Origin of the sequence: Xylophilus ampelinus, assembly GCF_003217575.1 — a bacterium.
In the GTDB taxonomy this organism is placed as follows: domain Bacteria; phylum Pseudomonadota; class Gammaproteobacteria; order Burkholderiales; family Burkholderiaceae_C; genus Xylophilus; species Xylophilus ampelinus.
In genome coordinates this window covers 1-103,691 of sequence record NZ_QJTC01000014.1, presented here as the reverse complement: position 1 = coordinate 103,691, position 103,691 = coordinate 1, and the positions used below count along the sequence as shown (strand labels likewise).

At 69.3% G+C, this 103,691-nt stretch carries 91 protein-coding genes and 7 pseudogenes; 35 read left to right on the top strand and 63 right to left on the bottom strand.

The genetic code is table 11. From position 1 onward, the window contains the following. The 9 genes from DFQ15_RS10695 to DFQ15_RS10655 form a co-directional block, all read right to left on the bottom strand. Nucleotides 1-92, bottom strand: a 92-nt coding sequence (locus DFQ15_RS10695; RefSeq protein ID WP_146228719.1) for a GTP-binding protein, incomplete at its 3' end; no start/stop codon positions are given. A 228-nt stretch (nt 93-320) separates the two neighbouring features. Continuing rightward, complete coding sequence (fusA, locus tag DFQ15_RS10690; RefSeq protein ID WP_110465964.1) at nt 321-2,420, bottom strand: elongation factor G; 2,100 nt, start codon at nt 2,418-2,420, stop codon at nt 321-323. Between the two features lie 94 nt (nt 2,421-2,514). Next, nucleotides 2,515-2,988, bottom strand: coding sequence for a 30S ribosomal protein S7 (rpsG, locus tag DFQ15_RS10685; protein WP_055837645.1), 474 nt, complete (start codon nt 2,986-2,988; stop codon nt 2,515-2,517). A 152-nt stretch (nt 2,989-3,140) separates the two neighbouring features. Further along, a complete protein-coding gene (gene rpsL, locus DFQ15_RS10680) occupies nt 3,141-3,518 on the bottom strand; it encodes a 30S ribosomal protein S12 (protein WP_055837642.1) in 378 nt (125 codons plus the stop codon). 145 nt (nt 3,519-3,663) lie between these two features. Continuing rightward, nucleotides 3,664-4,842 carry a D-alanyl-D-alanine carboxypeptidase family protein gene (locus DFQ15_RS10675; RefSeq protein ID WP_110465963.1) on the bottom strand — a complete coding sequence of 393 codons (1,179 nt, stop codon included), beginning with the start codon at nt 4,840-4,842 and terminating at the stop codon, nt 3,664-3,666. A gap of 53 nt (nt 4,843-4,895) precedes the next feature. After that, nucleotides 4,896-5,528: an alpha/beta hydrolase gene (locus DFQ15_RS10670; RefSeq protein WP_110465962.1), complete on the bottom strand. Its 633-nt coding sequence runs from the start codon at nt 5,526-5,528 to the stop codon at nt 4,896-4,898. An 86-nt stretch (nt 5,529-5,614) separates the two neighbouring features. Then, nucleotides 5,615-5,983, bottom strand: a complete 369-nt coding sequence (locus DFQ15_RS10665) for a (2Fe-2S) ferredoxin domain-containing protein (protein WP_110465961.1) — start codon at nt 5,981-5,983, stop codon at nt 5,615-5,617. Between the two features lie 9 nt (nt 5,984-5,992). After that, entirely contained in the window at nt 5,993-7,114 is a 1,122-nt protein-coding gene (locus DFQ15_RS10660; RefSeq protein ID WP_374941023.1) for a VanZ family protein, read from the bottom strand. Between the two features lie 96 nt (nt 7,115-7,210). Next, nucleotides 7,211-7,648, bottom strand: a complete 438-nt coding sequence (locus DFQ15_RS10655; RefSeq protein ID WP_110465960.1) for a CopD family protein — start codon at nt 7,646-7,648, stop codon at nt 7,211-7,213. A 298-nt stretch (nt 7,649-7,946) separates the two neighbouring features. Between DFQ15_RS10655 and hemB the strand changes: the two genes are divergently transcribed. Beyond that, nucleotides 7,947-8,957, top strand: coding sequence for a porphobilinogen synthase (hemB, locus tag DFQ15_RS10650; protein WP_110465959.1), 1,011 nt, complete (start codon nt 7,947-7,949; stop codon nt 8,955-8,957). Nucleotides 8,958-9,032: 75 nt separating this feature from the next. Continuing rightward, a complete protein-coding gene (locus DFQ15_RS10645; RefSeq protein WP_110465958.1) occupies nt 9,033-10,172 on the top strand; it encodes a magnesium transporter CorA family protein in 1,140 nt (379 codons plus the stop codon). Between the two features lie 119 nt (nt 10,173-10,291). Here DFQ15_RS10645 and DFQ15_RS10640 read toward each other — a convergent pair whose 3' ends face one another. Further along, nucleotides 10,292-10,615, bottom strand: a complete 324-nt coding sequence (locus DFQ15_RS10640) for a DUF4148 domain-containing protein (protein WP_146228718.1) — start codon at nt 10,613-10,615, stop codon at nt 10,292-10,294. A 289-nt stretch (nt 10,616-10,904) separates the two neighbouring features. Between DFQ15_RS10640 and DFQ15_RS10635 the strand changes: the two genes are divergently transcribed. Both DFQ15_RS10635 and DFQ15_RS10630 read left to right on the top strand, forming a co-directional pair. After that, entirely contained in the window at nt 10,905-11,798 is an 894-nt protein-coding gene (locus DFQ15_RS10635; RefSeq protein ID WP_110465956.1) for a LysR family transcriptional regulator, read from the top strand. Nucleotides 11,799-11,881: 83 nt separating this feature from the next. Further along, nucleotides 11,882-12,832 (top strand): methyl-accepting chemotaxis protein, encoded by a 951-nt coding sequence (locus DFQ15_RS10630; RefSeq protein WP_158529051.1) that lies wholly within the window; start codon nt 11,882-11,884, stop codon nt 12,830-12,832. A gap of 108 nt (nt 12,833-12,940) precedes the next feature. On the opposite strand, the gene DFQ15_RS10625 is transcribed toward DFQ15_RS10630, so the two are convergent. From DFQ15_RS10625 to DFQ15_RS10595, 6 genes and pseudogenes are all read right to left on the bottom strand, one after another. Next, nucleotides 12,941-13,627, bottom strand: coding sequence for a dienelactone hydrolase family protein (locus DFQ15_RS10625; protein WP_110465954.1), 687 nt, complete (start codon nt 13,625-13,627; stop codon nt 12,941-12,943). Between the two features lie 5 nt (nt 13,628-13,632). Continuing rightward, nucleotides 13,633-14,253, bottom strand: coding sequence for a 2-hydroxychromene-2-carboxylate isomerase (locus tag DFQ15_RS10620; protein WP_233504412.1), 621 nt, complete (start codon nt 14,251-14,253; stop codon nt 13,633-13,635). 473 nt (nt 14,254-14,726) lie between these two features. After that, nucleotides 14,727-16,667: a penicillin-binding protein 2 gene (mrdA, locus tag DFQ15_RS10615; RefSeq protein ID WP_110465952.1), complete on the bottom strand. Its 1,941-nt coding sequence runs from the start codon at nt 16,665-16,667 to the stop codon at nt 14,727-14,729. Between the two features lie 142 nt (nt 16,668-16,809). Then, the gene (gene mreD, locus DFQ15_RS10610) at nt 16,810-17,331 is read right to left on the bottom strand and encodes a rod shape-determining protein MreD (protein ID WP_110465951.1); all 522 of its coding nucleotides are present in this window, start codon (nt 17,329-17,331) and stop codon (nt 16,810-16,812) included. 406 nt (nt 17,332-17,737) lie between these two features. Next, nucleotides 17,738-18,637: pseudogene (gene mreC / locus DFQ15_RS10600) on the bottom strand (rod shape-determining protein MreC); the annotation flags it as partial. A gap of 391 nt (nt 18,638-19,028) precedes the next feature. Then, nucleotides 19,029-20,072: a rod shape-determining protein gene (locus tag DFQ15_RS10595; RefSeq protein WP_055837593.1), complete on the bottom strand. Its 1,044-nt coding sequence runs from the start codon at nt 20,070-20,072 to the stop codon at nt 19,029-19,031. A gap of 244 nt (nt 20,073-20,316) precedes the next feature. Between DFQ15_RS10595 and gatC the strand changes: the two genes are divergently transcribed. From gatC to gatB, 3 genes are all read left to right on the top strand, one after another. Next, nucleotides 20,317-20,616: an Asp-tRNA(Asn)/Glu-tRNA(Gln) amidotransferase subunit GatC gene (gene gatC, locus DFQ15_RS10590; RefSeq protein WP_110465950.1), complete on the top strand. Its 300-nt coding sequence runs from the start codon at nt 20,317-20,319 to the stop codon at nt 20,614-20,616. A gap of 7 nt (nt 20,617-20,623) precedes the next feature. After that, nucleotides 20,624-22,132, top strand: a complete 1,509-nt coding sequence (gene gatA, locus DFQ15_RS10585; RefSeq protein ID WP_110465949.1) for an Asp-tRNA(Asn)/Glu-tRNA(Gln) amidotransferase subunit GatA — start codon at nt 20,624-20,626, stop codon at nt 22,130-22,132. Between the two features lie 130 nt (nt 22,133-22,262). Then, nucleotides 22,263-23,849, top strand: a complete 1,587-nt coding sequence (gene gatB, locus DFQ15_RS10580; RefSeq protein ID WP_110465948.1) for an Asp-tRNA(Asn)/Glu-tRNA(Gln) amidotransferase subunit GatB — start codon at nt 22,263-22,265, stop codon at nt 23,847-23,849. 138 nt (nt 23,850-23,987) lie between these two features. On the opposite strand, the gene DFQ15_RS10575 is transcribed toward gatB, so the two are convergent. Together DFQ15_RS10575 and pyrE are read right to left on the bottom strand one after the other, a co-directional pair. After that, complete coding sequence (locus tag DFQ15_RS10575) at nt 23,988-24,638, bottom strand: DUF4124 domain-containing protein (protein WP_233504411.1); 651 nt, start codon at nt 24,636-24,638, stop codon at nt 23,988-23,990. Nucleotides 24,639-24,704: 66 nt separating this feature from the next. Then, on the bottom strand, nt 24,705-25,412 hold the full coding sequence (gene pyrE / locus DFQ15_RS10570) for an orotate phosphoribosyltransferase (RefSeq protein ID WP_110465946.1): 708 nt from the start codon (nt 25,410-25,412) through the stop codon (nt 24,705-24,707). Between the two features lie 10 nt (nt 25,413-25,422). On the opposite strand from pyrE, the gene DFQ15_RS10565 reads away from it, so the two are divergent. Continuing rightward, a complete protein-coding gene (locus tag DFQ15_RS10565) occupies nt 25,423-26,226 on the top strand; it encodes an exodeoxyribonuclease III (protein ID WP_110465972.1) in 804 nt (267 codons plus the stop codon). A 22-nt stretch (nt 26,227-26,248) separates the two neighbouring features. On the opposite strand, the gene DFQ15_RS10560 is transcribed toward DFQ15_RS10565, so the two are convergent. The 10 genes from DFQ15_RS10560 to atzF form a co-directional block, all read right to left on the bottom strand. Next, nucleotides 26,249-26,968 (bottom strand): GntR family transcriptional regulator, encoded by a 720-nt coding sequence (locus DFQ15_RS10560; protein ID WP_199399854.1) that lies wholly within the window; start codon nt 26,966-26,968, stop codon nt 26,249-26,251. Between the two features lie 27 nt (nt 26,969-26,995). Continuing rightward, nucleotides 26,996-27,679 carry a cysteine hydrolase family protein gene (locus DFQ15_RS10555; protein WP_110465944.1) on the bottom strand — a complete coding sequence of 228 codons (684 nt, stop codon included), beginning with the start codon at nt 27,677-27,679 and terminating at the stop codon, nt 26,996-26,998. Next, nucleotides 27,676-29,307 (bottom strand): ABC transporter ATP-binding protein, encoded by a 1,632-nt coding sequence (locus tag DFQ15_RS10550; protein WP_110465943.1) that lies wholly within the window; start codon nt 29,305-29,307, stop codon nt 27,676-27,678. The genes DFQ15_RS10555 and DFQ15_RS10550 overlap by 4 nt, the downstream gene beginning before the upstream one ends. Further along, nucleotides 29,304-30,074, bottom strand: a complete 771-nt coding sequence (gene biuH / locus DFQ15_RS10545; protein ID WP_110465942.1) for a biuret amidohydrolase — start codon at nt 30,072-30,074, stop codon at nt 29,304-29,306. The genes DFQ15_RS10550 and biuH overlap by 4 nt, the downstream gene beginning before the upstream one ends. After that, the gene (locus DFQ15_RS10540) at nt 30,071-31,108 is read right to left on the bottom strand and encodes a formamidase (protein WP_110465941.1); all 1,038 of its coding nucleotides are present in this window, start codon (nt 31,106-31,108) and stop codon (nt 30,071-30,073) included. The genes biuH and DFQ15_RS10540 overlap by 4 nt, the downstream gene beginning before the upstream one ends. Before the next feature lie 19 nt (nt 31,109-31,127). Continuing rightward, nucleotides 31,128-32,069: an ABC transporter permease gene (locus DFQ15_RS10535; protein ID WP_110465940.1), complete on the bottom strand. Its 942-nt coding sequence runs from the start codon at nt 32,067-32,069 to the stop codon at nt 31,128-31,130. A 61-nt stretch (nt 32,070-32,130) separates the two neighbouring features. Then, on the bottom strand, nt 32,131-33,204 hold the full coding sequence (locus tag DFQ15_RS10530) for an ABC transporter permease (protein ID WP_374941022.1): 1,074 nt from the start codon (nt 33,202-33,204) through the stop codon (nt 32,131-32,133). Between the two features lie 20 nt (nt 33,205-33,224). Next, entirely contained in the window at nt 33,225-34,349 is a 1,125-nt protein-coding gene (locus DFQ15_RS10525; protein WP_110465939.1) for a BMP family ABC transporter substrate-binding protein, read from the bottom strand. A 70-nt stretch (nt 34,350-34,419) separates the two neighbouring features. Beyond that, complete coding sequence (gene hpxZ / locus DFQ15_RS10520; protein ID WP_110465938.1) at nt 34,420-34,791, bottom strand: oxalurate catabolism protein HpxZ; 372 nt, start codon at nt 34,789-34,791, stop codon at nt 34,420-34,422. Nucleotides 34,792-34,799: 8 nt separating this feature from the next. Then, the gene (gene atzF, locus DFQ15_RS10515) at nt 34,800-36,581 is read right to left on the bottom strand and encodes an allophanate hydrolase (protein ID WP_110465937.1); all 1,782 of its coding nucleotides are present in this window, start codon (nt 36,579-36,581) and stop codon (nt 34,800-34,802) included. Nucleotides 36,582-36,844: 263 nt separating this feature from the next. On the opposite strand from atzF, the gene DFQ15_RS10510 reads away from it, so the two are divergent. Continuing rightward, the gene (locus DFQ15_RS10510; RefSeq protein WP_110465936.1) at nt 36,845-37,483 is read left to right on the top strand and encodes an MBL fold metallo-hydrolase; all 639 of its coding nucleotides are present in this window, start codon (nt 36,845-36,847) and stop codon (nt 37,481-37,483) included. 27 nt (nt 37,484-37,510) lie between these two features. Here the strand turns inward: DFQ15_RS10510 and DFQ15_RS10505 are convergent, their stop codons facing one another. Then, nucleotides 37,511-38,386, bottom strand: coding sequence for a M48 family metallopeptidase (locus DFQ15_RS10505; RefSeq protein ID WP_110465935.1), 876 nt, complete (start codon nt 38,384-38,386; stop codon nt 37,511-37,513). Between the two features lie 31 nt (nt 38,387-38,417). Here DFQ15_RS10505 and DFQ15_RS10500 point away from each other — a divergent pair, with 31 nt between their 5' ends. The 3 genes from DFQ15_RS10500 (at nt 38,418) to DFQ15_RS10490 (ending at nt 42,127) form a co-directional block, all read left to right on the top strand. After that, a complete protein-coding gene (locus DFQ15_RS10500; protein ID WP_110465970.1) occupies nt 38,418-39,779 on the top strand; it encodes an AmpG family muropeptide MFS transporter in 1,362 nt (453 codons plus the stop codon). Nucleotides 39,780-39,921: 142 nt separating this feature from the next. Then, nucleotides 39,922-40,644, top strand: a complete 723-nt coding sequence (locus tag DFQ15_RS10495) for a response regulator transcription factor (protein WP_110465934.1) — start codon at nt 39,922-39,924, stop codon at nt 40,642-40,644. 151 nt (nt 40,645-40,795) lie between these two features. Then, complete coding sequence (locus DFQ15_RS10490) at nt 40,796-42,127, top strand: sensor histidine kinase (protein ID WP_110465969.1); 1,332 nt, start codon at nt 40,796-40,798, stop codon at nt 42,125-42,127. A 100-nt stretch (nt 42,128-42,227) separates the two neighbouring features. Here DFQ15_RS10490 and DFQ15_RS10485 read toward each other — a convergent pair whose 3' ends face one another. Continuing rightward, nucleotides 42,228-43,490, bottom strand: coding sequence for a YbfB/YjiJ family MFS transporter (locus DFQ15_RS10485; RefSeq protein ID WP_233504408.1), 1,263 nt, complete (start codon nt 43,488-43,490; stop codon nt 42,228-42,230). A 102-nt stretch (nt 43,491-43,592) separates the two neighbouring features. Between DFQ15_RS10485 and DFQ15_RS10480 the strand changes: the two genes are divergently transcribed. Next, on the top strand, nt 43,593-44,519 hold the full coding sequence (locus DFQ15_RS10480) for a LysR substrate-binding domain-containing protein (RefSeq protein ID WP_110465933.1): 927 nt from the start codon (nt 43,593-43,595) through the stop codon (nt 44,517-44,519). Between the two features lie 129 nt (nt 44,520-44,648). Here DFQ15_RS10480 and DFQ15_RS10475 read toward each other — a convergent pair whose 3' ends face one another. The 9 genes from DFQ15_RS10475 to lplT form a co-directional block, all read right to left on the bottom strand. After that, nucleotides 44,649-45,638, bottom strand: a complete 990-nt coding sequence (locus tag DFQ15_RS10475; protein WP_110465932.1) for a glycosyltransferase — start codon at nt 45,636-45,638, stop codon at nt 44,649-44,651. Continuing rightward, nucleotides 45,616-46,917 carry an O-antigen ligase family protein gene (locus tag DFQ15_RS10470; protein ID WP_110465931.1) on the bottom strand — a complete coding sequence of 434 codons (1,302 nt, stop codon included), beginning with the start codon at nt 46,915-46,917 and terminating at the stop codon, nt 45,616-45,618. The genes DFQ15_RS10475 and DFQ15_RS10470 overlap by 23 nt, the downstream gene beginning before the upstream one ends. Then, nucleotides 46,914-47,705, bottom strand: a complete 792-nt coding sequence (locus DFQ15_RS10465) for a glycosyltransferase family 2 protein (protein ID WP_110465930.1) — start codon at nt 47,703-47,705, stop codon at nt 46,914-46,916. The genes DFQ15_RS10470 and DFQ15_RS10465 overlap by 4 nt, the downstream gene beginning before the upstream one ends. A gap of 88 nt (nt 47,706-47,793) precedes the next feature. Beyond that, nucleotides 47,794-47,994, bottom strand: a complete 201-nt coding sequence (locus tag DFQ15_RS10460; RefSeq protein ID WP_055843061.1) for a zinc-finger domain-containing protein — start codon at nt 47,992-47,994, stop codon at nt 47,794-47,796. 64 nt (nt 47,995-48,058) lie between these two features. Further along, nucleotides 48,059-49,003, bottom strand: a complete 945-nt coding sequence (locus DFQ15_RS10455; protein WP_110465928.1) for a branched-chain amino acid transaminase — start codon at nt 49,001-49,003, stop codon at nt 48,059-48,061. Nucleotides 49,004-49,058: 55 nt separating this feature from the next. Next, a complete protein-coding gene (locus DFQ15_RS10450) occupies nt 49,059-49,511 on the bottom strand; it encodes a glycerate kinase (protein ID WP_110465927.1) in 453 nt (150 codons plus the stop codon). 33 nt (nt 49,512-49,544) lie between these two features. Then, nucleotides 49,545-51,233 carry an alpha,alpha-trehalase TreF gene (gene treF, locus DFQ15_RS10445; RefSeq protein ID WP_110465967.1) on the bottom strand — a complete coding sequence of 563 codons (1,689 nt, stop codon included), beginning with the start codon at nt 51,231-51,233 and terminating at the stop codon, nt 49,545-49,547. A gap of 71 nt (nt 51,234-51,304) precedes the next feature. After that, on the bottom strand, nt 51,305-52,195 hold the full coding sequence (locus tag DFQ15_RS10440) for a DMT family transporter (protein WP_233504406.1): 891 nt from the start codon (nt 52,193-52,195) through the stop codon (nt 51,305-51,307). A 184-nt stretch (nt 52,196-52,379) separates the two neighbouring features. After that, a complete protein-coding gene (gene lplT / locus DFQ15_RS10435) occupies nt 52,380-53,684 on the bottom strand; it encodes a lysophospholipid transporter LplT (protein ID WP_110465926.1) in 1,305 nt (434 codons plus the stop codon). Between the two features lie 204 nt (nt 53,685-53,888). Between lplT and alr the strand changes: the two genes are divergently transcribed. Beyond that, nucleotides 53,889-55,040, top strand: a complete 1,152-nt coding sequence (gene alr, locus DFQ15_RS10430; protein ID WP_110465925.1) for an alanine racemase — start codon at nt 53,889-53,891, stop codon at nt 55,038-55,040. Further along, a complete protein-coding gene (locus DFQ15_RS10425; protein ID WP_110465924.1) occupies nt 55,037-55,816 on the top strand; it encodes a hypothetical protein in 780 nt (259 codons plus the stop codon). Before alr ends, DFQ15_RS10425 begins: the two co-directional genes overlap by 4 nt. 96 nt (nt 55,817-55,912) lie before the next feature. On the opposite strand, the gene DFQ15_RS10420 is transcribed toward DFQ15_RS10425, so the two are convergent. Beyond that, nucleotides 55,913-56,374: a PA2169 family four-helix-bundle protein gene (locus DFQ15_RS10420; protein ID WP_110465923.1), complete on the bottom strand. Its 462-nt coding sequence runs from the start codon at nt 56,372-56,374 to the stop codon at nt 55,913-55,915. A 518-nt stretch (nt 56,375-56,892) separates the two neighbouring features. After that, nucleotides 56,893-57,918, bottom strand: coding sequence for a Bug family tripartite tricarboxylate transporter substrate binding protein (locus tag DFQ15_RS10415; protein ID WP_110465922.1), 1,026 nt, complete (start codon nt 57,916-57,918; stop codon nt 56,893-56,895). Between the two features lie 279 nt (nt 57,919-58,197). Here DFQ15_RS10415 and DFQ15_RS10410 point away from each other — a divergent pair, with 279 nt between their 5' ends. Together DFQ15_RS10410 and DFQ15_RS10405 are read left to right on the top strand one after the other, a co-directional pair. Next, a complete protein-coding gene (locus tag DFQ15_RS10410; protein WP_110465921.1) occupies nt 58,198-58,959 on the top strand; it encodes an alpha/beta fold hydrolase in 762 nt (253 codons plus the stop codon). Between the two features lie 1,384 nt (nt 58,960-60,343). Then, the gene (locus DFQ15_RS10405) at nt 60,344-61,705 is read left to right on the top strand and encodes an aspartate aminotransferase family protein (RefSeq protein ID WP_110465920.1); all 1,362 of its coding nucleotides are present in this window, start codon (nt 60,344-60,346) and stop codon (nt 61,703-61,705) included. Nucleotides 61,706-61,715: 10 nt separating this feature from the next. Here DFQ15_RS10405 and DFQ15_RS10400 read toward each other — a convergent pair whose 3' ends face one another. Further along, a complete protein-coding gene (locus tag DFQ15_RS10400) occupies nt 61,716-63,005 on the bottom strand; it encodes an AsmA-like C-terminal region-containing protein (protein WP_110465919.1) in 1,290 nt (429 codons plus the stop codon). Nucleotides 63,006-63,373: 368 nt separating this feature from the next. On the opposite strand from DFQ15_RS10400, the gene DFQ15_RS10395 reads away from it, so the two are divergent. Next, nucleotides 63,374-65,164 carry a methyl-accepting chemotaxis protein gene (locus DFQ15_RS10395; protein WP_110465918.1) on the top strand — a complete coding sequence of 597 codons (1,791 nt, stop codon included), beginning with the start codon at nt 63,374-63,376 and terminating at the stop codon, nt 65,162-65,164. A gap of 21 nt (nt 65,165-65,185) precedes the next feature. On the opposite strand, the gene DFQ15_RS10390 is transcribed toward DFQ15_RS10395, so the two are convergent. After that, on the bottom strand, nt 65,186-66,130 hold the full coding sequence (locus tag DFQ15_RS10390; protein WP_110465917.1) for a CysB family HTH-type transcriptional regulator: 945 nt from the start codon (nt 66,128-66,130) through the stop codon (nt 65,186-65,188). Nucleotides 66,131-66,610: 480 nt separating this feature from the next. Here DFQ15_RS10390 and DFQ15_RS17425 point away from each other — a divergent pair, with 480 nt between their 5' ends. Beyond that, nucleotides 66,611-66,781, top strand: coding sequence for a hypothetical protein (locus DFQ15_RS17425; protein ID WP_158529050.1), 171 nt, complete (start codon nt 66,611-66,613; stop codon nt 66,779-66,781). Nucleotides 66,782-66,847: 66 nt separating this feature from the next. Here DFQ15_RS17425 and DFQ15_RS10385 read toward each other — a convergent pair whose 3' ends face one another. After that, nucleotides 66,848-67,270 (bottom strand): hotdog fold thioesterase, encoded by a 423-nt coding sequence (locus DFQ15_RS10385; protein ID WP_110465916.1) that lies wholly within the window; start codon nt 67,268-67,270, stop codon nt 66,848-66,850. Nucleotides 67,271-67,569: 299 nt separating this feature from the next. On the opposite strand from DFQ15_RS10385, the gene DFQ15_RS10380 reads away from it, so the two are divergent. Next, nucleotides 67,570-69,183, top strand: a complete 1,614-nt coding sequence (locus DFQ15_RS10380; protein WP_110465915.1) for a methyl-accepting chemotaxis protein — start codon at nt 67,570-67,572, stop codon at nt 69,181-69,183. Between the two features lie 227 nt (nt 69,184-69,410). Here DFQ15_RS10380 and DFQ15_RS10375 read toward each other — a convergent pair whose 3' ends face one another. Next, nucleotides 69,411-70,490 (bottom strand): porin, encoded by a 1,080-nt coding sequence (locus DFQ15_RS10375; RefSeq protein WP_110465914.1) that lies wholly within the window; start codon nt 70,488-70,490, stop codon nt 69,411-69,413. Nucleotides 70,491-70,924: 434 nt separating this feature from the next. Further along, nucleotides 70,925-71,626, bottom strand: coding sequence for a pirin family protein (locus DFQ15_RS10370; RefSeq protein ID WP_110465913.1), 702 nt, complete (start codon nt 71,624-71,626; stop codon nt 70,925-70,927). Nucleotides 71,627-71,755: 129 nt separating this feature from the next. Between DFQ15_RS10370 and DFQ15_RS10365 the strand changes: the two genes are divergently transcribed. The 4 genes and pseudogenes from DFQ15_RS10365 to DFQ15_RS10350 form a co-directional block, all read left to right on the top strand. Further along, nucleotides 71,756-72,682 carry a LysR family transcriptional regulator gene (locus DFQ15_RS10365; protein ID WP_110465912.1) on the top strand — a complete coding sequence of 309 codons (927 nt, stop codon included), beginning with the start codon at nt 71,756-71,758 and terminating at the stop codon, nt 72,680-72,682. Between the two features lie 88 nt (nt 72,683-72,770). After that, nucleotides 72,771-73,520, top strand: a pseudogene (locus tag DFQ15_RS10360) (malonate decarboxylase subunit alpha); the annotation flags it as partial. Between the two features lie 438 nt (nt 73,521-73,958). Then, a pseudogene (locus DFQ15_RS10355) lies at nt 73,959-74,273 on the top strand (biotin-independent malonate decarboxylase subunit gamma); the annotation flags it as partial. A gap of 35 nt (nt 74,274-74,308) precedes the next feature. Continuing rightward, nucleotides 74,309-74,467 (top strand): annotated as a pseudogene (locus DFQ15_RS10350) (triphosphoribosyl-dephospho-CoA synthase); the annotation flags it as partial. 11 nt (nt 74,468-74,478) lie between these two features. Here DFQ15_RS10350 and DFQ15_RS10345 read toward each other — a convergent pair. Continuing rightward, nucleotides 74,479-75,195, bottom strand: a complete 717-nt coding sequence (locus DFQ15_RS10345; RefSeq protein ID WP_259292649.1) for an aspartate/glutamate racemase family protein — start codon at nt 75,193-75,195, stop codon at nt 74,479-74,481. A 92-nt stretch (nt 75,196-75,287) separates the two neighbouring features. Next, nucleotides 75,288-76,178 (bottom strand): amino acid ABC transporter substrate-binding protein, encoded by an 891-nt coding sequence (locus tag DFQ15_RS10340; RefSeq protein WP_110465910.1) that lies wholly within the window; start codon nt 76,176-76,178, stop codon nt 75,288-75,290. A gap of 324 nt (nt 76,179-76,502) precedes the next feature. On the opposite strand from DFQ15_RS10340, the gene DFQ15_RS10335 reads away from it, so the two are divergent. Continuing rightward, entirely contained in the window at nt 76,503-77,726 is a 1,224-nt protein-coding gene (locus DFQ15_RS10335; protein ID WP_110465909.1) for a D-amino acid dehydrogenase, read from the top strand. 109 nt (nt 77,727-77,835) lie between these two features. Here DFQ15_RS10335 and DFQ15_RS10330 read toward each other — a convergent pair whose 3' ends face one another. Next, nucleotides 77,836-78,735, bottom strand: a complete 900-nt coding sequence (locus tag DFQ15_RS10330) for a LysR family transcriptional regulator (protein ID WP_110465908.1) — start codon at nt 78,733-78,735, stop codon at nt 77,836-77,838. Between the two features lie 128 nt (nt 78,736-78,863). Next, nucleotides 78,864-79,433 carry a cob(I)yrinic acid a,c-diamide adenosyltransferase gene (locus DFQ15_RS10325; protein WP_110465907.1) on the bottom strand — a complete coding sequence of 190 codons (570 nt, stop codon included), beginning with the start codon at nt 79,431-79,433 and terminating at the stop codon, nt 78,864-78,866. Between the two features lie 133 nt (nt 79,434-79,566). On the opposite strand from DFQ15_RS10325, the gene DFQ15_RS10320 reads away from it, so the two are divergent. The 5 genes and pseudogenes from DFQ15_RS10320 to DFQ15_RS10300 all read left to right on the top strand — a co-directional run bounded on the left by DFQ15_RS10320 (nt 79,567) and on the right by DFQ15_RS10300 (nt 86,261). Next, nucleotides 79,567-81,402 carry an acyltransferase family protein gene (locus tag DFQ15_RS10320; RefSeq protein WP_158529049.1) on the top strand — a complete coding sequence of 612 codons (1,836 nt, stop codon included), beginning with the start codon at nt 79,567-79,569 and terminating at the stop codon, nt 81,400-81,402. A 145-nt stretch (nt 81,403-81,547) separates the two neighbouring features. After that, nucleotides 81,548-82,963, top strand: a complete 1,416-nt coding sequence (gene radA / locus DFQ15_RS10315; protein ID WP_110465905.1) for a DNA repair protein RadA — start codon at nt 81,548-81,550, stop codon at nt 82,961-82,963. Between the two features lie 626 nt (nt 82,964-83,589). Further along, nucleotides 83,590-84,275: pseudogene (locus tag DFQ15_RS10310) on the top strand (BCCT family transporter); the annotation flags it as partial. 183 nt (nt 84,276-84,458) lie between these two features. Further along, a complete protein-coding gene (locus DFQ15_RS10305) occupies nt 84,459-85,643 on the top strand; it encodes an ATP-binding protein (protein ID WP_110465904.1) in 1,185 nt (394 codons plus the stop codon). A 126-nt stretch (nt 85,644-85,769) separates the two neighbouring features. Continuing rightward, on the top strand, nt 85,770-86,261 hold the full coding sequence (locus DFQ15_RS10300; protein ID WP_110465965.1) for a glutathione peroxidase: 492 nt from the start codon (nt 85,770-85,772) through the stop codon (nt 86,259-86,261). Nucleotides 86,262-86,286: 25 nt separating this feature from the next. On the opposite strand, the gene DFQ15_RS10295 is transcribed toward DFQ15_RS10300, so the two are convergent. Beyond that, nucleotides 86,287-86,700, bottom strand: coding sequence for a carboxypeptidase regulatory-like domain-containing protein (locus tag DFQ15_RS10295; protein WP_110465903.1), 414 nt, complete (start codon nt 86,698-86,700; stop codon nt 86,287-86,289). Between the two features lie 101 nt (nt 86,701-86,801). Between DFQ15_RS10295 and DFQ15_RS10290 the strand changes: the two genes are divergently transcribed. Then, nucleotides 86,802-87,422 (top strand): 3'-5' exonuclease, encoded by a 621-nt coding sequence (locus DFQ15_RS10290; RefSeq protein WP_110465902.1) that lies wholly within the window; start codon nt 86,802-86,804, stop codon nt 87,420-87,422. Nucleotides 87,423-87,434: 12 nt separating this feature from the next. On the opposite strand, the pseudogene DFQ15_RS10285 reads toward DFQ15_RS10290, so the two are convergent. The 5 genes and pseudogenes from DFQ15_RS10285 to DFQ15_RS10265 form a co-directional block, all read right to left on the bottom strand. Further along, a pseudogene (locus DFQ15_RS10285) lies at nt 87,435-87,728 on the bottom strand (aldehyde dehydrogenase family protein); the annotation flags it as partial. Next, the gene (locus DFQ15_RS10280; protein ID WP_110465901.1) at nt 87,716-87,907 is read right to left on the bottom strand and encodes a hypothetical protein; all 192 of its coding nucleotides are present in this window, start codon (nt 87,905-87,907) and stop codon (nt 87,716-87,718) included. The gene DFQ15_RS10280 and the pseudogene DFQ15_RS10285, both read right to left, overlap by 13 nt. A gap of 70 nt (nt 87,908-87,977) precedes the next feature. Continuing rightward, a complete protein-coding gene (locus DFQ15_RS10275) occupies nt 87,978-88,253 on the bottom strand; it encodes a DUF3297 family protein (RefSeq protein WP_110465900.1) in 276 nt (91 codons plus the stop codon). 62 nt (nt 88,254-88,315) lie between these two features. Next, nucleotides 88,316-90,541 carry an ATP-dependent DNA helicase DinG gene (dinG, locus tag DFQ15_RS10270; RefSeq protein ID WP_110465899.1) on the bottom strand — a complete coding sequence of 742 codons (2,226 nt, stop codon included), beginning with the start codon at nt 90,539-90,541 and terminating at the stop codon, nt 88,316-88,318. A gap of 256 nt (nt 90,542-90,797) precedes the next feature. Beyond that, nucleotides 90,798-91,244, bottom strand: a complete 447-nt coding sequence (locus DFQ15_RS10265; RefSeq protein ID WP_110465898.1) for a PACE efflux transporter — start codon at nt 91,242-91,244, stop codon at nt 90,798-90,800. Nucleotides 91,245-91,357: 113 nt separating this feature from the next. On the opposite strand from DFQ15_RS10265, the pseudogene DFQ15_RS10260 reads away from it, so the two are divergent. Continuing rightward, nucleotides 91,358-92,264: pseudogene (locus DFQ15_RS10260) on the top strand (LysR family transcriptional regulator). On the opposite strand, the gene DFQ15_RS10255 reads toward DFQ15_RS10260, so the two are convergent. Genes DFQ15_RS10255 through DFQ15_RS10235 form a run of 5 tightly spaced genes read right to left on the bottom strand, consistent with a single transcriptional unit; the run spans nt 92,261 to nt 97,769 of the window. Further along, a complete protein-coding gene (locus DFQ15_RS10255; protein ID WP_110465897.1) occupies nt 92,261-93,274 on the bottom strand; it encodes a Csu type fimbrial protein in 1,014 nt (337 codons plus the stop codon). The pseudogene DFQ15_RS10260 and the gene DFQ15_RS10255 sit on opposite strands and share 4 nt — an antisense overlap. Continuing rightward, on the bottom strand, nt 93,274-95,685 hold the full coding sequence (locus DFQ15_RS10250) for a fimbria/pilus outer membrane usher protein (protein WP_158529047.1): 2,412 nt from the start codon (nt 95,683-95,685) through the stop codon (nt 93,274-93,276). The genes DFQ15_RS10255 and DFQ15_RS10250 overlap by 1 nt, the downstream gene beginning before the upstream one ends. A gap of 10 nt (nt 95,686-95,695) precedes the next feature. Further along, nucleotides 95,696-96,574: a fimbrial biogenesis chaperone gene (locus tag DFQ15_RS10245; RefSeq protein ID WP_110465895.1), complete on the bottom strand. Its 879-nt coding sequence runs from the start codon at nt 96,572-96,574 to the stop codon at nt 95,696-95,698. A 7-nt stretch (nt 96,575-96,581) separates the two neighbouring features. Next, nucleotides 96,582-97,220 (bottom strand): Csu type fimbrial protein, encoded by a 639-nt coding sequence (locus tag DFQ15_RS10240; RefSeq protein WP_110465894.1) that lies wholly within the window; start codon nt 97,218-97,220, stop codon nt 96,582-96,584. A 3-nt stretch (nt 97,221-97,223) separates the two neighbouring features. After that, nucleotides 97,224-97,769 carry a Csu type fimbrial protein gene (locus DFQ15_RS10235; protein WP_110465893.1) on the bottom strand — a complete coding sequence of 182 codons (546 nt, stop codon included), beginning with the start codon at nt 97,767-97,769 and terminating at the stop codon, nt 97,224-97,226. Between the two features lie 378 nt (nt 97,770-98,147). Here DFQ15_RS10235 and DFQ15_RS10230 point away from each other — a divergent pair, with 378 nt between their 5' ends. Then, nucleotides 98,148-99,452 (top strand): MFS transporter, encoded by a 1,305-nt coding sequence (locus DFQ15_RS10230; protein WP_110465892.1) that lies wholly within the window; start codon nt 98,148-98,150, stop codon nt 99,450-99,452. A 217-nt stretch (nt 99,453-99,669) separates the two neighbouring features. On the opposite strand, the gene DFQ15_RS10225 is transcribed toward DFQ15_RS10230, so the two are convergent. Further along, nucleotides 99,670-100,098, bottom strand: coding sequence for a very short patch repair endonuclease (locus DFQ15_RS10225; protein ID WP_110465891.1), 429 nt, complete (start codon nt 100,096-100,098; stop codon nt 99,670-99,672). Nucleotides 100,099-100,291: 193 nt separating this feature from the next. Between DFQ15_RS10225 and DFQ15_RS10220 the strand changes: the two genes are divergently transcribed. Together DFQ15_RS10220 and DFQ15_RS10215 are read left to right on the top strand one after the other, a co-directional pair. Continuing rightward, entirely contained in the window at nt 100,292-101,488 is a 1,197-nt protein-coding gene (locus tag DFQ15_RS10220) for a DUF262 domain-containing protein (protein ID WP_110465890.1), read from the top strand. Beyond that, nucleotides 101,485-102,243 carry an MAE_28990/MAE_18760 family HEPN-like nuclease gene (locus DFQ15_RS10215; RefSeq protein ID WP_110465889.1) on the top strand — a complete coding sequence of 253 codons (759 nt, stop codon included), beginning with the start codon at nt 101,485-101,487 and terminating at the stop codon, nt 102,241-102,243. Before DFQ15_RS10220 ends, DFQ15_RS10215 begins: the two co-directional genes overlap by 4 nt. Here DFQ15_RS10215 and DFQ15_RS10210 read toward each other — a convergent pair. Continuing rightward, complete coding sequence (locus tag DFQ15_RS10210; protein WP_110465888.1) at nt 102,198-103,292, bottom strand: DNA cytosine methyltransferase; 1,095 nt, start codon at nt 103,290-103,292, stop codon at nt 102,198-102,200. The genes DFQ15_RS10215 and DFQ15_RS10210 overlap by 46 nt on opposite strands. Nucleotides 103,293-103,691: the final 399 nt, after the last annotated feature.

The following is a 103,691-nucleotide window of genomic DNA, read 5'->3' as shown; positions in this document are numbered from 1 at the left end:
GCCGCCGTCAGCGTGGTCTTGCCGTGGTCGACGTGACCGATCGTGCCGACGTTGACGTGCGGCTTAGTACGTGTGAATTTCTCTTTTCCCATTTTCAACTCCAGATAAAGAACAGCCCGTGGTTTTGTTTTAGGTCTGCACCGTGTTGCGGACTCCCCCGCCACGGGCAACGGGAGGCACACAGTCGCAGACCATTCAATCCAGTCTCGACAGACCATGTCTTCGCGCGGGACACCGCGGATCCGGCTCTGCCGGTCCGCCGGTGTCGCCCCCTGAAAGGGGGTCGGCGAAGACACGAAGTGCGAAGCCTGGGGTCAGCCTTATTTGGCGCGAGCCGCCATGATGGCTTCCGACACGTTGCGAGGCGCTTCGGCGTAGTGCTTGAACTCCATCGTGTACGTGGCGCGGCCTTGCGACATCGAACGCAGCGTGGTCGAGTAACCGAACATTTCCGACAACGGGACTTCGGCCTTGATCGCCTTGCCGCCGCCGATCATGTCGTCCATGCCCTGCACCATGCCGCGACGCGAGGACAGGTCGCCCATCACGTTTCCGGCATAGTCTTCGGGCGTTTCCACTTCCACCGCCATCATCGGCTCCAGGATCACCGGGCCGGCCTTGCGGCAGCCTTCCTTGAAACCGAAGATCGCGGCCATCTTGAACGCGAGTTCGTTCGAGTCCACGTCGTGGTACGAGCCGAAATGCAGCGTGACCTTGACGTCGACGACCGGATAACCGGCCAGCACGCCCTGGGTCACCGCCTCGTTGATGCCTTTTTCCACCGCGGGGATGAACTCGCGCGGCACAACGCCGCCCTTGATCGCGTCGACGAACTCGATGCCCTTGCCGGCTTCGTTCGGCTCGATCTTGAGCACCACGTGGCCGTACTGGCCCTTGCCGCCCGACTGGCGCACGAACTTGCCTTCGGCTTCTTCGACCGTCTTGCGGATGGTTTCGCGGTAGGCCACCTGGGGCTTGCCGACGTTGGCTTCCACGCCGAACTCGCGCTTCATCCGGTCCACGATGATTTCGAGGTGAAGCTCGCCCATGCCCGAAATGATGGTCTGGCCGGATTCTTCGTCGGTCTTCACGCGGAACGAAGGATCTTCCTGGGCCAGGCGCTGCAGCGCGATGCCCATCTTTTCCTGGTCGACCTTGGTCTTCGGCTCGACGGCCTGGGAGATCACCGATTCCGGGAACACCATGCGCTCGAGGGTCACGATGGAGGTCGGATCGCACAGGGTCTCGCCGGTGGTCACTTCCTTCAGGCCCACGCAGGCGGCGATGTCGCCAGCGCGGATTTCGCTGACTTCCTCGCGGTTGTTGGCGTGCATCTGCACGATCCGGCCGATGCGCTCCTTCTTGCCGCGCACCGGGTTGTAGACGCTGTCGCCCTTGCTCAACACGCCGGAGTAAACGCGCACGAAGGTCAGCTGGCCCACGAACGGGTCGGTCATCAGCTTGAACGCCAGCGCCGAGAACTTCTCCTCGTCGTCGGCCTTGCGGACCACCGGCGCTTCGTCTTCGTCGGTGCCGGACACCGGCGGAATGTCGGTCGGCGCGGGCATGTATTCGACGACCGCGTCGAGCATGGCTTGCACGCCCTTGTTCTTGAACGCGGAGCCACACAGCATCGGCTGGATCTCGCCGGCGATGGTGCGCTGGCGGATCGCGGCCTTGATCTCTTCCTCGGTCAGCGTTTCGCCTTCGAGGTATTTGTTCATCAGCTCTTCGCTGGCTTCGGCAGCGGCTTCGACCAGCTTCTCGCGGTATTCGTTGCAGACATCGGCGATGTCGGCGGGAATCTCGCCGTACTGGAAAGTCACGCCCTTGTCTTCGTCCCAGATGATGGCCTTCATCTTGACCAGGTCGACGATGCCCTGGAACTTGTCCTCGGCGCCGATCGGAATCTGGATCACGACCGGGTTGGCCTTCAGGCGGTCGATCATCATCTGGCGCACGCGCAGGAAGTTGGCGCCGGTGCGGTCCATCTTGTTGACGAACGCGAGACGCGGGACGCGGTACTTGTTGGCCTGGCGCCAGACGGTTTCCGATTGAGGCTGCACGCCGCCGACGGCGTCGTAGACCATGACCGCGCCGTCGAGCACGCGCATCGAGCGCTCGACTTCGATGGTGAAGTCGACGTGGCCCGGGGTGTCGATGATGTTGATGCGGTGTTCGTCGAACTTGCCGGCCATGCCCTTCCAGAAGCAGGTGGTCGCGGCGGAGGTGATCGTGATGCCACGCTCCTGCTCTTGTTCCATCCAGTCCATGGTGGCCGCGCCATCGTGCACTTCACCGATCTTGTGGTTCACGCCGGTATAGAACAGGATGCGCTCGGTCGTCGTGGTCTTGCCGGCGTCGATGTGCGCGGAGATACCGATGTTGCGGTAGCGCTCGATGGGGGTCTTGCGGGACATGAAATTTACTCCGTTAACGGACGGAAGCCCGCCCACCGTTTTCGGTGGATCGGGCTTCCGACCTGTCTGTTGTGAGAGACAGCTGTGACAGTTTTTAGAAGCGGAAGTGGCTGAAGGCCTTGTTGGCTTCTGCCATGCGGTGCACTTCGTCGCGCTTCTTCATGGCGCCGCCACGGCCTTCGGTCGCTTCGAGCAACTCGTTGGCCAGGCGCTGGGCCATGGACTTCTCGCCACGCTTGCGGGCGGCTTCCTTGATCCAGCGCATGGACAGGGCCAGGCGACGGACCGGACGCACTTCGACGGGCACTTGGTAGTTGGCACCGCCGACGCGGCGGGACTTCACTTCTACCATCGGCTTGACGTTGTTGATCGCAACGACGAAGGCTTCCAGCGGGTCCTTGTCAGGATTTTTCTTCTCGATCAGGTCGAGCGCGCCGTAGATGATGCGCTCGGCGACGGCCTTCTTGCCGCCTTCCATGATCACGTTCATGAACTTCGAGAGTTCGACATTGCCGTACTTAGGGTCGGGCAGGATTTCACGTTTGGGAACTTCGCGACGACGTGGCATTTTTCACCTCTTGTTTGCTTCAGTTGGCATCCTGGCGGACACCGCGAGAGCCAGCAGGACTCTCACTTACTCGACCCGGACATCGGGTCACTACGCTGCCTCTCCGCGCCACGCGGAAAACAGCACCTTGAATTCTGACGAAAGCGCAGGGCTTACTTGGCCTTGGGCTTCTTGGCACCGTACTTGGAGCGCGACTGCTTGCGATCCTTGACGCCTTGCAGGTCGAGCGAACCACGGACGATGTGGTAACGCACACCCGGCAGATCTTTCACGCGGCCGCCACGGACCAGCACGACGCTGTGCTCCTGAAGGTTGTGGCCTTCGCCGCCGATGTAGGAAATGACTTCGAAGCCGTTGGTCAGGCGAACCTTCGCGACCTTGCGCAGTGCGGAATTGGGCTTCTTGGGGGTGGTGGTGTACACGCGGGTGCACACGCCGCGGCGCTGCGGCGAGTTTTGCATCGCGGGGCTTTTCGACTTGGTCTTTTCGACCTCGCGGCCCTGACGCACGAGCTGATTGATGGTTGGCATTAAAACGTCCCTAAACGTTTGACTTGAACGAAAACGTGAAACCCTTCGGAAATTCCGAAAAGCCTTCTAATGTATCAGCGCGGACTTGGCGCGACAAGGCCCCGGCCCTGCGGCCCGTGGGTGCTTCGCGACGGCTACCGGGCGATCACTTGATCCAGAGGCGGATCGAATCCCAGCTGCGGCCGAGGAAGCCGGCCAGCGGCACCGCCTCGAGCGCCACCAGCGGTACGTCGAGCAACGGCTGGTCGGCCAGCGACACCTTCAGCGTGCCGACGGCCTGGCCCTTGTCGAAGGGTGCCACCAGCGGATCGGGCCGCGAGACGTCGGTCTTCACCTTGCCGGCGCTGCCGGCGGGCACCGCGACGACGATCGCCTCGGGGCGGCCGAGCTTGATGGCGTTGCTGGTGCCCTTCCAGACGCTCGGCGTGACGACGGCCTGGTTGGCGTCGAACAGCTTTACGCCCTCGTAGGCGGTGTAGCCCCAGTTGAGCAGCTTCTGCGATTCGTTGGCGCGGGCGCTCTCGCCCGAGGCACCCAGCACGATCGAGAGCAGCCGGCGCTGGCCGACGCCCGGAAAATCGCGCTTGGCCGTCGCCACCAGACAGTAGCCGGCGGCGTTGGTATGACCGGTCTTCAAGCCGTCGACCGTCGGGTCGCGGAACAGCAGGGTGTTGCGGTTGTGGCTGTTGCTGGCGGGGGTGCCGGGGTAGCGGTATTCCTTCAGCGCGTAGTAGCCGATGTACTCGGGGAAATCCTTCATCAGCCGGGTGGCCAGGATGCCCAGGTCGCGCGCGGTGGTAGTGTGGCCGGGCTCGGTAAGGCCCTCGGGATTCTTGTAGGTGGTGTTCTTCAGGCCCAGGACCTTGGCCTGGTCGTTCATCATCTGCACGAAGCGCTCGGCGGTGCCGCCCACGCCCTCGGCCAGCGCCATGGTGGCGTCGTTGCCCGACTGGACGATCAGGCCCCTGAGCAGGTCTTCGACCGGCACCTGCATCTTCGGGTCGATGAACATGCGGGAACCCGGCATCTTCCAGGCGCGCTGGCTGACCGGCAGGGTCTGCTGCAGCGTGATCTTCTTGGATTTCAGCGCGTCGAAGATGATGTAGGCCGACATCAGCTTGGTGAGCGAGGCCGGCTCGACCGGCATCTCTGCATCTTTCTGGGCCAGCGTCTGGCCGGCGGTGACGTCGAGCAGCAGGTAGGCGCGCGCGGCGATCTCGGGGGCCTGCGGCGCCTGGGCGAAGGCCGGGGACGCGGCGAGGAACGGTGCGGCGAGCGCGGCGAAGACGACGAGCGCGCGGAGCGACGGCAGGAAGCGGATCATGGGAGGCAGGAGATTTCGGGCAAGGCGTCGGAAAAGGAACGCGGATATGGCGCTCAGGGTACGAGCAGGTGGCGCATCACCAGCCCCTTGAGCAGCGGCAATTGTCCGTGAAAAAAATGGCCGCCACCGGGAACGACGGTCACAGGAAGTGTCTGCGGCCGCGCCCAGTCCATCACGTCGGCGAGCGGCACCGTGTCGTCGTGCTCGCCGTGGACGACCAGGGTGCGCGCGTGCGCGGCGGGCGGCACCGGTGCCACCGCGAAGCGCGAGGTAGCGGTGCCGACGAAGACGATCTTCTCGACCGGCCGGGTCTCCCAGAGCGCGGCGATCGCCTGGCTGGCGACGAAGGAGCCGAAGGAAAAGCCCGCGAGCGCCAGCGGGCCGGCGGCCGCGGCCTGGTCGATCACCGCACGCAGGTCGTCGGCCTCGGCGCGTCCCTCGTCGTACACACCGGCGCTGCCGCCCACTCCGCGGAAATTGAAGCGCACCGCCGTCCAGCCGCACTGCACGAAGGCGCGCGCCATCGTCTGCACCACCTTGTTGTCCATCGTGCCGCCGAAGAGCGGATGCGGATGGCAGATGACCACCGTGCCGCGCGACGGCGTGCCGGCTTCGGGCGTGTCGCGGGCGGCCTCGATCGCACCGGCGGCGCCGGTGAGTTGCAGGGCCTGGGTCTGGGCGTTCATCGGCATACTATTAATTTGATAGCTGAAGGCCGGCGTGGGACGCTGGCTGCAGGCACTTTCGGCTTGAAAATCGGGAGAGGCGCGCGTCAGCGGCCGACGTCCGGCGGCAGCAGCAGCCGCTCGACGACCCGGCCGTTCCGGAGGTGCGAATCGACGATCTCGTCGACGTCGGCCGCATCCACGAAGGTATACCAGGTGGCCTCCGGATAGACCACCGCCACCGGCCCGCCGGCGCAGCGATCGAGGCAGCCGGCCTTGTTGACCCGCACCTTGCCGACGCCCGCCAGGCCCGCCGCCTTGACCCGCGACTTGCAGCGGTCGAAGCCGGCCTGCGCGTCGTGCACCGCGCAGCTGTCCTCGCCGCCCTTGCGCTCGTTGAGGCAGAAGAAGATGTGGCGTTCGTAGTAAGGGGGCTGCGCCGCGGGCGCTTCCGTGGTGGTCGTCGTGGAGCTCATCGCGCCATTCTAGGCAGCGGGCCGGCGCGGCGGGCGCCGCGAGACCCGCATCAGCAGCCAGCCGAGCGCCGCGTAGGGCCAGACCCAGCCGAGCCACTGCACCACGCCGTGGAAGCGGATGAAGCGACCCTGCTCCCACGTCTGCAGCGTCTGGGCGAAATAGGCGCTGGTGGGCGCGTCGTTCAGCACATTCAGGTGCACCACCAGCAGCAGCAGCGCCACCGCCGCGCAGCCGCGCTGCGGCACCGCCGGCGTGCCGATGCCCAGCACCACCGCCGTCGCCAGCCCTACCTGCACCGGAAAGCTCAGCCACACCCCGACGTGCGACGGCCCGTAGGTCAGCGCGGACGACAGCGCCGTCGCCGCCACGCCCGCCGTCAGCACCAGGGCCGAGGCCACCGCCCGCGCACGCCGGCCCTGCACGATGCAGTTGGCCAGCAGCACCGGCACCAGCGCGCCCAGCGTCACGCAGAGCAGCTCTGCGCCGGGAATCAGCGGCTGCAGCTCGACCTCGCGCATCGGCATCCATTCGAGGAAGGGAGTGTCCTCCAGCAGCAGGGCCAGCGTTTCCTCCAGCCGTTCGAGCACCTGACCCAGGCCGAAGGGCACCGCCACCGGGAACAACAGCGCGACCGGCCAGAGCGCCAGCAGCACCAGCGCGCCGCGCGATTCAGGCTCGAGCCAGCGGGCCCGCACCCGGTCCCAGCGGGCGATGGCGCCGAGCCACTCCAGGCCCCAGGCCACCGCCGCGCCGGCCGTGGCGCCGGCGGCGTTCAGCGCCAGGTCGACGTTGGAGGGCACCCGCACCGGCATGTAGCTCTGCAACGATTCGAGCAGCAGCGACAGCAGCGCGCAGGCCGCCACCGCCGTCAGGACGCCGCGCGGGCCGCGGCCGGTGCGCAGCGCGGCCAGCGCGGCCAGGAAGCCCAGCGGCGCGTAGCCCAGCACGTTGGAGGTGACGTCGAAGCCGGTCCACCAGCGCGGCAGCGGCGCGGTGAGGAAGGCCCAGGGCGCGATGCCCTGGTCGCGCCAGCTGTCGAACGGGTAGAGGCTGGCGTAGACCACCAGCACCGCATAGGCCAGCGCCAGCGGCCAAGCGGAGGTCAGGAGCCCGCCGCCCGGCCGGCCCACCGGACCGGGCCGCCCGTTTCCTTCGACGGTGCGGCCCACGGCGTCCGCCGGAGCCGGCACGTCCGGGGCTGCGGGAGGGGTTGGGAACGGCACGCTCTAGAAAGGCTTGACGACCACCAGCACGACCGTCGCCAGCAAGAGCACCACCGGCACTTCGTTGAACCAGCGGTACCAGACATGGCTGTGCCGGTTGCGCCCGGCCACGAACTTGCGCAGCAGCGATCCGCAGGCATGGTGGTAACCGAGGGCCAGCAGCACGACGAAGAGCTTGGCGTGCATCCAGCCGTTGCCCTCCGACGCCGGACCGCGGCCGATGCCGTAGCCCAGGAAGAGCCACAGACCGAAGACCAGGGCCGGCACCGCCAGAACGGTGGTGAAGCGCATCAGCTTGCGGGCCATCAGCAGCAGCCGGTCGCGCTCGGCGTCGGAGCCGGCCGGCACCTGGGCCAGGTTCACGAAGATGCGGGGCAGGTAGAACAAGCCGGCGAACCAGCTGGCGACGAAGACGATGTGCAGCGATTTGACCCAGAGCATGGCCCGAGTGTAGGACCGCACCGGCCGGGTCCGCCGCGGGTGGAGGCGGAAACGGACCCCAAAAAAAACCCGGCACAAGGCCGGGTTGGATAAACCTCGGGCCCGCAGGCGCGAGATACCCGCTCAGGGAGGAAAAGCGGGGGACGACCTTGTCGCCCGGAAAGAAATGTAAAGATTAGTCCCACTTGTCGCAAGCCTCCCTCCGACGAACGGTATGTATGCGTACCATCCGCACCGACAACGGCCGCCCCGTCCGTGCGGGTGCTGCCGTCCCGCATTTCGGGGCAAGATCGCATCCATGCACCACTCCAGCCCCACGCCCTACCCCCTCGCCCGCCCCCGCCGCCTGCGTCGCAATGTTTTCAGCCGCAACCTGGTGCGGGAAAACCGGCTCAGCGCGCACGACCTGATCTACCCGGTCTTCGTGCTCGACGGGCAAGGTCAGCGCCAAGCCGTCGGCTCGATGCCTGGTGTGGAGCGGCTCAGCCTCGACCTGCTGCTGCCGCTGGCCGAGGAATGCGTGGCCCTCGGCATCCCGGCGATCGCGCTGTTCCCGGTGATCGACGCGGCCCTGAAGACGCCCGACGGCCGCGAGGCCGCCAACCCCGACGGCCTGGTGCCGCGGGTGGTGCGCGCCCTCAAATCGCGCTTGCCCGACCTGGGCGTGCTGACCGACGTGGCGCTGGACCCGTACACCAGCCACGGCCAGGACGGCCTGATCGACGCATCGGGCTACGTGCTCAACGACGTCACCATCGAGTTGCTGGTGAGCCAGGCCCTGACCCAGGCCGAGGCGGGCGTCGATATCGTCGCGCCCAGCGACATGATGGACGGCCGCATCGGCGCGATCCGCACCGCGCTGGAGGAAACCGGCCACATCCACACCCAGATCATGGCCTACAGCGCCAAGTACGCCAGCGCCTTCTACGGCCCGTTCCGCGACGCGGTGGGTTCGTCGGCCCACCTGGGCAAGAGCGACAAAAAGACCTACCAGATGGACCCGGGCAACAGCGACGAGGCGCTGCGCGAGGTGGCGCTCGACCTGGCCGAGGGCGCCGACATGGTGATGGTCAAGCCCGGCATGCCCTACCTCGACATCGTGCGCCGGGTGAAGGACGAGTTCCGGGTGCCGACCTTCGCCTACCAGGTGAGCGGCGAGTACGCGATGCTCGAGGCCGCCGCCGCCAACGGCTGGCTCGACCACGACGTCGCGATGCTCGAAAGCCTGCTCGCCTTCAAGCGCGCCGGGGCCGACGGCATCCTGACCTACCACGCGTTGCATGCCGCCCGTTTGCTACAAAATAAATAGCATGTGGTCGGCGTCCCGTGCCGGCCGTGGCTATGATTGGCTCATAAGCACCCGGGCCGGCCAGCCGGTCTTTCCATGCGCATCTTCGAACTGCACGGCGGCCGCGTCGCCGAAACCGACCGCCTGCCCGCCGCGCCCTCGCCGCAGGGCTTCTACTGGATCGCCTGCAGCCGGTCGGAGTTCTCCGCCGGGCAGGCACAGGTCCAGGCGGCGCTCCTGGCTGTCGCCGGGGTGCAGCTGGTCGAGCTGCACGTGTCCGACCTGCTGAACGCCCAGCTGCCCTCGCACTACGACTACACCTCGCAGTACGACCTGCTGGTGTTCCGACGGCTGGCCACCCAGCACGGGGCGGCGGCGCAGGCGGACGGCCCGGGCGCCACGCCGGCGTCCGCGGCCGCCGCTCCCGGCACTGATGCGGGCGCCGCCGCCGCGCCGCCGGCCGCCCTGCGCCGGGTCGATACCCGGCCTATCGGCTTCGCCATCTTCGACCAGGTGCTGCTGACAGTGCATCCCGAGGACTGCGCGGTACGCGACGCCTACGCCCTGCGCCTCCTGGCCGGCCACGGGAGCGAGACGCGGACCACCGGCGCGCGCCAGCCGGCCAGCCCGGCCGACCTGATGCTGCGCATCGTCAACCTGGTCGTCGACGGCTACCTGGAGCTGCGGCGCGACCTGACACGGGGCCTCGACCTCTGGCAGAACCAGCTGCTGCAGCCGCACAGCCGCTTCATCGACTGGAGCGCATTGCTCGACGCCCGGCTGGCGCTGCACCAGCTCGACGAGATCTGCGAGGACCAGCGCGCCGCGGTGCAGGACTGGATCGACGCGCTGGAGGCCTGGCCCGAGCCCGCTACCGTCGCCGCCCAACGCGAGCGCGACCTGCTGCAGGTGCGCAGCCGCGACGTGCTGGAGCACATCGAGCGGGTGGTGCACCACGTGCGGCGGATGGAGCAGACCGCCGAGACCACGGTGCAGATGCATTTCAGCCTGCAGGGCAACCGCACCAACGACATCATGCGGGTGCTGACCACGCTCACCGCCATCTTCCTGCCCCTGAACCTGATCGCCGGCATCTTCGGGATGAATTTCGAGGTGATCCCGCTGACCCACAAGCAGGACGGCTTCTGGTGGGCGATGGGCACGATGGCGGTGATCGCCGTCGTGCTGATCGGCTGGTTCTGGCGCAAGAAATACCTAGCGCGGCCGAGCCGCTGACCGCTGTCTTTCGGGGCCGCATGCACCGGCCGCGAAAGGCAAAAAGCCGACACCCGAAGGTGTCGGCTTTTTGCGTGCAGTCCGTGCGCAGGCGGCGGGGTCGCCGGCCTGCCGCGGTCTTACATGTAGCCGGCTTCGCCATGAGCGACCTGGCCCAGGCGGACGGCTTCGCGAGCCTGCGCGTTCACCGAAGCACGGTCGGTGGTCGATTCGATGCGCACGGCGTACGGCGAGCGCTGGTCGCCTTCACCGGCGGTGGCCACGGGGCGCACGGCACCGGTAGCGATTTTGTTGATGGTATAGCCGGCCGGGGCGACCAGCGCCATCGGTGCCTGGGCGGCGTAAGGCGACCGGGTGTCGCCTTCGCCCATCGGAGCTGCGTGGGCGCCGAGGGAAGCGGTGGCGGCGAAAGCTGCGATAGCGAGGAGTCGGGATGCGTTCATGCTGATTTCCTTATTGTGAGTTTCAAACCAACCCGGGGCACTGGGGCGCCCTCGGTCCGCTGGGGACTTCGGGTTCGCATCTGTTGCACCGGGCAGAAACATGAGCTTAGGCCGAAGCTTCATCCTTCAATGCCCACGGATAGAATCACACTGTTTCGTAATTCGAATCAATGACGATGTCGTGCATTTGGTTCCAGATTAAATTTCGTGTCTAAACTATTATCGTAAGCCGAGTCCTACAAGGCCACAAACTCATACGCCCGCCTGCAGGGTTTCACATATTGAAACAATGGACTCTCTCGACCTGATCCGAGCGTTTCGCGAGGTGGCGCTGCGCGGCAGCTTCTCGAAGGCCGCGGTGCCGCTGGCGCTTTCCAAGGCCAGCGTCAGCAAGTACGTGGCCGAGCTGGAATCCCGGCTGAAGGTGCGGCTGCTCAACCGCTCGACCCGCACCGTCAGCCTGACCGATGCCGGCGCCCTGCTGCTGGAGCGCAGCGCACCGCTCATCGAGATGATGACCATCACCCAGAACGAGCTGAGCGAGCGGGCCGAGCAGCCCGGTGGCCGGCTGCGGCTGTCGGCACCGCACGGGCTGGGGGCCACCTCGCTGCCGCACGTGTTGAGCAGCTTCATGCAGCGTTACCCGGCGGTCACCCTCAGCCTGCACCTGAGCAACCGGATGGTCGACCTGGTCGAGCTGGGCATCGACGTGGCGCTGCGGGTCGGCACGATCGACGACAGCAACCTGATCGTGCGCCGACTGCGGCAGGTGGAGTTCTGCGTCTGCGCCACGCCCGCCTACTGGGACCGGCACGGCCGGCCGGAACATCCAGACGACCTCGCCCGCCACGACGCGCTCAACTACTCGCTGCAGAGTGCCCAGCCCTACTGGCGCTTCCAGGTGAATGGCCAGCCGCACACCGTCGCGTTGCGCAGCCGGCTGGAGGCGACCGATGCGGCGCCGCTGATCTCGGTCGCGCTGCGGGGCTTGGGCGTGGTCTGTTTGCCACGGCTCATCCTGCAGCCGCAGCTGGAGGCGGGCACGTTGGAACAGGTGCTGGAGCAGCATTCGCAGCAGGACGTCTGGCTCTACGCCGCCTATTCGCAGCGCCGGCACAACAGCGCGGCCATGCGGGCGCTGCTGACCCACCTGGAAGAGACCTGGGGAAGTGCCTCGGCATAAAAAATCCGCAGAATTGCATCCGGGCTTTGCGAATGTGCGTAGACATGGCAGCGGCGACCTGCCCGCTTTCCCGAAAGCCTGCCGTGATACCAGCCCGACTTCTTTCGACCCTCTCGCGCCTGTCGGCCCTGCGCCGGCTGCCGGGCGCCTACCGGCAACTGGAGACCCTCTACCAGCACCAGGCGATCCTGGCCTTCGACGCCGACGGCCGGGTGGTGGAGACCGACGCGACACTGCAGCAGCGCCTGCGCCTGGGCCCGGCGCAGCTCAACGGCCGGCTCTACCGGACCCTGCTCGACCCGCAGGACACCGCCGGCGCCGATCCCGACACCCTGTGGTGGGCGATCCTGCGCGGCGAGGCCAGCGTCGACTGCCTGTACTTCACCACCGCCGACGGCAGCCGCGCCTGGTTCCAGGCGCAGTACAGTCCGGTGGTCGATGCCGGGGGCCGGGTGCGCCGGGTGGTGGCCTACGCGGCCGACATCACCGACCGGGTGCATGCGGCCCGCGCGCGACAGCAGGAGTTCCGGGCACTGCAGCGTCTGATGCCGGCCACCGCTCCTGCCGCGGTGCCGTCCCTGTCGGTGCCCGCCGACATGCCACCGGGCTCCGTGGCGGCCGGCACGCCCGGGGCCACCGTGGCACAGGCCGCCCATGCGCTGTCGGAACCCCTCTCGGCCCGGCGGGTGCTCGATGCCGCGGGGCTGATGGACGGCATCGTCCTGCAGACCGAGCAACTGGCGCGGCATGCTGCCATGCAGGTGGTGCGGCAGAACGACGTGTGCGGCGGCAGCCTCTCCCGCCTGGCCGGCGAGGCCCACAGCCTGGCGCTGCGCAGCGCCGAGGCGGGCCGCGAGATCAAACAGCTGATCGGCGCGCCCGTCGGCCATACGGGCGGCGGCGAGGCCCACCAGCGCGAGGCCGACCGGCTGGTCCAGCGGACCCAGGCGTCGGCGCGCCGGGCGTCGACGATGATCGATGCGATCGCGCAGCCGGAGCCGTGCAAGCCGCTGGAACGCACGCCTCGGCCCTGAGAGCGGGCGCGCCGTGGCGCCGGGCGCGCTGCGGCTGCGCTGCGCTGCGAGGCCCGTGGAGAAGGCGGGGCAGGCCCCGCCCGCATTCGTGCGGACCGGCCCCGTGGGTCAGCCGACGTGCCGCGCGAAGAACGCCAGCGTGCGCTCCAGCGCCTGCCTCGCCGCGGGCGCGTCGTAGGAGCCGCGCTGGTCGCAGTTGAAGCCGTGGTCGGCCGGGTACACGTGCACCTCGACGTCCGCATGGGCCGCCTTGAAGGCCTCGACGCTCGGCAGCGAGATGTAGTGGTCCTTCTCGCCGAAATGCGCCAGCACCGGGGTGCGCGGCGTGCGGGCGATCTCCTCGGGGCTGGTCGCGCCGCCGCCGTAGTACACCACCGCGGCCGACAGGCCCTGCACCAGCTCGGCCGCGCGCCACACCAGCAGGCCACCCCAGCAGTAGCCGACGATGCCGACCGTGCCCGCCTTGGCCGCATACAGCACGGCGGCCTGGACGTCCTGCAGCGCGCCGGGCGCGGGCAACGCCTCGACCGCCGCCTTCAGTTCCATGCCGGCCTTCATGTCGGCCTCGGTGTAGCCCAGCTCCACGCCCTGGCGCACCCGGTGGAAGATGGCCGGTGCCACGGCCAGGTAGCCCCGCGCGGCGTAGCCGTCGGCCACCGCGCGGATGTGCGAGTTGACGCCGAAGATCTCCTGCAGCACCACGATCGCGCCCCTGGGCGTGCCGGTGGGCTCGGCCACGTAGGCGGGGAACTGGAAGCCGTCGGCGGCGGTGAGTTGAACGGTGGAAGAACCCATGGGTGTCATGCTCCTTGAAGGGATGTGGATTGCAGCTTGCGCTGCAGGAAATCGAGCCGGTCCTGGCCCCAGAAAATCTCGCCGCCGACCACGTAGCTCGGCGCGCCGAAGATGCCGGCGGCGATCGCCTCCTCGGTGTTGGCCTCGTAGCGCTCGTGCACGGCCTGGCTGTGCGACTGCTCGTAGCGCGCGGCCGGCAGTCCGGTCTCGTCCAGCAAGGCCTCCAGCACCTTCGGGTCGGCGATGTTGCGCTGCCGGGCCCAGACCGCGGCGAAGACCGCGCCGGCCAGGCGCAGCGCGGCGGCGGTGCCGTCGTGGTGGTCGACCGCGATCAGCAGCCGGGCCGCGTCGTCGCCCGACACCGGAAAGAAGGTGGGCTGCGGCACCAGCGGCAGGCCCAGGTACCGGGCGAAGCGCTGCAGCTCCACCAGCCGGTAGGCTTGGCGTTGCGGCGCCCGCTTGCCGAGCGGCACGCCGCCCGAGACCGGGAACACGTGGCCCAGGTCGACCGGCAGCAGCCGCACCGTGGCGCCGGCCTGCGCGGCCAGGGCGACGAGGCGATCGTGGCCCAGGTAGGCCCACGGACTTTGGGGCGAGAAAAAGTAATCGACGGTGGTGGCGGTCAAGCGGTCTGCTCCTCGGAGTGCGTGTGGCCGGCGACAGGTCGGCACGGGCGCTGCGGGCCGATTCTGCCGAGCCACCGCGCCCGTCGCCCGGCCGCAGACTGTTCCTGCGCACGCCGTGCGGTCTTGCGGCGGGCCGGCCATGCACCAAGCGCGGGTAAGCCCTATGCGCCAGGGTGGTGCAAGGCACTACATTGAGGCCACTCGCCAACAGGCCCCCGGGGACCTGTTGGGGCGGGGGCCGAGGAGACAGACACCAGACCGAACAGAACCAGAACAAGGCCCGAAGCATCCTCCATGAGATGCGTGGCATTTCTCACAGCGCCGTGACCATGTGGTCCGGCGCTTTTTTTTGGCCTGGCGACGGCAGAATTCAGAGCGTTTTGGGCCTCAAGCCGTTGCACGACGCCGACCACCAGCTATATATTTCATAGCATCCATCCGATGACCGAAGCCGTGCCGAGGCCTGCGGCACGTCACGGCGCGGCCAGCTCGACGTCCTCCACGCGGCGCGGCTTGCCGATCGGGGCGCCGGCCTTGCCGATGCGGGTGGCGGCCATGTCTTCCTCGCTCGGGTACTGGCCGGCCAGGACGTAGTCGAAGACCCGGCGCGCGATCGGGGCGGCGGCGCCGGCGCCCCAGCCCGCGTTCTCGACGATCACCGCCAGCGCCACCTTCGGGTTGTCGGCCGGCGCGAAGGCCATGAACAGGGCGTGGTCGCGCTGGTGTTCCTCCAGCGCGCGAGCGTTGTACTTGGTGTTCTGCGCGATGGTCACCGCCTGGGCCGTGCCGGTCTTGCCGGCCGCCTGGTACGGTGCCCCGGCGAACACCGCGCGCGCCGTGCCGCTGGTGACCACGCTGACCAGTCCGTTGCGGATCACCGCGATGTTCGACGGCTTCATCTGCAGATCGACCGCCGGCGGCTGCGCCAACGGCGTCAGGATGCTGCTGACCGCGTCCCTGGTGGCGCGCACCAGGTGCGGCCGGTGCTTGATGCCGCCGTCGGCCACGATCGCGGTGGCCTGCGCCAGCTGCAGCATCGTGAACGCGTTGTAGCCCTGGCCGATGCCGAGCGAGATCGTCTCGCCGGCATACCACTTGCGCTGCTCGGGCCGCTTGTAGGTGTTGCGCTTCCACTCGGTGCTGGGCAGCACGCCGCGCACCTCGCCGTTGATGTCGATGCCGGTGATCTGGCCGAAACCGAGCGGCTTCATGAAGTCGTGGATCATGTCCACGCCCATCTCGTTGGCCAGCGAATAGAAGTACACGTTCGACGACAGCTGGATCGCCCGCTGCATGTCGACGCCGCCCAGGTTGCCCTCCGGGCTGCCGAAGCGGTGGCCGGCGAACATGTAGAAGCCCGGGTCGTTGACCACCACGCCCGGCCCGCGCTTGCCGGTCTGCAGCGCGCCCAGCGCCATGAACGGCTTGTAGGTGGAGCCCGGCGGGTAGGTACCGCGCAGCGCCCGGTTGAGCAGCGGCTTGTCGAGAGATTCGTTGAGCGCCGCCCAGCTCTCCTGGTCGATGCCGTCGACGAAGAGGTTCGGGTCGAACGTCGGCTTGCTGACGAAGGCGAGCACCTCGCCGGTCTTCGGGTCGATCGCCACCAACGCGCCGCGGCGGTCGCCGAACAGGTCCTCGACCATCTTCTGCAGCTTGATGTCGATCGTCAGCACCACCGAATGGCCGGGGCTGGCCGGCCGGCTGGAGAGCCGCCGCACCGCGCGGCCGCCGGCCGATGTCTCCATCTGCTCGACGCCGGTGGTGCCGTGCAGCTCGCGTTCGTAGCTCTGCTCGACGCCCAGCTTGCCGATCACTTCGGTGCCGCGGTAGTTGGAGGCGTCTTCCGAATCGTCGAGCCGCTCTTTCTCGCGCGGGTTGATCCGGCCGATGTAGCCCACCACATGGCCGCCCAGGTCGCCGAACGGATAGTTGCGGAACAGCCGCGCCTTGATCTCCACGCCCGGCAATCGGTAGCGCTGCACCGCGAAGCGCGCCACCTCTTCGTCGCTGAGCCGGGTGCGCACCGGCAGCGACTCGAAATTGCGCGACTCCTCCACCAGCTTCTTGAAGCGGCGCCGGTCGCGCGGCGTGATCTCGACGATCTCGGCCAGCGCGTCGATCGTGTCGTCGAGCGCGCCCACCTTCGACGGCGTGATTTCCAGCGTGTAGGCCGAATAGTTGGTCGCCAGCACCAGACCGTTGCGGTCGAGGATCAGCCCCCGGTTCGGCACGATCGGCACCACCGCCGTCCGGTTGCTCTCGGCCTGCGCCGCAAGGTCCTCGTGCCGGGTCACCTGCAGGTACACCAGCCGCGACAGCACCAGCCCGAACGCCCCCAGCACCACCAGCGCGATCACGATCACCCGTCGGCGGAAGCGGTGGAGGTCGGCCTCGGTATTACGAAGTTCGGTCATGAATCAAGCCCTGCAAAACAAAGCGCAACACCCATCACGCACATTACAGGGCTCCTGCGGAACCGGCTCCGCCGGGCCGCTGGTATCACCCTCGGCGAGGGGGTGGGCGCAGACGCGAAGCACGGAACCTGGGGGAGCGCCATCAGAGCGGTCGATTTTCGTCGGGGTCCGGCGCCCGGCGCTGAGGCGCGAGCAAGACCACACTCGCGAGCGGCCAGAGCAGCGCCTCGAACACCGGCGCCAGCACGAAGCCGAAGCCCGGGAACACGCCGCCGGTGGCGGTGCGCACCAGGGTCTCGATCACCTGCGCCGCGAAGAACACCGGCAGCAGCTGCACCGTCTGCTCCGCCACGCTCAGCCACAGCAGCCTCCGCTGCAGGTAGCCGCCCAAAAACACCAGCACGGTGTAGCCCAGCGCATGCTGCCCCAGCAGGGCCGCCTGGTGCACGTCGATGCACAGACCCAGCACGAAGGCCGCGCCCATGCCCACCCGTGCCGGCTGGTGCACCGCCCAGAAGACCAGCAGCAGCAGCAACGGATCGGGCGCCCACACCGCGCGCCCGATCGGCAGCAGGTCGAGCAGCAGCGCGGCCGCCAGGCTGCCCCACAGGAAAGCCGGATTGACCGGCAGCAGCAACTGCTGCTGGCCCTTGGCCATGATCATGCGAAAGCTCCGGCCGACGGTGCGGCATGGGCGCGCGGCCGCCGGGCGGCCGCGCAGGGATGGACGGGGCGCACGGCGAGACTCATAGCTGCGCGGCGGCCCGGGTGGCCGGAGCGGCACGCGGCGTGGCCGACGGGGCCCGGGCGGCGGCGGGCGCGGGCGCCGACGCCGCAGGGGCGACGAGTGCCGGTTTGCGCGCGGCAGCGGCCGATGCCGGGGCGGTGTCGGGGGGAGTGGCCAGCCTGGAGCCGGCCGTGGACGCGGCGGCGGCCGACCGGGCCGCACCGGTGCCCGCAACCGCCGCAGCGGGCGTGCCGGCAGCCGGTGCCGGTGCCGCACCGGCCGCCACCGGTCTGGCGGCGCCCGCCGCGGGCTTGCCGCGCGGCGCGCCCGCCACCGCCGCGCCCTGCGGCGTGGCCGGCGTCGCGGCCGGACGGGGCGGCAGCTGTTCGCTCAACGGCTGCAGCACCATCACATGGCGGGCGCCCTCCATCCGCGCCATCGGGATGCAGTGGATCCGGGCAAAGGCCGAGTCGGCACGCCGCTCGACCCTGTCGACCTTGGCCACCGGCAGGCCGGCGGGATAGACACCGTCGACACCGCTGGTAGTGAGCACGTCGCCCCCCTGCACGTCGGCGGCACTGGGCATGAAGCGCAGTTCCAGCCCGCCGTCCAGGTCGGACGCCGGGTTGCCGTAGGCCACGCTGCGCGCGCCGGTGCGGGTGTTGAGCACCGGGATCGCGTAGTCGCGCTCGACCAGCAGCGTCACCTCGGCCAGGAACGGGTGCACCCGGGTCACTTGGCCCAGCACGCCGGCCTCGTCGATCACCGGCGAGCCGACGGCCACGTCCTGCAGCATCCCCCGATCGATGATCACCCGGCGGGTATAGGGATCGGGCGCGTCGTACAGCACCTCGGCCGCCTGCTCGGGCACCGTGAGCCGCGGACGCAGCGCCAGCAGAGCGCGCAGCCGGCCGTTCTCGAGCAGCAGCTCCTCGACCTGGTTGGCGCGCTGCGACTGCTGCAGCATCTGCTGGCGCGCCGTGTCTTCCATCTGCTGGGCCGACTGCACCGTCTGCAGATAGCCGAGCCCGCCGCGCACCCACGCCACCGGCTGCAGCGCGATCCGCTCCAGCGGATACAGCACGGTGGAGATCGCCATCCGCAGCGGCGGCGTGATGCCCAGCCGCGCATCGGCCACCATCAAGAACAGCGCCAGCGCGGCGAAGAACACCAGCGTCGACAAAGCCGACGGACCCTGCTTGAAGAAAGGCGGCGCAGTGCGGTCCAGGGTTCCCAGGGGCATGGTAGGAAAAAACGCGGCAGGACGGCGAACCAATGAGTGGGAAAACGAAGGCGGCCAGGACGACAAAGCCCGACGCGCAGCGCGCCATCATAAAGAGCCCCAGCGCCGCCGCCGCCGCAGAGCCCCTCGATCGCCACACAATGCTACAAAAGATATAGCTAGAAGTCGTCAAGCAGCGCCAGCTGCGGCCACTTTTCGTTCAAGACGGCCCGAAAGGTCGGCGCAACCACGCACCCACCTCATCCGCGAAGCACCGCCCGATACGGCCACCACCGCACCTCGCGGTGTCCGCCCCAGCCGCGCCAGGGGTCTGCCTGGCGCCGGCGGAGCCCTCCCCCTCGGGGACATGGCGAATTACATGGAGCGCAGCGGAATGAAAAGCCGAGAGGGCCTACTCAGACGTGAAGATGCTGCCCAGGCGGTCCATGCGCTCCAGCGCCATGCCGCAGCCGCGCACCACGCAGGTCAGCGGCTCCTCGGCCACCAGCACCGGCAGGCCGGTCTCCTCGGCCAGAAGGCGGTCCAGGTCGCGCAGCAGGGCGCCGCCGCCGGTCAGCATCATGCCGCGGTCTGCGATGTCGGCGCCCAGTTCGGGCGGCGTCTGCTCCAGCGCGTTCTTCACGGCCGAGACGATGTTGTTGAGCGGATCGGTCAGGGCTTCGAGCACCTCGTTGCTGCTGATGGTGAAGCTGCGCGGCACGCCTTCGCTGAGGTTGCGGCCCTTGACTTCCATCTCGCGCACTTCGGAGCCGGGGAAGGCGGAGCCGATCTTCTTCTTGATCGCCTCGGCCGTCGGCTCGCCGATCAGCATGCCGTAGTTACGGCGGATGTAGTTGATGATGGCCTCGTCGAACTTGTCGCCGCCGACGCGGACCGAGCCCTTGTAGACCATCCCGCCGAGCGAGATCACGCCGACCTCGGTCGTGCCGCCGCCGATGTCGACCACCATCGAGCCGGAGGCTTCCGACACCGGCAGGCCGGCGCCGATGCCGGCGGCCATCGGCTCCTCGATCAGGTAGACGGCGGTGGCGCCGGCGGCCTCGGCAGCGTCCTTGATCGCGCGACGCTCGACCTGGGTCGAGCCGCAGGGCACGCAGATGATGATGCGCGGGCTGGGAGTGAACAGCGTGCGCGGGTGCACCATCTTGATGAACTGCTTGATCATCTGCTCGGTGATCACGAAGTCGGCGATCACGCCGTCCTTCATCGGGCGGATCGCCTCGATGTTGCCGGGCACCTTGCCGAGCATCGCCTTGGCCTCGCGGCCCACGGCCTGGATCACCTTCTTGCCGTGCGGTCCGCCCTCGTGGCGGATGGCGACGACCGAGGGCTCGTCGAGCACGATGCCCTTGTCGCGGGCGAATATCAGCGTATTCGCGGTGCCGAGATCAATGGCGAGGTCGGTGGAAAAATACCGACGGAAGGAACCAAACATCAAAGTCCTCTCTGGCACGGCGTGCGCGTCGGCCAACCGTCGCCAATTTCTGGGGTCGAATCAGGATGAAAAACGGGGGGATACGCGCAGCCGACGGCGATTTCGCCGGCGCAACAGGCCTGGCGGGCTGTTTCGGCGAAGGCGGGATAATACCCGATCCCCCATGCGCCACCGCGGCTGCGGCGGCGCCGGCCCCCACGCTTACCCTCCGGTTTTCAGGCGTCCGCGACGCCCTCCTTTCCCTATGGCACTCACACCCCAGGACATCGGTCGCATTGCCAACCTGGCACGGCTCGAACTGCGCCCCGAAGAAGGCGACCGCCTGCTGGCGCAACTCAACGGCTTTTTCGACGTGGTCGAGCAGATGCGCGCGGTCGACACCGCCGGCATCGAACCGATGGCCCACCCCGTCGCCGCCGTCCAGGACGTGACCTTGCGGCTGCGCGACGACGCCGTCGACCGCTACCCGTCGCGCGACGACAGCCAGAAGAGCGCGCCCGCCGTCGAGAGCGGCCTCTACCTCGTCCCCCGCGTGATCGAATGAGCCCGGCATGAGCAGCACACCCACCGCATCCACCGCCCTGCACGACCTGACAGTCGCCCAGCTGGCCGCCCGCCTCGCGGCCAAGGACGTCTCGGCCGTCGAGGCCGCGCAGCACTTCCTAGACCGGGCCACCGCCCGCGCCGACCTGGGCGCCTACGTGGCGCTCGACCCCGAAGCCACGCTGGCCCAGGCCCGCGCGGCCGATGCCCGCATCGCCGCCGGCACCGCCGGGCGCCTCGAAGGCGTGCCGCTGGCGCACAAGGACATCTTCGTCACCCGCGATTTCCCGACCACCGCCGGCTCCCGCATGCTGGCCGGCTACCGCTCTCCTTTCGATAGCACGGTCGTGGCCAAACTGGCCGGCCAGGGCATCGTCACCCTCGGCAAACTGAGCTGCGACGAGTTCGCGATGGGCTCGGCCAACGAGAACGTCGCCGTGCCCGCGGCCGGCGGCGACGCCGTGGTGCCGGTGCGCAACCCGTGGGACACCGCGCGGGTGCCCGGCGGCTCCTCGGGCGGCAGCGCCGCCGCCGTGGCCGCGCGCCTGGCGCCGGCCGCCACCGGCACCGACACCGGCGGATCGATCCGACAGCCGGCCGCCTTCTGCGGCATCACCGGCATCAAGCCGACCTACGGCCGGGCCTCCCGCTACGGCATGGTGGCCTTCGCCTCCAGCCTCGACCAGGCCGGCCCGATGGCCCGCACCGCCGAAGACTGCGCGCTGCTGCTGTCGGCGATTTGCGGCCCCGACCCCGACCGCGATTCCACCTCGCTCGACCTGCCGCCCGAGGACTTCACCCGCTCGCTGAACGACAGCCTGCAAGGCCTGCGCATCGGCATCCCGAAGGAATTCTTCGGCGAGGGGCTGTCGGCCGACGTGCGCGCCGCGGTCGATGCCGCGCTGGGCGAATACGAGACGCTGGGCGCGACGCTGGTGCCGATCAGCCTGCCGCGCACCGAGCTGTCGATTCCCGTCTACTACATCATCGCGCCGGCCGAGGCGTCGTCCAACCTCGGCCGCTTCGACGGCGTGAAGTTCGGCCACCGCGCGGCGCACTACACCGACCTGCTCGACATGTACAAGAAGACCCGCGCCGAAGGCTTCGGCGACGAGGTCAAGCGCCGGATCATGATCGGCACCTACGTGCTGTCCCACGGCTACTACGACGCCTACTACCTGCAGGCCCAGAAGATCCGCCGCATGATCGCCGACGATTTCCAGAACGCGTTCAAGAGTTGCGACCTGATCGCCGGCCCGGTCGCCCCCACCGTCGCCTGGAAGATCGGCGAGCACGGCAGCGACCCGCTCGCCGACTACCTGGCCGACATCTTCACCCTGCCCGCCTCGCTGGCCGGCCTGCCGGGCATGAGCGTGCCGGCGGGCTTCGGTGCCGCGGGCATGCCGGTGGGCCTGCAGCTGATCGGCAACTACTTCGCCGAAGCGCTGCTGCTGAACGCGGCCCACCGGTTTCAGCAAGCCACCGACTGGCATACGCGCAAGCCGGAGGGCATCTGATGCATTCCGCTCTCCCCGAGGCTTCGCGCACTGCGTGCGCTACCGCCAACCCCAACGCCGGGGGCGGCACCCGCGGCCCGGCAAAGCCGGTTCCGCGGTGCCCCCATGATCTCGCCACAGGACTTCCGCGATGAGCACTGAATCCACCTTTGCGGCTGCACAGGAAGGCCGCCCCACCGGGCCGCTGGTGCAGGGCTACGAAGTCGTCATCGGCTTCGAGACGCATGCCCAGCTCTCGACCGTCTCCAAGATCTTCAGCCGCGCGCCGACCGCCTTCGGCGCCGAGGCCAACACCCAGGCCGCGCCGGTCGATCTGGCGCTGCCGGGCACGCTGCCGGTGATGAACAAGGGCGCGGTCGAACGCGCGATCGAACTCGGCCTGGCGCTGGGCTCGCACATCGCGCCGCGCAGCGTCTTCGCCCGCAAGAACTACTTCTATCCCGACCTGCCCAAGGGCTACCAGATCAGCCAGTTCGAGATACCGGTGGTGCAGGGCGGCAGCGTCGAGTTCTTCCTGGAGACAGGCAAGGGCGCCGACGCGGCGCGCGAGAAGAAGACGGTGCGCCTGGTGCGCGCCCACCTGGAGGAAGACGCCGGCAAGTCGCTGCACGAGAACTTCGTCGGCCAGAGCGGCATCGACCTGAACCGCGCCGGCACGCCGCTGCTGGAGATCGTGACCGAGCCCGATATCCGCTCGTCCGCCGAGGCGGTCGCCTATGCACGCGAGCTGCACAAGATCGTGACCTGGATCGGCATCTGCGACGGCAACATGCAGGAAGGCTCCTTTCGGTGCGACGCCAACGTCTCGGTGCGCAAGCCCGGGCAGCCGCTCGGCACCCGCCGCGAGATCAAGAATTTGAACAGCTTCAAGTTCATGCAGCAGGCGATCGACTACGAGATCCGCTGGCAGATCGAGGAGATAGAGGACGGCCGCGCGATCCAGCAGGCCACGGTGCTGTTCAACCCCGACACCGGCGAGACCCGCGCGATGCGCACCAAGGAAGACGCGGCCGACTACCGCTACTTCCCCGACCCCGACCTGCCGCCGCTGGTGATCAGTGATGCTTGGATCGAAGAAGTGAGAGCGCAAATGCTGAAGCCTCCTCGTGAAGTGGCGGCTGACTATCAACGCAACTATGGTCTCTCGGCCTATCTTTCAGATCAGCTGACAAGCACTAACGCTAAATCAAGCTATTTTGAAAAAGCGTCAATCTGGAATTCAGACACCGGAATCCCGGCAAACGTGATCCGGGAGCCTTCATTTGTACGCCGTGTTGCTACCTGGGTCGCTGGCGAGCTTTCCAGAAAGATCAACGACGAAAACGCCGGTGACTGGAACGCTGAAAAATGGCATGTCATGCCTGATGTGCTTGGCCGAATCGCGTTCAGAGAACACGACAACACAATATCTTCCAAGGTTGCCAAGGAATTGTTCAACAGTTTTTGGACTGCAACCAAGCAAAGCGGGATGGGCGTACACCCAGACGATGTCGATGCAGTGATCGAGGCAAAAGGCCTGCGCCAGGACAACGACAGCGGCGCGCTGGAGGCGATCCTCGACGAAGTGCTCGCCGCCAACCCGAAGAACGTGGAGGAGTTCCGCGCCGGCAAGGAAAAGGCCTTCAACGCGCTGGTCGGCCAGGCGATGAAGGCCAGCAAGGGCAAGGCCAACCCGGCGCAGGTCAACGCGCTGCTGCGGCAGAAGCTCCAGGACTGATCCACCGCGGGCCGAGCCGCTGCGGCCTGGCTGCGCGGCAGGCGCGCGATGCCTGCCTTGCCCTGAAGCACGGCACTTGGCGCCGTGCCCCGCGGCCCCGCGCTCCATTCTTCGGGCGGCACGGGCCGCCCCTGCCGATCAGCGCGGCAGCAGGATCGGCGCTGGCTGCGCCGGCTCGGGCGGCGGCGAGGCCCAGAGCGGCCGCAGGCGGGCGCTCTCGGCGTCGAAGCGCTGGTTCACCCGCTGCTTCTCCTGCTCCAGTTCGGCCAGGCCACGCTTTTGAGTGCCGATCGCCTTCAGCACATCGGCCTTTTCCTGGAACAGGCCGGCGGGCATCCTGGCGCTGTCGGTGTCGAAGCGCGCCATCGCGGACTCGACCCCCTTCTGCTGGCGTTCCAGCTGCCCGATGCGCAGCCGGGTCAGCGCCATGCTCTCGTCGACCCGCTGCAGCGCGCTGGCGCGTTCGGCGTTGTGCGCCGCCTCGTTGGGGTAACGGGCCAGCATCACCCGCTCGCGGCGCGCCTGCTCGGCGGCCTGGGCACGGCGCTCGGCCTCGGCACGTTCGCGCGCCTCCTGCGCCAGGCGCTCCATCTCGGTCGGCGGCGGCACCACCATCCGGCGCAGCGATCCGCTGGGGTTGAGTTCGCGCTGCTCGCGGTCGAGGCATTCGGCGATCGGCCGGTCGGAGGTGAGCCGCCGGCCCTTGGAATCGACGCAGGCGTAAATGCTGGGGCCGCCGCCGGCCATCTGGGCCTGTGCGCCCGCCGCCGCGCACCAGAGCGCCGCCACGGCACACGCCCATGCTCCCGTCTTCCTCGGCCTGCGCGCTGCTTCCACTGTGTTCCTGTCGTCGTATCAGTCCTGGACGCCGTAGCGCTGGCGGTAGGCCATCACCCGGGCATGGTGGGCGGCACTCTCGCCGCCTGTTTCATTCAGATACAGCAATAAATCGGCCAGCCTTGCGATGGTGCAGACCTGCATGCCCAGACGGCCCCGCACGTACTGCACCGCGCTGTGGTCCACGTCCTGCCCGTTCTCGGTCGCTTTCTCCTGGCGATCGAGCGCGATCGCCATCGCATGCGGGACGGCTCCGGCGGCCCGGATCAGCGCGATCGACTCGCGCGCGGCGGTGCCGGCGGACATCACGTCGTCGATGATCAGTACCCGACCGGCCAGCGGCGCGCCCACCAAGGTGCCGCCCTCGCCGTGGTCCTTGGCTTCCTTGCGGTTGTAGGCGAACGGTACGTTGCGGCCGCGCCGCGCCAGCTCGACCGACACCGCCGCCGCCAGCGGAATGCCCTTGTAGGCCGGGCCGAAAACCATGTCGAATGCGATGCCGCTGGCGGCCAGAGCCTGTGCATAGAATTCGGCCAGCCGGCCCAGCTTGGCACCGTCGTCGAAGAGACCCGCGTTGAAGAAGTACGGGCTCAGGCGGCCCGCCTTGGTCTTGAATTCGCCGAAGCGCAGCACGCCGGAATCGACGCAGAACCGCACGAAATCCCGGGCCAGCCGCGGGTTCGTCGCCGCGGTTTCCTGAGTTGCCCGGACGCCATCAACCAGCATGGGGAAATCCTTGTTCAAATTGACCAGCCTGAACCTCAACGGCATCCGGTCGGCGGCCACCAAAGGCGTGGAAGCATGGATCGCGGCCACCGCGCCGGATTGTATTTGCGTGCAGGAGGTCAAGGCCCAGGCGGCCGACGTGGCCGGCCGCTTCGAGCAGATGGCCGGGCTCCAGGGCCACTTCCACTTCGCGCAGAAGAAGGGCTACTCGGGCGTCGGCATCTACACCCGCCATACGCCGTCGGACCTGCGCATCGGCTACGGCGGCGACGAGTTCGACGCCGAGGGCCGCTACCTCGAAGCCCGCTTCGACACGCCCGCCCGCAAGCTCTCGATCATCAGTTGCTACTTCCCCAGCGGCTCCTCGGGCGAAGAGCGGCAGGCGGCCAAGTTCCGCTTTCTGGCCGACTTCCATCCGCACCTGATGCGACTCAAGGCCGAGCGCGAATTCATCCTCTGCGGCGACATCAACATCGCCCACCAGCAGGCCGACCTGAAAAACTGGAAAAGCAACCAGAAAAGCAGCGGCTTCCTGCCCGAAGAGCGCGCCTGGATGACAAAAGTGTTGCACCTGACCGACGAAGGCGGCGGCCTGGTGGACGTTTATCGTCAGCTCCAGCCCGACGCGACAGAGGCCGCCTACACCTGGTGGAGCAACCGGGGACAGGCCTATGCGAAGAACGTGGGGTGGCGGCTGGACTACCACCTCGCCACGCCGGCGATGGCCGCCCTGGCCCGCACCGAGCAGATCTACAAGGACGTGAAATTCTCGGACCATGCGCCGGTGACGGTGGATTACGACTTCACTCTGTAGGGGAAAGGAACGGGGGCGCGGCTCACGGGGTCGTGTTGGAGGCGGTGCGCGCCAGGTGCACCTGGTGCAGCGTGATCTTGCGCACCTCGGCCTGGCTGGCGGCGATGTGGTTCTGCAGCAGCCGCTTGGCCGTACCGGCGTGGCCGGCCAGCACCGCCTGCAGGATCGCGGAGTGCTCGTCGTAGGTGGCGATGATGCGCGGCGCCTGGGTGAAGTCGAGCCGGCGGATGATGCGGATCCGCTCGGTCACCTCGCGGTGTACCCGCGCCATCTCGGCATTGCCGGCGGCAGCCACCAGGACACAGTGAAACGCTTCGTCGCGCGCCGCCACCTCGTCGCGGTCGGTGCTGCGGGCCTCGGGGGCGACCAGCCAGAAGGCGGCCAGTTCGTCCAGCTGGCCGCGGTCCGACCGGGGGTCCTGGGCGCAGAGGCGGCGCACCGCCTCGGTCTCCAGCACGCGGCGCAGGTCGTAGAACTGCTCGAACTGCTCGAAATCGAAAGGCAGCACCCGCCAGCCGCTGCGAAACAGCACCTCGACGAAGCCCTCCTGCTGGAGCTGGAACAGCGCCTGGCGCACCGGCGTGCGGGACACGCCCAGGCGCTCGCTGATCTCGCTTTCGGTGAAGCGGTCGCCGGGCACCAGCCGGAAATCGGCGATGTCGCGCTTCAGGAGCGTATGCACCTCCTCGGCGCGGGAGCGGCGAGGCGCGGGCGGAAGAGTGGGGAGCGGAGTGGTCTGCACGGAGCCGATGGTAGTGCCGGACGGTGCTCAGCGAACAGCGGGCAGTGCCGCCAGCAGCGCGGCGCTGGGCGCCGTCCAGCCGACGATGGCGCCCTGGGCGCGCAGCATCTCCAGCGTGGCCTGCTTGAAGGCGGGGAAATAGCTCTCGGTGCAGTCCTCCAGCAGCAGGCCGTCGTAGCCGCGGTCGTTGGCCTCGCGCATGCTGGTCTGCACGCAGACCTCGGTGGTCACGCCCATGAAAAGCAGGTGGCCGATGCCGCGCTGCTGCAGCAGCGCCTTCAGGCCGGTGGCGTGGAAGGCGCCCTTGCCGGGCTTGTCGATCACCGTCTCGCTGTTCAGCGGCGCCAGCGCTGTGACGATCTCGCAGCCCGGCTCGCCCGCGACCAGGATGCGGCCCATCGGCCCCGCGTCGCCGATGCGCAGCGCGGGCGCGCCGCGCAGCCGCTTGGCCGGCGGGCAGTCCGACAGATCGGGCCGGTGCGCCTCGCGGGTGTGGACCACCATGCCGCCGACGGCACGCCAGGCCCGCAGCACCGCGGCGCAAGCGGGCACGATGGCCTGCAGCCGCGCCACGTCGTTGCCCAGCGCCGCGCCGAAGCCGCCCGGATCCAGGAAATCGCGCTGCATGTCGATCACGACCAGCGCGGTGCGGGCCGGCACGAAGCGGTAGGCGAAGGGATTCGCGTCGAGCGTGAGGGTGTCGTCGGTCATGGCGAAACGGGCGGCGAGGAAGGTTCCGAAGGGACCGGCGCGGCCGGCGAGTGGCCGCCCGCCATGTGGGCGCCGAGCTGGCGGCGGTCGGCGGCGGCGGCCGGGGTCTCGAAGACGATGCGGCCTTCGCTCATCACCACGATGCGGTCCGACAGGGCGAGCAGTTCGTCGAGGTCTTCGCTGACCAGCAGCACCGCGCCGCCGGCGTCGCGCACGCCGCGCAGCCGGGCATGGATGTCGCGTACCGCGGCGAAGTCGAGGCCGAAGACCGGGTTGGCGGCGATCAGCACCCGGATGTCGCCGTCGAGCTCGCGGGCCAGCACCGCGCGCTGCACGTTGCCGCCGGAGAGGCTGCGGATCGGCGCGTCTTCGCCGCGGGTCTTGACGCCGTAGGCGGCGATCCATTCGCGGGCGCGGCGGCGCCAGGCCGCTGTGCGCAGCCAGCCGGCGCGGGCATACGGAGCCTGGTCGAAGTCGCGCAGCGCCATGTTCTGGGCGACGCTCAGGTCGGCCACGCAGGCGTTGCGCAACGGCTCCTCGGGCAGGCTGCGCACCCGCAGGCGGCGATTCTCGGCGCGGCGGGCGCGCCAGTCCTCGCCCGCCACCCGCACGCGGCCGGCCAGGCGCGGCCGCTGACCCACCAGCGCCTCGACCAGCTCGCGCTGGCCGTTGCCCGACACGCCGGCCACGCCCAGGATCTCGCCGGCGCGCACCGCCAAGTCGATGCCGTGCAGCGCCCGGGTACCGCGGTCGCCCTGCGCGGCCAGGCCCTCTACCTGCAGCAGCAACGGCGCGCCGTCTGCTATGATTTTTATAGCTGCCGGTCGTCTTTCCAAGCCGGCTACAGGCACTTTTGATTCGGAAACGGCATCCTCGCCCATCATGGCGGCCGCCAGGGCGTCGCTGCGGGTGTCGGCCACCCGGCCGTGCAGCACCGCGCGGCCGCGGCGCAGCACGGTCACCGCGTCGGCATAGGCCTCGACCTCGCGGAACTTGTGGGTGATCAGCAGCACGCTGCAGGCGCCGCTGCGTGCGATGGCCCGCACATGGCCCAGCACCTCGTCGGCCTCCTGCGGGGTGAGGACCGAGGTGGGTTCGTCCAGGATCAGCAGCCGGGGGCGCAGGTAGAGCTGCTTGAGCAGCTCCAGCTTCTGCTTCTCGCCGGCTGCCAGCTCGGCCGGGCGGGCGTCCAGGTCCAGGCGGAACGGCGTGGTGGCCAGGAAGGCCTGCAGCGCGGCGCGCCGAGCCCGCCAGTCGATCAGGCCGGGCACCTGGCCGCCGGCCAGCAGCAGGTTCTCGGCCACGCTCATGCCGGGCGCCAGCGTGAAGTGCTGGTAGACCATGCCGATGCCCAGCGCCCGCGCGGCGGCGGGGCTGGCCACCTCGTGCTCGCGGCCGTCGAGCAGCAGGCTGCCCTCCTCCGCGCGCTGGAAGCCCGCGACGCACTTGACCAGGGTGCTCTTGCCGGCGCCGTTCTCGCCGAGCAGCGCATGCACGCTGCCGGGCGCCACGTCGAGCGACACATCGTCGAGCGCGGTGAAGGCGCCGAAGCGCTTGGTGAGGCGATAGGTGGAGAGCGCCAGCGCGCCGGTGCGCACCGGCAGGCCGCCGATCGGGGCGGCGCTCATGCGCGGTTCGCCGGCTCGCCGGCCTGCAGCAGGTCCAGCAGGGCCTGCGAGGTGGTGTGCGCGCCGAAGACGCCGCCCTGCATCGTGATCATCTTCAGCGCGGCGTCGTGGTTGCCGCGGTCGGTCGCGGCGGTGCAGTCGGACAGCACCAGGCATTCGAAGCCGCGGTCGTTGGCCTCTCGCATCGTGGTGTGCACGCAGACGTCGGTGGTGATGCCGGTCAGCACCAGGTTGGCGATGCCGCGGGTGCGCAGGATCAGCTCCAGGTCGGTGGCGCAGAAAGAGCCCTTGCCGGGCTTGTCGATCACCGTCTCGCCCGGCAGCGGGGCCAGCGCCGGGATGATCTCCCAACCCGGCTCGCCGCGCACCAGGATGCGGCCGCAGGGGCCGTCGTCGCCGATGCCGGTGCCGCCCGCGCCGATCTGGCGCGAACGCCAGCGCTTGTTGGCCGGCAGGTCCGACAGGTCGGGACGGTGGCCCTCGCGGGTGTGGATCACCATGAAGCCCTGGGCGCGCATGCAGGCCAGCACCCGGGCGATCGGCGCGATCGGCGCCTGCGTCAGCGACAGGTCGTAGCCCATCACGTCGACGTAGCCGCCCTTGCCGCAGAAGTCGGTCTGCATGTCGATCACGACCAGCGCGGTGTTGTCGGGCCGCAGCGCGCCGTCGTAGGGCCAGGGGTAGGGCTGGGCCGGGACGTAGCGGGCGGCAGCGGTGCCGGTGGCCGCGAGGCTGTTGGTGGTAGTGGCGATGGTAGTGGCGCTCATCGGACAGGCTCCTGCGGGCCGGGAACGAGGGGATGCTCTTCGGAGCCGCGGTAGGCCCGGGTGGGCGGCGCGAAGCCGCAGCCGCTGCCGTCGGTCACCTGCACCTGGTCGCCCCAGGGCAGGCGGTAGCGGCCGGCGGCCATGTCGTGCATGTAGGTGTAGGGGCAGTCCTGGGCGCCGCCCCGCACCGCCACGTAGCCGCGGTGGTAGAGCTGGTAGAGGTTGTTCTCGACGCCCCATCCGGTACGGGCCTCGCGCACCAGGTCGGGCCGCAGCTCGGCGGTGATGATCTCGTCCGGCCGGCCGCCGCCCTCGACCATCACCGTGCCGTCGAAGCTGCAGAACATGCCCTCGCCCATCGAGTCGAAGCTGCCGTCGCTGCCGCACATGCAGACGCTGGCGGTGTAGGCCAGGTTGCAGAAGGCGTTGGCCTGGTTGGTGATCTTCCAGGCGTGGCGGATCGGCGCGGTGTAGCCGGCGGTGCGCAGGATGATGTCGGCGCCCTTGTACGCGGCCTCGCGCGCCATCTCGGGGAACATGCCGTCGTGGCAGATGATCAGCGAGAGGCGGCTGCCGTTGGGGCCGTCGCAGACCGGCACGCCCAGGTTGCCCGGCTCCCACGGCTCGACCGGCACCCACGGGTGCAGCTTGCGATAGTAGAGCCGGATGGCGCCGGTGTCGTCGATGATCAGGCCGCTGTTGTAGGGGTTGCCGCCGGGGTTGGCCTCCATGATCGAGAAGCAGCCCCAGATGCGGTGCTCCATGCAGGCCGCCTGGAAGGCCGCGACCTCGGGGCCGTCGAGGCGGCACATGATCGCGGGGTCGGTGTCCATCGACAGGCCGTGCAGCGCGTATTCGGGGAACACCACCAGGTCCATCGCCTGCTGGTTGCGGCGGGCCTTGCCCACCAGCTCGCAGATGCGCAGCGTCTGCACCGCCAGCTGCGCGGGCGTCCGCACCACCGGCAGTTGCAGCTGCACCAGCCCCACGACCACGCCGTGCGCCGATTTGTTGAGTCCGCCGATTCCGCTCATGGAAGGTGTCCGATCGTCGTCAATGGGAAGAGGAGGAAGTGGAATACGCCGAGGTCAACTCGCCCGGCTGCCCCGGCACCGCGCGGCCGGGCCGGCAGGTGACGACCAGGATCAGCAGCGTCAGCGCGTACGGCACGGTATTGAACAGGTGGTAGCCCCAGCCGATGCCGACCGACTGCAGCGCGGGGCCGATCGCCCCCGCACCGCCGAAAATCAGCGCCGCGCCCACGCAGCGCAGCGGGCTCCAGCGGGCGAAGATCACCAGCGCCACCGCGATCAGGCCCTGCCCGCTGGAGATGCCCTCGTTCCAGCTGCCGGGATAGAAGAGCGTGAGCGAGGCGCCTCCCAGCCCCGCGATGCATCCGCCGAGCGCGGTGGCCGCGATGCGCGCGCCCGCCACCGGATAGCCCAGCGCCCGCGCCGCGTCGGCCGAATCGCCCGCCAGCCGCACCAGCAGCCCGGCGCGGGTGCGCGCCAACCCCCACCACATCGCCACCGCCATCAGAATGCCCAGCGGCAGCAGCGGATTGATCAGCAGCGCCTGGCGCACCGCCGGCACCTCGCTCCACGCGCCCAGCGCCAGCGCCGGCAGCTGCGCCGCCTGCGGTTGGATCAGCGGCTTGCCCAGGTAGAACGCCAGCCCGGTGCCGAGCAGCATCAGCGCGATGCCGACCGCGACGTCGCTCACCCGCGGCAGGGCGCACAGCAGGCCGTGCAGCGTGGCCAGCAGGCCGCCCGCGCAGGCGCCGGCCAGCACGCCCGTCCACGGCGAGCCGCTGGCCCAGGCGCCGCCGAAGGCGGCCATCGCCGACAGCACCAGCACGCCCTCCAGGCCCAGGTTGATCCGACCCGATGTCTCGGTGAGGCATTCGCCCAGGCTCACGAACAGGAAGGGCACGCCCACCCGCAGCGCGCCGCCGAAGATGGCGGCCAGCAGCACGGTCCACTGGTCGGCGGTCATCGAAGCACCTCCGTGCCGCGCACTGCGGTGCGAACTCCCGTCGGGGCGGCCGGGCGGGGGATCATGGGGCCACCGCCTTCTCCCGTGCCGCCGGCACGCCGCGCCCGGGCCAGGCCCAGGGGTGGCCGCGCAAGGTCTCGCTGGCCAGGATCAACACGAAGGCGATGCCCTGCAGCACCAGCATCGACGCGTCGGGCATGCCCAGGCGGCGCTGCAGCAGGCTGCCCGCCGCGCCGAAACCGCCGAACACGATGGCCACCGGGACGATCGCCAGCGGGTTGTGCCGCGCGATGAAGGCCACCAGGATACCGGCGTAGCCGTAGCCCGCGATCAGCGCCGCGTTGGCGCTGCCGTGCACCGCCGTCACCTCGACCGCGCCGGCCAGGCCCGCGCAGGCGCCGCCCAGCGCGCAGGCCAGCAGCACCAGTCGGGTGGCCGGCAGGCCCACCAGCTGTGCCGCGCGCGGATTGCCGCCCACCACCCGCACCGCGAAGCCCGACACGGTGCCGCGCAGCCACAGGCCCAGGCCCACGCAGGCCAGCACGCCCAGCACCAGGCCCCAGTGCACGTCGGAGCCGCCGATGCCGCCGATCAGCAAGCCTTCGGCCAGCGGCGGCGTGGAGGGCTTGTTGAGGCTGGCCGGATCGCGCAGCGGCCCCTCCACCAGGTGGCGGAACAGGCCCACCGCCACGTAGGCGAGCAGCAGGCTGCCGATGGTCTCGTTGACGCCGCGCGCCTGGCGCAGCCAGCCGGCAAGCGCCGTCCAGCCCGCACCGACCAGCGCGCCGGCGGCGCAGAGCACCGCGGTGCCGGCGATGTTGGCCGGCAGCGGCAGCCACTGCGGCAGCACCGCGCAGGCCAGGCCGCCCAGCACCAGCGCGCCCTCGCCGCCGATCACGATCAGCCCGGCGCGCGCCGGGATCGCCACGCACAGCGCGGCCAACATCAGCGGGGCCGCGCGCTGCAGCGTGTTCTGCCAGGCGAAGGCGCTGCCGAAGGCGCCGGTGAACAGCGTGCGCCACACCTCCACCGGCGACGCGCCGCCGAGCCCCGCCAGCGCGCCGAACAGCAGCAGCGCGGCGCCCACCGCCAGCACCGGCAGGGCGATATCTCGGGAAGTCTCGCGCAGGGACATGGATGCCTGTCGTGCCCCGGTCAGATGCTGCCCACCACGCCTTCGACGAGGTAGTTCATCTTCTCCAGTTCGATGTCGGTCTGGCCGTAATTCTTGCCGGCGGGCACCACCACCTTGCCCCGGTTGTCCTTCAGGCCGCCGGTGAAGATGTCGAAGCCGCCCGCCATCATCTTCGCCTTGATCGCATCGGCCTGCTTGCGCGCGGCCTCGCTCACGGCCGGGCCGTAGGCCGACATGCGCACATAACCGTCCTTCAGGCCGCCGCGCAGGAAGTTGGGATGCGGCTTGCCCGACTGCGCGGCGTTGACGAAAGCCCGGTAGGCGGTGATCCAGTTCCATTCGGCACCCGTCAGGTAGGCCTGCGGCGCCAGCTTGGCCTGGCTGGCGTGGTAGCCGCAGACCGACTTGCCGCGCTTGGCGGCCGTCTCGACGATCACCTTCGGGCCGTCGACGTGCATCGTGAACACGTCCACGCCCTGGTCGGCCAGGCTGTTGGTGGCCTCGGCCTCCTTGACCGGCAGCGACCAGTCGCCGGTGAAGATCACGTGGCAGGTGATGCCCGGCTTGACCGAGCGCGCGCCGAGCGTGAAGGCGTTGATGTTGCGCAGCACCTGCGGAATCGGCTTGGCCGCGACGAAACCTATCTTGTCGCTCTTGGTGGCGTGCGCCGCCACCACGCCGTTCAAGAACTGGCACTCCTCGATATAGCCGAAGAAGCTGCCCACGTTCTTGGGGTGCTTGCCCTCGGTCCAGAGGCCGCCGCAGTGGGCGAAGCGCACGTCGGGGTTCTTGGCCGCAACCGCCAGCACATGCGGATCGAAGTAGCCGAACGAGGTGGGAAACAGCAGCTGCGCGCCGTCCTGGGCGATCATGCCGCCCATCGCCTTCTGCACGGCGGAGGTCTCGGGCACGTTCTCCTCCTCGACCACCTTCACGCCGGGCATCTTCTTCAATTCGGCCGCGGCCTGCGCGTGCGACTGGTTGTAGCCGTAGTCGTCGCGCGGACCGACATAGACCACGCCGACGGTCAGCGGCTTCTGGGCGCGGGCCGCCGTGCCCCAGGCGCCGAGCGTGCCGGCGGCCCCCAGGGCAACGAGGGTCTTCAGGGAATCGCGGCGGGAAGCGGAAGAGAAGGAGTGCGTCATGGAAAGCTCCTGAGGGGGACGAGGAAGAAAACGAGAGAGAAGGAATTAGACACGGTCGGCGCCGGGCCGCTCACAGCAGGCTCACATGCGCCGCCACCACGCGCCAGCCGTCGGCCATGCGCACCCAGGTCTGGCTCTGGCGGCCTTCGGCGTCGCCGCCTTCGCGGCGGAACTCGAGGTTGCTGGTCGCGAAATCGCGGCCGTAGGTGGTGACCACGTGGCGCAGCACGGTGCGCGGCGGGCTCTGCACCGGCAGCGCGGCGCGGAACGCGCGGATCGCCTCGAAGCCGTACTGGTTGCCGGTGTCGCCGTAGCGCAGGGTATGCGGGCTTTGCCAGAACAGGCCGTCGAGCACCGCCACGTCGTTGGCCATAAGCGCGGCCTCGTAGTGGGCGCAGACGGCCTGCACTTCGGCCAGGATCTCGGGCAGGTTGGTGTCCATCGGGTGTTTCATGCAGCGGTGGGAATCGGGGCAACGGCGGCCGCGCGGGCCGCCACGTAGGCGCGCCAGCCGCCGTGCGCGCTGACGTCTTCGGCGCCCTGCAGCGCGTGGCCTTCGCAGACGAAGCCGTGCACCCAGCGGCCGTCGGCCAGCTCCACGCTGCCGAGCGCCAGCGGTGCCGGCACCAGCGCCAGGAAGCTGCCGACCTGGGCCAGCGGCACCTGCCAGACCTCGAGCGCGATCGCGGTGCCGCCCGCTTCGCCGTCGGCCAGGCGGCGCAGGCCGGGCTTGGGCGGCACGGTGCCGGGCAGCGCATGCAGCCGGTAGCGCGCAGTGGTGACGGTAGTCTCCTGCAGCCGCGCGCCGCGCGAGCTCAGCTGGCCGTTGAGCGGCAGGCCCGACAGATGGGCGCCCACCACCGCCAGCGCCAGGTGGGTGGCGGGTGTCGGCTGCAGCGCGGCGACGGGTACCGGCGCCGGCAGCGGCCGGCCGGTGGCGCCCTGCGGCAGGCCGGAGGCGTGGTGGAAGCGCTGGCCCAGGTCGGCCAGCTGCCAGTCGCTGCCGGCGCGCCCGACCAGGGTAATGCCGAAGGGCAGGCCGTCGGGCCGCAGGCAGGCCGGCACCGAGAGCGCAGCGTAGTCGAGCAGGTTGACGAAGTTGGTGTAGCGGCCCAGCTCCCGGTTGCGCGCGACCGGTGCGGCGCGCATCGCCTCCACCGTGCAGTGCGTCGGCGCGGTCGGCAGGCAGAGCAGGTCGACCCGCTCCCACATCGGCAGCGCCTGCGCGGCCAGGGCCTGCAGCCGGTGCTGGGCGTCGAACACGTCGGCCGCGCCATAGCGCTGGCCGGCGGCGAGGATCGAGCGCACCGGCTCGATGACCGCATCGGCATGGCCGTCGAAGAAATCGCGCACCGCAGCGTAGCGCTCGGCCACCAGGGCGCTGTCGTAGAGCAGCGCGGCGGCGGCGGCGAGCGGCGCGTAGTCGATCGCGACGCGACGGCCGCCCAGGGCCTCCAGCCGCGCGCAGGCGTCGGCGAAGGCGGCCTCGGCCAGGGTGTCGCCGTAGAACTCCAGCGTCGCCGGAACGCCGAAGCGGAAGGCGGCCGGCAACGGTGCGCGGGCCATCGGAAGCGCACGCGAATACGGGTCCTGCGGATCGTGGGCAATGGCCGCCTCCAGCACCTGCACCACCACCGCCACGGTGCGCGCCAGGATCGACACGCAGTCGACGCTCTGCGCCGCCGGCAGCACGCCACGGGCGCTGAGCAGGCCCTTGCTGGGCTTCAGGCCGACGATGTTGTTGAGCCCCGCCGGCACCCGGCCGGAGCCCGCGGTATCGGTGCCCAGCGCGAAATCCACCTGGCCGCTGGCCACCACGTAGGCCGAACCCGAGCTGGAGCCGCCGCTGACGTAGCGCCCGTCGAGCGCATTGGGCACCGCGCCGTAGGGCGAGCGGGTGCCGTTCAGGCCGCAGGCGAACTGGTCCAGATTGGTCTTGCCGCGCAGCGCGGCACCGGCCTGCAGCAGGCGCTCGACGAGCGCCGCATGGGTTTGCGGCGTGTAGGCGAACGCGGGACAGGCGGCGGTGGTCGGCACGCCGGCCACGTCGATATTGTCCTTGGCGGCGAACACCAGGCCGGCCAGCGGGCCCGCGGCCGCGCCGGCCAGGTCGGTATCGAAACGGGCGATCCAGGCGGCCGCGGGCTGGGCCGGCAGGTCGGCCGGCACAGGCCGCACGGCAGGCGAGCTGCCCGCCGGTCCGGAGAATGAAGAGAAATCGCTGTGCACCATGGCTAAGAATCCAAACATGTACACAAGAAAATACGCAAGGGCCGTGCCATGAATTTTCATTCTGCGACGGCCCTCCGTCCGGACAATCGAATGCTATCGATTAAATAGCACAAGGCCGTCATTCCGAAACGGCTGGAGCAACTTTCGTCCCGATATCGGGTTGCCCGTCACGCGCGCCTGTCCGCCCCCGACCGGTGCCCTCGCCCCATGAACGGGCGCCACCACGGTGCCCGCGCCGGCACCGCCACGGCGACAATCGGCCGATGCTCCAGTACCGTACCCTCCCAGTCACCGCCTTCCACCAGAACTGCTCGCTCCTCTGGGACGACGCCACGATGCAAGGCGTGCTGATCGATCCGGGAGGCGACGTGCCCCTGCTGATCGCCGCCGCCGAGGAACTGGGCGCGACGCTCACCCAGATCTGGCTCACCCATGCGCACATCGACCATGCGGGCGGCGTCGCCGAGCTGGTTGCCCGCCGCGGTCTGCCGGTGATCGGCCCGCATCCCGACGACCAGTTCCTGATCGACGGCCTGGCCGAGCAGGCCCGCGCCTATGGCTTCCCGCCGGCCGGCGTCTTCCTGCCCCAGCGCTGGCTGCAAGGCGGCGACACCGTCGCCCTCGGCGAGCATGTGTTCCAGGTGCGGCACTGCCCCGGCCACTCGCCGGGCCACGTGGTCTTCCATAACTCTGAAATGAACCGCGCCTTCGTCGGCGACGTGCTCTTCGCAGGATCGGTCGGCCGCACCGATTTCCCCCGCAGCGACCCGCAGGCGCTGATCCGCAGCATCGTGACCCAGCTCTGGCCCTTGGGCGACGCCACCGTTTTCGTACCCGGCCACGGCCCGGAGAGTACCTTCGGCCGGGAACGCAGGAGCAATCCGTACGTCGGCGGGACCTGAGCGCAACGTTCGATCGCGGGCGGTGTATCAGCCCTTGCGCCTGGCCTGCTCGTACAGCGGCTCCACCTTCGGCACGTTGGCCTGCAGTTCGCGGATGCGGTCGGGGCCCGAGGGGTGGGTGGAGAGGAAATTGGGACCGCCGGCGGTGCCGCTGGTCTTGCCCATCTTTTCCCACAGCGATACGGCCGATTGCGGATCGAAACCCGCCCGGGCGGCCAGCTCCAGGCCGACGATGTCGGCATCGGTCTCGTCGGCGCGGCTGAAGCGCAGGGTGAGCAGCTCGCCGCCAAGGCCGGTCACGGTCTGGCCGATCTGGCCCAGGCCGAGCAGTTGCGAGATGGCCGAGACGCCCAGCTGGGTGGCCTGCGTCTTGGCGACGCGGGCGCGGGCATGTTCGCGCAAGGCATGGGCCATTTCGTGGCCCATGATCATCGCGGTCTCGTCGTCGGTGAGCTTCAGCTGGTCGAGGATTCCGGTATAGAAGGCGATCTTGCCGCCGGGCATGCAGAAGGCGTTGATCTGTCTGCTGCCGATCAGGTTGACCTCCCACTTCCAGTTGCGGGAGCGGTCGTTCCACTGGGCGGCGTACGGGATGATCCGCTGCGAGATGGCGCGCAGCCGCACCACCTGCGGATGGCTGTCGGGCGCCAGCGCGTTCTGAGCACGGGCCTGGGCCATCAGCTCGGGGTACTGCTGGGCGGCGGCCTGCTCCAACGTCTCGGCGGGCACCAGGCCGCGCAGGCGAGAGCCCCGGCCGACGTCGACCTGGGCCAGCGCGGCGGAGGCGCCGCCGGCCGCCACCAGAGCGGTGAAGCCGCGGCGGGTCCAGGCGCGGGAGGAAAGGCCGCTGTCGCCGGCAAGTGCGGCGGGGGCGGCTGTCTTGAGGTCGCAAAGTCGGCACATGCGGCCAATAATAGGCAGAACCATGGATCACATGTCGGACAGCATCCCCAACGCGGCCGCAGCGCCCCCGCCCTCCCCCGCTTCCGTGGCGCCGTCGCCGCAGCGCCGCTCGTGGCGCGCGGCGTTTCGCGTCTACCGGGAGCCGGCCAGCCTGCGGATGGCGGCCCTCGGCTTCACCGCCGGGCTGCCGCTGCTGCTGGTGCTGGGCACCCTCAGCTTCTGGCTGCGCGAGGCGGGCATCGACCGCACCACCATCGGCTACCTGAGCTGGGTGGGCCTGGCCTATGCGTTCAAGTGGGTCTGGGCTCCGCTGGTGGACCGCATGCCGATCCCGCTGCTGACCCGTGCGCTCGGCCGCCGGCGCAGCTGGTTGCTGCTGGCGCAGTGCGTGGTGGTGGCCGGCCTGGTGGGCATGGCGCTGCACGATCCGCGGGCCGACCTGGGGCCGGTGGTCTGGTGCGCGCTGGCGGTGGCTTTCGGCTCGGGCACGCAGGACATCGCGCTGGATGCGTTCCGGATCGAATCGGCCGACGTCGACAGGCAGGCGGCCCTGGCCGCGACCTACCAGACCGGCTACCGGCTGGCGATGATCTGGGCCGGCGCCGGCGCGCTGTGGATCGCGGCGCGGGCCGAGACGGCGGGCCCGGCCGGCTACCAGCCGGGCGCCTGGTCGGCCGCGTATTGCGCGATGGCCGCGTCGATGGCGATCGGCATCGCGACGGTGCTGTTCTCGCCCGAACCGGCACCGCGCGGCCTGCCGCCGGCCCGCGACGCGGCCGAGTGGCTGCGCGGCGCGCTGGTCGACCCGTTCGCCGACTTCATCCGCCGCTACCGCGGCCAGGCCCTGCTGATCCTGGCGCTGATCGCCACCTACCGCATCAGCGACGTGGTGATGGGCATCATGGCCAACCCGTTCTACGTCGACATGGGCTTCACCAAGGACGAGGTGGCCAGCGTCACCAAGGTCTACGGCGTGGCGATGACCCTGGCCGGCGCGTTCCTGGGCGGCGCGCTGACGATGCGGGTGGGGGTGATGCGGGTGCTGATGCTGGGCGCGGTGCTGTCGTCGCTCTCCAACCTGCTCTTCGCCTGGCTGGGTACGCGCGGGCACGACGTGGCGGGGCTGGTCGCGGTGGTCTCGGCCGACAACCTGGCCGGCGGCATCGCCTCGGCCGCCTTCATCGCCTACCTGTCGGCGCTGACCAACATCCGGTATTCGGCCACGCAGTACGCCCTCTTCAGTTCGATGATGCTGCTGCTGCCCAAATGGCTGGCCGGCTTCTCGGGCGTGTACGTCGATGCGCACGGCTACGGCGCCTTCTTCACGATGACCGCCGTGCTGGGCTTGCCGGTGCTGGTGCTGGTCGCCCTGGCGAGCCGCGCCCGAATGTGAGAAGAAAAGGCCCGAGCCCGGCGTACGGCGCCGACCATAAGCTATATATTTAATAGCATCCAGCCTGCGCCGAACACCACCGTTTACCCAACTTTACGGTGCCTTCAACCGAACCCCCGACCACCGGCACGAGCATGCACCCATGAGCACACCCAGTCCCACGCGCCTTTTGATGATAGAAGACGACGCCCGTCTGGCGGAGATGGTGGGCGAGTACCTGACCCAGTCGGGCTTCGAGATCGCACACGCGGTCGACGGCCTGAGCGGCCTGGCGCAGGTCCAGGGCGACGGGCCGGTGCCCGATCTGGTGATCCTCGACCTGATGCTGCCCGACATCGACGGGCTGGAGGTCTGCCGCCGCATCCGCGCGCTCTCCAGCGGCGCCTCCCGTGTGCCGGTGCTGATGCTCACCGCCAAGGGCGATCCGATGGACCGGATCATCGGCCTGGAAATGGGTGCCGACGACTACCTGCCCAAGCCCTTCGAGCCGCGCGAACTGCTGGCCCGCATCCGCGCCATCCTGCGCCGCCGCGGCGACGGCGCCGCCCCTTCGGCCCGCACCTTGCGCTTCGGCACCCTGGAGATCGACCGCGACGCCCGCGCGGTCACCGTCGGCAACCAGGCCTGCGAGCTGACCTCCTACCAGTTCGACCTGCTGGTCGCGCTGGCCGAGCGGGCCGGCCGGGTGCTGAGCCGCGACCAGATCATGGAAGCGGTGCGCGGCCGCGAGCTGGAGGCCTTCGACCGCTCGATCGACGTGCACATGGGCCGCATCCGCGCGGCGATCGAGGTCGATGCCAAGAACCCCAAGCGCATCCTGACGGTGCGCGGCGTGGGCTACGTCTTCGCCAAACAGCAGGATTGAGCATACCCCCAGGCTGCGCACCGCGTGTCTTCGCCTACCCCCTTGCAGGGGGCACCACCGGCGGACCGGCGGAGCCGGATCCGCGGTGGTCCCGGTAGGGCATCCCGCGCCCTGTATGCCGCTGGAGTCCGAGAATAAAAAGGATTTGCCGATGCGTGCGCAAACAACCGAGATACCGCCGCCGCGCCAGTCGCGCTCCGGGCCACTGGCGCGCCTGGGGCAGCGGCTGTACGTGCGCATCTGGCTGGCGGTGCTGCTGGCGGTGGCGGTGCTGACGCTGCTGGTCGGATGGGCCTGGCAGATGGCCGCCGATCCGCCGCCGCGGGAGCTGATCGTGCGTAACGTCGAGGGCGGCGTGGTCGGCAACGGCATCCTGCGGCGGCGCATCCCGCCCGGCGAGGCGCCACCCGATACCGGCCCCAGCGACAAGCCGTTTCCGCCCAACCTGCACCCGCCGCCGCCGCCGCGCACCGGCCCCGAGTTCGTGGTCACGATGGGCGACGGCCAGCTGCTCACGATGCACCTGCAGCGCCCGCCCGGCGGCTTCTGGAACAAGCCGCCCTTCGGCTTCTTCTGGACGCTGGGGCTGGTGGCGGTGGCGGTGGCGCTGGCCACCTACCCGATCATTCGCAAGCTCACCCGGCGGCTGGAACGGCTGCAGCAGGGCGTCGAGAGCTGGGGCCGCGGCGACCTGGCCGCGCGGGTGCCGGTGCAGGGCGCCGACGAGGTCGCGTTCCTGGCGCGCCGCTTCAACCATGCGGCAGAGCGGATCGAGACGCTGGTCGAATCGCACCGCACCCTGCTGGCCAACGCGTCGCACGAACTGCGCTCGCCGCTCACCCGCATCCGTATGGGGCTGGAGCTGATGGGCGGCACGCCGTCGCCTGCCTTCAAGGCCGAGATCGCCCGCAACATCGCCGAACTCGACCAGCTGATCGACGAGATCCTGCTGGCCAGCCGACTCGATGCGCAGGAGGCCGACGTCGGCACCGAAGAACCGGTCGACCTGACCGGCCTGGCGGCCGAGGAATGCGCCCGCGTCGGCGCCGAGCTGCAGGTCGATCCCAACGCCGCCGACGTGGAGGTCCACGGCGTGGCCCGCCTGATGCGCCGTGCGGTGCGCAACCTGCTGGAGAACGCCCGCCGCTACAGCCAGGGCGAGATCGCGCTGATCCTGCAGCGCGAAACCGCCCCGCCGGGCCGCCCCGGCCGCGCGGTGCTGCGCGTCTGCGACCACGGCCCGGGAGTGCCGCCCGAGCAGCGCGACCGCATCTTCGAGCCCTTCTATCGCCTGCCCGGCGCCAGCGAGCGCGACGGCGGTGTCGGCCTGGGCCTGGCCCTGGTCCGCTCGATCGCACTGCGCCACGGCGGCACCGTCCGCTGCGAGGACCGCCCCGATGGCGGGCCGGGCGCGTGCTTCGTGCTGGAGATGCCGCTGGAGACGGCGAGGGTGCTGGCGGGCGAGAGCGGCGCGGCAGGCTGAAACGGGCCGGGTCGTGTCGACCGTCTACGGTTCCTACGCCCGCAGGAAATAGCCGGTTCAGCCGGCGACCCGGCCGTGTAAATCCTGCGCTCGCAGGAATTCAGGCAGCGCCGGCAGCGCGCGTGCGGACCTGTAATGGCCAACGCCTCCACATCACCCCGTACACCACCGCCCCCAGCACCAGCGAACTGGCCGCCAGCGCCAGCGCCCAGTGGAATCCCTCGGCCCGCGAGGCCGCATGCGACAGCAGCAGCGCCACCAGGGGCGGCCCGGCGATCTGGCCGATGCCGTAGAGGGCCGTCAGCAGGCCGGTGAAGCTCGCACCGGCGGCGGGCCATTCGCGGCGGGCCTCCTGCAGCGCGAAGAAGGTGATTGCGGTGAAGGGCAGGCCAAGCAGCAGGCTGCCCAGCGCGAACCCCGCGGGACCCGGCCACACCATGCCGAGGACGATGGCCGCGGCCTGCACCAGGTAGCACGCCGCCAGCAGCAGGCGCCGGTCGCGGGCCTGGGCCACGCGGGTCGAGAGCAGGGCACCCAGCGCCACGCCGCCGCCGAACATCGGCCAGAACAGGTCGGGCCAGGGCGAACCGGCCGGCAGCACGGTGCGGGCGATCACCGGCAGGAAGGTGGCGGTAACGATGTAGCCGAAGCCGGCCAGCCCGTAGGCGATGGCGAGCAGCGCCCGCTCGGCGGCCGGCGACGGTGCGGGCGCCGCCGGCGTACCGTTCGCCGGCCCGCCGGCCGGACCGGCCTCGCCGCCGCGCCCCAGCACAGGCCAGACGAAGGCGGTCAGCAGTGCGGCCAGCCCGCCGAAGACCGCCCATCCGGTGGCCGCGCTCTGGTGCGCCGCCACCATCGCGCTGGCCGACAGACCGGTCAGCGCGATGCCCAGCCCCGGCCCGCAGAAGATCAACCCGCCGAGCGCCGGCGTGCCCAGCGCGGACAGCCGGCCCATGCACCAGTGCGAGGTCGAGAGGAACACCATCGCGCTCACCACTCCGGCGGTGAACCGCAGCGTCGGCCAGCCGTCCTGCCAGGGCAGCGCCAGCCCCAGCGTCAGCAGCACCGTCGCCACCAGCCCGCCGCGCGCCAGCACCGCACCCGGTACCGCCCGGCCGAGCCGGCGGCTCAACCAGGGCAGGGCCATGTAAAGCAAGGCCCCGACCAGGTAGCCGATGTAGTTGGCGGTCGCCAGCCAGCTGCCGGCGGCCAAGTCGATCACGCCGTCGTGCAGCATCATCGGCAGCAGCGGTGTGAAGGCGAAACGGCCGATGCCCAGGGCAGCCGCCAGGGTGGCGGTGCCCGCGATGGCGATGTGCAGGGGCCGGTCGGGGCGGATGCGGAAGATGTAGGGAAGCGGCACGGGAAGAACGGGTAAAGCCCACGCCACGTCGGCGTCTTTCCATCTTATCAAGAGAATGAAAATATAGAATCCATCCTCATCGAAGATTTACAGGGGATGCGAGTGGACTTGGCGGCGCTGGAAATCTTCCGCACCGTGGCGACCGAAGGCAGCATCACCCGCGCGGCCGAGCGGCTGGGCCGGGTGCAGTCGAACGTGACGACCCGGGTGCAGCAGCTAGAAGACAGCCTGGCCACCGCGCTGTTCCTGCGCGAAGGCAAGCGCATGGCGCTTACGGCCGAGGGCCGCACCCTGCTCGGCTATGCCGACCGTCTGCTGGCCCTGGCCGCGGAGGCCCGCCAGGCAATGCGCCCGGCGCAGCCCGCCGGTCGGCTGCGCCTGGGCTCGATGGAGAGCACCGCCGCCAGCCGGCTGCCCGGGCCGCTGGCGCATTTCCACCGGCAGTGGCCGGACGTGGCGCTGGAACTCGCCATCGCCTCCAGTCAACAGCTGATCGACCGCCTGGAAGCGCATGCGCTCGACGCGATCCTGGTCGCCTGGCCGCCAGGCGATCCGCCCGGCCCGGGGCTGGACGCGGTGGCGCTCTACGTGGAAGAACTAATGCTGGCCCTGCCGGCCGGCCATCCGCCGATAGCAGGCCCCGCCGACGTGCAGCCCGGCACGCTGGCCGCCTTCGAAGCCGGTTGCACCTACCGCCGCATCGCCCAGGCCTGGCTGGGGCCCCGGCCCCGGCCGATGCAGCTGCTGGAACTGGGTTCCTACCACGCGATCCTGGCCTGCGTGACGGCCGGCACCTGCGTGGCCGTGGTGCCCCGCTCGGTGCTGGCGATGACCCGCGTGCCGCCCGAACTGCGGCTGCATCCGCTCTGCACGGTCGACACCCTGCTGGTGCGGCGCAGCGGCTACCGGTCGGCCGCGCTGGATGCGCTGCAGGCGGCGCTGCAGGACAGTTACCGGACCGGCGCGGCACCAGCGTCGACGACGTTCGATGCGCACGCCGCCACAGCCGGTGGATCGGCCTTTCGATAGCGTGCATATGCCGACACGCCGGCGCTCGGCGACCGTGCTGTCCGACGCTGCCGCCGAGGTGCGCCGCCGCACCGGCCGGCCCGTCGGCCCCGACTTTGGACTTGCTCCTGACGGCGCTACCCAGCCCCGTCAGTTGCGCCAGGCCAGTTCCCGCGCCTGCCCCTGGATCACCGGCTGCGTATCGTGCAGTTTCTCGCCGGCCAGCACTTGCTCGTAGACCCGCAGGTAGTCGGCGGCCATGCGTTCGGCGCCGAAGTGTTCGACGACGTGGTCGTGGCAGCGGCGCGGATCGAAGCGGTTGGCGCGCACCGCCCCGGCCAGGGCGTCCGCGTTGTCGGCCAGCACGCCGCAGTCGTGCGGCACCAGCTCGGGCAGGGCACCGTAAGGCGTCGCGAAGACCGGGCAGCCGAAGTACAGGCTCTCGATGATCGCCAGGCCGAAGGGCTCGTGCCAGCGAACCGGGAAAATCATGCCGCGTGATCCGTTGAGCAATGCGTTCTTGGTCACGCCGCCCACCATGCCGTGGAAGCGGATGCGGCGCGAGAAAGTGTAGCGAAAGCCGCGCTTCCAGTTGAGCCGATCGCCGCCCAGCACGTCCAGCAGCACGCCGGCTTTCTGCGCCACCTGAATGGCGCCAGCGACGTTCTTGACACGCCAGGCGGCCTTGCCGAGGAAGTGGTAGTACCCGCGCGGCCGATCGAAATCGACCGGGCCGTAGGCCGACCAGTCGAGGCCGTTGTGCACATAGCGGTTAGAGCCGTAGCGCGCCGCATGGTCGCGCGAGAGGAACACGGTGTTGAGCGGCAACGGCCGGGGCTTGCGGGCGTTGCCGTGCTCGGTCACCAGGTAGGGCCTGCCCAGCGCGTCTTCGGACGCGAACTTGGGATGGAACTGGAAATGGACGATGTCGACCTCGGCCGGCACCTGCTCGGCCCAGGCCCGCTCGGTGTCGATCGGCAGGACGTTGGTCGCGAAGTCGCAGTGCGAGCCCGCCGGCACCAAATAGCTCACCCGGTGGCCGCGCTGCACCAGCGCCCGGCCCAGGTCCCAGATGACGCGCTCGGTGCCGCCGTACGCGAACACCGGGATCGGCGAGTTATTGACGAGCAGGACATGCATCGGCCGGGGCTCCGGTGGCGGGCGGGGCGGCCGCCCTCGCCTCGTGGCCGCGCAGGCAGCCGTAGACCAGCAGGGTGAAGAACAGGTAGCACATGTTGCCGCTGTTGTGTGCCATGAACACCTGGGTCAGCCCGAAGGCGATGCAACAGACGGGCACCAGCACGCCCACCACCCGCAGCGCCAGAGCGGTCGGATCGGGGTCGGGGTCGGGGCAGGGGCGCAGCCCGCGGCGCGGCCAGAACAGCCACAGCGGGACCGCGTAGAAGAACAGCAGCGCCGTCACGCCGGGCAGTCCGCGCTTGGCGAAAATGTCGAGCACCTCGTTGTGCGCATGGCTGAAGCTGAGCACGCTGGGGTGGGCCAGGCCGGCGTGCACCCGGCGGGCCTTTTCCACCTCGTAGCCGTTCTGCGTCCAGCCGGTCAGGGGCCGGTCCCAGCCCATCTGCCAAGCCAGTTTCCAGTGCGACAGCCGCTGGCCGACGGAAGTGACCTCCTGGTCGCCCTTCTCGTACTGCTGCAGCTCGGTGCGGGCCTTTTCCAGGCGGTAGTCGATCATGTGCGGCTGCGTCAGGCCGAGCAGGCCGATGCCGACCACGGCTGCCGCCAGCACCCGCAGCATCTGCTTGTGCGGCAGGTGGCACCAGAGCAGCACCACCAGCACCGGCAGCACCACCACCAGCGCCAACCAACCGCCGCGCGTCTCCGACAGCACCGACGCCAGCCCGCCCAGCAAGGCCCCCAGCAGCAGCACCGCGCGCTGCCAATGTCGGGCGAAGCCCGGCGGCCGTACCGCGAACAAGGTGAGGCACATCAGACCCAGCAGCAGCGCCAGATCGCCGAACTGGATCGCGTTGGTGTAGCCCATCGCCCGCGGCAGGTGCGGCACCGCGCGCTGGTAGAGCGCGATGCCGCCGCTGCCGATGGCGCCGATCGCGATGCCCCAGAAGAACGGCTTGACCCGCGGCGCGTACACATGCACCAGCAGCAGGCAGGGCAGCGCGATCATGTACTTGGTGGGCCGGTCGAAGCCGCCCCAGTCGGTCCGGCCGGAGCGCGAGTCCAGCAGCCAGAAAAAAGCCATCGCCACGATCGAGAGCGCCAACCAGCCGGCGCCCTCCAGCGGTCGGATGCGCCGGTCGCCGAGCGGCAGCAGCACCAGCGCGCCGAGCAGCAGCACCGCCGCACCGATGGAATAGCCCGAGGGCAGCCACAGCGCCAGCCCGGGTATGAGAAAGGCCGCCGCCGAGACCAGCGGCACCGCATAGCGCTCCACCTTCATCGGACGACCTGTCCGGTGAGGTGCGCGCGGTCGTACGACAGCGCGGCGTAGCGGAAGAAACTCTCCAGCGCGACGAACAGGCAGTACAGGAAGCCCGCGCCGCCGCAGAGGAAGCCGAGGCGCAGCACGTACAGCCGCAAGAACATGCTCAGGCCCGAAGCCAGGCCCCGCAGCACGCCGCCGCGCTTGCCGAGCGCGGCGCGCTTGGCGGCGCCCAGCATCGCGTACTGGGTAAGTTTTTCCAGGCTGCCGCGCACCGTCTCGCGCGAGTGGTGCAGCAAGGGCGCACGCACCAGGTGACGCGGCAGCGGTTCGCCCTGCAGCTGCGCCTCCTCGTGGACCACGCCGGTGAATTCGCGCAGCAGTTCGCGGGGGAACAGGCGCTCGATATGCGACTGCGCGCGGTACCAGGTGAGCGGCCGGCCGAAGGCGACCATGCGCCAGCGGATCTTCCAGACGCCGCGGGCGCCGCTCTGCACGATGGCCTGCAGCTCGTCGCGCAGTTCGGATGTCATCTGTTCGTCGGCATCGAGAAAGAACACGTAGTCGCCGGTGCAATGCGCCAGCAGCCGATTGCGCTGCACCGCGAAACCCTGCCAGTCGGGATGGGAGAACACCCGGGCGCCGGCGGCCTCGGCCGCGGCCATGGTGCCGTCGGTGCTGCCGCTGTCGACCACGACCAGCTCGTGCGCGATCGACGCCGCGCTGTCCAGGCAGTCGCGGATCCGATGAGCTTCGTTGCGGGTGAGAACCGCGACCGACAGCGTGGGCGTGCGCACAGCGGCCATCGGCCGGTCAACGCCGCCTGCGCGGTCGCCGTGTAGGGATTGCAAGAGAGGAAGGCCCGGGAAGCGGAAGGCGGTCGGCGCGCGCGGCTCAGTGGCCGGCACGCACCGTTTCGCCCGCTCGCAGGCGGTAGACCGTGCCGCAGTACGGGCACTTGGCCTCGCCGGAGTGCGCCACGTCCAGGTACACCTTGGGATGGGTGTTCCAGAGCTTCATGTCGGCCTTGGGGCTCGGGCAGAAGACGCCGCCGTTGGCGTTGAGGTCGGCCGCCACGAGTTCGACCACGACCACCGGGCGCTTCACCGACGCGGCCAGGTTGGAAGGGTGGGAGGGATGGGAAGGGACAGTCATCGCGTCAGACCTTGGTGAGCCAGTGAGCGTACTTGGGATTGCGGCCGTTGACGATGTCGAAGAACGCCGACTGAATCTTCCCGGTGACCGGACCGCGCGAGCCCGGGCCGATCTCGATGCGGTCGAACTCGCGGATCGGCGTGACTTCGGCGGCGGTGCCGGTGAAGAAGGCCTCGTCGGCGATGTAGACCTCGTCGCGGGTGATGCGCTTCTGCACCAGTTCGATGCCGAGGTCCTTGCAGATGTGCAGAATCGTGTTGCGGGTGATGCCGTTCAGCGCGCCGGCCGACAGGTCGGGCGTGTAGACCACGCCGCCCTTGACCACGAATACGTTCTCGCCCGCGCCTTCCGACACGAAGCCCGAGGCGTCGAGCAGCAAAGCCTCGTCGTAGCCGTCGTCGAGCGCCTCCATGTTGGCGAGGATCGAGTTGGTGTAGTTGCTCACCGCCTTGGCCTGCGTCATCGTGATGTTGACGTGGTGGCGGGTGTAGCTCGAAGTCTTGACGCGGATGCCGCGCTGCATGCCTTCGTCGCCCAGGTAGGCGCCCCAAGACCAGGCCGCGACCATCGCGTGGATGGTGTTGCCGCGTGGGCTGACGCCCAGCTTCTCGGAGCCGATCCAGGCCAGCGGCCGCAGGTAGCACGAGGCCAGCTGGTTCTCGCGCACCACCGTCCGGTGCGCCTCGTTGATCTCGTCCTGGGTGAAGGGCAGCTTCATCCGCAGTATCTTGGCGCTGTTGAACAGGCGCTCGGTATGCTCATGCAGCCGGAAGATCGCGGTGCCGTCGACCGTCTCGTAGGCACGCACGCCTTCGAAGACACCGCAGCCGTAGTGCAGCGTGTGGGTCAGGACGTGGATCTTGGCGTCGCGCCAGTCGACGAGCTGGCCGTCCATCCAGATCTTGCCGTCGCGGTCGGACAGGGAGGGCGCGGGGGGGACGAGGCTCATGCGGGGTGTCCTTGGGTGTCCGGAAAAAGGATCGAGGTCGGGGAAACCCGGGATTTTAAGGCGTGCCGGCCGTCGGAGCACCGGCGACACGGGCGGTTGCGCCTTCGTCGGGCTCCGGCGCGGGCCGGGTGAGCTGCCAGCGGACAAGAAGGCCGCCGTCGAATGTGCAGTCCACGTACGACCGGGTGCCGTCGGTCCAGCGGTAGACCTCGGGCTGCTCGCCGACCGGGCTGCGCTGCTCGCCGAGGGCACGGGTGAGCGCCATTACATGGAGCAGGGTCGACTGCGGCTTGAGCTTGGCGTTGAGCATCACCGCGCTGCCCACGTAGCCCACCGGCCGGTCGGAGGCGCGCTTGAGCACCGTCATCATCCGGGTGAAGTGCATCAGCAGCCACATCGTGATGCCGCCGCCCACCACCGCCACGCCGCGCCAGCCGTAGGTACCGAAGGCCGCGGCCAGCAGCACCAGGCAGCCGACGGGCACGATCACTTTGAAGAGCTTGTTCATCCGGGCATTTTCGCAGGGCGCCGATAGCGGGATTCAGGCGCCAGGCCGGTGGCATGCACCGTGCGCCGGATGCCCGGGGCAGCCGTGCAGCAAACGGCGGGTGACGCCGTTGGTCCAGCCGAAGCCGTCCTGCAGCGGGTATTCGCCGCCGTCGCCGCCCGCGGCCGCGGTGCCGTCGCCGGTGTCGCGCATCGTGTACTTCTCGACCAGCTTGCCTTCCCGGGCATAGACGGCGCCGACGCTGTCGAGCCAACGGTGGGCGATGGTGTCGGCCAAGGCCGTGTGGCCGTAATCGGCCAGGCCGCGAATCGCCATCCACTGCAGCGGCGCCCAGCCGTTGGGGCGGTCCCACTGCTCGTGGCTCTCGGTCTCGCTGGTGGCCAGGCCGCCGGGCGCGAGCAGCCGGGCTTGCACGGTGCCGGCCAGCGCATCGGCCTGCGCCTGCGAAGCCAGGCCGGCGAAGAGCGGCACCACCGTGGCGGCGCTGAGGGCGTGGCGCAGCCGGCGATGCTCCCAGTCGTAATCGAAGAAGGCGCCCTCCTCCGCGTTCCACATCAGCCGCTGCACCGCCGCGCGGCGCGCCTCGGCCTGCCGGTCGAACCGGGCGGCGGTGGCCGCGTCGCCGGTGGTGCGGGCCAGCCGGGCGATGGTGGCCTCCAGCCGGTAGAGGAAGGCGTTCAAGTCCACCGGCAGGATGGCGGTGGTGCGGATCTCGCACAGGCGCAGCGACGGTTTCACCACGTCCTGCGGATCGCAGAGCCAGCGGCTGCTGAAGTCCCAGCCCGATTCGGCCGCCGCCCGCAGGTCGCGGTACACCGCGGGCGCCGGGCGCCGGCCGGCCTGCTGGGCCGCCGTTTCCACGTCCTCGGCATACGACTCCTCGCGCGGGGTTTCGCGGGCATCCCAGTAGCGGTTGAGCAGGGTGCCGTCGGACAGGCGCACCACGTGCTGTCCCGCCTCGCCCGGTGCGATGCTGTCGGCGCCCGCCATCCACCAGGCGTGTTCCTTGCGCAACTGGGGCAGGTAACCGGCAGCGGCCGGGCCGCCGCAGGCCTCGCACAGCTCCACCATCAGCGCGAAGACCGGCGGCTGGGAGCGGCTCAGGTAGTAGCTGCGGGTGCCGTTGGGCACGAAGTCGTAGGTGTCGATCAGGTAGGCGAAGTTGTCGGTCATCGCATGCACCAGCGCCGCCTGCCCGCTGTCGGCCATGCCGAGCATCGTGAAGTACGAATCCCAGTAGTACAGCTCGGCGAACCGCCCGCCCGGCACCACGTACGGGTGCGGCAGCTGCAGCAGGGACGATTGCGGCGGATGCGCCGCCGGGTGCCGCGTGAGCACCGGCCACAGCGCGTCGATATGGTCCACCAGCGGCTGGCCGGGGACCGAGAGGTAGTGGCAGTCGGTGGCCGGCTGCACCTCGAAATGCGCATGCACGAAGGCATGCAGGTCGAAGCCCGGCTGCGCCTGCTGCGCCCGGTAGTCGCGCAGGATGTCGGCCGGCGCATGGCGGGGCGCGCAGTCGACGAAGACCTTGCTGTCGGCGAAGACACGCGCCTTCTGCACCGCGAGGAACAGCTCCTCGTAGCGGTCCGCCGGCGACAGGGTGTCGTGTGCCGGGGCCTGGGCGGCGGCGGCCTGGCGCCGTGCGGCATCGGGCGGATCGCCTGCGCCGGGCGCGGTCGCCACCGGCGGCACGGGGTCGGGAAAGGAGGAACGCAGCATCGGCGCATTGTCCGCAGCCATGCCCGATCCCGCGTTTCGAGATGCGTGCGGCCGGTACCGCGGACTGCGCGTCAGCCGCCGCCGTGGCCGTCCTGGCGCGGCGCCCAGGCCGACCACACGGCCGCCGCCACCACCATCGCACCGCCCAACGCGATCCGCGGTGCCATGGCCGACGCGCCCAGCGCCACCGAGGACACGCTGGCGAACACCACTTCCGACAGCATCACCAGCGACGTGCCCTGCGCGGTAAGCCGGGCCGCGCCGTACTGCAGCGCCACGTTGCCCACCAGGAAGCACAACGCCAGTACCAGCGCCGTCGCCACCCAGGCCATGCCGGGCGCGGGCGGTGCCGGGACCGAACCCACCGCCAGCCCGGCCAGGGCCAGCGCCCCCGCGGTCGCGAAGCCGCCGCCGAACATCGCCAGCGTGCGGCCGGTGCCCGGCACCCCGCGCAGCCGCCGCAGCAGGATGTTGGTGAGCGAGAAGCAGAAACCGCCCGCCAAGCCGAGCCCGTCGGACAGGCTGCCCGGTGCCGGCCAGTCGGTGCCCGGCACCTTCAGGATCGTCACCACGCCGGCCACCGCCAGCGCCATGCGCAGCAGCGCCGCGGGCCGCGGCCGCTCGCCCAGCAGCGGCCAGGCCAGCACCACCGTCCAGACGGGCATCAGGTAGAACAGCATCACCACCCGCACCACGTCGCCCTGGGTCACGCCCCAATTGAAGCAGATGTTGGTGAGGCCCGCCGCACCCGCCAGCAGCCACAGCCCCGGATGCGTCCGCAGCGCCCGCCAGGCGAGCGGCCTCCACGCCGGCAGGCACGCCAGCGCGAACGCGTAGATGGTCGCCGTCGCCCACAGCGGATGTAGCCCGTGCGCCTCCAGGAGCCGAAACGGCCACCAGGCGCATCCCCAGACGAAAGCATTGAGCACCAGCGCGAGGGCGGACAGGACGGAAGAAGGCATGGAACGGCCAATGGACATCAAAACGCAGCCACAGCACTGACCGGCACGTGCGAAAAGTTGAAATGGAAACGGAGGCGGCCCCACCACCCTCAAGGGCGGAGCGAGCGGCTGCAGGACAAGGCGCAGGCGGGGTACCGGGCCCCGCAACGCCGCCTTGCAGCCGCGCAGTAGCCAGCAACCCACCTCAGTGGTGGTCGTCGTGGCGGGCAATGGCCATCAAATGCTCCACCTCGTCCTTGTGGGCGATCAGGTTGTGCGCATGCCAGCGCTGGATCGCCCACATCGCGCCGGCCACCACGACGCCGAAGCCGGTGATCGCGCCGAAGGCCGACACGCCGAACTTGGTCGACACGCTGTACATCGCGCCCAGCCCCAGAATGCAGGCCTGCTCGTTGAAGTTCTGCACCGCGATCGAACGGCCGGCGCCCATCAGGTTGTGACCGCGGTGCTGCAGCAGCGCGTTCATCGGCACCACCAGGAAGCCTCCGATGCCGCCCAGCAGGATCAGGAACGGCGCGGCCACCCAGACGTTGTCGATGAAGTTCATGCCGATCACCAGCAGGCCCATGCCGATACCGAGCGGCATCACCCGCGGCGCCATGTCGAGCCGCATCCGCATAGAGGCGACGACCGCGCCCACGGCGGTGCCGACGGCCACCACGCCCACCAGGGACGAGGCCTGGGTGGTGCTGTAGCCCAGGGCGGCCGCACTCCAGGCCAGCACGATGTAGCGCAGGTTGCCCGAGACGCCCCAGAACAGCGTGGTGGTAGACAGCGAGATTTGGCCCAGCCGGTCGCGCCACAGGCGCGAGTTGCAGCTCCAGAAATCGGGCAGCAGCTCCAGCGTATTGCGCAGCATGCCGCGCTGCGGATCCTTGCACAGCGGCCGCATCTCGACGCCGGTATGCGGGATGCGGGTGTTGAACCAGGCCGCGATCGCATAGATGAAGATCAGCAAAAAGATCGCCGCTTCGGGCGCGGTGTCGACGCTGGTATCGACGAACGGAAAATCGAACGAGAGCAGCATGCCCGACAAATGCCGGCCCACCAGTTGTCCGCCGAGCAGCACGCCCAGGATGATCGAGGAGATGGTGAGTCCCTCGATCCAGCCGTTGGCCTTCACCAGCTGCGAGGCGGGCAGCAGCTCGGTGAGGATGCCGTACTTGGCGGGCGAATAGGCCGCCGCGCCCAGGCCGACGATCGCATAAGCCGCCAGCGGATGCGCACCGAACAGCATCATCAGGCAGCCCACGACCTTGATCGCATTGCTGTAGAACATCACCGTGCCCTTGGGCCTGGCGTCGGCGAAGGCGCCCACGAACGGGGCCAGCACAACGTAGAACAGCGCGAACATCGGCACCAGCGCGGCGCGCTGCCACTCGGGCGCGCCGCCGGTGCGGAGCAATTCCACCGCCGCCACGAAAAGCGCGTTGTCGGCCAGCGACGAGAAGAACTGCGCCGACATGATCGTGTAGAAACCGCGCTTCATTCGATGGCTGACAGGCCGGCGTGGGTCCGGCAAAAAGGGTGGCAGGTCTACGGGCGACGAGGCTGAGGCGGGTTATAGCATGCGTCCCTTTGCCGTTTCGGCGGTTCCGGGGTGGCGCGGTCGGCCATGCGCGCCCTTGTCCGACAAGCCGGCAGCACCCGCGCCGACGCTGCCAGAATGCGGGTTTTCGCTGCCGCGCCTGCCATGCCACGTCCGATCCTCGCTACCGTGCATACCGAGGCGCTCCGCCACAACCTGGAGCGCGCCCGCCGGGGGGCACCCGATTCGCGGCTGTGGGCCGTCGTCAAGGCCAACGCCTACGGCCACGGCGTCGAGCGGGTGTTCGAGGGCCTGCGCGGCGCCGACGGCTTCGCGACGCTCGACCTGGCCGAGGCCGAGCGGTTGCGCGCCCTGGGCTGGCGCGGGCCCGTCCTGCTGCTGGAAGGCGTCTTCGAGCAGCGCGACCTGGAACTGTGCTCGCGCCTCGGCCTGTGGCACACGGTGCACTGCGACGAGCAGATCGACATGCTCGCCACCCACAAAACGCAGCAGCCGCACCGGGTGTTCCTGAAGATGAACAGCGGCATGAACCGGCTCGGCTTCCCGCCGCAGCGGCTGCGCACCGCCTGGACCCGCCTGGGCGCGCTGACCCAGGTCGACGAGGTCTCCCTGATGACCCATTTCAGCGACGCCGACGGCCCCGCCGGCGTCGCCCGGCAAATGGACGCCTTCCAGGAAGTGACCGACGACCTGTCGGGCGAGCGCAGCGTGAGCAACAGCGCAGCCCTGCTCCGCCATGCGGGCGACGCCCGCTACGGCGCCGCAGTGCGCGGCGACTGGGTGCGCCCCGGCATCGCTCTCTACGGCAGCGCGCCCGACTTCCCCGAGCACGACATCGCGCACTGGGACCTTCAGCCGACGATGACGCTGTCGACTCGGCTGATAGGCGTGCAGCAACTCGCCGCGGGCGACACGGTGGGCTACGGCTCCCGCTTCGTCGCCGACGGCCCGCTGCGCGTCGGCGTCGCCGCCTGCGGCTATGCCGACGGCTACCCGCGCCACTGCGACACCGGCACGCCGGTGCTGGTCGACGGCGTGCGCACCCGGCTCGTCGGACGGGTCAGCATGGACATGTTGGCGATCGACCTGACGCCGGTGCCCGGCGCCGGCTTCGGCGCCGAGGTCACGCTGTGGGGCCGGGCCGGCAGCGGCGCGGTGCTGCCGATCGACGAGGTGGCGCAGGCCGCAGGCACCGTCGGCTACGAGTTGATGTGCGCCGTCGCACCGCGGGTGCGGCTGGTGTCCGACCACGAGACCACGGACACCGCCGCACCGGCTGGCGCCCCCGGCCGGTGAAGACCCTCTCCGACTGGCGCTCGATGCGGCTTTGGCAGAGCCGCATCGAGCAGGACCTGCACCGCCGCTACTGGCTGCGGATGCACGGCTTCGGCATCGGCCTACTCACGCTGGCCTGCACCTGGGGAACCACCCACGCTTTGATCGTGGCGGGGGTCGGGTCGATGGCGGTGCGCTGGCTGATCGCGCTGGGGGTGGGCTACTGCGTCTACCTGCTGGTGCTGCGCTTCTGGGCCGCCCGGCTGGTGCGACGCGACGCGGAGTTCGAGGATCCCGGCGTGAGCGACCTGCCCGACCTGCCGCCGCAGGGCGGCGGCTCCGCTTCGCCCGCGGCGCGCAGCGGCAGCGACGACGGTGGCGGTGCCTACGGCGGTTTCGGCGAGCTGCCGGAGTCCGTCGGTTCGGCGGGCGACTGGGCGGGCGAGGCGATCGGTGCGGCCGCAGGGGCCGAAGAGGGCGTATTGGTCGCGGTGCCGGTCGTGCTGCTGTTCCTGCTGGGCTGCGGCCTGTTCTTCAGCGTGGGGTCGCTGCTGTGGCTGTATTTCGGTTTTGAATCGCTGCTGGCGGTGGCGGTGGAGTTGGCCTTCTCGATCGTCACCGCCGGCACCGTTGCCCGGGTCGCCCGGGCCGGCTGGTTGCCGGCTGTCGTGCGGCTGACCTGGAAGCCGCTGCTCGGCGCGGTGCTGTGCGCCGGCCTGCTGGGCGCGGTGCTGGATGCGCTGGTGCCCGATGCACGGGCGCTGCCGCATGCGGTTCGGCTTCTGCGGGCGCGCTGACCGTCCACACCCTCTTTCCGCGGACCGGAAGGAAAAATGCCGGCGTCGCCGGCACTTCTTGTGGCTGGCCGGTAAGCGTGCCAGGCGCTACGGCGATCAGTGCTCCAGCGCCCTGTGCTGGTCGCGCAGGGCCTTGATCTGGTCGTGGTTGCGCTGGACGCCCTGCAACTGGCGATCGACCAGGGCACGGACGCTGGCCGGCAGATCTGCCTTGGCCGCCTTGCGGTACTGGGCCAGGGCCGTGTCCTCGCCGCGCTCGGCTTCGTCGAGCAGGACCTGGTCGGTGGAGGTGGTCAGGGTGCTGCGCACCGCGACCCAGCCGCGGTGCAGCGCACCGCCGGCCGTGCCGCCGTCGTCGGGCTTGCCGCCCTGGGCGACCACTTCGTTGCGCAGCTCTGCCACCGCGCCGCGGCACTCGTCGGCACGGGCCAGGAAATTCTGCTTGAGTGCGGGCGACTTGGCATTCTCGGCCAGTTGCTTGAAGCCGTACTCGCCGTCGTGCGAGGTTTCGATGAGGTTGTTGAGTACGTCGATCACGTCGTCGCGGTCTGCTGGCATGTGTACTACTCCTTCGGATGTTTGTCGGTATGTGCAGCATCGTGTCGACTGCTGCAGCGAGAACCGCTTATCTTGTTCGCCTCCTGGCCGAAGGCTGTGGGCGTTGGGACCGATGGCCTGTAGGAGAAGCCGACGCTCCACCGGAAGTGACATCGGACACAGAGTCGGTACACAAGATGCGAGCGTTAAAGCGTCGCTGCCGCGCAGCCGGCAGCAGCCGAAGGCCTCCGCTCCGGAGCGCTGGGGCTGGCGCTCCGGCCGGTTCCAGATGGCGGTCGATGCCCGCATCTTCGGCGCGGCAGGTGCCGTATTCGGTGGGGGCGCCGTGGTGCTGGACCTGATCAGCGCGATCCACCACCGGCCGGGGTGCTACATCGCGTCGTAGGCTAAGAGCGGCTAACACAACCCTTCTGGCGTCGTTGCCGCACCTTGTCGTACTACTCGTACTGTCTGCGATGCGGCGCCTAGCCAGAACCGCTTCGCTGGGTGGTGTTAGCCGCTCTAAACAGGACGGGAGATCAACCCGCCTTGATGCCCGCCGCCCGCACCACCCTGCCCCAGCGACCCGACTCGCTGCGCACGAAGGCGGTGTAGTCGGCCGAGCGGGAGGCCACCACGACGAAGCCCAGCTCCTCCAGCTTGCGTCCGGCGGGCGTGCCCTTGAAGCGCCTGATCATCTCTTCCTCCAGCCGAGCGACGATCGGCGCGGGCGTGCCCGCCGACACCGAGAGTCCGGCCCACGACACCGCCGAGAAGCCGGGGTAGCCCGACTCCGACACGCTGGGCACGTCAGGCAGCAGCGAGTTGCGGAACAGGCTGGTCACCGCCAGCGCCCGCAGCTTGCCGCTACGCACGTGCGGGGCGGCTGAGTCCTGGTTGGTGAACATCATCGACACCTGGTTGTCGAGCAGGCCCGCCAGCGCCGGCCCGCCGCCCGCGAACGGCACGCCGGTGAACGACGGGCTGCTGCAGTTGTTGGCCGCGGCCGGTCCCACGCAGGTGGTCAGCGTCTGGCGCAGCAACTCGATCGCCAGGTGGCCGGACGACGCATTGACCTGGGCGTAGCTCAGCTTGCCGGGGTTCTTCTTGGCGAAATCGATCAGCTCGGCCAGCGTCCTGAGCGGCGAGCCGGCGGGCACCACCAGCACGTTGGGCCCGGCGTTGAGCTGCGAGATGTGGATGAAATCGGTCTCCTCCCTGTACGGCGGCGGAGGCTGCAGCGCATGCGCGATCGCGTTCTGGCCGATGCCCGAGAGCAGCAGCGTGCAGCCGTCGGCCGGCGCCCTGGCCACCACAGCGCTGCCGGTGACGCCGCCCGCGCCGGCGATGTTCTCCACCGCGACCGGCTGGCCGAGCGCACCCGACAGTTCGGCGGCGATCGCCCTGCCCAGCATGTCGCTGGTACCGCCCGCCGGAAACGGCACCACCAGCCGCAACGGCTTGACCGGCCAGGCGGGCGCCTGCGCCATGGCAGGCAGCAGGCCCGTACCCCAAAGGGCCGAGGCGGTGAGCAGCGCGCGGCGGCGGTCGAGGGAAGGGGACATGGCGGGCTCCTGAGAAGAACGTATCGGACCAAGGGGCGCACCGCGGCCGGCACGGGCCGACCACGAAGAGGACGCCGCATCCTGCCGCAACCCCGGTGCCGCGCCATTCGCATTGCCCCTAGTTGGCAACCCGCCGGTTTGTGTGGTGAGGGGCCCTGCACGCGAATGCCGAAGATCGCGATAAAAAACATTGTGCACAATTCAATTGCTTAAAATATTATAATCGAGGCTCACCCGCTGCAGCTTTGTCCTTCTCTTTTTCTTCACCGGAGTTTTGCCATGACGTTCCAACCCACCGCTGTTCTCGTTTCCATCGCCTTGGCCGCGGCCACCGCGCCCGCCTCCGCGCAGACCCCCGCCAAGCCGTCGGTCGTCATCGTGCACGGCGCCTTCGCCGACGGCTCCGACTGGGCCAAGGTCATTCCGCTACTGCAGGCCAAGGGCGTGAACGTCGTCGCGGTGCAGAACCCGCTCACCTCGCTCGAGGACGACGTGGCCGCCACCCAGCGCGCGCTGGCCGCGCAGCCGGGCAAGGTGGTACTGGTCGGCCACTCGTGGGGCGGCGTGGTGATCACCCAGGCCGGCGACGATCCGAAGGTCTCGGGCCTGGTGTACGTGGCCGCGCTGGCACCCGACGCGGGCCAGGCCGGCGGCGAGCTGGGCAAGGCCTATCCGCCCGCACCCGGCTTCGCCCACATCACGGCCGACGCCGCCGGCTACCTCAAGATGACGCAGGAAGGCATCGCCAAGCACTTCGCGCAGGACCTGCCCGCCAAGACCACCGCCGTCATGACCGCTACCCAAGGCCCGATCAACGGCAAGGCCTTCGAGCAGAAGGTGACGGTCGCCGCCTGGAAGACCAAGCCGTCGTGGTTCATCGTCAGCAGCCAGGACCACATGATCCAGCCCGCCCAGCAAGTCGCGATGGCGGCCACCATCGGCGCCAAGGTCACGACGCTCGACGCCAGCCACGTGCCGCAGCAGTCGCAGCCGGCCAAGGTGGCGGCGGTGATCCTGGACGCGGTCAACAGCGCGAAGTAAGGGCACGGGCCAGGGCCCCGTTCCCGGGCCTGCGCCGCCCGCTCGGGCGTCGAACATCCGGCGGCCGAACCGGAACGGCATGCGTTCCAACGTGACTGCGGCGCGCCGGCGCACGCAGACGTCCCGGTTCGGGGCTCCTCGTTGCACCGGTGGGGGGGCAATCTCTCCAGGGTGCGAATGTCGAGCAGCACGGTGTTGTCGGGAAGGTCCGACCGACCGCCGCTACCGGGCGACGGCCACCGGCGCGGCGCAGATCGTGCCGGGCGCGCCGTGCACGGTGCGGTTGTCGCTGCGGCACCATTACTGAGCGCAGCGCAAGATTTCAAGCGCTCTAGGGCCGTAGCCGTTGTTCTTCAACGGCTAGTAGCTATATAAAAAATAGCAAACCGGGGGCGAAGGCACCGGCTGCGGTCCGCTTTGGGACTGGAACGAGCCCGAAAGGCTAGCCGATCCAGCGATGCTGACCGCCGAGTCCACCGGCGGTCTTCGAGCCATCGGTGAATGGGGGCGCAATTGACGAAAAAGTAATACACCACGATACCGGACCGCCGGCCCTGCACACAGGCATCCAAGTGTATCGAAGCACAGATCGGGCTCGGTGCCAAAGGCAGTGCCGGAGAAGAAGACCGGTTGGGCCTGTTGAACCCGCTGGAGTCGCCCGAGCCGGCCTGGTCGTTCAAGACCGAATTCTTGGCGGATGGAACCCGGGATGTGGTGTCCAACGGTCCTCGCAACAACAAAAACCTGAGCACGACGCCGGGGTTGGCAGCACTTCGGATGGTGGACATCGCACCTGAGAATCCTGCAGCGCGTCTGATGCAGAGCCTAGGCGAGTACGCTATCTACTCGCCCAACGCACCCACGCTGCGCGGCGGCCGTCCTGGACGGGCTCGACCTGCAAGAAGATGCAATTCGCCTGTTCGCGGTGGAACGCAACAGTGATAGGTTCACCCGCATACGGCATATCGAGCCCATGCCCGAACTCGCCGGGATGTAGGCCCAATACCCACTTTCGCGTCTGTGGATGATGGCCACCTGGGAGCGGTGCCCAATGTCTGATATTCGCATCGCGCTGGTGGCCGAAGGCCCGACCGACACGATCGTGATCGAGGCAGCGCTGAAGGCTCTGGTGCCGTGCCCCTCCGCATGCACGATCGGGCGATCGAGCAAAACTGGGCGAATGTCGAAGCGCTCTGCAGCCAGGCGCAGACGTTTGGCAGGCATTGGCACCTTGCGATGGTGGCCAGCCAGGCCCGCACCACGCCGCACGGAATCAACAAGGCGAATCGAACCCGGCGCATGTCATCCTGACACTGCGCCGGTTTGCACGGGCGGGGCCGTGCACCCTAGACTGGCGGCTTACTCCTCCCCCGCAGCACCCGCCATGACCGCCATCGCCCCGCCCGCCCGCGAACCGCAGACCGCGCCGGTGCGCACCGACGCCGCCTGGCTCGACGCCCACTGGATGCCGTTCACCGGCAACCGCAACTTCAAGGCCGACCCGCGGATGATCGTGGCGGCGCAGGGCGCCTACTTCACCGACCACGAAGGCCGCAAGATCTTCGACGGCCTGTCGGGTTTGTGGTGCACCGGCCTGGGCCACGGCCGGCCCGAGATCACCGAGGCGGTCAGCCGCCAGATCCACACGCTGGACTACGCGCCGGCCTTCCAGCACGGCCACCCCGGCTCCTTCGCTCTGGCCAACAAGCTCAAGGAGTTGACACCCGCGGGCCTGGACTACGTGTTCTTCACCGGCTCGGGCTCGGAAGCCGCCGACACCTCGCTGAAGATGGCGCGGGCCTACTGGCGCGCCAAGGGCCGAGCGGGCAAGACCCGGCTGATCGGCCGCGAGAAGGGCTACCACGGCGTCAACTTCGGCGGGATCTCGGTCGGCGGCATGGTGGGCAACCGCAAGACGTTCGGCCAGGGCATCGAGGCCGACCATCTGCCGCACACCCAACTGCCCGGCAACGCCTTCAGCCGCGGCCAGCCCGCCACCGGCGTGGAGCTGGCCGACCGGCTGCTCGACCTGATCGCGCTGCACGACGCCAGCAACATCGCGGCGGTGATCGTCGAGCCGTTCTCGGGCTCGGCCGGTGTGGTGATTCCACCGGTGGGCTACCTGCAGCGGCTGCGCGAGATCTGCACCGCTCACGACATCCTGCTGATCTTCGACGAGGTGATCAGCGGCTTCGGGCGCTCCGGCGCGATCACCGGCGCCGACGCCTTCGGCGTGGTGCCCGACATCCTCAACTGCGCCAAGCAGATCACCAACGGCACCCAGCCCCTGGGCGCGGTGATCGCCAGCAAGGAGATCTACGACACCTTCATGACCGCGGGCGGGCCGGAGTACATGCTGGAGTTTCCGCACGGCTACACCTACTCGGCCCACCCGGTCGCCTGCGCCGCCGGCCTGGCCGCGCTCGACGTGCTGGAGAAGGAAGACATGGTCGGCCGGGTGAAAGCGCTGGCGCCCTGCTTCGAGAATGCGGTGCACGGCCTGCAAGGCACGAAGCATGTCACCGACATCCGTAACTACGGCCTGGCCGCCGGCTTCACCATCGCCGCACTGAACGGCGAACCGGCCCGACGGCCCTACGAGGTGGCGATGGCGTGCTGGAAGAAGGGCTTCTACGTGCGCTACGGCGGCGACACGATCCAGCTGGCACCGCCCTTCATCTCCGAGGCATCCGAGATCGACCGGCTGGTGAGCGCGCTGGGCGACGCGCTTGAGGAAACGAACTAGACGCCTGCGGTCACCGCACCGGCTGCGGCTTCTCGGGCTCGGCACCGAAGATCTTGCGGATCGTCTCGCCGACCCGCGCGCCGATCGCGGTGCCCAAGCCCGGCGCCACCGCGGTGCCGACGGCAGCGCCCGCCAGCGCGGCGGCCGAGAGCGACAGGGTCGGGTCGTCCATCGTGCCGCCGAACTGCAGCGGCAGGCCCACCACGCCGTCGACGAGGTCGATCGCCACGTCGCCCCGGATGCGTCGGCTCTGCAGCGTCGCCTCGCCGGTAGCGGTCAGCACGCCCGATGTCGCCTTCAGATCGGTGTAGCGGACGATGATCCCACCGGGGTCGTTCTGCGTCTCCACCGTGCCGGTGAGCTGGTCGAGCCTGGTGGTGCCGCCGCGGTGGGTGCCGGCGCTCTTCACCGCGGCCTCCAGGTCGAAGGTGAGCAGCGTGGCAGGCTGCACCGAGAAGCGGGTCGTTGTGTGGGCCGAGCGCAACAGCGCCCCCGGGTCGGCGCCCTGGGCCCGCAGGTCGGTATGGCCGGTGGCCTTGCCGGCGATCGCGGACGTGCGTTCGAAGGCCGCCAGCAGCGGCACCAGGTCCACCTGCCGAAAATCCAGCGCGCCGCGCACTTGATAGCCGCCGTCCTTTTCCTGCAGGTCCAGCATGGCCTGTTCGGTGCGGCCGCCGGCGTGGATCTCGGCGGCCCAGCGGTCCTCCTGGCCCTGGCGGGTCAGCAGCAACCGGGTATCGGTGGGCGCGCCGCTGCGCACCAGGGTGCCCCGGCGCGGCCGCCAGCCGGGGTCGAAATCGACGTCGCCCTCGTACGCCAGCGCCTTGCCCTGGCGCGACACCCAGCGCACGTCGCGGAACTCGGCCCGCTCCAGGGGGATGGTGTCGGGCTGCAGCCGGCCCTCGCCGCCCTGGGTCGCGTCATGCAGCACCTTGAAGCCCGACATCGCGGGTTGCGGCAGCGAGGCGTCTTCCACCACCAGTCGGGCGACGGCAATCTTGCCGCGCAGCAACCGGCCCATCCTGGGCTCGGCCACGATGCGGCCGATGGTGAGCGGCGGCGCGTCGCCCGAGGCCGGGGCGGCGCGCACGCCCTCCAACACCACCTGCGCCGTAGGCAGGACCTGCCAGTGCAGTCGCGCGATGGTGACCGGCGCGCCCACCGCGGCACCGACCTTGGCCTCGGCCACGCGCGCCAGCTCGGCCTCGGACGGGATCCAGGCCGCGATGCCGAGGGCGACCGCGACCAGCACCGTCACCCCGACGCCGAGGGCGATCCAGCCTTTGTTTTTGCGCTGCACGTTGGTGTCTATTCGAATCCGTTGCGGCAGGCGACCTTACCGCTGCTCGCCCCCACACTGCCCGCAATTCACAACCGCTCACAACACCGACGGGGAGCCCCCGCGGCTGAACCGTGTTTTTTCCTGAGTGGGCATCGCTGCGCGCCGTGGTTCGGCCTGCCGTCGATCGTTGCATCGGCCGCACATCATAGGCGACGGCGTGGTCACGATGCTCACGGGCGGCACCGGCGCCACCACGTAGGCCGAGAACATCCGCTTTACAAAAACGCAATAAAGTGCAACAAAGGATGGCCGATATACCAAAGACAGATTCGCATGCCTCTACCCGACTGCTCGGCCGCTCCACCTTTTTTACTTCGAAAGTAGCCATGCACCACTGGACCGTCAAACAAAAAATCGTGTCGCTCATCTCCGTGGTGATCGTCGCGTTCATGGCCCTCACCGGTTTCCTTCTCGACCGCCAGTCGGCGGCCAAGGCCGACATGCACAGCCTCTACGAGAAGGACTACCGTGCCGCGTCGATCATCGGCCAGATCGACGGCCTGCTCACCCGTGTAGACATCAACATCCTGCGGATGATCGCCATCGGCGACCCGGCCTCCATCGCCACCTGGAAAGCGCAGAACACCGAGCGCTTCACCGCCGTCGATAAACTGCTGGTCGAATTGAAGGCCGCGGCCGATCCGGGCATGGCGCCCCAGATCGCCACACTGGCCGAGGCCTACGGCCGCATGCGCAGCGGCATGGAAAACCAGGTCAAGGCGGTCGAGGCCGGCGACATCCCGCGCGGCGGGGAGATCAACCGCACCCAGGTCAAGGACAACGCCGACAAGACGTTCGGCACCCTGGCCGACCTCCAACGCGCACAGGACGCCGCCGCCCAGACCAAGGTCGACAGCCAGGACAGCGGCGCGGCCACCACCCGGGTCGTGTCCCTGGTCGCGACGGTCATTGTCGCACTCGGCTCGCTCGCGCTGGGACTGCTGCTGATGCGCAGCCTGCTGCGCCAGTTGGGCGGCGAGCCGGGCAGGGCGGCCGAGGCCGTCGACGCGATGGCGCGGGGCGATCTCTCCAGCGCCATCGCCGTGCGGGCCGGAGACAGCGCCAGCCTGATGGCACGGTTGCGCGAAATGCAGGCTTCGCTGGCGGGCATCGTCTCCACCGTGCGCAGCAACTCCGAAAGCGTGGCCACCGCCAGCAGCCAGATCTCCCAGGGCAACCACGACCTGAGCCAGCGCACCGAAGAGCAGGCCAGCGCGCTGCAGCAAACCTCGGCCACGATGGACGAGCTGGGCTCGACCGTCACCAACAACGCCGACAACGCACGCCAGGCCAATCAGCTGGCACTCGGCGCCTCCACCGTCGCAGCCAAGGGCGGCGACGTGGTCGACCAGGTCATCGGCACCATGAAGGGCATCAACGACAGTTCGCGCAAGATCTCGGACATCATCAGCGTGATCGACGGCATCGCGTTCCAGACCAACATCCTGGCGTTGAACGCCGCGGTGGAGGCGGCGCGCGCCGGCGAGCAGGGCCGCGGCTTCGCGGTCGTCGCCAGCGAAGTGCGCAGCCTGGCCCAGCGCAGCGCAGGCGCCGCCAAGGAGATCAAGACCCTGATCACCGGCAGCGTGGAGCAGGTCGAGCGCGGCACTGCCCTGGTGGACGAAGCCGGCCGGACGATGAAGGAAATCGTCGGCGCCATCCAGCGGGTGAGCGACATCGTCGGCGAGATCAGCTCGGCCAGCGCCGAGCAGAGTACGGGCGTGGGCCAGGTCGGCAACGCGATCAACGAAATGGACCGCGCCACCCAGCAGAACGCCGCGCTGGTCGAGGAAAGCGCCGCGGCCGCCTCCAGCCTGAAGATCCAGGCCGAGCAACTGGTACAGGCAGTGGCGGTCTTCACGCTCGCCTCCGAAAATGGTTCCGCCGCCCTGGCACCGCAGCGCGCGGCCGTCGCGGCAACGCCGACAGTGCGTCCGCTGCCCGCGCGGACACCGGCAAAACTGCCCCGGACCACCGCTCCGGCCCGTGTGCCCCGCGCCTTCAAGAGCGCACCGGCGCCTGCCTTGGCACCGGCGGGCCAAAAAGCCGCGGCCCCGGCCGAGCGCCCGGTAGCAGCAGCGAGCGCCGGCGGCGCGGACGACTGGGAATCCTTCTGACCGGACGACTACCCGCCGACCCTAAATCTCGTACTGCGACCCCGGCATATCGTCCTGCAGCGCCCGCTCCACAACGCTGCGGGCCAGCGTCGGCGCGAAGGATTCGATGAAGGAATAGACGTATCCGCGCAGGTACGCCCCGCGCCGCACCGCCAGCTTGGTGAGGTTGATGCCGAAGAGCAGGCCGGCGTCGCGGGCACTCAAGCCCATGTCGCGCTCGTCCTCGTAGGCGATCGAGGCGACGATGCCGACGCCCATGCCCAGCGCCACATAGGTCTTGATCACGTCGGCGTCCATCGCCGACAGCACGATGTCGGGCACCAGGCCCTGCTGGGCGAAGGCACCGTCGATGTGGGTGCGGCCGGTGAAACCGTTGTCGTAGGTGATCAGCGGAAACCCGGCCAGCCGGGCCAGGGTGAGCGGGCCGTCTTCCAGCGGATGACCGCGCGGCACGACGACCGAATGGGTCCAGCGGTAGCAGGGCATCGCCAGCAGCAGGTCGTAGCTGTCGAGCGCCTCGGTGGCGATGCCCACGTCGGCCTCGCCCGAGAGCAGCATCTCGGCCACTTGGCGGGGCGAGCCCTGGTGCAGGTTCAGCCGCACTTCGGGAAACCGGGTGCGGAACTCGTGCACCGCCGTCGGCAGCGCGTAGCGGGCCTGCGAATGGGTGGCGGCGATCGAGAGCTGGCCCTGCTGCTGCGCGACGAACTCCTGGCTGGCGGTGCGCAGGTTGCGGCTGTCCTGCAGGATGCGCTCGATGATCGGCAGTACATGGGCGCCGGGTTCGGTCAGGCCGGTCAGGCGCTTGCCGGCCCGCACGAACAGCACGATGCCCAGCTCGTCCTCCAGCTCCCTGATCTGTCGACTTACGCCGGGCTGCGACGTGTGCAGCGCCTGCGCCACATCGGTGAGGTTGAAGCCGCATCGCACGGTCTCGCGCACGGAGCGCAGTTGCTGGAAATTCATGCAAGGAAGAAGGGGGGTCGTCCGGCGGAAAATATGCGGGAAACGATTATTCGAGCCGGTATTTATTCTTCAAACAAATAATTTTTTGGTTCGATATGTGCCAATGATCTGAAGCCCTGCGCCGCATGCGTATGTCGCCCGACGACGGCCGCCGCTACCCGCACCAGTTTTCGGGCGCCTATTCAGTCGTGATGGCAGTAACGTGATTTTTAACATGAGCGAATGTCAACCTTAAAAATTGAGAATTCGAATGTGAGCGAAGCCGAAGGATGCGTGCCCGGCTACCACAGCCACTATGGTTCGCCCGCAGCCTACACCGCCCCGGCTTTGCCTCCGCCGGGCGTCGACTTCGGGACACCCGAAGTCCTCGGCGGTGCCGACCTTCGTCTAGACAGGATTGCCTCGCGCCGCTGCGGCGGGCTCCTACAGGACCGCGCTCCCGCGCCGCCTATGCTGTTGCGAACCAACAGGAGCTTTCACATGACCGATTCCCCCGACACCACCCCCACCACTTCCGAGGAAGAAACCGCGCAGATGCTGGAGCAGGCCCGCACCGAGGCGCAGGTCCGTGTCGCGGAACTGCATGTCGAAGAAGGCACCGTGCGCTCCGAAGAGGGCCAGAACTCGCCGAGCCCCGAAGACCACGATTGAGGCCCGAGCCCGCGGCGGGCACCGAACCCGCCAGGCGATACGGGATCGGCCTGCGGCCGCCGATCCTCAGCGCGGCGCCAGGATCGCCACCGTGATCCGCGACACGCAGGTCAGCTCGCCCGCATCGTTGTGCAGGTCGATCTGCCAGACCTGCGTCGTGCGGCCCAGGTGTACCGGCCGCGAGGTGCCGGTCACATGGCCCTCGGCGGTGGCGCGCAGATGGTTGGCGTTGATGTCGAGGCCGACCGCGCGGTGGCCGGGAGTGCAGCTGTAGGTCGCGCCGCAGGAGCCGAGCGTCTCGGCCAGCACCACCGAGACGCCGCCGTGCAGGATGCCGTAGGGCTGGCGGGTGCGACGGTCCACCGGAACCCGGGCGCGCAGGAAGTCGGGACCCACCTCCAGGAATTCGACGCCCAGTGTCTCGCTGACGGTGCCAGCGTTCAGGGCATCGAGAATCTCTACCGATAGGGGGCTTTTCCAGATGGACATGGTGGCTTCTCGGGATGCGGAGACGGGGGCTTGTAGCGAAAGCAGCCAGGATGCGCACTACACGCCGACCATACGATATAAAAATAGAAGCATGCGGCCCACGCGCGATGCCGGGGCCGCGACAGGCGGCCTATTGTGCCCCCGGAGAATGTCGCGATCGTGGGGGCGGATGTCCGTCGCGCCGGACCGATGACGCCAATCCGCCACAAGGTAAGCGACCCGATAAAAATCCGTGACAGCCCCCCGCTGACGCCTGCCTAGGCACAGAATACAGGGCCACTCCTGTAAAAAGGTGCAACATGCGCTATCAGCTCACGCTTCGGCAGCAATTGATCCTGGGGTTCGCAACGCTCACGGCGCTGATCCTTTTCGTGGCGGGCTTCGGCATTTACGCGCTGGGTGACGCGAACCGCGGCTTCGACAACTACGTGCATGGCATCGATGCCCGCGCCAGCAAGGCGGCCGACCTGCGCAACGCGATCAACGAACGGGCGATCGCCGCGCGCAACATCGTGCTGGCGATCAGCCCCACCGATGCGCAGGCCGAGAAGACCCGCGCCATGGTGGCGCACGAGAAGGTACAGGCGCACCTGGCAGAACTCAAGCGGATGATCGCCTCGGCCACCGACACTTCCGACCAGGCGCGCAGCCTGGTCGCCGACATGGACCGCATCGAGAAAGACTATGGCCCGGTGGCGTTGGCGATCATCGACCTGGGCATCCGCGGCGAGCGCGAACAGGCCGTCACCAAGCTCCACGCCGAATGCCGGCCACTGCTCGACAAGATGTCGAACGCCGCCGCGTCGTATGCCGAACTCACCGCCCGCACCGCCCAGCGCCTGACCGACCAGGCGACGATGCGGCTGGGCGGCGAGCGCGTGGCGCTGATCGCCGCCTGCCTGCTGGCGATGGCCGCCGCCGTGGCCGCGGGTGTACTGATCACCCGGCGGCTGATGGGCGCGCTGGGCGCCGAGCCGGCCGACCTGCGCCTGGTGGCCGAACGCGTGGCCTCCGGCGACCTGAGTCCGGTCGATACCTCGGACCAGCTGCCCGTGACCAGCGTACTGGCCTCGCTCGCGCGGATGCAGACCAACTTGGCGGACATCGTGCACGAGGTGCGCAACGCTTCCGACTCGATCGCCACCGGCTCCCAGCAGATCGCCAGCGGCAACGCCGACCTGAGCCGCCGCACCGAGCTGCAGGCCAGCGCCCTACAGGAGACCGCCGCCACCATGGACGAGCTGGGCACCACCGTGCGCAACAACGCCGACAACGCCCGCCAGGCCAGTACCCTGGCCCAGGGCGCCAGCGGCGTCGCCGGCAAGGGCGGCGAGGTCGTGCAGCAGGTGGTGCATACGATGCGCGACATCAGCGCCAGCTCGCACAAGATCGCCGACATCATCGGCACGATCGACGGCATCGCGTTCCAGACCAACATCCTGGCGCTGAACGCCGCGGTGGAAGCGGCCCGCGCCGGCGACCAGGGTCGCGGCTTCGCGGTCGTCGCCGCCGAAGTGCGCAACCTGGCCCAGCGCAGCGCCACCGCTGCCAAGGAGATCAAGCAGCTGATCACCAGCAGCGTCGAGCAGGTCGACCGCGGTGCGGTCCTGGTCGACCGGGCCGGCACCACCATGGCCGAGATCGTCACCGAAATCCGCCGGGTCAGTGACATCGTCACCGAGATCAGCGCCGCCAGCGCCGAGCAGAGTACCGGCGTCTCCCAGGTGGGAGAGGCCGTCACCCAGATGGACCAGACCACCCAGCAGAACGCCGCCCTGGTCGAGGAAGGCGCCGCGGCCGCGGAAAGCCTCCGGCTGCAGGCCCAGCGGCTGGTGGAGTCGGTGGCAGTGTTCCACGTGCCGGGCAGCGTAGTGGGCCGCGCGGCGGTGCCGGCGCAGCTCGTGCTGCGGTGAAACGCGGTGCGACCGACGGATCGCTTGCGCCTGTCGCACCCTGTCGCTGGGCGAACCCGTCGGCCGACCCGTTTGCGCATGAGTGCGGGCGCGGCAATGAGAGCCGAGGGAACCGGAGCATTGCACGACGGGCCGGGCCCCGAATCTTTATAGAAATGTGAGCGGGTTGTGGCCACGCGCGGTCCCATGGCGTGCCGGGCTCGGCACGATGCCGAAAGCCCCTCGGCTCAGAAGCTGTGCCCCATCCCCGCATAGACGGCCCGCTGCGACCTGCCCGCCCCAGGCCCGTTGACCGATACGTCCGCCGCGAAGTTGCCGTTGCCCGCGTTACTCACCCCGCCCAGCGACGCGTACAGGAAGGTCCGCTTAGACAAGTAGTAGTCGGCTCCCACCATCAGCAGCGTCGCCTTGCCGTCCACCCGGTCGGTGTCGACACGGTAGGCCGCCCCGATCAGCTGCAATGCGCCGTTGACCTCGTAGCGCACCCCCAACCAGCCGTGCTTGACCTTGGAGGGGCCGGTGACGGGTGCGTCGCCCGCGGTGATGGTGTCGTAGGCGGCGAACACCTTGGCCGGGCCGAACCGGTAGGTGCCGCCGACAATGCCTTCCTTCGAGAAGGTGTAGGGGTTGCTGTAGACACCGTTCTGGTCGCGTCGCTGCGAGTAGATGCCGCGCAGTTCCAAATCTTGGTGGATGTAGCTGAGCGACACACCCGCGGTGCTGAGCGGCTTGGTGCTGCCGACCTGCTCGCCGATACCGATCTGGGCTGTGGCGTTGAAGCCGGCCAGGTCGGGGGTCGAGTACTCGACGACGTTGCTGGCGCCTTGCCAGTTGCGGCCGCGCACGAGGGTCGAGCTGCTGATGAACTGCTGGCCGGTGGGGTCGAGGTTCCAAACGTCGTTGCTGATCAGCAGGTTCTTGCCGAGCCGAAAGCGACCCCAGCTGGCGCTGGAGAGTCCGACATAGGAGCGGCGGTTGAAGAACGCGGTGCCGTTGGTGGTGCCGGTCTTCAGGCCGAAGCCGCTCTCGAGGAGGAAGTCGGCCTTCAGGCCGCCGCCGAGGTCCTCCGACCCCTTGAAGCCGAGCATGCTGGTGCCCCACTGGTTGTCGGCCGCGCGGGTGAGCGATCCGGTCTGGCCGGTGGTGGTGTCGCGGATCTTGTCGACGTATTCGACGCCGCCGACGACGCGGCCGTAGATGATGACGTTGGACTGGGCCCAGGCCGCGGGCGCGAGGTCTGCGGTGCCGGCGGCGGCGATGGTGGCGAGGGCGAGGGTTTTCAGCGCGCTTTTCTTGGTCTTGGTCATGGTTGCGGTCTCCTGTTGTGAATCGTTCTGGGTCGTCCGGGCTAAGCTGCGCCTCCGTCGGCCGTGAGAGCCGAACGCGAATCCGGGTGCGCGCAAGGGGGCTAGGGGTGCAGCAGGGTCACCCCGGCTGCATCGCCGGAAGCGAAACGGGAGGGGCATGGGCGCGGTAGGCGCGCCGTGCGATGGTCATGGGTGTGCGGCTGCCATGCGTGCGGGTGTTGGGCAGCCAATGTAGAAACCATTGCGATATCGGACCAATCGTTTTTTAGACCCCACCGATACCGATAGCCGAATTCTGGAAAACCCGATGGCCTGCGCCGCGCAGCAGGCGTGCAGCGGCAAAAAGACCGAAGTGCCGACAGCCGAGGGGCCGGAAGCACCGGGAAAAAAGGCGAAGCCGCCGGAGGTGTCGGGGCGGCCCCCCGGGTGCCGGCTTACGGTGCCGAGTCGACGAACACCAGCTCGGCGTCCGACCGCGCAGTGACGCGGAAGGTGTCCACGTCGCGGATCGCGGCGCCGTCGCGCGCGGCCAGCGGCACGCCGTCGATCTCGACCTCGCCGCTGGCGGTCACCAGGTAGCCGCGGCGGTCACGGCCCAGCCGGTACTCGGCCGATTCGCCGGCCTTCAGCGTGGCACCCAGCACCCGGGCGTCGGTCCGGATCGGCAGCGCGTCGTCGTCGCCCGGCAGGCCGCTGGCCAACGCCACGAACCGGCCCGAGCGGTCGCCCTTGGGGAAGGGCTTGGCGCCCCACGAAGGCGCTTGGCCACGTCCGTCCGGGATAATCCAGATCTGGAATATCTTGGTGGTCACCGACTCGTGGTTGTATTCGGAGTGGCGGATGCCGCTGCCGGCGCTCATCACCTGCACGTCGCCCGCCTCGGTGCGGCCCTGGTTGCCCAGATTGTCCTGGTGGATGATCGCGCCTTCCCGGACGTAGGTGATGATTTCCATGTCGGCATGGGCATGGGGCGGGAAGCCGGTGCCCGGTGCGATGGTGTCGTCGTTCCAGACCCGCAGCGCGCCCCAGCCCATGCGGGCGGCGTCGTGGTAGCCGGCGAACGAGAAGTGGTGCTTGGCATCGAGCCAGCCGTGGTCGGCACCACCGAGTTCGGCGAAGGGACGGCGTTCGATCATGGTGTTTCTCCTGCAGTGCATGTTGCGATGGATGAACTGTAGGATCCGACGATCGTTCAGAGAATAGAAAAGATGGAAAACCATCGATTCCAAAATTACCATGCCGCCTTTTGATCCCGCCGCATCCCCATGAGCAAGCTGCCCGACCTGGAAGCCTGGGCGATCTTCGCCAAGGTGGCGGAGACCGGCTCGTTCGCCAGTGCCTCGGCCGATCTGGCGGTGTCGCAGCCGACGGTGTCGAAGGCGATCACCCGGCTGGAGACCCGGCTGCGCACCACGCTGTTCCACCGCACCTCGCGCAAGATGTCGCTCACCGCCAGCGGCCAGGCGTCGCTGGAGCGGGCCGCCCGCATCCTGAGCGAGGGCGAGGCGGTCGAGGCCGAGGTGACGGAGCAGTCGAAGAGCCTGCGCGGCACGATCCGCATCGCCGCGCCGATGTCTTTCGGCGTGTCGCACCTGGGGCCGGCGCTGCCGCTCTTCATGGAGCGCCACCCCGAGGTGACGCTGGACCTGCATTTCAGCGATGCGCTGACCGACGTGGTGGCCCAGGGCTTCGACCTGGCGCTGCGCATCTCCGACCTGCCCGATTCCAGCCTGCTGGCCCGGCGGCTGTGCACCGTGCGCATCCTGCTGGTGGGCGCGCCGGCCTACTTCGCGCAGCACGGCCATCCGGCCCATCCGCGCGACCTGGCGCAGCACCGGGCGCTGCGCTACACCCATGCCCGCGCCGGCGAGGCCTGGCGGTTCCGCCATGCGCGGCATGGCGATTTCGCGCAGGTGGTGCCGGCGGCCCTGCAGGTCAACAACGCCGAGGCGCTGGTGCCCGCGCTGCGCGCCGGCCTGGGCCTGGCGATGCAGCCCGAGTTCCTCGCCTGGGACGACCTGCGCGCCGGCCGCATCGAGGCCACGATGGAAGACTGGGCGCCGCCCGCGATCGCGCTGCACATCGTCACCCCGCCCGGCCGCGCCAAGCCGGCGCGGGTGCAGGCGCTGATCGCGTTCCTGGCGCAGCATTTCGCGCAGGCACCGTGGGCGGTCGACCCGTCGCACGACTGATGCCGCGCCCGTTTCCGTTCCGCTGGGCGTAAGCGTCGTGCCGCCGGCTTGATTGATCGGCGCGGCGGGCCGCCGTACGCGCGCCGGCATGCAAGCCACACCCTCCTGGAACCTCCGCGCCCAGGGCCGCGCCACTCGGCTCGCCCGGGTCGCCGAAGCGCTCGGCCCCCGCCTGCGCGGCAAGGTGGTCGCCGATGCCACCGCTGTCGGCGCCCTGCTGGAGGCGGTGATCGAGCCGCACGACCGGGTCTGCCTGGAGGGCAACAACCAGAAGCAGGCCGACTTCCTGGCCGACGCGCTGGTGGCGCTCGATCCGCAGCGGGTGCACCACCTGCACATGGTGCAGTCGGTGCTGGCGCTGCCGCAGCACCTCGACGTGTTCGAGAACGGCGTGGCCAGCCGGCTCGACTTCAGCTTCTCCGGCCCGCAGGGTGCGCGGCTGGCGCAGCTGGCCTCGGCCGGCCGCATCGAGATCGGCGCGATCCACACCTACCTGGCGCTGTTCGCCCGCTACTTCGTCGACCTGACGCCGCACGTGGCGCTGGTCGCGGCGCAGGCCGCCGACGCACAGGACAACCTCTACACCGGCCCCAACACCGAGGACACGCCCGCCATCGTCGAGGCCACCGCGTTCTCGGGCGGCATCGTGATCGCGCAGGTCGACGAACTGGTCGACGGCGCCACCACCACGCTGCCGCGCATCGACATCCCGGCCGACTGGGTGAGCTTCGTCGTGCCCGCGCCGCGGCCGCATTTCATCGAGCCGCTCTTCACCCGCGACCCGGCGCAGATCAGCGAAATCCAGGTGCTGATGGCCATGGTGGCGATCGACCGCATCGTGATGAGCGACGTGGGGCGGCTCGCGATGTCGGGGCCCGAGGTGATCGAGGCCTCTCACGGGATGGACGAATTCGACGCGCGCGACCGCGCCCTGGTCTGGCGCACCACCGGCGGCAAGCACCGCTGGCTGACCGGCGACTGCGACCGGCTGGTGGAAGACGCGGTGGCCGCGTTCCGCGCCGCGGCCCTCGCATTGCTGGAAGGCGGCGGCGCATCGCGCCCGGTGACGCTGGACGCGCTGGAGGCCGAGCACGCCCTGCTGGCCGCCCGCCTGCGCGAGGTGCCCGAGGCCGACTGGGCCGGCGACGGCGGAGAGGCCGAGCGCCTCTGGCGCACGCTGGGCGTGCCCGACCCGGCCCGGGTGCCGGCCCTCGACGTGGCCGCGCTCCAGGACGCGTTTCCCACGCCCCGCACCGCATAGCCGGAGGACGACGACATGGACTGGAACACCCTCGCCACCACGCTCTTCGGCCCGTCGCACGGCATCGTGGCCGACAGCGATTTTCTGCATGGCACAGCCACCTTCGACGGCGCGCCGCTGGCCGTGGTCGGCACCACCGGCCACGCCAATGTCGGCGTGGCGCTGGCGCAGGCCCGCGTGGTGCTCGACACCGTGGCGGTTCACCCTGGCAGGCCGATCCTGCTGGTGGTGGATACGCAGGGCCAGTAGCTGCCCCGCCGCGACGAGCTGCTGGGCATCAACCGCGCGATGGCGCACCTGGGCAGCGCGATCGACTTCGCGCGGCGCCAAGAACAGATACCGATGCCGGGGCCGCGCTGCAGCGCATCGGCAGCGCCGCCACCATGGCGCTCTACGACGAACTGGCGCTGACGCCCAAGCCGGGCCTGGTTTCGTTCGCCGACAGCGGCAGCCATACCGACATGGATGCGCGCACCTTTTTGCGCAGCCTGTTCGCGCTGCGGCACTACTTCGTGCAGATCACCACGTCGCGCCGTCAGCCGGCCGCGTAGGCCCGCCGCGCCAGCGCCTCCGCCAGCACCGCGGTGGGATCGACCAGTTGCCAGTGCCGCGCTTCTTCGGCATCCGGCAGCGCCAGCGGAATCTCGGTGCAGCCCATCACGACGGCGCTGCCCGGATGGCGCACGGCCATCGCGCCAGTCACGCCGGCGAAGCAGCGGCGGGCCAGGGCCATGTCGCCCGCCTTGACGCCGGCGTAGATGCCGTGCATGACGGTTGCGCGCTCCGCGGCGGTCGGCAGGTGGCAGGCCACGCCGGCCCGCGCCAGGGCGGCGTCGTAGAGGCCGGTGGCGTAGGTGCCTTCGGTCGCCAGCAGGATCGCCTGGCGCACGCCGGCGGCGGCCAGGTGCGCGGCGGTCTCGTCGGCGATGTGCAGCAGGTCGAGCGCCGGACAGCCCGCCTGCAGCGGCGCATGCCAGGCGTGCGCGGTGTTGCAGGCGATGGCCACCGCGCGCGCGCCCAGGCTGTGCAGGCGGCCCAGGGCGTCGAGCATCGGATCCAGCGGCTGGTGCGGGCCGGGCGTGGTGTCGGCCAGCGCGCGGCTGCGGTCGGGCACCGGCACCTGCGCAAGCCAATGCTCGGGAAAACCCTGGTCGGTCACCGGCCGACCGGCCGCGGCCATCCGGCGGGCGCAGGCCTGCACGAAGAGCCGCACGAAGTCGGCCCCCGCGGCCGGGCCCATGCCGCCGAGGATGCCGACGGTGTGCGGCGGGCGATGCGCGGGTGCGGGGTCGCCCGTGCCCGCGCGGGCGGCCGGTCGGGCGACGGGGGCTGCAGCGGTGCCGCTCACATCGCGGGCTTGTCGCTCTGGCCGGTGATGTTGGCGCGCAGCTCGGCGCTCATCGGCACGTTGAGCGGCATGTTCTTCGGAGGGATCGGCTGCAGGAACCACTTGTCGTAGAGCTTCTCGAAAGCGCCGGTCTTCATCATGCCGCCGATCACGCCGTCGACCAGGGTCTTGAAACCGGCGTCGTCCTTGCGCAGCATGCAGGCATAGGGCTCGACCTGCAGCGCGTCGCCGGTGACCTCGTACTCGTCGGGCGTCTTGGCGTTGGCCTTCAGGCCGTAGAGCAGGATGTCGTCCATGCCGAAGGCCAGCGCCCGGCCGCTCTCGACCAGCAGGAACGAGTCCGCGTGGTCCTTGCCGAAGGTGAACTGCATGCCGAGCTTCTTCTCGGCGTCGTACTTGCGCAGCACCTGCAGGTTGGTGGTGCCGGTAGTGGTGGAGATGGATTTGCCGGCCAAGTCGGCGTAGTTCTTCACGCCCGAGCTTTTCTTGGTCAGCAGCCGGGTGCCGGTGTAGAAATAGTTGATCGCGAAGGCCACCTCCTTGCCGCGCGCGCTGTTGTTGGTGGTGGAGCCGCACTCCAGGTCGACCGTGCCGTTCTGCACCAGCGGGATGCGGTTCTGCGAGGTCACCGGCATCCAGGCGATCTTGATGTCGGGCTTGCCCAGCTGCTTGCGGGCGGCGTCGGCCACCGCGTTGGCGATCTCGACCGAGAAGCCGATCGGCTGGCCGGGCGCCTGCAGGTAGCTGAAGGGCGCGGACGACTCGCGGTACGCCAGCGTGATCTGGCCCGACTCCGCGATCTTGGACAGGGTGTCGGCCTGGGCCGGGCCGGCCGAGGCCAGCAGGGCGAGGGCCAGGGGAGCGAGCAGCGATGCAGGGAGCTTCATGCGAACCTTTCGGTAGGAGGGAACGGGACGGACACGGGACGACGGTACGGGCCGGCAGGGATGCAAGCGCCGGGCCAGTGTAGAAATCCGTTACCGCGCTGGCACATGCTTTTCGTTCGCGCGGCCATGCCCGGATGTTATGGTCTGGTCGCGGCGCTGTCGATGCCCGCGAAAGGCCGTTGCCGTCCATCACCTGCCGGCATGGGCCGACACGGCAGGCGCATGCGCCGGGGCGCCGTGCAGGCCTACAGTCGGCGGGCGGCTCGCGTTGCGGCCGCCAGTGCGGCGCCCTGCCCGGCCGCAGTCTCCAGCAGGAGTCTTTCCATGCATGTCTGCGTGCTCGGCGCCGGTATCACCGGCCTGGCCACCGCCTACCGCCTGCAATGCGCCGGCCACCGCGTGACGGTGGTCGACCGGGCCGCGCCCGGCCAGGGCGCCAGCGGCGGCAACGGGGCGCAGCTCAGCTATTCCTACGTGCAGCCGCTGGCCGACCCGGGCCTGTGGAGGCAGCTACCCAAGCTGCTGCTGTCGCCCGGCTCCCCGTTGAAGCTGCGGCCCCGGCTCGACCCGCACCAGTGGCGCTGGGCGACGGCGTTCCTGGCGGCCTGCAATGCCGACACCTCCCGCGAAACCACCGCGCAGCTGCTGGCCCTGGCGGCCGAGAGCCGCGCCGGCTTCGAGGCGATGCGGGCCGACCTGCAGCCCGATTGCGATTTCTCCGCCACCGGCAAGTTGGTGCTCTACCGCACGTCCGCCGCGCTGGCCGGTGCCGCGCGGCAGGTGACGCTGCAGGCCGGCCTAGGCAGCGGCGCGCAGCGCATCGTGACGCCGGTCGAATGCGCGCAGATCGAGCCGGCGCTCGACGCCTACCGCCACCGCATCGCCGGCGCGGTGCACACGCCGAGCGAATGCGCGGCCGACTGCCTGAAGGTGTGCGAGGCATTGGCCCGGGCGCTGGCGCAGCGCGGCGCCGTGCTGCACACCGGCCTGGAGGCCCACGGCGTGGAGGTGCGCCAGGGCCGCGCGGTGGGCCTGCGCACCGCCCACGGCGTGCTGGAGGCCGATCGCATCGTGGTGGCGCTGGGTACCGCCTCGTGGCGGTTGGCGCGCACGCTGGGGGTGCGGGTGCCGGTCTATCCGCTCAAGGGCTACAGCCTGACGCTGGACCTGGCCGCGCACGGCGGCGGCACCGGTGCTGCGGCCGGCCCGCGGGTCAGCATCACCGACAGCCCGCGCAAGGTGGTGTTCGCCCGCATCGGCGACCGGCTGCGGGTGGCGGGCATGGCCGAGATCGTGGGCCATGGCGGCAGCATTCCGCCGGCCCGCATCGCCATGCTGCGGCAGGCCACGCGCTCGGTGTTCCCCCAGTTGGCCGACGCGCCCGAGCTGCAGCACTGGACCGGCATGCGCCCCGCCACGCCCACCGGCCGCCCGGTCGTCGGCCGCCTGCCGGGCACGCCCGAAGGCTTGCTGTTCAACACCGGGCACGGCGCACTCGGCTTCACCCTGGCCTTCGGAACCGCGGCGCGGATCGAGGCGATGGTCTGACGGCCATGCCCGGACCGCCGGCGCGTTCCCGGCCGGCAACACCGTGGAACCGGCGCCGGCCCCGGCGAAGGGTTTGGCGCAGACATGCAGTGCGGCGCCTGGGGATGCGCTAGGTGATGTCCTTCAAGGCCTGCTTCATCGCCCGGGTGATCGCCCGCACCACCACCGAATCGGGCGTATCGGCCTGGCGCAGCACACGGATCGGCACCGGGATGTGCGGCTCCAGCCGCAGCACGTCGACCCGCTCGCGGTCGGCCGAGCCGGCGGTGCAGCCGTCGACCAGGGCCACGCCCAGGCCGTAGTGCGCCATCGACAGCGCCGCGTGGTAGGTCTGCACCGTCACCACCGCCTGCAGGCCGACGCCGGCTTCGCGGCAGGCCTGGCTCAGGCTGGTGCCGACCGGGTCGCGCGCGTCCAGCACCACCGCGGGCAGCTCGGCGATGTCGTCCAGCGCCACCCAGCCGCGCCGCACCAGCCGCGCGGCCAGCATGCCCTTGGGCGCGATGCAGACGATGCGGCTCTCGGCCAGCGGCTCCTGCGTGAGGGCCGGATGCACCACCGGGCTGAAGACGAAGCCCACGTCGGCCTCGCGCAGCAGCAGCGCCGACATGATCTGCGGCGAGTGCAGCGCCTCGACCCGCACCGCGATCGCCGCATGCTGCTGGCGGAAGATGTGCAGCGCGCGCGGCAGCACCTCGTAGCTGAGCGCCAGCACCGTCAGGATGCGCAGCTCGCCCACGTCCAGCGCGGTGCGCAGGTTCTCGGCCAGGCGCTGCACCGCGTCGAGCTGGCCGAAGAGCCGCTCGATGTGCGGGTACAGCGTGAGCGCCTCGTTGGTCGGCACCAGCCGGCCGCGGGTGCGCTGGAACAGCGGAAAGCCCAGCTGCAGCTCGGCATGCTGCAGCGTGCGGCTGACCGCCGGCTGGGTGACGTTGATCAGCCGCGCCGCCGCGCTGACGCTGCCGGTGAGCATGATCGCGTTGAAGACCTCGATGTGGCGCAGCCGCATGAACCCTGCTTTCGTTCAGGCCGTGGACCGCGCAGCGCCCGCCCCAGGCACAAATGCAGACAAGCGGTAACAGTGCCGAGAGGCTGTATCGGCGCGCGCGCCGCGAACCGGGCCGCACGGCCGCCGGCTCATGCCGCGTCGCCGGCGCGGGCCATGCGCTCGCTTTTCCAGTACACGTCGTCGCCGCCATCCATGCGGTTCAGGGTACGGGCCAGCACGAAGAGCAGGTCGGACAGCCGGTTGAGGTAGCGGCGCGGCGCATCGCGCAGCGGCTCGGCCAGCCCCAGCGCGACAACGGTGCGCTCGGCCCGGCGGGCCACGGTGCGGCACACGTGGGCCTGCGACGCGGCGCGGGAGCCTGCGGGCAGGATGAACTCCTCCAGCCGCGGCAGGGCGGCGTTGAAGGTCTGCAGCGCGGTGTCGAGCCGCAGCAGCGCCGCGTCCTTCAGCAGCTCGAAGCCGGGGATCGACAGCTCGCCGCCCAGGTCGAACAGGTGGTGCTGCACCTCGACCAGCAGGCCACGCACCTCGGCCGCCATCGGCTCGCAGAGCAGCAGGCCGACATGCGAATTGAGTTCGTCCACGTCGCCCAGGGCCTGCACCCGCAGGTGGTCCTTGGGCACGCGGCGGTTGTCGCCCAGACCGGTGGAACCGTCGTCTCCGGTGCGGGTGGCGATCTGGGTGAGGCGTTGGCCCATGCGTGTCCTGTTGCGTCTGGAAAAGAGGGGGATTGTGCGGTGCCGCCGGCCTACAACTCGACACGGGCCCGGCCGCCCACGCTGCTGCAATGCCGCACGGCCGCTTGCGGGCCGCTTCTTTGGGAGGCTCCATTTGCAGACACCGCATCCGCTATCCGCATCCGCCGCATCGGCACCTGCCACGCAGCCCGCAGGCACGACAGGGCCGGCAGGGCCGCACGGCAAGATCGTCTTCGCCGACCAGCTGCGCAGCCTCGCCGCCGTCGCGGTCATCGTCTACCACCTGTTCGGCGGCTTCTGGGCCTGGCGCGAGACCGTCGGCCGCTTCGTGGCAGCCCCGCCGATGGCGGCGGTGCAGACGCGCCTGCCCGCGCTGGTCGACCTGTTCGCCTTCGGCCCCTTCGGCGTGTCGATCTTTTTCCTGGTGAGCGGTTTCGTGATCCCGATGTCGCTTGAGCGGCTGCGGCCGGGGCCTTTCCTTGCGGCACGGGTGCTGCGCATCTACCCGACCTACCTGGCGTGCATGGCGATCGGCCTGGCGGCGGTGTGGGCCTCTTCTCGGTACTGGGACCAGCATTTCGCGCTGGGCGGCGGTGCCATCGCGGCCAACGCACTGCTGGTGCACACGGTGACCGGCGTGCCCACCCTCGACCCGGTGAACTGGACGCTGGCGATCGAGTTGAAGTTCTACCTGGTGATGGCGCTGCTGGCGGCCTGCACGCCGCGCGGCCGGACCTGGCCGCTGCTGCTGGCGGGCGCGGCGGTGCTGGGCCTGAATCTGGCCGCCCCACGGCTCGGCATGGCGGGCGGCATCGACTGGCGCGCGCTGGCGGCGGAGCTGTGCTTCGTGCCCTACATGATGGTGGGCACGCTCTTCTACTACCACCTGCGCGGCTGGATCGCCGGCCGCACGCTGGTGGCCGCCGGGGCCGGCCTGCTGGCACTGCTGCTGCTGGCCTGGGCCCGCTCCGCCAAGGCCGAGCAGGTGCCGATGGTGAGCGACGTGTATGTGCTCAACGTGGCCGTCTTCGCCACCGCCTATGCCTACCGCGCGCATTTCAAACCGCATCCGCTGGTGGACTTCCTGGCGCGGATCAGCTTTCCGCTCTACGCGGTGCACTGTCTCTTCGGCTTCGCGCTGCTGCGCTACCTGGCCGATATCGGCATGCCGCCGGGCGCCGCGCTCGGTTTCTCGCTGGCGGTGATCGTGGGCCTGGCGTATGCGGTGCACCGCGGGGTTGAGCTACCGTCGGTGCGGGCAGGCAGGGCGCTTGCGCGGTGGCTGGAACGGCGCCCGGACGCCCGGCAGACGCCCGGCAGGCGGCTGTACATGGCGCGCCAGGATGTTTCGGTGGAAAGCCAAATGTCAGCGCGGCAACACGAGGCAATAACGCTGGCCCGGGGGCGCCGTGGCGTATCGAATGCGGGTTCTCTCCATCGTTCGAACCGAAAGGCACTCATGAACCAAATGACGACGACGACCGCCGCCACCCTCTCCTGCTCACTTCGCCGCGCCCACAAGGCACTGCCCGCCGGCTTCGATGCCCGCAGCGTGGTGCTCTTCGCCGGGCTGGCGATGGGCGTGGCCCTGGCCTCGCATGCGCAACTGGGCCCCGACGGCCGCGCCGACATGCCGCTGTCGGTGACGGCACCCGCATCGGGCAGCCCCACCGCCCGCAGCCAGCCCGCCCCGATGGCCGTGCCGCCAGGCTCCGCCAGCACGATGACGCCCCCGTCGGTCGCGGCGCAACCTGGCCTGGAGCCCGCAGCGGTGGCCCGCGCCGCGCCGGTGGCCGGCAAGCCCGACGTGCCCACCGTCTTCAGCCGCGCCGATGCCGACCACGACGGCCGCCTGAGCCGCACCGAGGCCGAGCAGCTGCCCGACCTGGCCCGCAATTTCGACCGGGTGGACAGCAACCGCGACGGCGCCGTCTCCCTCGCCGAGTTGCAGGCGGCAGCGGGGGGTTAGAGCTTCTCTTCGGCGGATCCGACGCCGCCGAAACGTTGTCGCCCGGCCCAGGGGGGCACTCCCGAGCGGGCCACCCCGCGCGCCGCCGGGGCATGCGGCGGGCCGTGCCGGACGGGCGCCGCGACCGCCTATAGTCGCCCTCCTCATGGCCAAGGACAAGACCCTCTACACCTGCAACGCCTGCGGCGGCACCAGCCCCCGCTGGCTCGGCAAATGCCCGCACTGCGGCGCCTGGAACACGCTGGAGGAATCGGTGGCGCCCGCCGCCGTGCCGCCGGGCAAGAACCGGCTGGCGACGCCGGCCTTCGCGGCCCTGGCGCAGACCGCGTCGGTGACGCTGCTGGCCGACATCGAGGCCAGCGATTTCGCCCGAACGCCCACCGGCCTGGACGAGCTGGACCGGGTGCTGGGCGGCGGCATCGTCGAGGGCGGCGTGGTGCTGATCGGCGGCGACCCGGGCATCGGCAAGTCGACCCTGCTGCTGCAGGCGCTGGACGCCCTCTCGCGCCGGCCGCTGGAGGGCGACGGTGCCGCCCCGGGCGGGCTCGACACCCTGTACGTGACCGGCGAGGAAAGCGGCGCGCAGGTGGCGATGCGGGCGCGCCGGCTGGGGCTGGACTGCTCCCAGGTGCAGGTGCTGGCCGAGATCCAGCTGGAGAAAATTTTGGCGACGCTGGACCAGCTGCGCCCGGCGGTGGCGGTGATCGATTCGATCCAGACGGTGTACTCAGACCAGCTGACTTCGGCCCCCGGCTCGGTGGCGCAGGTGCGCGAATGCGCGGCCCACCTGACCCGCGCGGCCAAGGCCAGCGGCGTGGCGATCGTGCTGGTCGGCCACGTCACCAAGGACGGCTCGCTGGCCGGTCCGCGGGTGCTGGAGCACATGGTCGACACGGTGCTCTACTTCGAGGGCGACACGCACAGCAGCTTCCGGCTGGTGCGGGCGATCAAGAACCGCTTCGGCGCGGTCAACGAGATCGGCGTGTTCGCGATGACCGAGAAGGGCCTGAAGGGCGTGAGCAACCCCAGCGCGATCTTCCTCAGCCAGCACACCGAGCCGGTGCCCGGCAGCTGCGTGATGGTGACGCTGGAGGGCACCCGGCCGATGCTGGTGGAGATCCAGGCGCTGGTCGATGCCGGCGGCCCCAGCCCGCGGCGCCTGTCGGTGGGCCTGGACCGCGACCGGCTGGCGATGCTGCTGGCGGTGCTGCACCGCCACGCGGGCGTGGCCTGCATGGACCAGGACGTGTTCGTCAACGCGGTGGGCGGGGTGCGGATCACCGAGCCGGCGGCCGACCTGGCGGTGATGTTCGCGATCACCGGCAGCCTGCGCGGCAAGCCGCTGCCCAAGGGCTTCCTGGCCTTCGGCGAGGTGGGATTGGCCGGCGAGGTGCGGCCGGCGCCCCGCGGCCAGGAACGGCTGCGCGAGGCCGCCAAGTTGGGCTTCACCGTGGCGGTGGTGCCCAAGGCCAACATGCCCAGGAAGCCGATCGAGGGGCTGGAGATCCATCCTGTCGAGCGGGTGGAGGAGGCGATGGACGTGGTGCGACGGTTGCAGTAGGTTTATAGGCGTTAGGTGGCTGTAGCCGGCGTGGGGTGCCGGCTTCTTGCTATTTAATTCGTAGCGATTTTGTTTTCGTCGGGGCTTGGCGGGTGCGGGGTCCGTGATCGCCGGGTGACCCCCTCCGCGAATGTCCTCCGGCCTGCGGCCTCCCCCTTTATTTCGCTGCGGGGGTCACCCGACGCTCCCGGCCCTGGAAGCGTCGCGTCGTGCGGGTCGGATCAATGGCTGGCCCAGGTCGCTGGCGCTGTGTCTGCATCGACGTCTTGCGAAGGAAGCAGAGCCCATAGCAGGCGCCCGCCTGATCACCGTCGATCAAGCACCCGACAGGGATCGTGACGATGGCGTGCTCTGCGCAGCGACATCAAGGAGGAGGCCGCAGGCCGGGGGACAGTCGCGGAGCAGAGTACGCCGTCGGCGCGAGCCCGGCCCACCCCAACCCGCGCTACCAAATCGATAGCTACCCGCCATAACCACAAGCCGGCTACAGCCCTTTTTTCCCCTCTGAAATCACGGCTGGAAACCCGATGTCGGCCGTCTGCCCCAATACTCCCCCGCATGACGACGCCCCCCCCGCAGACACCCCCACCCCCTTCCTCCATCGCCACGGCCCTCTGCTTGCCTCGATGGCCATCATCGCCACGGTGGTGGTCTGGGGCCTGGCGGCGCCGGCGGCGCTCGACCGGTTCTTCGGCGGTGCGCTGGCGTCGATCACCCGCAACTTCGGCTGGCTCTACCTGTGGGTGGTGCTGGGGCTGGTGCTGCTGGCGCTGTTCCTGGCGGCAAGCCGGTACGGCGACCTGAAGCTGGGCGACGAGGACGACGAGCCCGAATTCTCGGTGGGCGCCTGGTCGCGATGCTGTTCGCCGCGGGCATGGGCATCGGGCTGGTGTTCTGGGGTGTGGCCGAACCGATCTCGCACTACCTGAAGCCGCCGCCGGGCATCGCCGCCGGCACGCCCGAGGCGGCGGCGATGCGCTACGCCCTCTTCCACTGGGGGCTGCACCCGTGGGCGATCTACGGCATCGTGGGCCTGGCGATCGGGTTCTTCCAGTTCCGGCGCAAGGCGCCCGCGCTGGTCAGCTCGGCCACCGAATCGCTGCCCTGGCGTGGCATGTGGCGGCTGTCGCCGGTGGTGAACGTGCTGGCCACGGTGGCCACCGCGTTCGGCGTGGCGGCCTCGCTCGGCATGGGCGCGACGCAGATCAACGGCGGGCTGCACCCGGTGTTCGGCGTGCCGGTGGGCACAACCGCGCAGGCGGCGATCATCGTGGTGACCACCGCGATGTTCATCACCTCGGCGGTCAGCGGTGGCCCTGCTGCTGGCGGTGCGGCAGGACTGGGGCGACGAGCAGCGCCGCGACAGGGCGCTGCGCAAGAAGATGCGCGCGCTGGTCGAGCCCGCGGCCTGAGATGCACCTCCTTTCCGCTCGATTATCTATTTTTATCTTGAAATGGATAAAATATCTGTCTCGGATAATTTGGGGTAAACGCCATGATCGCCTTTCAGCGCACGGCTCTGGCACAGGAACTGGTGGCGGCACTGCAGGGAAAGGCGCTGCTGGGCGACGCCCACAACGGCCTGTTCCTCGCAGCGCCGCGCCGGACCGGAAAATCGACCTTTCTGCAAGGCGACCTGCGTCCCGCCCTGAAGGCAGCAGGCGCGGTCGTGGTCTATGTGGACCTGTGGGCAGATGCGCGACGCGACCCGGGCGGGCTGATCGCCGAAGCCATTGCCCGCGCCCTGGAACCCCAGTTGGGCATCGTGGCGCGCTCTGCCAGGAAAGCCGGCGTGGACAAGGTGAAAGTGGGCGGCTTCGAGGTCGACACCAGCAGGATCGGCAAGGTCGATGGCCTGACCTTGACCGATGCACTGCGCCTGCTGCACGAAAGCGCGGGAAAGCCGGTCGCGCTGATCATCGACGAGGCGCAGCACGCGCTCACCAGCGAGGCGGGCGAGGCAGCGATGACCGCGCTCAAATCGGCCCGCGACCAACTCAACCAGCCCGGCGCCGTGAACCTGATGCTCGTCATGTCGGGCTCGGACCGGGACAAGCTTCTGCGTCTGGTCAACACGGTCGCTGCTCCTTTCTACGGCTCCCAGATACAGCGCATGCCGCCGCTCGGGCCCGACTTCATCGCGCATGTGGCCACCCTGGTCGAAACGCAACGAACCGACCTGGGGCCGGTGGACAAAGGCCAGTTGCAGCAGGCGTTCGAAGGCTTCGGCTTTCGTCCCCAGTTCTTCATGGCGGCACTGGGACAGGTGCTGAGTCCTCTGATGGGTTTGACCGGACGCTTCGAGCCGGCCTTGCTGGACGCAGCGCGACAACAACAAGCACAGGACGAAGCGCAGATGGGGTCCGACTACCTCGGGCTCAAACGGACCGAGCAAGCGGTGCTGTGGCGCATGCTGGAACAAGGATCCCGCTACAGGCCCTACGATGCCGAGGCCTTGCGCTTCTACCGCGAAAAGGCCAGCCACCCGGTCAGCGTGGCACAGGTGCAGAAGGCGCTGGAGGCACTGCGCCAGCACACGCCCGCACTGGTGTGGAAATCGGCACGAGGCGAGTACGCGCTCGAAGATGCATCGATGCACCGCTGGTTCGAGGTCCGATCGGCGACCGGTGCCTGGCCTCCGAGCCCACCGCAGGGCCTTCTGCTGCTGGACGACGATTGAGTGGGTAGCCGGGCATCGCAGCGCCGTGTATCCGAACGCGGAAGACGCCGCATCGCGCGCGTTCGGCACCGAGGCATCGCATCGCCCGCTAGCATGGCCCACCTTCACCACCGCGAGCCCGCCGCCATGACCACCCTCTCCGACTTCCAGGCCCAGTCCATCGACGGCCGTGCCGTGCCCCTCGCGCAGTACGCGGGCCAGGTGGTGCTGGTGGTCAACACCGCGAGCGCCTGCGGCTTCACGCCGCAGTTCGCCGGGCTGCAGGCGCTGCACCAGCGCTATGCGGCGCAGGGGCTGGCGGTGCTGGGGTTTCCGTGCAACCAGTTCGGCGCGCAGGACAAGGGCAGCAATGCCGAGATCGGCGCGTTCTGCCAGAAGAACTACGGGGTCGATTTTCCGATGATGGAGAAGGTCGAAGTCAACGGCGACGGGGCCGACCCGCTCTTCGTCTGGTTGAAGGACGAGGCGCCCGGCGTGCTGGGCAGCAAGGCGATCAAGTGGAACTTCACCAAGTTCCTGGTCGGCCGCGACGGGCGGGTGCTCAAGCGCTACGGTTCGATGGACAAGCCCGAGAACATCGCGCCCGACATCGAGGCCGCGCTGGCCGCCGGCGCCTGATCCGGGGCGCGGAAGCGCCGCGGGATCAGAAGCGGAAATCGGCGGAGCGCGGCGTGCCGTCGACCGTCACCGTCTGCACCTTGTGGCCGCTGCCGGCACTGGCGTGCACCGTATAGCTACCCTTCGGCAGATCGACCAGGCAGACCGGGCCGGCGGCCTTGGTCGACAGCACCGACTTGCCCTGCGCGTCCTGCACGTCGACCTGCACGTCGGCCAAGTAGTCGCCCGAGGCGCGGGCGAACAGCAGCGACAGCGGATGGTCCTTCATCGCGGCGCGGAACGCGGTCGATTCGTCCGAGCCGATGCCGCCGCAGACATGGCGCACCGCGCCCTGGCCCTGCAGGGCCGGCACCTGGGCGAAGGCGAGCGGCGCGGCCAGCGCCAGGCAGGTGGCGGCGGTGGTGGTGGCGCGGACGAAGGCGGAAACGGTGCGGTGCATGGCGGGGCTCCTCGGTGCATGAAAAGCGCGATTGTGCGCAGCGCCGCGGCACGGTGCGCGTCGCGTTGTAACCGGGCGGCTGCGTGGTACCTTCACGCCCCATGAACGGCCGACTGCTCGCCCCCGAAAAAGACGCGATCGCCGCGTTGCCCGAATTCACCCGCCTGGCGCTGCCGGACATCCGGGTCGTCTCCACCTCGGCCCAGGCGCGCGCGGCCGATGCGGAGCTGATGGGCGTCGAGGTGCTGGGCTTCGACACCGAATCGAAGCCCACCTTCGCCCGCGGCGACGTGTCGGAAGGCCCGCACGTGGCCCAGTTCTCGACCCTGCGGACCGCCTGGGTGTTCCAGCTGCACGACTCCGACTGCCTGCGGGTCACCGCCGCGCTGCTGCGCTCGCCCGCGGTGCGCAAGGTGGGCTTCGGACTGTCGGGCGACTTGCGGCAACTGCGCAACCGGCTGGGCGTGGAGCCGCAGGCGGTGATGGACCTGGACACGGTGTTCCGCGAGCGCGGCTACCGCAAGGAGGTGGGCGTGAAGGCCGCCGCCGCCATCCTCTTCGGCCAGCGCTTCGTCAAGTCGAAGAAGGTGGCGACCACCAACTGGGCCAATCCGCAGCTCTCCGAATCGCAGGTCGTCTACGCCGCCAACGATGCGTACGCGGCGATCCGGGTGTACGCGGCGCTGGCCGCCGACGAGCAGAACGCGCTGCGGGCCGGCTGAGACGCCGTCGTCGTTGACCAGGTCGACCGCTTCGGCGAAGTCCTTGACGCGGACGCAGGCCAGCACCGGGCCGAAGATCTTTTCCCTGCAGATGCGCAGGCCGGGCGTCAGCCTGTCGAACAGCGTGCCGCCGGTGAAGAAGCCCTGCTCGTGGCCCGGCACGGTGAAGCCGCGGCCGTCCACCTCCAGCTCGGCGCCCTCTTCCACGCCGAGCGCGATGTAGCCCTCGATGCGCTCCGGCACCTGCTGCGTAACGATGGGGCCCATATCGGCGTCTGGCTCGATGCCGTGCTTCACCCTTCGAGTTGAACTTTCAGGAACGTCTCGCCGTCGATATGGCACGCAATGAAGTCTGCTCCTTGCCAGTCGTCGCTCAAGCGCAAACAGTCGAAGCCGTAGTCCGCCAGATGTGCCGCAACCTTCTGAAAATTGAAGTTCTCTTTTTGGCGAGAGTTGAGCTGTTCATACTCGATTCGTTGAAACATCGGCGCCTTTCGAATCGCTAGCTGCCATACCCGCAGTTCCGGTGCAAGGGCATCTGCAGCCCGCGACGTGCTACTTGTAGAACGCCTCCACCTTCCCCTTGATCGTGATCAGCACCGGCTTGCCGCGCCGGTCCACCGTCTTGCCGACGGGTACCTTGATCCAGCCTTCGCTGACGCAGTATTCCTCGACGTCGAAGCGCTCCTTGTCGTTCAGGCGGATGCCGATGTCGTGCTCGAACACGGCGGCGACGTGGTGCGGGCTGCGGGGGTCGATGGAGAGGCGGTCGGGCAGGGCCGGGGCTCCCGGGGAAAGGGCGGCTGTGTGGGTTTGCGTGGTGTCGTTCATGGGGCGGATTTTCCCGGATTTGGAGAACGCGGCGGTGGGTGCCGCCGCAGCGGCCGGGTGGTTCAGGCGGCATCGGCCGCGGCCGCGCGGGCGCCGGCGCGCTGCCCGGCGGCCACCTTGACCAGCGCGAATGGCGGCAGGCCCTGCAGCAGGCGCTGGCCGTAGGAGGTCTGGACCAGCCGGCGGTCGTAGCAGTAGACGCTGGCGCGGTCGTCCTCGCTGCGGATCGCGCGGCCGACCCACTGGGCCAGGCGGATCGCGGTGGCGGGCACGACCAGTTCGGTGAACGGGTCGCGGCCGGTGGCGCGCAGCCATTCGGCCCGCGCCTCGCCCACCGGGTCGTCGGGCGGGGCGAAGGGCAGCTTGGCGATGAAGACGGTCTCGCACAGCTTGCCGGGCAAATCGAGCCCTTCGCCGAAGGACTGCATGCCGAAGATGACCGAGGGCGCGCCCTCGGCCACCCGGCCGCGGTGGGTGGCCATCAGCTGCATGCGGGGCAGCGCGGTCTGCACCAGTACCCGGCCCTTGAGCGCGTCGGGCAGGGCGGCGACGGCCAGGCGCAACTGCTCGCGCGAGGTGAAGAGCACCAGCGCGCCGTGGCGCACGTCGGCGATGTCGCGGACCAGCGCCTGGACCATCTCGGCGGTGTAGCCGGCCGCGTCGCGCGGGTCGGCATGCGTGGCGGCGGCGACCAGGCGGCCCTGGGCGGCGTAGTCGAACGGGCTGGGCACCTCGAGGGTGGTGGTGGCCTCGTCGCCGTGCAGGCCGGCTTCGCGCAAGAAGAAATCGAAATGGCCGCAGCTGGTGAGGGTGGCCGAGGTCAGCACCGCGCCGCGCACGCTGTTCCACAGGTGGTGGCGCAACGCCGAGCCGGGCAGCAGCGGGCTGGCGTGGGCCTGCAGCACGGGGGTGTCGCCGTCGAGCTCCAGGGTGAACCACTTGGCGGCCGGCACCTTGCCGGATACGGCCTCCTGCAGCAGCAGCTGGGCGGTGTCGTAGACCGATTCCAGCCGCGGCGCCAGCGCGCCGACCTGGGCGTACAGGGTGGAGAGGCGGCGCGCCTCCTCGGGCTTGTCGCGCATCTCGGCGCGCAGGGCCTTGGCGATGGCGCGCAGGCTGATCAAGAAACCTTCGGCATGGTGGGCGACCAGGCCCAGCGGCTCTTCCAGGGCCTCGGGCAGCTCGCCGCGCGGCAGCCGGGCGCGGGCGCCGCCGCGGCCGGCCGCCTGCAGCTGGCTGCGCAGCGTGTCGCCGTACAGGTCCAGCGCGATGCGTTCGACCTGCTGCAGCGCCTGGCGCAGCTGGGCGGCGTCGCGCGGGATGTCGACGGTCTCGTCGACCGAGAGCAGGCCACCGACCCGCACCGCGCGGTGGGCCAGCCGCTCGGCCCAGGCGTGGCGGCCCAGGTCCATCCGGCAGGCGAACTGGGCCAGCGCGGTGGCGGGCAGGTGGTGCGCCTCGTCCAGGATCAGCAGGCAGTTGTCGAGCTCCGGCAGCAGCCGGTTGCCGAGGGACGACAGCAGCAGGTCGTGGTTGACCACGATGACCTGCGCGCCCACCAGCAGCTTGCGCCGCTCGTAGTAGGCGCAGCCGTTGAAGGCGGGGCAGTGCTTGCCGGTGCAGGACGCCGCGTCGGCCGCCATCGGGCCCCACACCTCGGGGGCGGGCGGCGACTCCAGCGCGTCGCGGTCGCCGTCCCAGGCGCCGCGCGCCAGGGCCTGGGCCACGCCGCTGTAGAACTGCAGCCGCGCCTCGACCTCGTGCGCCGGCCGGGCGGCGCGGGACGCGCGGGAGGCGGCCTCTTCCTCGGCGAAGAGGTCGTCCTCCGGCGCGTCGCCGTCGGCACCCTCGGCGGCGATGCCGGTCAGCCGCTCCAGCTTCAGCTGGCAGACATAGCGGCCCCGGCCCTTGGCCAGCGCGAACTTGAACGGCTGCGGCAGCAGCGCGGCCAGCGCCGGCAAATCCTTGGTGACCAGCTGCTCCTGCAGCGCGACGGTGGCGGTGGCGGTGGAGATCATCACCCGGGTGTTGCGGGCCAGGGCGATGGCGATGGCCGGCGCGCAGTAGGCCAGCGACTTGCCCACCCCCGTGCCCGCCTGGATCACCGCGACCGCCCGGGCCGGCGCGTCCTCGCCCTCTTCCACCTTGCCGAGCGACGCCGCGCCCAGCACCTGGGCCACCTGCTCGGCCATGCGCCGCTGCCCCGCGCGGCTGCGAAAACCCGCACTGGCCTGGACCGCCGCATCGAAAGCCTGCAGACCGACGGCGGCCCATTCCTTGGAAGACATGGGCGGGAGTGTTGCACAACTGGTCAAAACAACAGCACGACCGGGCAGGACGCCCGCATGCCGCACCCGACATTTGCTACAAAATTAATAGCTAGAAGTCGGCATAAAGCGCCGGCCAGAGGCACTTTTTACCCATGAACGGCTTGGTCGAGCCGGGCGACGATCTTGCCGAACCCGCGTTCGCAGCGCAGGTTGCGGACCGTGGTCGGCGCCCATGATCCGGAGGCCGACGCCGCGATCGGAGGGCGCCGCAGGCTCAGGCCGCGCGGGGTGTCGGGCCACCGCCCGCGGCCGAGGCCGGCAGGCCGAAGGCCCGGTCGAACGCCCAGTTGAAGACGAAGGTGTAGACCAGGAAGAACGCCACCAGCCCCAGGTCCATCACCAGCGCGTCCCACAGGCTCACCTCGAACCACCAGGCCATCAGCGGCACCAGGAACGCGACCAGCCCGCCCTCGAAGCCGATGGCGTGCGCCACCCGGCGGCCCAGGCCGCGGCCGCGCACCGCCTGGCGGGCCTCCCAGCGCTCGAACATCCAGTTGAAGCACAGGTTCCAGACGATGGCGATGGCCGATGCCGCCACCGCCACCGCGCCCGCATGCGCCACGCCCCGCCCCGACATGAAGGCCAGCCCGGCACTGGCCACCACGATGGCGATGCCCTCGTAGAGGCCGACGTAGACGACGCGGCGCTGGAAGCCCTGCATGGCGATTTCTCCTGGGTTCTTCGGCCCGCAAAGCCGGACCGCCCGGGCACTTTATATTCGCGCGGCTGATACAAAAATCAGCTTGTGTCAGTTCTTTTGAAAGGTGGCGGCGCATGGCCTTCACGACCGAGACGGTGCAGGTTTTCTTGGCGGTGCTCGACAGCGGCTCCTTCTCGGCCGCGGCGCGGCGGCTGGGCCGGGTGCCGTCGGCGGTCAGCATGACCATCGGCCACCTGGAGGCCGAACTGGGCCTGCCGCTGTTCGACCGCGCCGGCCGCGCGTGCGCTGGAGCCGCAGGCGCGTCTGCTGGCCGCCCAATTGCGCCAACTGCATGCGCAGGCGCTGGCACTCACCCAGGGGCTGGAGAGCCGGCTGACGCTGGCGATCGCGCCCGAGCTGCTGTCGGCCCGCTGGATCGGCCCGCTGCAGACGCTGGCGCAGGACTACCCGCTGCTGGAGGTGGAGGTGCTGGCCGCGCCGCAGGCCGACGCGCTGCGGCTGCTGCACGCGGGCGCCGCGCAGCTGGCCCTGGTCTTCGAGCGGCCCAGCCTCGACGGCCGCGAGGGTTTCCAGGAGGTGAGCAGCGAATCGCTGGTGGCGGTGATGGCGCCGCAGCACCCGCTGCTGGCGGGCGGCGGCCCGCCGGGCGGCCTGCGCGAGGTGCACCTGACGACCACCCGCCAGATCGTGGTGACCAGCCGCGACGTGACCGAGATGGACCCGCGCTTCGTCTTCGCCCGCCACTGCTGGCGCACCGACAACCCGGTGGCGGCCCTGGGTTTGATCGGCGCCGGCCTGGGCTGGGGCTGGCTGCCGCGCAGCTTCGTCGCGCCGCATCTGGCGGCGGGCAGCCTGCGGGTGCTGGAGATGGTCAACCTGACCAACGGGCTCGACCTGTGGGTGGACGTGGTCTGGTCGAAGGAGCGGCCGCTGGGGCTGGCCGCGCGGCGATTCGTGGAGCTGATCGGGGTACCGCCGTCGGCGACGGATCCGGGCACCGGCGCGGCCCATCCGCGCTAGAACTGCACGTCTACCACCACGTTGTCCGCATAGTCGCCCACCGGCGGCGCGGGCTGGTCGGGGTAGACGCGGGCGGTGTAGGGGATGGTCTGGACGTTGAGGCCGTCGGCCAGGGCCGCGGCGCTGCGGGTGCCGGCCGCGGTGCCCCAGACGCTGTTGTCGGACCTGAAGATGTCGTAGGCCAGCCGGTTGCCGCCCGCGGCCATTTGCCGCCGGCCGCCCGCCGGGTAGGTGCCGGGACCCAGGCCGACGGTGTAGAGCATGTTGCGGGTGCAGGTGAGCCGGATCGCCTGCGACAGCGCCGGAAAGCCGCTCGGCAGCGGCGCGGTGCCGAAGGCCAGGTTGGGCGCGGCGATGGCGCAGTCGTTGGTGACGGTCAGGCTGATCCGCAGCGAACGGTTGAGGGTGCCGCTGGCCAGCGGCGCGGCCACCACCAGCGGCACGAGCTGCGCCGCACAGAGGCCGGCGACACTGACCAGGGCTTGGCAGAGGTTGGTGTAGGCCCATTGCACCGTCAGCACGTCTTCGTAGGTGCCGGCGGGCACGTTGGCGGTGCCGGTGGTGGCGATGTTGATCGGCAACGTGGCCCGGCCGCCGGTGAAGAAGCCCACCGCGGTGGTGCCCGAAAGGTCGATCGCCAGCAGGCCGTCGCTGTAGACGCCGCCGTTGCCGCCGGTGAGCTGGTAGGGGATGGTGAAGCCGCTCACCGGATCCTTCAGCAGCCGGCCCTGGGCGGTGCCGACGATGGTGGCGCGGAGCGTGGGCGTGGCGCTCAGCACGGCCAGCATCACGCCCGGGCAGTCGAGTTGGAAGTTGCCCTGGCCGGTCACCGCCGGCCCGGCGACCACCCGCTGCGAGGGCACGCCGCCCAGCCCGCCGCCCGTCTCGGCAGCGGTGCAGGCGGCCGCGGCCGTGTCGGCGCCGGTGGCCAGCGCCAGCAGGCCCAGGCCGCGCAGCAGCCGGACCGCGGTGCGGCGCACCGCCGGGTAAGCGCCCGCCATCGTGCCCATCACCGCGCACCTCCCGCGGCGGCATCCGCCGCGCCCTGCACCCGCGGCCGGCACGCCACCTGCCGCAGCCCCGCCTCGTCGTACATCCGGGCCGAGAAGCCGGCCAGGCAGAGCGGCCCGTTCTGCGGCCGGGCGAGCAGCGTGTTCTGCGGCTGCATCTTGCTCAGGAAGACCACGCCGTCCCAGCCCACCAGGGTGTCGGTTCCGGTCTCGGCATGTCGCACCGGCGTGCCCACCGGCAGCGGCACGCCAAGCGCGTCGACCAGCGCGATGGTGGCCGAGCGCAGCGTCTGCACCGGGATCTCGACCAGCGCGCCCATGCCGCCGCGCACGGCCACCTGACGCTCGGTGATCGGCGCGAAGCGGTCGGCCGGCAGGTCGAGCAAATCGAGTTCGTAGCGGCCGCTGCGGTAGGCGGGCACCTGCGGCACCAGCAGGTAGCCCTGCGCGTCGGTGCGGCCGATGAGCTGCTGCTCGAAGCGCACCGGCACGTCGGGCACGCCGCCGGTGGAGACCAGCGCGAAGCCGTCGCCGATGCGGTTGGCGGCGAAGGCGTGGCCGTCCATCAGGCCCAGCGAGCCGGAAGCGCCGGCCCAGCGTGCGGTCTGGTCGCCGGTGCCGTAGACGCCGCCCTGCACCAGCGCCAGGTCGTTGCGGTACTGCACCGCGGCGGCGCGGTAGCGTTCGGCGCTGTCGCCGCCGAGCGATTGGGTGATGTTCCAGCCGAAGCCGCCGTCCGACGGCACCGCATCCTGGTAGGTGGCCTGGGCGCGGGTGCTGTCGTTGCCGCGCACCGCCGCGGTGGAGACGCTGGCCCGGGAATCGAGCATGTAGGTGAGCTGCAGCCGCACCTGGGTGTCGCCGGTCTCCACCGTGCGGCCGGCGGTCATCGACAGGTAGACCCGGTCGCTCAGCGGCCGGCTGTAGCTGGCGTAGGCGAGCCGGGTGCGGCCGCCGGCGATGCCGCCCTGCAGATCGACCCAGCCGGCGCCGAGCGAGCCGCGGCCGACGGGCAGGCTGCCCGAGAGCTGGCGGGTGCGCCGCTGCAGCCGGAAACCGTCGTCGGCATATGTGCTGGCGTCGCCGTAGGCGGCGGTGCGGCCGATCTGCTGCAGCGACACACTGCCGACAGTGCCGGTGTACTGGTAGCCGGCGCTGTACTGCCAGCCGCCCCGGCCGGCATCGGGGTTGCCGTTGGCGAATGCGGGCAGCACACCCGGCCCGCCCGCATCGGCCCGGCCCCGGCTCAGCGATGCGTTCAGGGTGCCCAGCAGCCCGGCCTTCACCAGCCCGCCGATGCCCGCCACCGCCAGCCCGCGGCCCACCTGGGCCTGCGCCTCGACGGTGAGGCCGTCGTTCCAGCCCTGCCGCACCACGCCGCTGGCCACGGCCCGGCCGTAGCCGACGCTGCGCAGGCCGTAGCCGCGCCGCAGCGCGCCGGCCGAGAACGAATAGTCGACCAGGCCCGGGCGCAGCAGCTGCTGGCTGACGTAGAAGGGCAGCGCGGTGAGCACTTGGCGGCCCAACGCATCGGTGGCGACCACGGTGGCGGTGCCGGCGCCGTTGACGATCGGCAGCTCGCCCAGGCTGAACGGCCCGGCCTCCACCGGCCGGGCAGCTGCGCGGTAGCCGTTGACGAACAGGTCCACCGCCGAGGGCACCGCCGCCTGCCCGGCGAACTGCGGCAGCGGGTAGGTGACCAGGTCGGGCCGGATGCCGAAGTTGCGCGACCACTGCACCCCGCCGAGCCGCACCGCGCTGGTCCAGGGCAGCGCGCCGGTGACCACGTCGCCCACGACGCGCTGGCTGGCGTCGTCGGGGTCGACCCGGGTCCAGCGGGTGTCGTAGCGCAGGTAGCCGTCGGCGGTGCCGTCGCGGGTGCTGCGGTAGAGGCCGGTGTTCGACAGTGAGCCCAGCCGTCCGAAGACGCGCTGCTCGGTCCAGAGCGAGCGCAGGCTGCTGCCGCGCGAGGTGGCGGTATAGGCGTCGTAGTTCAGCAGCAGGCCGGCTCCGTCGGCCAGTTCGGCGCGGCGCAGGTGGGGCGGCGTGTCGAAGGCCTGCAGCGGCAGCCAGTCGGTCGGCACGGTGATCAGCAGGCGCTGGCCCAGGCCGTCGTACTCGGTGGCGACACCCGGCAGGCCGTCGACCGCCAGGCGGCTGCCGGCCGGGCGGCTGTTCCGCACGTGCAGCCGGCGCAGCAGCTCGGCCTCGATCTCGTAGTGGTGGCCGCGCTGCGTCACCGGCACCACCTCGCCGCTGGCGCGCCCGTTGACGACCAGCTCCAGGTAGAGCGGCACCGGCTCGGCACCGGTGTCCGGCAGCGGCACCAGCGTGTCGGCCGCCAGCAGCCGCGGCAGGCACAGGCACAGCACCAGTGCGGGAAGGCGTCGCGCATGGAAGGGTGCCCGCACCGCCCGGGGCTCAGTCGGCCCCATGCGGCAGCGCCAGGGTGCGGCCGTTGACCGTCGCCTGCAGCCCATGGCCGGGCGGCGGCTCCTTCTCCAGCGGCCACTGCATCCGCTGGCCGGACAGCACGTAGCCGAGCAGGCCGGCGTTCACCGCCACCGGCGGCCGGCCGTCGGCCACCCAGTCGACCAGGGTGATCCGGCCGTGGGCGGTGCCGCGGTTGCGGATCGCCAGCGCCGGCCGGCCGGCGGCGGTGCGCACCACCCGGTAGTCGAGCTTCGGCTCCAGCACCTGCGACGGCGCTGCGGTTCGGCGGGCGCCGGCGCCGGTGCTGGGCAGGGGCTTGTCGGGGCGCGCGTCGGGGCCGTAGAGGAAGAGCGGCACCGAGTAGCGCATCTGCAGGTTCACCGCAGCGCCGGCCGGGGCGGCGGCCGCTGTCTGCGCGGCCACGGCGCCGTCGGCTGCCGGTGCCGAGGCGGGCAGCGGCGGCGACGCGGTGCCGGGCAGCTCGTCCACCACCACCCGGAAGGCCTGCTCGGCGCCCGGCGGCGCGGGGCGGGTGGCGATCAGCCGCACCATCTGCCGCCGGCGCGGCGGGATGCTGCTGATCGGCGGGCTGGCGATCACCTGCTGCTGCGCCGCCAGCACGTCCTCGCCCTGCGGCTGCTCCCAACCGAAGACGCGCACCTGCATCGCGATCGGCTGGTCGCCCTGGTTCTCGATCCACAGCGCCACCGCCTGCGGCTCGCCCACGATGACCGGATCGACCGGCCAGATCATGATCGGCGAGACGGCTCCGGAACGGCCGCCGGCCAGTCCCAGCAGCAGCGCGGCGGCGCCCCGGCGCAGCGCCGATGCGGCGCGTCCGGGAAGCGGGTGTGCCGGAGCGCTCATGCCGGGCCTACCAAGAGAGCGTGACACGCACCGTGTCGGTGTAGGTGCCCGCTACCGCGCCGGCGCCGGGCAAGGTCACCATGCCCATCACCGGCAGCGCGGTGGGCGACGCGCCGAGCACCACGCCCAAAGGCGATCCCGGTACCAACGGCCGGTTGCCGCCGGTGGTCATGAAGAGCGCATAGGGCAGGTAGACGCCGTTGCCGTTGTGGAGCCGGCGCTGCATGCCGCTGGCATTGAGCCCCGCGTCGACCGTCACCTGCATCGTGATGCCCGGCGTACACTGCACCAGCGACTGGTCGGCGGTGCTGAACAGCGGCACGCTCACAGTGCCCGACTGCATCGCCGAATGCAGCCCGAAATCCAGCCGCCCGATCTGCAGCCCGCTCAACTGCGCCGGGTTGGACGCCACCTGGCAGCCGGGCGCGATGGTGGCGCCCACGGCGAAGGTGGCGGTGGTGGGTACCTGCACCGCCGCGACGGCATGCAGCGCCAGGGCCAGCGACGCGATGCACAGCAGCGGCGTCGCTCCTCCCCCCGTGCGCCGCGCCGCGCATCGTGCCGCCAGGGGTTCGCCGGGGAGAGGTGCCGCCACATGGTGGAAATCCTGCTGCAGCCGGGATGCGGGTTCCGGTGCGCCGGCCATAGGCTAGAAAGTCAGGGTGACGATGACCGTGTCGACGTAGGTGCCCGAGGGCAACGCCGACGCGCTGGTCTTGTTGACCAGGCCGTAGATGGGCAGGTTGAAGGCCGACCCGGCGGCCGGAATCGTCACGCCCAGCGGCTGGCCGATCGCGTAGGTGGCGGTGTGGCCCGCGTCCTGGTAGATCTCGTAGGGCACGAAGGCGCTGCCGTTGCTCATCGCCCTGCTGCCCGGCCCGATGGCGGTGCCGGAGCCGGCATGGCCGCCGCCGTTGACCGTGATCGTCAGGCCCGATACTTCGGGCGAGCAGAGCACCTGGGTGACGCCCGAGCCACCGCTGCCGCCGGTCACCGTGGCCGCGATCTGCCCGAGGAAGGTGGAGGGCTGCGAGCCGAAATCGAGCGTTCCCAGGTTGACGTTGTTGCTCGCCCCGGTAACGCCGTTGACGATCAGGCAGCCGGTGCTGAGCGTGATGGTGGAGACCAGCTCGCCCGTCAGCGTCGCGGCCGGGCTGCCGCCCGCGGCCAGCAGGCCCAGGGCCGCGGCGGCCATCGCGCAATGCCGCCTCCGATGAGAAAAACGGTACATGCCGGACGCGGATCGAAGGGCTCTCATAGCGGTCTCCTACGATGAACTGCTCACCCCGGAGCACTTGTCCCCGGACATTTAAAAATGGGTAGATATTGCCATTTTTATTGCCCGGGTACAACATGTTCGACATGGTTCCAAAGCCGATACCAAGCGGCGGAATCGCCGCTTTTCCGGGCACTGCCGACAGCGGGACGGTGGCATGCCGCATGCCTATGCATACGGACATATGGCAGCACCACGGTGTCGTGGCACCCCTGTCTCCAGGCATGATCCGACATCGCCTCCGGCGTGCGTGCGCTTTTCCGCGCGCAGCCCCCCCCCAACTCCGAGCGAAATCCCATGCAAACAAACGCTGCTTCCCGGAAAAAGAGCATCCTCGCGGCCGTCATCGGCAATGCTCTGGAGTGGTACGACTTCTTGGCCTTCGCCTTCATGACGCCGATCGTGGCCAAGCTGTTCTTCCCGAGCAACCCGGCCGATCCCGACAACAACATCAACCAGATCCTGCTGACCACCGCCGTCTTCGGGGTGGGCTTCTTCATGCGGCCGGTGGGTGGCATCGTGCTGGGCCTCTACGGCGACCGCAAGGGCCGCAAGGCCGCGATGGTGATGGTCACCGGCCTGATGGCGGTGGCGATCGCGCTGATCACCCTGGCCCCCACCTACGCGGCGGTCGGCATCCTGGCGCCGCTCTTCATCGTGCTGGCGCGGCTGCTGCAGGGCTTCGCCGCCGGCGGCGAGTTCGGGACCTCCACCGCGCTGCTGATCGAGATGGCACCGCCCGGCCGGCGCGGCTTCTACGGCTCCTGGCAGATGACCGGCCAGATGGTCGCCCTGCTGCTGGGGGCGGCCGCCGGCACGCTGATCACCGAAATCTTCACCCAAGAGCAGCTGATGGCCTGGGCCTGGCGCCTGCCCTTCGCCTTCGGCCTGCTGATCGTGCCGGTGGCGATCTACATCCGCCGCCACGTGGAGGAACCCGAGGCCTTCAAGCAGATGAAGGCCGCCCAGGCGGCCGGCACGGTGCGCCAGGCGACGCTGGGCGAGATGCTGCGCAGCCATCTGCGCGAGACGCTGGTCGGCATGGGCCTGGTGGTGACGCTGACGGTGTCGATCTACATCACCTTCACCTACCTCACCACCTTCAGCACGGTGACGCTGAAGCTGCCGCTGCGCGACACCTTCCTGGTGCAGATGGCCAGCGCCGCCTTCATGATCGTGCTGATGCCGATCATGGGCGCCTGGTCCGACCGCGTCGGCCGCCGGCCGCTGATGATCGGCTCGCTGATCGGCTATCTGCTGGTGCTGTACCCCGCCTACGCCTGGCTGACGGCCGAGCCGTCGATCACCCGGCTGCTGGTGGCGCAGCTGTCGATCTGCGTGTTCGTGTCGGTGTACTTCGGCGTGTTCAGCACCGTCGTCGCCGAACTGTTCCCGGCCAACGTACGTTCGCTCGGCATGTCGATCGCCTACAACATCGCGGTGATGGTGTTCGGCGGTTTCGCGCAGTTCATCGTCACCTGGCTGATCCGCGCGACGGGCTCGCCGATGGCGCCGGCGTACTACGTGATGTTCGGGGTGGGCGTGGGCCTGGTCGCCGCCTTCTTCGTCCGGGACCGCACCCACGACACCACCATCCACTAAAAGGTGTGAGAGAACCTACTGCGCGGCCCGATTGAGCGCCTGCGGTCCTCACCGTACCCAAGTACGGCTCCGGTCCTCGCTGCACACTCGGTGTCGGTTTGCGCTGAGTTGGGAACTGTTTGCGCTTAACTTGGAACTCGCCTGGGCGTCGCTTGACGCTTGGGCTCGCCGCACCAATCGCGGTGCGTAAAGCGGGAATATTGCTATCTCGACTGGTTCACGCAATCTCTTTTGGCACCTCGTGCAGCGCAGCAGCCAAGCGTCCGACTGACACCGATAGCGACGCTGCTTTCAACTCGCATTCCCAGACGGTGAAGACTCGCCAGCCAAGATCGCGTAGAGCCTGCTCCTTGCGAGCGTCGCGAGCGCGGTTGGCCACGATTTTGGGCGCCCAGTAGTCCACGTTGGAACTTGGTACACGGCCTTGGCGGCATTCATGACCGTGCCAAAAGCATCCATGGACAAACACTGCTGCCCTGTGTTTCGGAAAAACCAAGTCCGGCGTACCCGGCAATCGCTTGTCGCCGATGACATAGCGGAACCCTAGCCGATGAAGTGCTTTGCGGAGTGTGACCTCCGGCTTGGTGTCCGCACGCCTCACACGTTTCATGAGTGCGGATCGGTCTTCTGGTGAAAGAGTATCCATGCATCAAGACTACAGCAGATGCCACTGCGGAACCGAATGCGGAAGTGCAACAGTGATCCGCTTCTTGCTGCCCGTGCGGCCATGCAACCAACCGGTTAATATCCGAAGGATCAGTTTCCCAGCAAGCGACATGGAGTCATTTATGTAAATGACTTGATAATTTTTCGACTGATTTTGCACTTTGGGAGAAATTATGGCTGAGGATGAACAACTGCAGTTGGCGGACAGCGAACGTGCAATCTTCGTTGACAAGCAAATTGAAGAGCTGCAGAAGATCACCGATTACGAAATCAAAGAGTGGCCAATCGGTGTTTTGGTTGAGAAATTCACTAACGGTCGAGAAACCGATGAGTCAGAAATTTTTATTCCTGACTATCAGCGCGATATGGTATGGACTCCGAGGCAACAGTCTCGGTTTATTGAGTCAATCCTCATCAAACTGCCGGTGCCATTTATCTTCGCGGCCGATGTCGGGCAAGGTGATAGAGAGGGCGCCTTGGAAATCATTGATGGTTCTCAACGCATTCGAACCTTGGATAATTTCCTTGCCAACAAATTAGAGCTGGTGGGCCTCAAGAAGCTCACTCAGGCCATCGGCATGCGATTTTTCGATCTCAGCAAGCCGCGACAAATGCGATTCAAGCGCACGACTGTACGCGTCATTGAACTCACGGAGAAGGCGGACGAGGATGCTCGTCGTGAGATGTTCGACCGCCTTAATTCAGGAGGAACTCCCCTCACGACTATGGAGGTCCGGCGAGGCGTTGTGGATGGGCCGTTCATGACGTTTGTCACTGAATGTGCCGCCAACGAACAGTTTAAAAAACTTGTTCCTTTAAGCGATCGCAACGCTAAGCGCAAGGAGTACGAGGAATTCGTTTTGCGGTATTTTTCTTATCTCAATAACTATCAGGGCTTTCAGAAAAGTGTGGATGACTTTTTGACCGATTATCTCAAAAGCAAAAACGATAACTTTCTCGATGCGGATAAGGAAGCCATGCATGCTGAGTTTGTCCGCATGCTCGATTTTGTTTCTCAACACTTTCCAAACGGCTTCAAGCGAACTGGTTACAAGACGGTGCCTCGCATTCGCTTCGAAGCTATCGCTGTCGGGGTATCGCTTGCGCTTCGAGAGAATTCGGGCCTCATTCCTGGCGACGTTAGCCAGTGGCTAGATAGCAACGAGTTCATCAAGCACACCCGCTCAGACGCCAGCAATTCACGGCCCAAACTCGTCAACCGTATTCATTACGTGCGGGACAACCTGCTGGGCAAAGCGTTTGTCGAGGATCCTGGCACTGCCGAGGTAGAGGCCAGCGCCAACGCAGATTCGCCGCCGGACCTGCCAGAGGATGAGGCCAGTCCCGCCCAAAAGGGGCTTTTTCAATGAGCCAAGTTCAGCTTACGGATGATCTTCTAAGCCAAAGAAGCATCGAAATAACTGCCTATCTGAACTTCCTGAAGGTGGCAGTTGAGCGGCGTGCTGTGCTCAGCGCAAAAGATGGAGAGCTGCAGCTCGCGCTGACACTTGAGCTCACCCATACCCTAAAGGCCAACCTTGTGCTGCTGCTGTACAGCGCCATGGAAGCCACATTGGTTCAACTGTTGGACGAGATGCACGATGCTATAGGCGCCAACTGCTCCAGTGCCGATGCCCTCAATGCCCAGCTGCTCCGCGTGGTTTTGAGAACCGTCAAAAAGGACGCCAAATCTACAGTGCTGTCATCCGCTTCGCCGCTTCATACGAGCCTGTTCCGGTACTGGATGGACGATTGGAAGAGTCGGACCTCGGGCAAGGATAAGCGCGTTGACGGTATTTCGGGCAGCGTCGATAGCCTAGTTTTTTACGAGCAACTCAAGAAGTTTGGCGTGGTGGCCCAAACCCCCAACGACCGACCGCCTGCGCACTTGACGGACGCAGCTCTTCAGAAGGTCAAAACCAACCGCAACGAGCTTGCCCATGGAGAAAAAAGCTTTACCGACCTAGGCCGAGATCTCTCGGTGCCCACCTTGGAAGTCGACTCCTTGGCAGTGTTCGACACCCTGCGAAAGATCGCCGCTGAAGTCGACGGCTATCTGCAGAGTCGGCGCTACTTGGCTCAGCCGCCGGCTCTTGCGGCGCCAGCGGTGGCTGCCGCAGCATAAAGTGCCCGGGCTACCGCCTCGCCAAGCTTCGGCGGGACAGCATTGCCGATCAGTCTGGCAACCGTTTTGACAGTCACCGCTTCGCCTTCGCGGGCGAAGCGGTAAGTCTCCGGAAAGGACTGAAAAATTGCCGCCTCCCGCAAGGAGATACCCCTGTGTTGCTCCGGATGTCCGAAGCGGCCGTTACCGTAGCCGTTGCACAGAGTTGTCATGGTGGGGGCAGGCTTGTCCCACTCCATGCGGCCGTACACGCCTGAAGAGTGCTTGCCACTCTCGCGCTGGTGGCAAGCTGCTACCAATTGCTGGGGCCAGTCTCGCCAAGTGCCGCCAGGCTTGCTAGCACGAATCCGTGCTCGGTTGAGATCTGACAGCGCCGAGGCAATGTGCAAGGGGTCGGCTTTGCTGGCTTGACCATCCGTGAGTTTCTTGAGGTGGCCAACGGCCTGGCGTACCGTCACCCAGTTGTCGCTACCCTTGTGAGTAGGCTCCGGCACGGCTACCGGACCGAGTCGTGAAGCGACCAGCACCAGCCGCTTGCGCTGTTGCGGTGCGCCGTAGTCCGCTGCGTTCAACACGGCATAGGCCACTTGATACCCGCCCTTCTTCAAGACGCGCAAGAAGTCCTTGAACGGTTGCTCTTGCTGCAGCCGGGGAACGTTCTCCATGGTGACCAAGTCCGGTCGGCTTTCGTCTACCAAGCGGGCGAACTCTCTCAGTAGACGCCATTTGGCTTTATCCACTGTCGCGGTGTTAGCGTAGCTGGAAAAGGGCTGACAGGGGGCGCATCCGGCCAGCAATCGCAAGGCCCCTGGCGACCAGAGCTTGTTCAGCTCCTCGCCGCTGACCGTCGTGATGTCACGCAGCAGGAACTTGGCGCCCTCGTGGTTGGCCTCGTACGGGTACTGGCAGGCCGGGTCGACGTCGATTCCGGCAACCACGCGAACCCCTTGCGCTGCGAGGCCAAACGAAAGACCTCCGGCACCACAAAATAGGTCGACACCTTCAATGCGAGTCAAATCAGGCAAGTTAGAGTTGGATTCTGCGGACATAGCTGCCTCAGATTCTCGCATTTCCATATGGACGCGGCAGCGCCACTACGCTGGACCAATCGAGGGGAGGAAGATGTCGACGTTAGGGTGCTCCGTCAATTTCCATGGAAGTTGGCCCGCAAACAAATGGGGCTGCTGCCCGTTCGGCAGGTTAGAAAGGGTACGAGGGGCCACGCGGGTACAAAACTTCAACGTTGAGCGCTACAGACAACCGATTGTTTAACGTTGGATGAGACAGCGATTCAGGACTTAGTGAGACGGTCGACGCTAAGCTGTTGATTCGGCATGGACCTCTATCTGGGACCTAGTGTGGTGTCTCAAAAATAAGCCGAACTAAGTTGACGAATGGTTATCCATGAGTTTCCAAGTCCAGGAAACTACAAAGATGACCAGATCAGG

Excerpts from the sequence above, each read along its gene's own strand:
- fusA (WP_110465964.1), bottom strand. The coding sequence starts at position 2,420 with ATGTCCCGCAAGACCCCCATCGAGCGCTACCGCAACATCGGTATCTCC.
- rpsG (WP_055837645.1), bottom strand. The coding sequence starts at position 2,988 with ATGCCACGTCGTCGCGAAGTTCCCAAACGTGAAATCCTGCCCGACCCT.
- rpsL (WP_055837642.1), bottom strand. The coding sequence starts at position 3,518 with ATGCCAACCATCAATCAGCTCGTGCGTCAGGGCCGCGAGGTCGAAAAG.
- DFQ15_RS10675 (WP_110465963.1), bottom strand. The coding sequence starts at position 4,842 with ATGATCCGCTTCCTGCCGTCGCTCCGCGCGCTCGTCGTCTTCGCCGCG.
- DFQ15_RS10670 (WP_110465962.1), bottom strand. The coding sequence starts at position 5,528 with ATGAACGCCCAGACCCAGGCCCTGCAACTCACCGGCGCCGCCGGTGCG.
- DFQ15_RS10665 (WP_110465961.1), bottom strand. The coding sequence starts at position 5,983 with ATGAGCTCCACGACGACCACCACGGAAGCGCCCGCGGCGCAGCCCCCT.
- DFQ15_RS10655 (WP_110465960.1), bottom strand. The coding sequence starts at position 7,648 with ATGCTCTGGGTCAAATCGCTGCACATCGTCTTCGTCGCCAGCTGGTTC.
- hemB (WP_110465959.1), top strand. The coding sequence starts at position 7,947 with ATGCACCACTCCAGCCCCACGCCCTACCCCCTCGCCCGCCCCCGCCGC.
- DFQ15_RS10645 (WP_110465958.1), top strand. The coding sequence starts at position 9,033 with ATGCGCATCTTCGAACTGCACGGCGGCCGCGTCGCCGAAACCGACCGC.
- DFQ15_RS10640 (WP_146228718.1), bottom strand. The coding sequence starts at position 10,615 with ATGAACGCATCCCGACTCCTCGCTATCGCAGCTTTCGCCGCCACCGCT.
- DFQ15_RS10635 (WP_110465956.1), top strand. The coding sequence starts at position 10,905 with ATGGACTCTCTCGACCTGATCCGAGCGTTTCGCGAGGTGGCGCTGCGC.
- DFQ15_RS10625 (WP_110465954.1), bottom strand. The coding sequence starts at position 13,627 with ATGGGTTCTTCCACCGTTCAACTCACCGCCGCCGACGGCTTCCAGTTC.
- mrdA (WP_110465952.1), bottom strand. The coding sequence starts at position 16,667 with ATGACCGAACTTCGTAATACCGAGGCCGACCTCCACCGCTTCCGCCGA.
- mreD (WP_110465951.1), bottom strand. The coding sequence starts at position 17,331 with ATGATCATGGCCAAGGGCCAGCAGCAGTTGCTGCTGCCGGTCAATCCG.
- DFQ15_RS10595 (WP_055837593.1), bottom strand. The coding sequence starts at position 20,072 with ATGTTTGGTTCCTTCCGTCGGTATTTTTCCACCGACCTCGCCATTGAT.
- gatC (WP_110465950.1), top strand. The coding sequence starts at position 20,317 with ATGGCACTCACACCCCAGGACATCGGTCGCATTGCCAACCTGGCACGG.
- gatA (WP_110465949.1), top strand. The coding sequence starts at position 20,624 with ATGAGCAGCACACCCACCGCATCCACCGCCCTGCACGACCTGACAGTC.
- gatB (WP_110465948.1), top strand. The coding sequence starts at position 22,263 with ATGAGCACTGAATCCACCTTTGCGGCTGCACAGGAAGGCCGCCCCACC.
- pyrE (WP_110465946.1), bottom strand. The coding sequence starts at position 25,412 with ATGCTGGTTGATGGCGTCCGGGCAACTCAGGAAACCGCGGCGACGAAC.
- DFQ15_RS10555 (WP_110465944.1), bottom strand. The coding sequence starts at position 27,679 with ATGACCGACGACACCCTCACGCTCGACGCGAATCCCTTCGCCTACCGC.
- DFQ15_RS10550 (WP_110465943.1), bottom strand. The coding sequence starts at position 29,307 with ATGAGCGCCGCCCCGATCGGCGGCCTGCCGGTGCGCACCGGCGCGCTG.
- biuH (WP_110465942.1), bottom strand. The coding sequence starts at position 30,074 with ATGAGCGCCACTACCATCGCCACTACCACCAACAGCCTCGCGGCCACC.
- DFQ15_RS10540 (WP_110465941.1), bottom strand. The coding sequence starts at position 31,108 with ATGAGCGGAATCGGCGGACTCAACAAATCGGCGCACGGCGTGGTCGTG.
- DFQ15_RS10535 (WP_110465940.1), bottom strand. The coding sequence starts at position 32,069 with ATGACCGCCGACCAGTGGACCGTGCTGCTGGCCGCCATCTTCGGCGGC.
- DFQ15_RS10530 (WP_374941022.1), bottom strand. The coding sequence starts at position 33,204 with ATGTCCCTGCGCGAGACTTCCCGAGATATCGCCCTGCCGGTGCTGGCG.
- DFQ15_RS10525 (WP_110465939.1), bottom strand. The coding sequence starts at position 34,349 with ATGACGCACTCCTTCTCTTCCGCTTCCCGCCGCGATTCCCTGAAGACC.
- hpxZ (WP_110465938.1), bottom strand. The coding sequence starts at position 34,791 with ATGGACACCAACCTGCCCGAGATCCTGGCCGAAGTGCAGGCCGTCTGC.
- atzF (WP_110465937.1), bottom strand. The coding sequence starts at position 36,581 with ATGGTGCACAGCGATTTCTCTTCATTCTCCGGACCGGCGGGCAGCTCG.
- DFQ15_RS10510 (WP_110465936.1), top strand. The coding sequence starts at position 36,845 with ATGCTCCAGTACCGTACCCTCCCAGTCACCGCCTTCCACCAGAACTGC.
- DFQ15_RS10505 (WP_110465935.1), bottom strand. The coding sequence starts at position 38,386 with ATGTGCCGACTTTGCGACCTCAAGACAGCCGCCCCCGCCGCACTTGCC.
- DFQ15_RS10500 (WP_110465970.1), top strand. The coding sequence starts at position 38,418 with ATGTCGGACAGCATCCCCAACGCGGCCGCAGCGCCCCCGCCCTCCCCC.
- DFQ15_RS10495 (WP_110465934.1), top strand. The coding sequence starts at position 39,922 with ATGAGCACACCCAGTCCCACGCGCCTTTTGATGATAGAAGACGACGCC.
- DFQ15_RS10490 (WP_110465969.1), top strand. The coding sequence starts at position 40,796 with ATGCGTGCGCAAACAACCGAGATACCGCCGCCGCGCCAGTCGCGCTCC.
- DFQ15_RS10475 (WP_110465932.1), bottom strand. The coding sequence starts at position 45,638 with ATGCATGTCCTGCTCGTCAATAACTCGCCGATCCCGGTGTTCGCGTAC.
- DFQ15_RS10470 (WP_110465931.1), bottom strand. The coding sequence starts at position 46,917 with ATGAAGGTGGAGCGCTATGCGGTGCCGCTGGTCTCGGCGGCGGCCTTT.
- DFQ15_RS10465 (WP_110465930.1), bottom strand. The coding sequence starts at position 47,705 with ATGGCCGCTGTGCGCACGCCCACGCTGTCGGTCGCGGTTCTCACCCGC.
- DFQ15_RS10455 (WP_110465928.1), bottom strand. The coding sequence starts at position 49,003 with ATGAGCCTCGTCCCCCCCGCGCCCTCCCTGTCCGACCGCGACGGCAAG.
- DFQ15_RS10450 (WP_110465927.1), bottom strand. The coding sequence starts at position 49,511 with ATGAACAAGCTCTTCAAAGTGATCGTGCCCGTCGGCTGCCTGGTGCTG.
- treF (WP_110465967.1), bottom strand. The coding sequence starts at position 51,233 with ATGCTGCGTTCCTCCTTTCCCGACCCCGTGCCGCCGGTGGCGACCGCG.
- DFQ15_RS10440 (WP_233504406.1), bottom strand. The coding sequence starts at position 52,195 with ATGCCTTCTTCCGTCCTGTCCGCCCTCGCGCTGGTGCTCAATGCTTTC.
- lplT (WP_110465926.1), bottom strand. The coding sequence starts at position 53,684 with ATGAAGCGCGGTTTCTACACGATCATGTCGGCGCAGTTCTTCTCGTCG.
- alr (WP_110465925.1), top strand. The coding sequence starts at position 53,889 with ATGCCACGTCCGATCCTCGCTACCGTGCATACCGAGGCGCTCCGCCAC.
- DFQ15_RS10420 (WP_110465923.1), bottom strand. The coding sequence starts at position 56,374 with ATGCCAGCAGACCGCGACGACGTGATCGACGTACTCAACAACCTCATC.
- DFQ15_RS10415 (WP_110465922.1), bottom strand. The coding sequence starts at position 57,918 with ATGTCCCCTTCCCTCGACCGCCGCCGCGCGCTGCTCACCGCCTCGGCC.
- DFQ15_RS10410 (WP_110465921.1), top strand. The coding sequence starts at position 58,198 with ATGACGTTCCAACCCACCGCTGTTCTCGTTTCCATCGCCTTGGCCGCG.
- DFQ15_RS10405 (WP_110465920.1), top strand. The coding sequence starts at position 60,344 with ATGACCGCCATCGCCCCGCCCGCCCGCGAACCGCAGACCGCGCCGGTG.
- DFQ15_RS10395 (WP_110465918.1), top strand. The coding sequence starts at position 63,374 with ATGCACCACTGGACCGTCAAACAAAAAATCGTGTCGCTCATCTCCGTG.
- DFQ15_RS10390 (WP_110465917.1), bottom strand. The coding sequence starts at position 66,130 with ATGAATTTCCAGCAACTGCGCTCCGTGCGCGAGACCGTGCGATGCGGC.
- DFQ15_RS17425 (WP_158529050.1), top strand. The coding sequence starts at position 66,611 with ATGACCGATTCCCCCGACACCACCCCCACCACTTCCGAGGAAGAAACC.
- DFQ15_RS10385 (WP_110465916.1), bottom strand. The coding sequence starts at position 67,270 with ATGTCCATCTGGAAAAGCCCCCTATCGGTAGAGATTCTCGATGCCCTG.
- DFQ15_RS10380 (WP_110465915.1), top strand. The coding sequence starts at position 67,570 with ATGCGCTATCAGCTCACGCTTCGGCAGCAATTGATCCTGGGGTTCGCA.
- DFQ15_RS10375 (WP_110465914.1), bottom strand. The coding sequence starts at position 70,490 with ATGACCAAGACCAAGAAAAGCGCGCTGAAAACCCTCGCCCTCGCCACC.
- DFQ15_RS10370 (WP_110465913.1), bottom strand. The coding sequence starts at position 71,626 with ATGATCGAACGCCGTCCCTTCGCCGAACTCGGTGGTGCCGACCACGGC.
- DFQ15_RS10365 (WP_110465912.1), top strand. The coding sequence starts at position 71,756 with ATGAGCAAGCTGCCCGACCTGGAAGCCTGGGCGATCTTCGCCAAGGTG.
- DFQ15_RS10340 (WP_110465910.1), bottom strand. The coding sequence starts at position 76,178 with ATGAAGCTCCCTGCATCGCTGCTCGCTCCCCTGGCCCTCGCCCTGCTG.
- DFQ15_RS10335 (WP_110465909.1), top strand. The coding sequence starts at position 76,503 with ATGCATGTCTGCGTGCTCGGCGCCGGTATCACCGGCCTGGCCACCGCC.
- DFQ15_RS10330 (WP_110465908.1), bottom strand. The coding sequence starts at position 78,735 with ATGCGGCTGCGCCACATCGAGGTCTTCAACGCGATCATGCTCACCGGC.
- DFQ15_RS10325 (WP_110465907.1), bottom strand. The coding sequence starts at position 79,433 with ATGGGCCAACGCCTCACCCAGATCGCCACCCGCACCGGAGACGACGGT.
- radA (WP_110465905.1), top strand. The coding sequence starts at position 81,548 with ATGGCCAAGGACAAGACCCTCTACACCTGCAACGCCTGCGGCGGCACC.
- DFQ15_RS10305 (WP_110465904.1), top strand. The coding sequence starts at position 84,459 with ATGATCGCCTTTCAGCGCACGGCTCTGGCACAGGAACTGGTGGCGGCA.
- DFQ15_RS10300 (WP_110465965.1), top strand. The coding sequence starts at position 85,770 with ATGACCACCCTCTCCGACTTCCAGGCCCAGTCCATCGACGGCCGTGCC.
- DFQ15_RS10295 (WP_110465903.1), bottom strand. The coding sequence starts at position 86,700 with ATGCACCGCACCGTTTCCGCCTTCGTCCGCGCCACCACCACCGCCGCC.
- DFQ15_RS10290 (WP_110465902.1), top strand. The coding sequence starts at position 86,802 with ATGAACGGCCGACTGCTCGCCCCCGAAAAAGACGCGATCGCCGCGTTG.
- DFQ15_RS10280 (WP_110465901.1), bottom strand. The coding sequence starts at position 87,907 with ATGTTTCAACGAATCGAGTATGAACAGCTCAACTCTCGCCAAAAAGAG.
- DFQ15_RS10275 (WP_110465900.1), bottom strand. The coding sequence starts at position 88,253 with ATGAACGACACCACGCAAACCCACACAGCCGCCCTTTCCCCGGGAGCC.
- dinG (WP_110465899.1), bottom strand. The coding sequence starts at position 90,541 with ATGTCTTCCAAGGAATGGGCCGCCGTCGGTCTGCAGGCTTTCGATGCG.
- DFQ15_RS10265 (WP_110465898.1), bottom strand. The coding sequence starts at position 91,244 with ATGCAGGGCTTCCAGCGCCGCGTCGTCTACGTCGGCCTCTACGAGGGC.
- DFQ15_RS10255 (WP_110465897.1), bottom strand. The coding sequence starts at position 93,274 with ATGGGCACGATGGCGGGCGCTTACCCGGCGGTGCGCCGCACCGCGGTC.
- DFQ15_RS10245 (WP_110465895.1), bottom strand. The coding sequence starts at position 96,574 with ATGAGCGCTCCGGCACACCCGCTTCCCGGACGCGCCGCATCGGCGCTG.
- DFQ15_RS10240 (WP_110465894.1), bottom strand. The coding sequence starts at position 97,220 with ATGGCCGGCGCACCGGAACCCGCATCCCGGCTGCAGCAGGATTTCCAC.
- DFQ15_RS10235 (WP_110465893.1), bottom strand. The coding sequence starts at position 97,769 with ATGGCCGCCGCGGCCCTGGGCCTGCTGGCCGCGGGCGGCAGCCCGGCC.
- DFQ15_RS10230 (WP_110465892.1), top strand. The coding sequence starts at position 98,148 with ATGCAAACAAACGCTGCTTCCCGGAAAAAGAGCATCCTCGCGGCCGTC.
- DFQ15_RS10225 (WP_110465891.1), bottom strand. The coding sequence starts at position 100,098 with ATGGATACTCTTTCACCAGAAGACCGATCCGCACTCATGAAACGTGTG.
- DFQ15_RS10220 (WP_110465890.1), top strand. The coding sequence starts at position 100,292 with ATGGCTGAGGATGAACAACTGCAGTTGGCGGACAGCGAACGTGCAATC.
- DFQ15_RS10215 (WP_110465889.1), top strand. The coding sequence starts at position 101,485 with ATGAGCCAAGTTCAGCTTACGGATGATCTTCTAAGCCAAAGAAGCATC.
- DFQ15_RS10210 (WP_110465888.1), bottom strand. The coding sequence starts at position 103,292 with ATGTCCGCAGAATCCAACTCTAACTTGCCTGATTTGACTCGCATTGAA.